This is a genomic window from Marinomonas gallaica (assembly GCF_001639745.1).
GTDB lineage: Bacteria > Pseudomonadota > Gammaproteobacteria > Pseudomonadales > Marinomonadaceae > Marinomonas > Marinomonas gallaica.
In genome coordinates, this window is the sequence record NZ_LTAX01000001.1 from 1 (window position 1) to 115,343 (window position 115,343).

Genomic DNA, 115,343 nt, shown 5'->3' on the forward strand with positions numbered 1-115,343 from the left:
ATGGTGCCGCCACCAAGAGTCGAACTCGGGACCCCCTGATTACAAGTCAGGTGCTCTACCAACTGAGCTATAGCGGCGCTTAAATACTTAACCAAATTATCGAACCAAATCAGATGTGGTGCCGCCACCAAGAGTCGAACTCGGGACCCCCTGATTACAAGTCAGGTGCTCTACCAACTGAGCTATAGCGGCAAAAAATCGTTTCTGGTCGGGACGGCAGGATTTGAACCTGCGACCACTAACACCCCATGCTAGTGCGCTACCAGGCTGCGCTACGCCCCGAAACTAACAAGAGCGCTGCCCCTGTCAGCGGGTGCGTATATTACTATAACGAATTCAAAAGGGAAGACGTTTTTGTTTTTTTTTAATATTTTTTTTAAATCCACAAAAACGAACAGCACATGTAACTTGTTTATATATAAAGAAAAGCCTTGAATACAGTCGCTTTCGCCAACACCAGCAGCTAAAAAAACCGCCTCTACTCCATTAAAAACCACTCTAAAGCTCTATGTATATGTTTACATTGCATATTCAGCTACAAAAAAGGCCGCCATCGAATCTAATCGAAAGCGGCCTTTTTAGACTCACAATGTTACTCTTGCATGTAACTCTCAACCTTGGACTTTAACTTTTGCCCAGGTTTAAACGTAACAACAGTTCGTGCTGTGATAGGAATTTCTTCCCCAGTTTTCGGGTTGCGCCCTGGACGCTGGCTTTTTTCGCGCACTTCGAAATTACCGAAACCGGACAATTTCACCTGCTCCCTCTCTACCAGTGTTTCTCTGACCGTATCAAAGAAACTTTCCACTAGGTCTTTCGCATCTTTCTTGCTCAAGTCTAGAGAGTCTACTAAGTTTTCCGCTATATCTGCTTTCGTCAAGGACGCCATACTCTTTACCCCCGAATAACCGCTCCAAGCTTTTCAGCAAGCGCTGCAGTGACAGAATCGACTGCGCTGTTTACTTCTTCATCACTAAGAGTGTGTGATGGATGCTGCCACGTCAACCCCAAAGCAACACTTTTTTCTGACTCATCAATACCTTGGCCTTGATATACATCGAAAACAGTGACTTTCTTAAAGGCTTCACCAGCATGCTCAGCAATCACTTTCTCAAGCGCTTGGACAGGTGTTTCACGCTTTACTAACAACGCAAGATCACGACGCACTTCGGGGAATTTCGAGACACGTTGGTACTCTGGAAGCTTAGCACCCAACACGGCATCAAGATTTATCTCGAACACGTAAACAGCTTGGTTAGTACCCAGTTGCTTCGATAGCAGAGGATGCAACTCACCAATTACCCCTACACGCTCACCATTGACCAACACGTAAGCTGAACGACCAGGATGCAAGTACACTTCGTCAGCACGCTCAAACTCAGGCTTAGCCCCATGGTTCAAAGCAAACAACGCTTCAACATGTGACTTAAGATCAAAAAAGTCTACTTTTTCACTGTTGTGGTACCAGCCTTCAGGGTAGCGAGAACCGGCAATTAGGCCTGCCACTTGATGCGTTTGATCCAATTCATCAAGTTTGTTGACATCACCCACGAAACGGCTTCCTGTTTCGAAAATACGCACTCGTGATTGCTGACGGTTTTGGTTATGTAAATACACTTTAACCAAACCAGGCAATAAACTTGGACGCATTACACCCATATCACCAGAAATTGGGTTTTCAAGTGGCACAGGATCTATGTGAGGGAAAAATTGCTTACTCGCAACAGGATCAATAAAGCTGTACGTAACCGCTTCCTGGTAGCCCTGAGATACAAGCGTTGCACGCAAGGACTGAATCGGAGTTTTACTTTCAGTCGCTGCAGTAAAGTTCACCGCCGCCGTTGGCATTGATGACGGCAGATTGTCGTAACCAAAAATTCGCGCTACTTCTTCAATCAAATCCGCTTCAATTTCGATATCAAAACGATGAGACGGTGCAACCGTTACCCATTGCTCATCCGTAACGTCTGTCACATCTAGACCTAGACGTGACAGAATGTCCGTCACTAAGTCTTTATCTAACGACATCGCTAAATATTGATCTAGCTTCTTACGACGAAGTGTTACTTTATTAGCAGTCGGCAAAAACGCTTGGGCAGCGACCTCGTTGATAGGGCCTACTTCACCACCGGTAATCTCAAGGATCAATTGCGTCGCACGCTCCATTGCCTTGCTGGCTAACGTCGCATCAACACCACGCTCAAAACGGTGCGAGGAATCGGTATGCAAACCGTAAGAGCGCGCTTTACCTGCCAAAGCTAGCGGGGCGAAAAAAGCACTTTCAAGGAATATAGTTTGCGTGCCAGCATTCACACCAGAGTGCTCGCCACCCATGATACCAGCCATGGCTAACGCTTTTTGCTCATCCGCGATAACCATAGTATCTGCACGCAACGCGACTTCTTGACCATCAAGAAGAAGCAGTTTTTCGCCCTCTTCTGCCATCCGCACAACAATCGAACCGGATAGGTTATTCAAGTCAAAGGCATGCATTGGCTGACCCAGCTCAAGCATTACGTAATTAGTAATGTCTACAATTGGGTCTATTGAGCGAACACCACTACGACGCAGTTTCTCAACCATCCAAAGGGGCGTAGAAGCGGCTACGTTTACGCCCTTAATGACACGACCAAGATAGCGCGGACACCCTTCAGAAGCCTCTACACGAATCGGGAAAGTATCATCAATGCTTACTGTCTGCTCTGTAATAGCAACAGGCACCACATCTACTTTGTTAATCACCCCTACTTCACGAGCAAGACCAGCAATACTTAAACAATCGGCACGGTTTGGCGTTAAGTCGACGTCAATAATGCTATCGTTTAGGTTTAGGTACTCGCGAATATCGACGCCCACTGGTGCATCAACAGAAAGCTCTAAGATGCCATCGTTTTCTTCACTGATTTGAAGCTCGGACGCAGAACACAGCATACCGAACGATTCAACTTGGCGCAGCTTCGCTTTTTTAATCTTGAAGTCAGCACCTAGAACCGCGCCGATCTTTGCAAATGGAATTTTAATCCCCGGACGAGCATTCGGCGCACCACACACTACTTGGAATTGCTCAGTACCGTCTGAAACGGTACACACCTGTAGCTTGTCCGCATTGGGATGTGGTTCTGTCGCAACGATTTCACCAACAACAACGCCGGTGAACTCACCTGCTGCGGCTTCAACTTCGTCTACCTCTAGACCAGCCAATGTCACTTGAGCAACCAGCTCATCGGTAGTGACCTCTGGATTGACCCACTCTCTTAGCCAATTTTCACTGAATTTCATAGTTAGCCCTTGGTCCTTACTTGAATTGCGTTAGGAAACGAAGATCGTTTTCGAAGAACATGCGTAAGTCATCTACTTTGTAACGCAACATCGCGAAACGTTCGACGCCCATGCCAAAAGCAAACCCAGTGTACTTCTCTGAATCAATGCCAGACATTTCTAGCACTTTCGGATGCACCATGCCACAACCCAGCACTTCCAACCAAGACTCTTCGCCTTTACTGTTAGTGCGCATAATATCCACTTCAATCGAAGGCTCAGTGAACGGGAAGTAACTTGGACGGAAACGTACTTTAAGATCGTCTTCAAAGAACACGTTCAAGAACTGCTGCAGGATACCTTTCAAATCGGCGAAAGAAATATTCTCGTCAATCAATAAACCTTCTACCTGATGAAACATAGGCGTGTGAGTTTGATCAGAATCACTGCGGTAAACACGACCTGGACAAATAATACGAATAGGCGGTTGATTATTTTCCATGGTACGTACTTGCACAGGGGATGTGTGCGTACGCAATACCGTATTTGGGTTGAAGTAGAACGTGTCTTGCATCGCACGAGCCGGATGATGCGCTGGAATGTTTAGCGCCTCGAAGTTATGGTAATCATCTTCGATTTCAGGGCCTGACGCGACGTCAAAACCAATACCACGGAAGAATGTTTCAATTCGCTCCATAGTACGTGTAACTGGATGCAAACCACCAATTTCTTGACCTTTACCTGATAAGGTCACGTCAATGGTTTCGTTAGCAAGTTTTGCATTTAAAGCTGCTGCTGCGAGAGCCGTCTTACGCTCGTTCATTTTTGCCTGAACTTGCTCTTTTGCTTCGTTTACCATTTGTCCGAATTTTGGACGGTCTTCTGGAGCAACATTTCCCAGTTGCTTTAGAAGCGCGGTTAGAGCGCCTTTTTTACCTAGATATTGAACACGAATTTCATCTAGGCTGGCCTCATTATCAGATGCAGCTACCGCAGTTAAAGCGTCAGCAAGAATCTGGTTTAGGTTCTCCATTTCATACTCCAAAAAATAAAATAGGGGAAGAGCGTTGGCTCTTCCCCTATCAAAGACTGCTTGAGTGAGAACACAAAATGTGTTGATTCACTCTAGGCACTACGTCTGAAATTAAGCCAAGCTTGCTTTCGCTTTCTCAACGATCGCAGCAAAAACTTCTTTTTCGTATACAGCCAAGTCAGCCAGTACTTTACGGTCAATTTCAATAGCCGCTTTCTTAAGGCCAGCAATGAAGCGGCTGTAAGATAGACCATTTAGACGAGCCGCAGCGTTAATACGAGCAATCCATAGAGCACGGAATTGACGTTTACGTTGACGACGGTCACGGTAAGCATATTGACCTGCTTTAATAACCGCTTGTTTCGCTACACGAAACACACGGCTACGAGCACCGTAGTAACCTTTAGCTTGCTTTAAAATCTTTTTGTGACGGCGACGAGCCTGAACACCACGTTTTACGCGAGGCATAATATAAACCTTTTTTAACTAGTTAATGACTGAAAATATCGATTAAGCGTATGGAAGCATGCGAACGATCAATGGCTTATCGCAAGATTTAACTTGCTGCATTGTACGAAGCTGGCGCTTACGCTTAGTAGACTTTTTAGTCAAAATGTGACTAGTGAAAGACTGCTTATGTTTAAAACCGTTTGCGGTACGTTTGAAGCGCTTAAGTGCGCTACTGTTAGATTTAATTTTTGGCATGGTAAAACCACTCTCGCATTCGTTAATGTTAAATATAATAACAAGTGCTAATTACTTAGCTGCTTTTATTACTTCTTCTTTTTAGGGGCCAGCACCATAGTCAATTGACGACCTTCCATTTTCGCAGCTTGCTCTACAACACCATGCTCTTCCAAGTCTTTAGCGACTCGATGCATAAGTTGCATACCAAGCTCCTGATGGGCCATTTCACGGCCGCGGTAACGTAAAGAAACCTTAGCCTTATCCCCTCCTTCAAGGAAACGTATCAGGTTGCGGAGTTTTACCTGATAATCCCCTTCCTCCGTCCCTGGACGGAATTTCATTTCTTTTACTTGGATTTGTTTCGCATTCTTTCTTTGAGCAGCCTTAGCTTTCTTTTGCTCAAAGATATGCTTACCGTAGTCCATGACTTTGCAAACAATCGGATCTGAATCAGCAATCTGCACTAGGTCTAGCGTTGCAGCACGTGCAGCTTCTAGTGCTTCTTCAATCGAAACAACACCAATTTGATCACCATCGGCACCGATAAGGCGCACTTCGGTAGCTCGAATGTTTTCGTTGATTTGAGGGCGCTGCTTGGCGTTAGCACGTCCACGATTCATATTACCTTTTATAGCTCTATCTCCATTATTTATTTTCGACTACGGCGTGAGATTTCTGTTTGAAGCAATTCTTCAAATTCTTGAACACTCATCACACCAAGATCATCACCGGTACGAGTACGAACAGCAACTTGCTGGTTCTCGACTTCTTTATCACCGACAACGATCATGTATGGCACTCGTTGCAGAGTATGCTCGCGGATTTTAAACCCGATCTTCTCGTTTCTCAAGTCAAGTTTTGCACGGAAGCCCTTAGAATTTAGAGTTTTCTCTAAATCAGCACAATATTCTGCTTGGCGATCGGTAATATTCATTACTACCACCTGTTCTGGCGCAAGCCAAACAGGGAACGATCCTTCCGTTTCCTCGATCAAAATACCGATGAAGCGCTCTAAAGAACCAACAATTGCACGGTGAAGCATGACAGGCGTTTGGCGAGAGCCATCTTCCGATACATATTGCGCACCTAAACGTGTTGGCATTGAGAAGTCTACCTGAATCGTACCACATTGCCATACACGGCCAATAGCATCTTTCAAAGAGAACTCAATTTTCGGGCCGTAAAATGCACCTTCACCAGGCAGCTCTTCCCACTCTAATTGAGCAGAGTTAAGAGCATCTGATAATGCTTTCTCAGCCTTATCCCATACCTCATCAGAACCAACTCGCTGTTCAGGGCGCGTTGATAAACGATAAATAATTTGTTCAAAACCAAAATCTTCATACACTTCATGTAACAGTTCAATAAATTCAGACACTTCTGCCTGTATTTGATCTTCCGTTACAAAGATATGACCATCATCTTGAACAAAGTTACGCACACGCATAATGCCATGCAATGCACCAGAAGGTTCATTACGGTGACAAGAGCCAAACTCTGCCATACGAAACGGCAGGTCGCGGTAACTCTTAAGCCCTTGGTTGTACACTTGAATGTGACAAGGACAGTTCATTGGTTTTACGGCGTAGTCGCGGTTTTCTGAATGAGTAGTAAACATGTTTTCATGATACTTACCCCAATGACCAGATTTTTCCCACAATACACGGTCGACAATTTGAGGTGTTTTCACCTCGTGATAACCGTTTTCAAGCTGCTTCTGACGCATATACTGCTCAATAGTTTGATACAGCTTCCAGCCTTTAGGATGCCAGAAAACCATGCCAGGCGCTTCTTCTTGAACATGGAATAAATCCAGTTTTTTGCCTAATTTGCGATGATCACGTTTTTCAGCTTCTTCAATACGCGTCAGGTACGCTTTCAGATCTTTTTTGTCAGACCAAGCCGTACCGTATATACGCTGAAGCTGTTCATTACTGGAATCACCGCGCCAGTATGCACCGGCCAATTTCATCAATTTAAAATGACGCAACACACGAGTGTTTGGCACGTGTGGGCCACGACACATGTCCATGTACTCTTCGTGATGATATAAGCCAACTTCTTCTACAGAGTCGTCCATATCATCAATCAGCTGAACTTTGTAATCTTCACCTCGCTCAACAAATTGAGCGCGCGCCTGATCAACAGGTGTCACTTTCTTAACCACATCGTAATCTTTCTTAATCAGCTCACCGATGCGTTTCTCAATTGCAGCCATATCATCAGGAGTGAATGGACGCTCATAAGCAATATCGTAGTAAAAGCCTTCTTTGATAACAGGACCAATGGCCATTTTAGCCGTTGGAAACAACTGTTTTACAGCGTGGCCTACCAAATGGGCAAATGAGTGGCGAATAATTTCAAGGCCTTCCTCATCACGTGCCGTCACTAAACTCACATCGGAGTCTTCTGAGATAACTTCACAAGCATCAACTAAACGACCGTTGATTTTACCTGCGACGGTAGCTTTAGCTAAACCAGGACCAATATCCTCGGCCACTTGCATTAGAGTAACGGACTCAGCAAAAGAACGCTGGCTTCCATCTGGTAAAGTAATTACTGGCATTTTTTCCCCTATTTGGAGTCAGTGGTGCTCCATACGTAAGAGCACATGTAAATTTTAAGGCCATTAAACTACCACTTATTAGAGCATTTTGCGACCACTCGATAGCAGTTTCCTAGTTTCTACAAAATCCGCACCGATATTCACAAAAATCAACCTTTTTTTATGCTTTTCTACCATAGACTTTCCCTGTCAGCGCGTTAAAATAGCGCTCGTTTCACAACAACCCCTCTAGATACTTTAGGCCTTATGGATCACGAAGCAATTGACAACTACTGTGTTGAGACAACTCAACCAGAGCCAGACCTTTTGTTGGAATTAGTCGAGAAGACTTATACCGACATGGGCTACCCGAATAAACTGTCGGGTCGCACGATCGGTCGAACGTTGAAAATGCTCGCGAAAATTCATCAACCTAAAAATGCGCTAGAGATCGGGATGTTTACTGGCTACTCAGCACTCTCGATTGCTGAGGGTATGCCTGAAGATGGCAAGTTAACTTGCTGTGAAACCAACCCACGTGCAATTGAGTTTGCGCAAACGTTTTTTGATCGCAGCCCGTTCGGGAGCAAGATCACCCCCATTTTCGGCCCTGCTTTGGACACTATCCAAACTCTAGAAGGGCCTTTAGATTTTGTGTTTATCGATGCCGACAAACGCAACTATCTCAACTATTATGAGGCTGTTGTGCCGCTCGTTCGCAGCGGTGGCCTAATCATAATTGACAACTCTATTTGGCAAGGACGAGTCCTCTCCCCCATAGAGAATAGTGATATCGCAGTGGATGAAATGAATCAGCGTATCACTAAGGATCCGAGAGTGGAGAATGTCCACCTCCACGTACGAGACGGCTTAAATCTCGTTATCAAACTTTAATACTCATTAATTTTTGCAAGCACCAGACATCGTCTACTTCATAGACGAGGTTGGTTATGCTTTTGCATTTGACTGTAAGAAATTCAAGAGGCAGGGATTTTGGTTGTTTTTAAAATCACAAATAATGTCACTGGAAAGCACTATGTTGGTACATCTTTCAACAGTGGATTTCAGCGCTTTGAGCAATATGTCGAAGCCGCTAACGAAGATCTAGATTACCCACTGTATGAAGAGATCCGTACGCATGGCGTAGACGCATTTTCAGTAGAAGAGCTTTTCGAGACAAACGATAAAGAAGAGCTATACGAGCTAGAACAAGACTACATTGTGATCTACAATGCTGAGAGCCTTCGTGGTTACAAGATCGGACAGACAACCGTAAAAGGTCGCCAGTTAGATTTAGGCAAAAAAGCAATGTTTGACACTAACGGCAATTCCACTAAGGAACCCGTTAAGAAAACAGGCGGCCGCAAAGCTGCTGCAAAAAAGACCGACCTACCTAAAGTAGAGCTCCCTAAGAAAGACGAACCTAAGCCTACAGCGTCGTCATTTTTTGGTGAACTTATTGGCGAAGATCGCTTAGACACACCAGCAAACGGTGAGATCGAAGATCTAACAAAGCCTTCTACTATTAAGCGTAGCGCTGCACCAAGTACAGCAGCAAGTAGCTCTCCAAAAGGCACCACTCGCAGCTCAAGTAGCATCCAAAAAATGCTTCGTGAAGCCGAGAAACAAGCAAAAGCTGAACGTGCAGAAGAATTGCGCAAACAGCAACAAGAGCAAGCGGATGAAATGGCTCTTATCATGGCTAAACTAGACATGACAGCTAAATCAGCGACTTCTGCTTTCCGTCGCCGAAAAGGCTAACGGACCCACAGAAACATTAAAAAGCCCCTTTGCAGAGCTTCTGCAAAGGGGCTTTTTTTATTTCCAAAACAACAAGTTGTTATGCGCGTGCTTTTTTGAGCGTATCAGCAATCATAAACGCCAATTCAAGCGACTGATCCGCATTAAGGCGCGGATCACAATGCGTATGGTAACGATTCGCTAAATCTGCTTCCGTTACCTGGAAAGCACCGCCGACACACTCTGTCACATTCTGTCCAGTCATTTCAAAATGCACGCCACCAGGATAAGTCCCCTCAGATTTATGCACTTCAAAGAACTGCTGAACTTCACGCAGCACATCATCGACTTTACGTGTTTTGTAGCCAGTGCTCGCCTTGATCGTATTGCCGTGCATCGGATCACTGCTCCACACCACTTTTTTACCTTCTCGCTCAATCGCGCGAATTAAATTTGGCATGCCATCAGCCACCTTATCGGCACCCATGCGCACAATTACGTTCAAACGGCCTTCTTCATTGTTCGGATTTAGAGTGTCACACAAGCGCAACAGATCCTCTGAATCCATAGATGGGCCAGCTTTCACACCAATAGGGTTGTTTACACCACGCAAAAACTCAACATGCGCGCCGTCAATTTGGCGCGTACGATCACCAATCCATAACATGTGTGCAGAACAATCGTACCATCCACCCGTTAGACTGTCTTGGCGAGTTAAAGCCTCTTCATAAGGCAACAACAGCGCCTCATGAGACGTATAAAATGACGTTTCACGTAGTTGCGATGCACCTGCTCCAATGCCACACGCCTCCATAAACTGAAGCGCGTCATCAATCTTATCCGCTACGCTCTGGTAACGCTCACCTGCAGGACTGTTTTTGATGAAATCAAGATTCCATTTATGAACCTCATGAAGATCCGCAAACCCACCTTGAGAAAACGCACGCAACAAGTTCATTGTTGCTGAGCTCTGATTATACACCTTAATCAAACGCTCTGGATCCGGCACGCGCGCACCTTCAGTGAAGTCAATACCATTGATGATGTCACCGCGATAACTTGGCAGCTCTACACCGTCAATGTTTTCCATCCCCGCAGAACGCGGCTTGGCAAATTGCCCCGCCATTCGGCCTACTTTAACCACAGGACATTTACCAGCGTACGTCATCACTACTGCCATTTGCAGTAGCACCTTAAATGTATCTCTAATATTGTTCGCAGCAAACTCAGCAAAGCTTTCAGCACAATCACCACCCTGCAGCAAAAAGGCATTTCCTTTTCCTACTTCAGCAAGCTCCGAGCGTAATTGTCGAGCTTCGCCAGCAAACACCAACGGTGGCATTGTTGACAACGTTTGCTCTACGCCAGCCAGCGCAGCTGCATTTGGGTATTCTGGTTGCTGCAACGCTTGTTTAGTGCGCCAGCTTTGTACACTCCATGAGTTAGCCATTAAAACCTCTATTAATAATCTTTTATATTAAACGTGTATTGCACTCTACATATTATCGAGCTACAACCCACAGTATTTGCGCATCATCTTCCGACTTTGATACTACAATGTGCCCCATGGCCGCATCGTAGTACACACTATCACCCTCATTAAGGTCTACTGGCTCATAAAACTCTGAGTAAAAGACAACGCTACCTGAGAGCACCAACAAGAACTCTTCACCGTCATGACGCACCCACTCTTTAAACTCAGAAAAGCTTCGTGCACGAACAATAGTTTTAAAAGGCACCATTTTCTTGCGGCTTATGGAGAAACTTAATAGCTCATGCTCATAAGTCGCTGTCGGGTGCGGCTCCCCTTGTCCTGCCTTAGTAATATCTCGACGACCCGCAATAGAATGCTCTAAAGTCTCAACAAACAGTTGCGGCAAATCCATGCCTAAGCCACCTATTAGCTTCTGCACAATAGCAAAACTTGGCGACACTTGATCATTCTCAATCTTAGATAATGTAGATCGAGCAATACCTGTTCGCTTGCTTACTTCTTCTAGCGTCCAGCCTTTAGTTAGGCGGATTTCTTTTACTCGCTTACCAAGCTCTAACGGCTCTACAAATTGATCTGGGTCTGAAGCGGTAGCAGTTTCTAACGAGGGTCGACTTACCATCTGCAATTTCTCCTTTACGCTTCACAAGTTTACTAAAATAAACTCCGTTGACCTATACGATATTCGACCAACTTAACACTAAAATCCATAAAAAAGCCCGCAATAGAGCGGGCCTTTAAGATTCAATCGTACCTAGCGCTTCTTAAGGCGCTCCATTGCAGGCAGACATCGTCCTAAATCGAAACCTTTCTTCATAACATCCGCCACTAATGTCACAAATGACATTTCATCTTCTTGCTTAGCCAGCACCCACAAAACCGATGATCGAGTACCAGTACGACAAAATGCAAAGACTTTATCGTTTGCTTTTATCTGCTCATCCTGAACGGCTACTTCTTTACTCGACAGCTGCTTTAGATCAACTGGATTGTAGACATAACGTAAGCCCGCTTGCTCTGCAGCAACTTGAATTTCAGAACTACTAGGCTGATCCTCCACCTCACCGTCTGGACGGTTATTCACAACCACAACAAAACCTTGGGACTTTAACTCTTCAAGATCAGCAATTTCTATTTGCGGCGACACGAAGTACTGCGGTGATAATTCAGTAATATTCATGAACAACTACTTCCTTAAACTATGAGCGATAAAGTACTTTAATAAGATGAAAGCCAAACTGTGTTTTAATAGGACCCTGTACCTTCAATAGCGGCCCGCTGAAAACAGCCTTATCAAAAGGTGCCACCATATCTCCTTTGCGAAATTCACCCAAGTCGCCACCTTTTTTGCCAGATGGACATGTAGAAAACTTCTTAGCCAATTGATGGAAATCAGCACCCTGATCTAGCTTTGATTTAAGCTGTTCGGCTTCTTGTTTTGTTTTCACCAAAATATGGCAGGCACTAGCTGTTGCCATTTATAACCTCTTTATTTTCTCAATTTAGACACACATACAAAAAGCTGTGTTACATTCGTTTAGTATAACTATTTTAGCAGTAGAGGGTAGTATGGAGCTAATGCCATCTTCGGAAGAACTTTCGATTCTCTTAGTAGAACCGTCTTCCACTCAACAGAAAATCATTCGCCTAGCGCTTGAAGATGCAGGCGCGAGACACCTGTATTTTGCCGACTCGTTGAAGTCGGCAATTTACGCGATTAAGGAAAATGAACCAGATCTAATTATTTCGGCCATGTATTTACCAGATGGCACGGCAGAAACATTGATTACGCTTATCAAAAAAAATCCAGAGACAGAACACATCAACTTCATGCTCGTGTCGAGTGAGCGCAATCGCAAGCAATTAGAGACACTGCGTCAAGCAGGTGTCATTGCAATATTACCCAAGCCTTTTGAAATGAAAGACTTACAGCGCGCCATCAACGCAACACTTGATCTAAGCATGGAGCAAGAGATTGACTTAGAGCTGATTGACCCACACGAAATGCAAGTACTCTTAGTCGATGATAGCCGCTTAGCTCAAAAGCACATTACGCGTGTCTTAGAGTCTATGGGGATCGTTAACATTGATGTTGCAGCTAATGGTGCAGATGCTATAACGCTGATGAATGATGAGAGCTACGACTTAGTGATCACCGATTATAATATGCCTGAAATGGACGGGATAGAATTCACCCATACTATTCGAATGACGGAACACCTTTCACATATCCCAATTTTAATGGTTGCCTCTAATGCGGATCAACCTCAGCTAGCAAACATCACCCAAGAAGGGGTTGATGCTATATGCGACAAAGTCTTTGAGCCAGAAACATTAAGGGTCTTACTACACAATATTTTAGATTAAAAAAAACGGCCTAAGAAGGCCGTTTTTTTATACTTTAAGCAAGGCTTCGACGATCGGCACATTGGCTTCTGGAAAAGTATAAGCAGATAAATCTGAGCGATTAACCCAAGTAACTTTCTGACCTTCTTTGCCATGCGGCTCACCAGAAAACTCACTTACCAAGTAGAAGTATAACTCGACAGATTTATCAGTATAATCATGACGAATAAACTTAAACAGCTCTGATTTATCCGTTGCAATACCGCACTCTTCCATCAACTCTCGAGCTAACGCTTCTGCTGGGTCTTCACCCTCTTCAACCTTACCGCCAGGGAACTCCCAGCAACCACCTTGATGTTTATCGTCTGAGCGTAAAGCAATAAACACTTGATCTTCACGGGCGATAATACCAGCCGCAACACGAATGGCCATTAGCTACGATACTCGGCATTGATCGTAACGTACTCATGAGAGAAGTCGGTTGTCCAAACTGTATCCGCTTGATCACCCGCCCCCAGATCCACAACGATATGGATTTCTTCTGGATTCATAGCTGCTTGACCTGCATCTTCAGTATAAGCTGGCGATCGACCACCCTCACGAACAATTTCACAACCGTTAATGAAGATCGAGACTGTATCGACATTTAAGCTCTCAACGCCCGCACGACCGACTACAGCTAGAATGCGACCCCAGTTAGGATCAGATGCAAACAATGCCGTTTTCACCAATGGAGAATGTGCTATCTCAAAAGCTGTTTTAGTGGCATCAGATTGCTGCTCAGCACCTTTTACTTCAACAGTTACAAATTTAGTAGCGCCCTCGCCGTCACGCACGATCGCATGCGCAAGCTCTTGCATGACCTCAAGAAAAGCCGTCGCAAACAGCGCACCATCGCCTTGGGAAAAATCGGTAATAACAGGCATTTGAGCAGCGCCTGTTGCTACCGCAATACACGAGTCATTCGTCGACGTATCACTGTCAATGGTAATGCGATTAAAGCTCTGATCTGTCGTTTGCTTTAGCAACGACTGTAGTGCCATTTGATCAACAGCAGCATCCGTAAATATGAAGCCAAGCATCGTCGCCATATTAGGACGAATCATGCCAGCACCCTTAGATATACCACCTATCGTGATAGTTTGGCCTGCTATCTCAACTTGACGATAAGCGCCCTTTGGTAAGGTATCTGTCGTCATAATACCCAAACCGACACTAGACCAGTCTTCAGCCGTCATGCTTTTCAAAGCACTTGGCAACACACTCGTAATTTTATCGACGGGTAGCGGTTCACCAATAACACCGGTTGAAAAAGGCAGCACTTGTTCTAATGCAACCCCAGACAAGTTAGCTAGGGTCTCACAGGTGTGCAAAGCATCTTGCAATCCTGATTTACCAGTACCGGCGTTAGCATTACCTGTATTAATAACCAAATAGCGAGGCTTAGCCTTAGCAAGATGCTCACGACAGACTCGAACTGGCGCAGCACAAAATTGATTCTGAGTGAATACACCTGCCACTGCAGAACCTTCAGCCAACTCAAAAACCACTACGTCTTTTTTGTTTGCTTTTTTAACACCTGCTTCCATAGCAGCAAAACGTACACCAGAAATCGAAGGTATTACTGGAAAAGATCCTAATCCAACTGCCATTTTGGCCTCTCGCTCTAAACTGATTAACTAGACTAAACTACCGTGACATTGCTTATACTTCTTACCTGACCCACAAGGACAAGGCTCGTTACGCCCAACGCGAGGCACATCGCCTGCAGCTTCTGCAGAATCGCTCTCAACGTCAGCCAAGTTAGTTGTCACTTTGGTTTTGGCCTCTTGCTCACGACGCGCTGCTTCGATTTTCTCAGCATCTTCTGCTGATTGCACTTTAACGCGCGTCACAACTTGCAATACATCAAACTTAATTTGCTCCAATAAACCTTGGAACAACTCAAACGCTTCACGCTTATATTCTTGTTTCGGGTTTTTCTGCGCATAACCACGCAAGTGAATACCCTGACGCAACATATCCATTGTTTGCAAATGCTCTTTCCATAATGTATCAAGCACTTGAAGCAAGACTTGTTTCTCGAAGTTACGCAAGCTATCAGGACCTGCAATCTGCTCTTTAGCAGCGTAATCATCAATAAACGCCTGAAGAATTTTCTCTCGCAGCGGCTCTTCGTAAAGCTTCTTATCTTCAGCAACCCACTGCTGGATCGGCAACTCCAAACCAAACTCATTGCGAATACGATCTTCTAATCCTGCGAGATCCCATTGATCAAAGATACTCTGCGGCGGAATGTATTCATCAATTAATCCAGCCAAAACATCTTCACGCATAGAAGAAATTGCGTCGGACAGATCATCAGAAGCCATCATGTCATAACGCTGCTGATAAATAACTTGGCGCTGATCGTTCGCAACATCATCGTATTCTAATAACTGCTTACGAATATCGAAGTTACGACCTTCAACTTTGCGCTGCGCTTTTTCAATCGCGTTGGACACCATTTTGTGCTCAATCGCCTCACCTTTCTCCATGCCCAATGCTTGCATCATTTTTTTGATTCGATCGGACATAAAGATACGCATTAGATTATCTTCAAGAGACAGATAGAAACGAGATGAACCGACGTCACCTTGTCGACCCGCACGGCCTCGAAGCTGATTATCGATACGACGTGACTCATGACGCTCGGTACCAATAATATGAAGACCGCCAGCGGCTAATACCGCTTCATTACGCGCTTTCCAATCGGCTTTTAACGCCTCTTTTTGCGCATCAGTCGCATCTTCACCAAGGTCTGATAATTCAACCTGCAGATTGCCGCCCAATACAATATCAGTTCCACGACCCGCCATGTTAGTTGCGATTGTTACCGCACCAGGACGGCCAGCTTCTGCGACAATTTCCGCTTCTCTCTCATGCTGCTTGGCGTTCAATACATTATGCTTTACGCCTTGCTTCTCCAAAAAGCCTGACAGCAATTCAGAATACTCAATTGACGCCGTACCAACTAGAATAGGACGGCCTTGAGCGACGTTCTCACCAATATCTTTAACAATTGCTTCGAACTTTTCATTCGTCGTCATAAAGATTAAGTCGTTGTAATCTTTACGCTGCACCGAATTATTGGTTGGAATAACAATGACGCTCAAAGAATAGATTTGCTGAAATTCAAACGCTTCCGTATCCGCTGTACCGGTCATACCAGATAACTTACTGTATAAACGGAAATAATTCTGGAACGTTGTAGAAGCCAGTGTTTGACTTTCGGCTTGGATGGTCACACCTTCTTTCGCTTCTACCGCCTGATGAATACCTTCAGACCAACGACGACCTTGCATCGTACGCCCAGTATGTTCATCAACGATCACAACTTGACCATCTTGAATCACATAATCTACGTTCTTCTGGAAGACAATGTGTGCTCGCATACACGCATACACATGATGTAAAAGCTGCAAATTACCTGCGGCATAAAGACTATCGCCTTCTTCTAACATGCCCTGCTCAACCAACCACGACTCAACAAACTGATGGCCATTTTCGGTCAACTCGACATTTCGCTGAGCTTCATCGTAGGTGTAATGTCCGTCTTCTTCGCCCTCTTCTTCTTGCTTAACAAGCAAAGGAGCAAGTAGATTGATTTTGCGATACTGCTCAGAGCTGTCTTCTACTGCACCTGAAATAATTAATGGTGTACGTGCCTCATCAATTAAGATTGAGTCCACTTCATCGACCACAGCGAAAGACAAATCACGCTGCATACGTTCTTCCATACGGAAAACCATATTGTCGCGTAAGTAGTCGAAACCAAACTCGTTATTCGTGCCGTAGGTGATGTCAGATTGATAAGCGCTACGCTTTTCTTCACGGTCTTGGCCGGCATGAACAACGCCAACACTCATATCAAGAAACTCATAAAGAGGTCGCATCCAGTTCGCATCACGTCGCGCAAGGTAATCATTGACCGTTACAACATGAACACCTTTACCTGATAATGCATTTAGATAAACCGCTAACGTCGCGACAAGTGTTTTACCTTCACCTGTACGCATCTCCGCGATTCGACCTTCATGAAGCACCATACCACCGATCATCTGTACGTCGAAATGACGCATCCCCATGACACGATTACTGGCTTCACGAACCGTTGCAAAAGCTTCTGGCAAAAGAGAGTCTAGTGACTCACCCTTAGCCAGACGCTCCCGAAACATAGCAGACTTGGCCATCAAATCATCATCGGTCAATTGCTTATAAGCATCTTCTAACTTATTGATCTGAGAGACGACTTTTTTATAGCGCTTTACTTCACGGTCGTTTTTAGTACCGATAACTTTTTTAATGACTTTTCCGAACATTTTTCAACACAACTTAGAATTGGAATGATTTAGAGTCTACCATGGTAAATAGCGACAAAACATGGATTATCAATCCCTTATAACGAAAAAAGCCAGACATATGTCTGGCTTTTTAAAGATTCGTTCAATATCTAAGCAGTTGCTGCCGCTTCCGTAAAGGAAATAGGATTCAATGCTTCGTCTTCTTCAAATGTCACGTATTCCCATGCCTCTTGGTTTTGCAGTAGCTCTAATAACAGTTTGTTGTTCAAACCATGACCAGACTTAAACGCTTTGTATTCACCAATGACACTGTGTCCAAGTAAGTACAAATCACCAATCGCATCAAGTACTTTATGACGCACAAGCTCATCACGGTAACGAAGACCTTCATCATTCAATACACGGTATTCATCAAGCACGACCGCATTTTCCATGTTCGCACCGCGCGCTAGGTTATTGTCTTTAAAGTATTCAATATCCTTCATAAAGCCAAATGTGCGCGCACGTGAAATCTCTTTGACAAATGTCGTTGTTGAGAAATCAACCGATGTGTACTGAACTTCTTCATCAATCGCTGGGTGTTGAAAATCAATCGTGAAAGATAAGCGAAAACCATTAAAAGGTTCGAGTGATGCATACTTATCACCATCATCAACACGAATCATTTTTTTAATACGAATGAATTTCTTAGGTGCTTCCTGTTCTTCAATACCTGCAGATTGCAGCAAGAAGACAAACGGGCTTGCGCTACCGTCCATCAAAGGCACTTCACTTGAGCTAAGCTCAACGTAACAGTTATCAATACCTAAGCCAGCCATCGCAGACAATAAATGCTCGACAGTACTGACTGTCACTTCGCCGTCACGAAGCGCTGTAGCGAAATTGGTAGCGCCAACAGACTGAGCCGAACCAAGAATTTCAACAGGTGGCTCTAAATCTGTACGCACAAAAACAATACCAGTGTTAACTGGTGCTGGTTTAAGCGTTAGATATACTTTTTCGCCCGAATGTAAACCCACTCCGGTAGCGCGAATAATGTTTTTAAGGGTGCGCTGACGTACCATTATATTCCTACAATATGATGACAATTAAAATTTGCCGGAATCATACCAACAAGTGTCGTTTTATACAATTCAGAAGCACTTAGCTGCGCATTTTTTGCGCAATATTTTGCTAGTCTGCTTGGCGACGCAAAAACGCCGGAATATCCAAGTAGGACAGTTTATCTTCTGCTTTTTGAGAGCTTGACGTAGATGAAGCCGCCTCATTGAGCTTTGTTTCTGTCGGCGTAGTCACATTTGCATCTGCCGCAGGCTTAGTCGGCTCAGGCTTTGGCGGCACAACATTCACTTGCGCACGCTCTTCAGCAGCCGCTGGCTGAACCGGAGCAGATTGTGTAGCAGGCTCAGACACCGTCGTTGACATAGACACTGAAGAACCTACTGCCGACTGCATTTGAGCAGAAGATCCCTTGCCTTCTAAGCCTGTCGCCACAACAGTGACACGCATCTCTTCACCAACGCTTGGATCAATAGCACAACCAATTACAACAGTCGCATCTTCAGAAGCGTACTCTTCAATGATGTTACCTACTTCGGTAAACTCAGATAAGCCAACTTCATCGTTTGCGGTAATGTTAACCAACACGCCACGCGCACCTTTAAGGTTGATATCTTCTAACAATGGATTATGAATAGCGGCTTCTGCGGCAACACGCGCACGGTCTTCACCGGTCGCGGAACCAGACCCCATCATCGCCATACCCATTTCTTTCATCACCGTTTGTACGTCCGCAAAGTCGACGTTGATCAAACCAGGACGCATGATCAAGTCAGTAATACCTTGAACAGCGTTCAGCAATACATTGTTTGCTTCACCAAAGGCTTTCAGTAGGGAAATATTTTTTCCTAGTACTGGCAACAATCGCTCATTAGGCACCGTAATCAAAGAGTCAACGTTGTCACGTAGTTCTTTAATACCTTCCTCAGCAACCTTAGCACGACGACGACCTTCAAACGGGAATGGCTTAGTCACTACCGCAACCGTTAAAATACCAAGCTCGCGAGCCACTTTTGCAATAACCGGTGCAGCGCCCGTTCCAGTACCACCACCCATACCTGCTGTGATGAACACCATGTCAGCGCCAGTTAAAAGCTCAGTAATTTTCTCTTGATCTTCAAGAGCAGAATCACGACCAATACTTGGATTAGCACCCGCGCCCAACCCTTTCGTTACGGTTGTACCAAGCTGCAAAGTAATACCTGAATCCAAGCCAACAAGGGCTTTAGAATCAGTATTTGCACAAATAAATTCAACACCGTCTAGATTACTCTCTAGCATGTGTTTCACAGCGTTACCGCCGCCACCACCAACACCAACTACTTTGATGACAGCATTGTCTGACAAGTTTTCTTCGGCTAGATCAAATACGTTCATGGACATGGGCTTTAAGCTCCTATAATTCTGCTGTCATTCCTGACTAAATATAACTTTGAAACCAATCTTTTACTTTGTGCCACGCCTTCGCTGGACTGAAAGCAGGCTTGGCCTCACCGCTCGCCACTTCGGGCAGAAATTTCTTTTTAGGTGCATTCATTTGAGACGCCAAATCTGACGAATCAGGTGTCTGCACACTTTCTCCCGCATATTCTAACAAGCCTATACTTGTGGAATAAGTCGGATTATCAATTATCTCAGCAACACCTTTTGCTGAATGCGGCGAAGCAATACGTACAGGCATATCAAAAATATGTTCTGCTAACGCCTCCGCACCCTCCATTAAGGATGTACCGCCTGTAATCACGATGCCTGCTGGAATCCGCTCGGCATAGCCACTGCGACTCAACTCATCAAGCACCATTTTGTAAATCTCTTCGTAACGCGCCTCAACAACTTCCGCCAACGCATGACGTGAAATAGAGCGCGGTTTACGATCCCCCACACTTGGCACTTCTATGCGCTGATCAGCAGAAGCCAAACTAGACATCGCACAAGCGTAGCGAATTTTAATCGCATCTGCATGTAAAGTAGGTGTACGTAACGCTTGTGAAATATCGTTAGTTACTTGATCACCCGCCACTGGCACAACTGCCGTGTGATGCAAGGCACCATCAAGCCACACTGCAATATCAGACGTTCCCGCACCAATATCCACTAAACAAACACCAAGGTCTTTTTCGTCTTCGCTTAAGCACACCTGACTGGATGCCAGTTGCGAAAGCACAACACCATCAACCTCTAAACCACAACGACGAATACACTTCTCGACATTCATCACGGCATTCGCCGCACCTGATATCAAATGTACATTCGCTTCAAGCCTAACACCTGACATGCCAAGCGGGTCACGAATACCCTCTTGAGAGTCAATATTAAACTCTTGAGGCAAGACATGCAGAAGACGCTGATCCGACGAAATCGGCACTGCTTGCGCAGCATCAATCACGCGCTCAATATCTTCAACTTGTACTTCGCCTTCTTTGACTGCAACGATGCCATGAGAATTTTGACTGCGTATGTGGCTACCTGCGACACTCACATAAACAGAGTGTATATTGCAGCCAGCCATCAACTCGGCTTCTTCCACAGCTCGCTGGATAGATTGCACTGTGGACTCAATATTGATTACGACACCACGCTTCATGCCTTTGGCTACATGGGTACCAACACCAACCACTTCCATGACACCGTCAACACCTTTCTCCCCAACTACGCAGGTTATTTTTGAAGTGCCAACGTCTAATCCAACAATCATATAATTCCCAGCTATCCTACAACCAACAAACCATTGCTCAAAAAAGCAACAATCAGACCAACTTTTACTCTTCGGGTTTCCAATTAACCGCTACCCCATGAGGATAGCGAGCATCAACCGAGGCAATTCGATCTATTCTACCCGATAAATCACTTTTATACACGGCTACAAACCGCTGCAACCGCTCTAATACTTCATCTCGACCCAGTTTTACGCTCACCCCGTTAGAAAATGAAATATTCCACGCTCCACGGTCTTCTAACTGCAGTGACGCAACCCTAAGAGACGTCGTCGACAGCATTTGGCTAATTAATGTAAACTGATCCAAAACAGCTGCCTCCGTATCAACGGGACCTGACAATCGTGTTAACGGCAAGTCTGGGGTATTTCTAGGTGAAATAATTTTCCCATCGGCGGTAATAACTTTCCCCCCACCCCATAACGCAACAGGTCTGTGCTCTCGCACTTCAATGCGTAACGTGTGAGGCCAGACGCGACGAATCTTCGCCGATTCTACCCATTCCGGCTGCGCGCCAAAGTAGCGCAATGCCTCCATCGGTTCTTCGAATAATCCTCGCCCCAACAGCTTGTTATAGCTTTTTTGCAAATCCGCTCGGTCGGCATACTGCAAATCCCCCACCACATCAATTTCTCGGATATCAAACATAGGGGCATCCGTAGCCAACTGATCTGGATTATCTTGAAACAAGGCAAACATAATCAGCAGTATCGCGCCTATTAACGCTGCGGTACGCATTCGTTTAGCTCACCCCTACACAGTCTTGCCAAGCTGACTCAATGATCATTTCAACCAATTCATCGTAACTAATGTCCGCATAGGCAGCCGCCATAGGCACCAAACTGTGTGACGTCATCCCCGGTGAAGTATTCACCTCAAGCACAGTAAAATCACCTTCAGCCGTTTGCATGATGTCGACACGCCCCCAGCCACGACAATTAAGCGATTGATAAGCATCAAGCGCCAACGCTTGTATCTCAAGTTCGAGATCGTCCGACAATCCACACGGCAAAAGATACTGCGTATCATCTGCCAAATACTTTGCTTCATAGTCATAAAGCGCATGCCCTTGAGCAGGCTTTAAACCAATTGGCGCATAAGCGACATCATCAATGATAGTCACAGTAAACTCGGCACCAGAAACAAACTCTTCAACCAACACATCAGAGTCATATCGCTTAGCGTCTTCCAAAGCGGCTTTCAACTCAGACTGATCGTTGACTTTACTGATTCCAATGGTGGAGCCCTCTCGCGATGGCTTAATAATCAGAGGGTATGACATTTCTTCATTAATCTGATCAACATCAGGCTCGGCACTGAAGCACAAATAATTAGGCGTTGGAATCCCAAGCCCTTGCCAATAGCGCTTTGTCAGAGCTTTGTCCATAGCAAAACCAGAGGCCAACGGCAAACTACCGGTATAAGGTTTTTCCAACATATCTAACAATGCCTGAACTCGACCATCTTCCCCCTCTCCACCATGCAAAGCAATGAAGGCGATATCAAATTCAGTGTCCATCAGCTGCTTGACTGGATCAAATTTTTCATCTTCACCGTACAAATCAATTTTGACTACTTGGTAACCTTTATTGATCAATGCTTGAGCCACACCTGCACCACTTTCAAGTGACACTTCTCGCTCAGCAGAACGACCACCATAGATGACTGCTACCGTTTTTTCCTTCAGTAAACTCACTTAAACCCCCTGAGCAGCCAACTTTTTAGAAATCGCACCTATATCACCAGCTCCTTGCGTGATCAGCAAGTCGTCTGGGCGTAAAACATTTGCCAAGATTGAACGCAAATCGTCCTCACTGCTGACATGAATAGGGTCTACGTTACCGCGTTGACGAATGCTGCCACACATAGATTTACTGTCAGCCCCGTTAATCGGGGTCTCGCCGGCGGAGTAGACGTCCAATAGTAGCAACACATCAACCTTTGACAGTACTTTTACAAAGTCTTCGTAAAGATCACGAGTACGCGTATAACGATGCGGCTGGTAAACCATTACCAAGCGTTTCTCAGGCCACCCATCCCGAATAGATTTAATCGTCGCTTTCACTTCACTAGGGTGATGACCGTAGTCATCAACAAACATAACTCGACCTCCTTCCGCCAGCGTTAAATCGCCTTGCTCTTGAAAGCGTCGTCCAACGCCTTCAAAGCCCATTAGCCCTGCTTGAATCGCTGCGGCATCAACACCTAAATCTGTTGCTACCGCGATGGTAGCTAACGCATTCAAAATGTTGTGTCGACCCGGCATCGGCAAACGAATACGCAAAGGTTCACCTTCTGGACGGTGTGCTAAGAATTCACAAAAACGCCCTTTTTGAGAAATCTCGGTCGCATAAAAATCCGCTACCTGATCAATACCGTAGGTTAAAACTGGACGGCTTAGAAAAGGCATAATTTCACGGACATTGTCATCGTCTACACATAAAACCGCCAGACCATAAAATGGCAAGTTATGAACAAACTCAATAAAAGTATGCTTTACCTGCTCAAAATCACCGTTATAGGTGTCCATGTGGTCTTCATCAATATTCGTCACGATCACTGTTTGAGGCTGTAAGTGAAGGAACGATGCATCACTCTCATCGGCTTCTGCCACAAGGTATTTGCTGCTACCTAGCTGGGCATTGGCCCCCGCACTGGTCAAGCGACCACCAATCACGAACGTTGGTGATTCATCCGTTGCCGCTAGGATAGAGGCCATCAAACTGGTGGTGGTCGTTTTACCATGCGTACCTGCCACCGCAATACCGTGACGGTAACGCATTAATTCTGCCAACATTTCAGCACGCGGCACAATCGGAATACGGTTCTCTTTGCCCCATTTAATTTCAGGATTACCGCTATCGATCGCACTCGATACAACAATAACATGGGCATTTTTAACATTATCTTCTTGATGCCCAATATAAATATCAACACCCAACGCCGATAATCGCTCAGTGGTGGCGGAAGCTTTCATATCTGAACCGCTGACATTATACCCTTGGTTCGAAAGTACTTCGGCGATGCCCGACATGCCCACACCACCCACACCAATAAAGTGGATATTTTGAATACGACGCATTGTCGGGATGTCGTAGCGAAACTTAGCTTCCATCATTTCTTTATTAACCTTATGCACTGGGACACCACTGTTTGTGTGGCATCCGGATGGGCAGCAAGCTTTGCTTGCTCAGCCATTGTTCTTAATTTGTTCGAATCGTTAGCCATATCAGCTAAATACTTTTCAAGGCTTGCTACAGATAATGCTGGTTGTGGCATCAAATACGCAGCACCAACATCTTCCAATGAGCGAGCATTCGCCGTTTGATGGTCATCTATAGCATGGGGATACGGCACTAAAATTGAAGGCAACCCAGCAATCGCTAGCTCACTAACGGTCATCGCGCCTGCTCGACACACGACCACGTCCGCCCAATAATACGCCTGCGCCATATCATCAATGTAAGCATCCACACGTGCCTCTACATTCAAACGTCGATAGTCTGCCGAAACAGCCTCATGGTTTCGTGGGCCAGTTTGATGCCACACATCTAAGCGTGTTTCATGAGACCATTCAGCTAATAATAGTGGTATCACATCGTTAATCGCCTTCGCACCTAAACTGCCACCCACTACCAACAAACGTAGAGGTCGTGAAGGCTCATCCCGGACAGGGCGTGTTTGTTGAGCTAAAATAGCGCCACGCACTGGGTTACCCACGGTTAACCCGTTTGACAAGGCACCAGCAAACGCTTGCAATTTAAGCTTGGCAATTTTGGACAACAAAGTATTGGTTGTACCTGCTACCGCATTTTGCTCATGAATTGCCAAAGGGATACCCAGAATCTTCGCTGCGACACCACCAGGACCTGCAACAAATCCCCCCATGCCTAATACTAAATCGGGTTTTTCCCGTCGCAGAATAGCGATCGCTTGGCCAATCGAATGGGCAATACGCCAAGGTGCAGCTAACAAGCCCAGCACACCTTTTCCACGAACGCCTTTAATGGATACGGTGTGCAATGGAACATCGTGCTTCGGCACCAATGTTTCTTCCATACCACCAGCAGAGCCCATCCAGCAGACATCCACGCCTAACGAGGCAAACTTTTCTGCACACGCTAACGCTGGATAAATATGACCGCCTGTACCACCCGCCATCAACATTACTTTCTTAGGTTTAGACAAACTAAGCGTCCCCTGTTTCCCTAATCATTCGCTCTTTATCCGAGCGTTTTTCATCTTTGTCTAACTCAGGCTCAATACGCCGATTTTCTATATCTACTCGCGCAATAACAAACAAACTGGCCAGCGTAATAATCAAGCTACTGCCACCGTAGCTAATTAAGGGCAGTGTTAGGCCTTTCGTCGGAAGAAAACCTGTATTTACCCCAACATTGATAATGACCTGTGCCAAAATCAAAATTGAAAAACCAAAGCACATGTAACCTTGGAACAAGCGCCCTAAACGCATGGCTTTCTGCCCTATATTAAATGCCCGAGATAACATAAAACCAAAGGCACCTAACAACAACATACCACCAAACATGCCCGTTTCTTCGACCCAAATCGAAAACACAAAATCTGTGTGTGCCTCTGGCAAGTAGGCTAATTTTTGCACACTATTACCAAGCCCTAGTCCAAACCACTCACCACGCCCATAAGCAATCAAAGCTTGGGACAATTGGTAACCGTCATTATAAGGATCTGCCCACGGGTCAATAAAGTTCATCAGGCGCTTAATACGATAACTTTCCGATACAGCAACCACACCTAATGCCGCAACGACCGCGACCACCAAACCAATGAACTGATAAATAGGTGCACCAGCAATAAAAAGCAGCGCTATAACCGTACCAATTAATACAACCGAGGCACCAAAATCGGGCTCTAACAGCAAACAAATTAGAAACAAAAAGGACACCACCATCGGCATCCCTGATCCCATCAACTGCTGCCTAACACGATCAGCTCGACGCACCAAATACCCCGAGACATACACCACCATACAGACCTTAGCGACTTCCGATGCCTGCAAATTGAAAACCACTAAATTAATCCAACGCCGACTACCGTTTACCGTTTTGCCAATCCCCGGCACCAACACCAAGATAAGCAATAACAACGAGAACAGCATTAACGGCACACCATATTTATGCAGCACCTCTGTCGGTACCGACATCATGAAGTAGCCAAAACCCAAGCCAATCATCAAATAAATAAGCTGTCGGACCATAAAATAAAACGGGTGGCCATACTTTGTTTCAGATAAAAAAATTGACGCACTAGAAACCATGACGACTCCCAACACTAAAACGCAAGCCACCGATGCCATAAAGACAGCATCGACCTTACGCAGCTCTTGATAGGAAACAGGTTCTAGAAACTCGCGAATATTCATAGCTGAGTAACCAATGCTTGAAAGTGCTCACCACGAGCTTCAAAGTTTTTATATTGATCAAAGCTTGCACATGCAGGAGAGAAAAGCACAATATCACCTCGCTCTACATTACTTTGCACTGCATTCATCACATCGACTAAATCTGTATGTTCAGAGTATGAAGTCTGTGATGGAATAATGTCGATGATCTGGTCCGCATCTTTACCAAAAACATAAAGGTGACTGACAAACTTTGCTAAAGCCGGTGCAAGCGGAGCAAAATCGGCCCCCTTACCCACACCACCGGCAATCAGATGAATATGCTTCGCTTGTTTATTGCCTAAGCCTTCCAGCGCCGCCACGGTTGCACCGACATTTGTCCCTTTCGAATCATTGATGTAAACCACGCCTTCTGTTTCTCGAACCGTTTCACAACGATGAGGCAGACCGGCAAATTGCGCCAATACATCAGCTACTTCCGGCGTGTTAATTGGGAGATTCAACACATCTAATATCGCCAAGCAGGCCAAGACATTGGCATAGTTATGCTCTCCTTTAAGCTTAATGTCTTTGGTGTTGTAAAGACGTTTAACCCCATGACATAACCACACCCCATCTTCATCTTTCAAGATGCCGAATTCTTTTAGATCTGGGCTGCCTTTGGAAAAAGCTCGAACAGGGGTATTCTGCGCCAATAAAGGCGCCGTTAGGATATCTTGCTTATTGCATACCGCAGCCTTACAACCACGGTATACACGCTGTTTAGCACGTTGATAGCTGTATAGATCATCGTAACGATCCATATGATCTGCTGACACATTTAGCAAACACGCCACATCAGCTTGCAAACCTTGCGTTGTTTCAAGCTGAAAACTGGACAGTTCCAGTACATAATAATCCACATCTTCTGCTAATAGATCCAACGCCGGCAGCCCTAAGTTGCCACCTGCCACGGAGCGCTTACCAATTGCCAATAACAACTCATTGACCAAAGTGGTTACGGTACTTTTGGCATTCGACCCCGTGATCGCAATAAACGGAGCATTGGCGTAATCGCGGAACAAATCAATGTCGCCACGCATGGCAACACCTTGCTCAGCTAACGTTTGCAGTACTGGCGTTGCCAACGCAATACCGGGACTCACAAACAGTTCCGTCGCTCCGAGTGTCTTTAAATGCTCTAGACTGCCTGTAAAAATTCGATCTGCAGGGCAAATAGCTTTAACCTGATCAAGCCCTGGGGGATTTTCACGAGAATCTACTACGTAAAAATCCAGCCCCTTACTTGCCAAAAATTGCGCCGTAGACACACCACTGACACCAAGCCCCACCACTGCACGAACGCGATCCGAAGAAATAAGAGACATGCGACTACCTTACTTTAAGTGTGGCAATACCGATCAACACCAAGCACACAGTGATAATCCAGAAACGAACAATAACCTTTGGTTCCGCCCAGCCTTTTAGCTCAAAGTGATGGTGGATAGGCGCCATTCGAAAAATACGACGTTTAGTAAGCTTGTAGGAAGCCACTTGCAAAATCACCGACACAGTCTCCATAACAAAGACGCCGCCCATAATAAACAAAACCAGCTCTTGTCGAACAATGACTGCAATCACCCCTAGTGCAGCCCCCAAAGCCAAGGCACCTACATCCCCCATGAATACTTGAGCCGGATAGGTATTGAACCACAAGAAGCCAAGGCCAGCGCCCACTAACGCAGCACAAAACACGATCAACTCGCCGGTCCCACCGACGTAGGGAATCAATAGGTATTCGGCAAATTTTATGTTACCTGTTAAGTAAGCGAATAAACCTAATGCACCACCGACTAATACCGTTGGTAAAATCGCCAAACCATCTAAGCCGTCGGTCAAATTCACCGCATTACTGGTACCGACAATTACAAAGTAAGTGAACACCACATAAAATATACCTAGCGGAATAGCAACGTCTTTTAAAAGTGGAATTAACAAAGATGTCTCGGCAGGCGTTTGCGCAATACTGTAAAGGTAAATAGCCGCCGATAACCCGAAGACACTCTGCCAAAAGTATTTCCATTTAGCGGGTAAACCACGTGAGTTTTTCTCAACCACTTTACGGTAATCATCCACCCAACCCACTGCACCAAAAGCAATCATGGTCAACAGTGTCACCCAAACATACGGATTCGTTAGATCGCCCCACAACAAAGTACTGACACTAATAGAAAAAATGATCATCACACCACCCATGGTCGGCGTGCCCGCCTTGCTTAGGTGAGACTGAGGACCATCGTCACGCACTGCTTGACCAATCTGCAAACGTTGCAATAAACGAATGACTTTGCCACCGATTAATAGGGAGATAAATAAAGCCGTCAACACTCCTAAAATCGCACGTAACGATAGATAGTTAAAGACAGTAAAAAACGTTAAATACTTGCTAAGGTAAGCTGTTAAAAGCAGTAGCATGGTTAGGCCAATTCCTAATTTTTGAGAGCGTTAACAATATCTTCCATTTTGGCCGAACGAGAGCCTTTCACCAAAATGACATGTTCGTGATTAAGTGCCTGCAAGAGAGCAAGCGCTTCGTGTTTGGTTTCACAACGATGAGACAATTGCTCTGATCGTTTTTTGTTTTCAAAGCCATTGACAGCAAAACCTGCCACTGAACCAATGGTCACCAAGTGATCAACGCCAGCTTTCGCAGCATAGACACCCAGCCCTTCATGTATGGATTGCTCTAAGTCACCTAATTCACCAAGCGCCCCCAAAACCATCCATTTTGAGTGCGTTTTATACAGCGCCAATACATCCATCGCGGCTTCAACCGATTTTGGGCTGGCATTGTAACAATCATTAATGATGACGGCTTCATTTTTTCCCGTCAAAAGCTCCATCCGCCCAGGGACTTGCTCAGGGTGCTTAAGCTTCGACAAAACATCCATTACTTCAAACCCTAACGCCAACATCGCCAGTGCCACGGCCATCGCATTCGCAACATGATGTCGACCGGGTCGGTCAAGCTGTAACTGGTAGGTGTTTTGATTGTAAACTAACGTAGTCGTGGATCCATCAACACTTTCATTTACTTGCTTAGCGAACAAGGTGGCACAGTCATTATTAAATGAAAACGACAGCAATGAACGCGGCCCAAGTAAGCTTTGCCAATAGTCAAAAGAAGGGTCATCAGCATTAAGAACTACCGTCGCATTGGGTTTAGACGTCTCTATCAGCTTGCCCTTTTCAACAGCAATCCCTTGAATGGAACCAAACCCCAATAAATGACTACCGCTGGCATTGGTCAACACCACAACATCTGCTTCAATGCTAGTGCCTAGTCTCTCAATTTCGCCTGGAAAGCTTGTACCCGCTTCAATAACCGCAAACCGATCGTCTGACTGAAGCTGAAGAAGAGTTTTTGGCACACCAATTTGGTTATTAAGGTTGCTTTGAGTTTTCAAAACTTTGGTCGATTGAGCTAAGGCATTTGCCAGCCAATCTTTAACACTGGTTTTGCCATTACTACCTGTAATGGCAACCACGGGATGCTTATAGAAACGTCTCTGCATGCGAGCAATTGTCGCGTAGGCAGCGCCCGTATCGGACACTTCAATACGTGGCGTTACATTCACAGACGAACTGACCAAGACCGCAGACGCCCCCAGGGCAATTACCTGCTCGGAAAAGTCATGTCCATCAAAGCGCTCACCTACCAACGCAACAAACAGTTTGCCCTCTAAGTCATCGCGAGAATCTGTTGAAACACCAGCAATGAGTGCATCCGACCCAATTAGTGAGCCGCCTACTTCTGCTGCAATTTCTGATAATCTAAGCGTTTTCAACATACGTATTGAGCGCGTTACGCGCCTCCTCACAGTCATCAAAGTGGTGACGTACACCATTAATCTCTTGGTAGGTCTCGTGCCCTTTACCCGCAATCAACACAATGTCATCCGGTGCCGCCAAGGCGATGGCCTGGGCAATCGCTTTGCGCCGATCAACTTCTACCGATACAGGTGCTAGGTTCGAATCTAACGCCGTCAATACATCGTCTATAATAGCCAGCGGTGACTCAGTACGAGGATTATCCGACGTCAACCACACGTAATCCGCCTGCTGCTGTGCCACGGCCAACATCAAAGGACGCTTGCCTTTATCTCGATCTCCACCACAGCCAAAGACACAAATCACTCGACCACTCGCATGATCATGAATCGCCCTTAACGCCACGTCCAAAGCATCAGACGTATGCGCGTAATCCACTAAAACCAAAGGCGCGTGCTCCGCTTTGCAGGGCTGCATTCGGCCTGGCGCACCTTTCAAGCCACTAAGCGCCTTCACCAACCTAGCTTCGTGTTTTACTTCACTTAATACGGCAGCCAGTGCCGCCAAGGCATTTTGTACATTGAACTCACCAAGTAACGGCAAAAAAGCATCGTAACGATTAGCATGTATTTTAATTGAGAGCTGCAAACCCGTCTGGCAAAACGTTTTATCACTCACCCCAAACTCTACACCCGAAGTAGCCTGAGACGAATAACGCCACACTGGCGCGACACTCCCGTGCGCCATATAATCTGCATAATCCGAGTCAGTGCAAACAATACTGCGCTGTAAAGTTTCGAACTCAAATAGACGTCGCTTAGCCTGAGCATAAGACGTCATAGAGCCATGGTAATCAAGGTGGTCACGAGTAAGGTTTGAGAAAATCGCTGTTGACACTGGCACACCAGCCAAGCGGTTTTGATCTAATGCATGGGAAGATGCCTCAAACGCAACCAATTCAATACCTTGCGCTGCAAAGGAGGATAAAAGTTTGTGTAAGGTAAGCAAATCAGGTGTGGTTTGTTTAGCTTCTTGCAGATCGTGCAGAGAGCCTATACCAAAAGTACCTATCATGGCGCTCGGCACACCAGCAGCTTCTGCTAATTGAGCCACATAGTAACAAATGCTGGACTTGCCATTCGTCCCCGTGACCGCAACAATGTGAGCAGGAACAGGACCATAGACATGACGCGCTAACGTTGCGAGCGCTAACTCAATGTCATCCACTTCGATCAAGGTCAATCTGCTGTGCTGAAGATTCAGACCAGCAGGCACAAGCGCTATGTGACAACCATTATCTGCAACTTGATCCAAGTAATCCCAGCCATGACTAGAGACACCAGGGAGCGCCACAAATACTGTTTCAGAGGTCGCTAAACGAGAATCGGTCTCTAAAGACCGATACTCACACTGATTAATTTGCCAACCATTCTCAAGGTCAAGCCACTCAAGAAGTTGCTCAAAGGTAAACATTTTAGTTTCCTTGTACGATTCGATGCGACGCCTTATTCGTATTGTCCAAGCGAACTTCCCGTAGGCCTTCAGGACGATCCGGCGGAATATTCAAGGTAGTCAACGCACCTTCCATTACGCGTGAAAACACTGGCGCTGAAACTTCGCCACCATAGTATTTACGACCTTTGGGGTCATTTACCATAACCACCATCGCCAGTCGCGGATTCGTTGCCGGCGCAATACCCGCAAACAACGAAATATACTGATCGTATTCATAACCACCCGATCCCACTTTGTGAACCGTACCTGTTTTACCTGCTACATTGTAGCCGGGAATCTGAGCCTTTTTCCCCGAGCCTTTCGTAACAACGGCTTGCAACATATGCACAACGTCTTGCGCAATATTGGCAGGAATTACTTGGTCACCTTGTGGCGGAATATCTTGTTTGAACAGAGTAACAGGCACTTTGTAACCGTGATTTGCCAACGTCATATAGGCTTGCGCAAGCTGCAAAGTCGACAACGACAAACCGTATCCGTAAGACAAGGTTGCGATTTCAGACGGATGCCACTTAGGATGCATCGGCAGCTTGCCGGTGGCTTCACCTGGAAAACCAAGACCCACAGGTGAGCCAACACCCAACTCGTAAAACATATTCCAAATCGTGTCTTGTGGTAACGACAGTGCGATACGAGAGGTCCCGACGTTACTCGATTTCACCAACAATGTTTCTAAATCAATGTCACCGTAATTTCTAAAATCGCGAATGGTGTAACGACCAAAACGCAAATAACCGGGGTTTGTATCAATGATAGATTCAGTCGTATATTGACCCGAGCGCAATGCGGCCGTCACAGAAAAAGGTTTCATGGTTGAGCCTGGCTCAAATAAATCAATGACAGCTCGGTTACGCAACTCGTCAGGCTCTAAATTAGATCGGTCATTGGGATTGAATGATGGCTGGTTAACCATCGCCAATATTTCACCTGTGCGCACGTCAAGAATCACGGCTGACGCAGAGCTTGCACGCTGCTCAGTCACCACAGCTTTCAGCTCACGGTAGGCCATGTATTGAAGACGCATATCAATACTTAGCTCTATATTTTCACCCGCTTGCTCTGGCACTTCTTGTCCCAGCGTGCGAATAATGTTGCCCTTAAGATCTTTCATGTAAGAGATCTTACCTGGCTGTCCTTGCAGAGCCTGCTCGTAGGCGAGCTCAATGCCTTCCTGCCCTTTGTCATCAATATTGGTAAAACCAACCACCTGAGCGGTCACCTCACCCGCAGGATAAAAGCGCTTGTACTCTTTGATTTTGCTCACGCCAACGATGTCGGCCTCTAAGATAACTTCTGCTTCTGGCGGCGGTACCTGACGCTTTAAATACATAAACCCTTTGTTACGGTTTATCTCAAAGCGCTCTTTCAACAATGCCGATCCGACGCCCATTGCATCCGCTAAGCGTTTGATTTCTTTCTCTGGGTACAAGCGCTCGCCAACAGGCTTTGATAAGTTCTCTGGGTCTTTATCTAAACCCCATAACATTTTAGGGTTAGCAATCACCGTCCAAGTCGGGGTACTAACCGCTAGCGGTTCACCATTACGATCTAAGATCATGCCACGAGTAGCAGGAATGGATTCAGTACGAACAGCTCGCATTTCGCCTTGGTTTTGCAAAAACTCTTTATCAAGCACCGTTAAATAGAACAAACGCCCTGCGGCAACGGAAAACAAAGCGAAGGCGATGGCGTAGACAAGATATAGACGCCATTTGCTGGGTGAAAAATTGTGTTCGTTTGTGTTCATGGCTTCACTATGACCAATTCTTCAGGGGTAGGAGCACGCATCTTTAAATCCTTTATAGCCGCTTGTTCCAATCGACTTGGCTGGGTCAGGGCGCTTTGTTCCAACAATAGCTGCCCCCAAACCACCTCATAATTCACTTCATCTTTTTTTAACTTCTGCAGATACGAAAAATCCCTGCGAAAGTCATACACTTGAATGACCAATACAATCGCCATAACACCTAGCAGCACAAGTGCTCCTATAAACGATAGATGCTTTGCCATTGGCTCATTCACTGACGCGCTCCATGACACGCAACACGGCACTGCGTGAACGAACGTTATCATCCACTTCCCCTTTAGAAGGTTTGGTCGCCTTGCCAATGGTCTTAAAGTGAATATTTAAATGCGCGTTTTGAATCGGCAAATGGCGCGGTAAATCCGGCCCTTTACACATCTTTTTCATAAATTGCTTAACGATACGATCTTCTAGTGAATGAAAACTGATGACGACCAGACGACCACCTACTTTTAGTGCTTTAGCAGCCGCTTCCAGGCCCTCTTCTAGATCACCTAGCTCGTTATTAATGAAAATTCGGATCCCTTGAAATGCGCGAGTCGCTGGGTTTTTACCTTTCTCCCAAGCGGGATGTGCTTCAGCAACAATTTTAGCCAATTGCGTGGTGGTGGTAATCGGTGTTTGTGAACGCTTTTCGACTATCGCGCGAGCAATACGACGAGAGAAACGCTCTTCACCATATTGATACATCACGTCGGCAATCTCTTTCTCTTTCGCGACCGCAATCCAATGTGCTGCACTCATGCCCACATCTGGATTCATACGCATGTCCAACGGGCCATCGTTCATAAAACTAAAACCACGGCTAGCGTCGTCTAATTGAGGAGACGAAACACCTAAATCCATCATAATGCCGTCGACTTTATCAGTACCAAACACTTCCTGAATATGCTCAGCCATGTTGGCAAAACTGTCTTGCACAATCGTAAAACGCTCATCCTCGGCTTCAAGTGCTTTACCGTGTCCTATTGCAACGGGATCTTTATCAAAACCAAGCATTGTTCCTGTCGTCAGGCGCGATAACACCAAACGCGTATGTCCACCACGGCCAAACGTTCCATCGACATAGGTTCCTGCTGTATCGGTTACAAGCATGTCTACCGATTCATTCAGCATGACACTGATATGTTCTGGCGTTGTTTCTGTCATAGTGAGATATCCATCAAAGTATCGAGTTCTAAGTTTTCTAACGTGGCTTCGGACAGGTACTCTTCTCGCTGAGTTTCCCACTCTTCCAAGCCCCAAATTTCTAGTTTCTTACCCTGACCTAACAGGGTGGATTTGCGTTCAATTTTGGCAAACTCTCGCAGCGGACTAGGCAATAACACCCGCCCCGCACTATCAAGCTCCAAATCGGTTGCGTGACCCACCAACAAACGCTGCAATCTTCTTGCTTGCGGATTAAATGTTGGTAGGCGATCTAATTTCTCTTGGATTTGCTCCCACTCTTGCAATGGATACAGCAGCAAGCATCTTGACATCGGATCAATGGTAACAATCAGTCCAGCTTCATCGTATTGGAGGAATTCGTCGCGTAAGCGCGCCGGCAGAGACATCCGCCCCTTAGCGTCCACACTTACCTGATGAATTCCTCTAAACATGCCCATATCCCACTTATCGACACTCTCCCCCACAATTTAACACTAATTTTTCAAATAGATAAAAAAAAACCAAAAAAAATTCGCACAAGGCGAACTATTTGGTCATTCAGTACGTTTTATTGGCGAAAAACTGAGGATTGAGATCAATCTGGAAGGAAAATGTGCAAGTTGGCCGATAAGCCGGGTTCTGTCGTGGACAGTCATTCATCTAATACGTACATCACTGCACGTCTTTAGCAACCTACCCGAACTCAGTGCGGGTCACACCAATGAGTTCCTATTTGGTCTTGCTTCAAGTGGGGTTTACCTTGCCACGAACTGTTACCAGTCGCGCGGTGCGCTCTTACCGCACCATTTCAACCTTACCGGCAGCAAGCTGCTTAGGCGGTTTATTTTCTGCTGCACTTTCCGTAGGCTCACGCCCCCCAGGCGTTACCTGGCACTTTACCCTGCGAAGCCCGGACTTTCCTCCCCTCTAGCACAAGGCTAAAGCGGCGACTGTCTGGCCAACTTGCGGTGCGAAATACTACAGGGTAAAGCGACAGATGCAAGAAAAATCGTATAAATCGTTTATTTGCCCGTTAACGGCAAGCAGAAACTGACCTCTAAACCACCCTCAGGGCGATTAAAAGCTTGAATTTCGCCATTATGCGCCTGAACAATTCGTTTCGCGATGGTTAGCCCAACACCGAAACCGCCGCTGTTTGACTCACGCGCCGACGATGAACGAAAAAACGCATGAAAAATCTTTTCCAGCATTTCATCTGCTACACCCGGTCCATTATCTTTAATAGAAATGACCGCTCGCTTATCCACTTCCTTAGAACAGACTTCGACCTTACAACCTTCTCCAGAATAGAAGCACGCGTTTCGCAGTACATTTTCAACTGCATGGCGTAATTGCACAGAGTCACCATGTAAAGTTTTAGGTAAGTCACCCGTCTTTTCGATGGTTATACCCCGCAACTGAGACTCAAACTGTACATCGGCTACAATATCACCTAACCACACCTGCACGTCAATCTCACCTTTTTGCATGGAAGCGGCCTCAAGGCGCGAAAGTGTCAACACCTGACCAATAAGCTCATCTAACTCATGCAACTCATTACGAATACGGTCGAGATAACTTTGCTGCGTAGGCATACCATGCTTGTCTTCCGCAATGGTTAATGCCACTTCAATTCGAGCTAAAGGCGTACGTAGCTCATGAGACACATCACGTAACAAACGCTCTTTAGAGCTTAACAGTGTCTCGATGCGCCCTGCCATTTCATTAAACTCACGCGCCAGATTACCAATAGCATCGTTACGCTTAACCAAACGATCGTCGACACGCGCCGTCATATCACCTTGGCCAAATGAACGCGTGATTCTTTGAAGCTTTAACAAAGGCCCCATCAACCAATATGCTAAGATTCCACTGGAGACGAACAGCCCGAGCAAGGACAATAGCGCAATAGCCCACGGACTAATGGCATCATTATTATCCTGTGGTCGAAATACCAGAAGGTATTGAACATTACTGGCGCCAATTACCTGAATAAACTGACTACGGCGCGCATCAGCAGACGCCTTTTGATCCTCCTTCGACTCCGTATCACTGTCAATGGAAGATTGTTCGCGAAAATTACGTGGCAACGGACGCAATAAAGGGCGCCCATTTTCTTGATAAATAAAAATACTGCCCTGTAATTGCTGCTCATATTGCCGTGCCTGCTCTTGAAGTGCGCTCGTACCACTCTTCTCATAAGTGGATACCAAGCTTACACCAATATCACCTAACACATCAGCCGACACTTGGTCACGGTCTTCAACAAAATCGACCACCCCCAAACCAATTGCAACGACAATCATGTTAGAAAACAGTACAACTAAAAAGACTCGTAAAAATGTATTTTTCATACAATCAGGCAACCAGCATCAGTCGGCTAGCCTTCTTCTCCATCCACAAAGATGTATCCAACACCACGAACCGTTTTAATTCGTGGCTCGCCATTTTCGAAGCTACCAACTTTTTTGCGCAAGTTACTTATGTGCATATCTAGGCTGCGATCATACATGGTCAACTTACGACCCAGCGCTTTTTCAGATAGATCCTGCTTGGTTAACACTTGCCCAGGCACCATCATCATACATTCTAGTAGCGAATACTCAGAAGTAGTCAACTCGATCGCTTCGTCATTTAGATAAACCGTACGGTCACGGCGTCTTAATAACACGTCAGACAAAGATAAATCAGACATCGGGTCGTCTTCTCTTTCCTGAGAAGAGCGGCGCAAAATAGCCTTAATTCGAGCCAACAGCTCACGAGGATTGAAAGGCTTAGACAAATAATCATCAGCCCCCATCTCCAACCCTAGAATACGGTCGATATCGTCCCCTTTCGCTGTCAACATAATGACTGGGATCGCACACTTATTTCGGATCTGCTTAAGCGTTTCAAAACCATCAAGAACTGGCATCATTACATCTAAAATAACAATATCAGGGCGATCTTGTTCCATATAATCCAATGCTTCCTGCCCATTCCATGCATGAGTAACCTCATACCCTTCACCATCGAAGTACTCTTTAACCAAATCCGATAGACGAGCATCGTCGTCTGCTAAAAGCATCTTAACCATAATCGGCCCTTAAAATGTAAAGTTATTTGACTATTAGATAATATGGTAGTAGACGAACAATTAAACCCCTCTTTTCAAAGAATTGACAATGTTTGCAATTGAGCTGACGTATTGGTCTAAAAAAACACCCCACTGACATTCGTCAGCGAGGTGTTATCGTAACAAACGCTAAATAAGCACTATTTCACTTCAAGCACTTGCGCTTCAATTTTAGCCTTCCATTCAGCAGGACCCGTTAAATGAACAGACGTACCTGCCGAATCAACCGCTACGGTTACCGGCATATCCACCACATCAAACTCGTAAATGGCTTCCATGCCCATTTCCGGAAATGCAACCACTTCTGCTTTCTTGATCGCTTTTGATACTAAGTACGCCGCGCCACCAACAGCCATCAGGTAAACGGCACCGAACTCTTTAATAGCTTCAATCGCGGCTGGGCCACGCTCGGCCTTACCAATCATGCCTAAAAGCCCCGTCTTCTCAAGCATTGTATGGGTAAATTTATCCATACGTGTAGACGTTGTTGGGCCGGCAGGACCAACCGCCTCATCACGAATCGGATCCACTGGACCAACGTAATAGATAAAGCGGCCTTTAAGGTCCACAGGCAACTCTTCGCCGTTGGCCATCATTTCAACCATCTTTTTATGCGCCGCATCACGACCCGTCAGCATTTTGCCATTTAGAAGCACAGTTTCACCCGGCTTCCAGTCTTTCACCATTTCAGGTGTCACTTCATCAAGGTTTACGCGACGAACACTGTCGCCCACTTCCCAAGTGATATCAGGCCAATCATCTAAAGAAGGCGGCACAAGGTCCGCAGGACCAGAGCCATCCAGAACAAAGTGCGCATGACGCGTGGCGGCACAGTTTGGAATCATGGCAACAGGCAATGACGCAGCATGGGTTGGATAATCCATAATTTTCACATCAAGAACGGTTGTCAAACCACCTAGACCTTGCGCACCAATACCAAGGTTATTCACGGCCTCAAAGATTTCAAGACGAAGCTCTTCAACACGATTTTGTGGCCCACGCGCTTTCAGTTCATGAATATCAATAGGCTCCATTAGAGATTCTTTTGCCATAACCATGGCTTTCTCTGCCGTGCCACCAATACCAATACCCAACATACCTGGCGGACACCAGCCAGCGCCCATAGTTGGAACCGTTTTCTTAACCCACTCAACAATCGAGTCCGATGGGTTAAGCATTGCGAGTTTAGATTTGTTCTCAGAACCGCCGCCTTTTGCTGCCACATGCACTTCAACCGTATCACCTGGGACAATTTCCATATGAATCACAGCCGGCGTGTTGTCTTTGGTATTTTTACGAGCACCAGCAGGATCATCAAGAATCGAAGCACGTAAAACGTTGTCTGGATGAAGGTAAGCACGACGCACACCTTCATTAATCATGTCAGTGACGCTCATAGAGCTTTCCCACTGAACATTCATACCTACCTTAACGAATACAGTAACAATGCCCGTATCTTGACAAATTGGACGCTTACCTTCTGCACACATACGTGAGTTGATAAGAATCTGAGCCATGGAATCTTTTGCCGCTTGGCTTTCTTCACGCTCATAAGCTTCATGAACAGCGTTTACAAAATCTAAGGGATGGTAATAAGAAATAAACTGAAGAGAATCTGCGACACTGTCGATCAGATCGTCCTGTTTAATAATGCTCATGCGCCTCTCCTGCTGAGTACTTATACTTTTATGGGGAAGCAGAATGTTAAAAGAAGCGCCTTGGCTTTAAAAGACAAAACCAAAATTTTCAGTAAATATACTGCACATTCATAATATCAATGCACATTAAGCGTACAAAATAGCCCCACTTGACTGACAACCAATGGGGCTTGTTTTGATAAAAAGCATTTTAGGCTTTTTGCGAAGACTTTGGGTGCTGCACAGAATGCTGCACATATTCCTCAAGAATCGAAGAGGTAAACTGCTCGCGCTCAGATAAAGAGTGAATTTGTTCAGCCTCCCAGTTAATAAGACAAATGAAGACGGAATACTTATTAATGCAGGCATAATCTAAATCACGCACACTAATTTGGTGATCTTCCATCAACTTTAGCACTTGCACCATGACTTTTTGACTTTCAAAGTGCCCAACACCTTCAATACCTTTAAGCAAACGCTCTACCCGCTCGACAGGATTTTCAGATGGCTTAGATGGCTTCTCTTGACGGCTCATGACTAAAAACTTGTCCAGCATTTCCTCTGTATACAACTCTCGCTGATGAACATCTGAAACCTGCGCACTTTCTCGTTCTAGTAAGCGAATGAATAAACTTTTATTACGAATATCTGAAAACTCTAGATCACGTAGGCTTAACCCACTTTCAGACATGATAGAGATAACAGTCTCGTAAGACGCCTTGGCTTGCTCATCGCCACGCGCTGCTAACGCCAAATGGCGGCGTAGCTCATGCATAATTTTAGCGGCCCGATAATCTTCTTTTAACTGCAAGTGTTGAGTGTACTGGTCTTTGCGGTGAGAGAGACGATCTGATAATTCCTGAAAACCTTGTTGCGCGTCTTGCTCAGCACGCATCGAATCCATGCGCATCTGTGAACGTTTAGATTCCCACACTTCATAAGCCCGCGCCCGAGCCTGAAAAGCACGCTCCATCGCCTCTTCAAAACTTTGCTCTATACGTGCACGCTCTGAGCGCTCTCGCTGCTCTTCTTGCTCCACTGTCACTCTTTCGCTACGTTTTTCTTTCAGTGACTCTTGCGCTAAAGACAACTGCCCCTCAAGACCGTCAATTTCAACCAGCATATCAGACTCATCAAAATCCATAAGCAAACCATGTACTTTGGCCCAATATGAATCTTCTTCAAAAGGCACATCTGGATTACTTGAGGAATACTGATTACGCAGTGTTTCTTTGAACTGCTCGCCACTTGGTCTAAACGCACTCGCAGCATTTATCACATTATCATGAGAGTAAACGCGCTCATCGTTAGACTGACCTGCAGCTTCGTCTGCAACATGCGTTTCATTGTGAACAGTTTGAGAGTCCATTTTTTCCGTTTCGCTCGCCACATTATCGATAATTTCTTGTTTCTCAGAATCCATCATATTCGATTCAAAGGCTGTGCAATTCATTGAATCAGTTTGGTTAAATGACTTATCTTCTTGTGAAACAAAGCCTTCATCACTATCAAAAGACTCATTTTCAAGATCATCTATATCAGCTTGGTCAAAAGGATCTTGAAGTTCGTCTACAGGAGCCTCAGAACAACACTCTTGCTGCTGATCATCCTGTGAAGAAGACACCTTGGTCTCCATAAATGACTCAGAAGAATCATTGAAATTAAGACCTTCTTCAAAATCATCTAATATCGTGCGAGCGTTTGCATAGGTTCTATTAGGGTCGGCAGGCCTTTCACTAAAACGGCGCTGCGCATGGGACTCAGTAACGACAGGGCGTGATACCTTGGCGTGTCGAGGCACACCATTCCAGCTCACCTTAAATAGCATATTTCGATCGCAAAGTTGGTACATCGGAATGTCACCTTGTACAAGCCCATTTTGCAAAATAATCGATTCAGCATGACGCAACGCCATCGACGATTCACTTGAGTTTGTAGAGGTTGCTAGGTTAAGTAACTTTATAACTTTACCAATGGCTTTTTTTTTGCGTCTTAGACTCATTCTGATGCCACCCTTTCTATCAACTGTTCCTATTTGCATCCGTGTATTACTTTAGAGAACCAATAACATATACCTAAAGCAAGTTGGCTACTATTTGTACTTTTATACAAGCTCATCTGCAAGCAGACCTGTTACTTTTTGCAATATCTCGGCCAACTCTGTCTCAGTATAGGGTTCACTGGAGATATTCCCCCATACCGGCTCTGGCCAACACTCATCTTGCTCATAACGAGCAACATGATGAAGGTGAAGCTGCCTTACCTTGTTACCAATGGCGGCAACATTTAGCTTATCTGGTATAAATATGTCTTGTATCGTTTCCGCCACAAGGCAACTTTCTGCCATCAATTGCAAACGATCACTTTCATCAAGATGGTGAATCTCTTCTACCTCTTCTCGCATAGGGACAAGAATAAACCAAGGCGCTTTTCGGTTATTAATAAGGCGTAACTGACTCAGCGGAAAATTCCCAACCCATACCGAATCTTTTTCTAAAACCGCGTCTAATTCAAACATGTATCTGACTTCCTATTTACTTTGTGGCCTTACATAAGCACTATAGCATTCTATTTTTAATTCTACCCTACGACTTGGAGTTCCCATGATGGATATGCGTTGTGTCTTGGACGCACAAGCCAAACTCGCAGAGTGCCCTCGCTGGGATGAAAAAACTCAGACCCTTTACTTTGTTGACATCGATTCCTTCGAATTACACGCCTACAATACCGTTTCTGGTGATCATTCAGTTCGTCAATTCGACGAGGAAATCGGTTGTTTCTCATTAGCAGAAAACGGCGGCTTTATTGCGGCCTTTCGCTCGGGCGTCTACACTTTTTCTGATTTTAACAGTCCCCTGACACTATACTGGCAGGCGGATTACGATCAAAAAACAACACGGTTTAATGATGGTCGCTGCGATCCCGCAGGTCGTTTCCTAGCCGGTACAATGTACTCACCGAAAGACGCTTTTCTAGGTGGGCTGTACCAATTTGAGCAGGGCCAACAATCTCTTCTCGATCAAGCAGCTTGGACATCTAACGGCTTAGCTTTTTCGCCTGACCAAAAAACCATGTATTACTCTGATACGCCGAATCATATCGTGTACCAGTTCGACTACGACGTTTCAACAGGCCAAGCGTCTAATAAGCGTACGTTTATTGAATTCCCTAGAGGAAATGGCCGACCTGATGGCGCTGCAGTTGACCGCGAAGGCAACTACTGGTCAGCGCTGTATCAAGGTCAACGTGTGGTCAAAATTAGCCCAACAGGAGACATTCTTGCCGAGTACCCTTTGCCTGCCACATACCCCACCATGGTGGCATTTGGCGGCAAAGACATGAACACTCTGTTTGTTACCACCTGTCGTGCTGCACAAACTGACGCCGAGCTTGAGCAATTCCCTCAAGCTGGCGGCATCTTTGCCTTAGATGTTGAAAACAAAGGCCAAATTGAATTCCGCTTTGCGGGTTAAGTTAATAACTTATTTATTGAAAGACGACAAATTATGCGCGCAAGCAACTATCTTTTTTCTACATTACGAGACGCACCATCAGATGCTGTCGTAGCAAGCCATCAACTGATGATTCGTGCTGGCATGATTCGCCAAGTATCGAAAGGCCTGTACACATGGCTGCCTACTGGTGTCAAAGTGCTTAAAAAAGTAGAAGCCATCGTTCGTGAAGAAATGCAAAAGGCTGGCGCCCTAGAAGTAATCATGCCGGGCGTTCAACCAGCTGAGCTTTGGGAAGAAACAGGCCGTTGGCAGAAATACGGTCCAGAACTGCTTCGATTAAAAGACCGCCATGATCGCGACTACTGCCTTGGCCCAACACATGAAGAAGTCATCACAGACATCACACGTAACGAATTAAGCAGCTACAAGCAACTGCCTCTAAATGTGTTCCAAATTCAAACAAAATTTCGTGACGAGGTTCGTCCGCGCTTCGGTGTGATGCGCTCACGCGAATTCTTGATGAAAGATGCCTACTCTTTCCATGCGTCAACAGAATCGCTGCAACAAACCTACGACATCATGCACGATGCCTACTGCAAAGTGTTTAACCGTATCGGTTTAGACTACCGTCCAGTACTAGCGGACACAGGCTCTATTGGTGGCGCGTACTCACATGAATTCCATGTATTGGCCGATTCAGGCGAAGATGATATTGCTTTCAGCGACTCATCAGATTTTGCTGCCAACGTTGAGCTTGCTGAAGCTGTTTGCCTAAAAGAAGCCGCGGATGCACCAACAGAAGAATTGAAAGAAATTTACACACCTAACTGCAAAACCATTGCAGCCGTAGCAAAACTGTTAGACCTTCCTGTTGAGAAAACCATCAAAACCATGTTGATCAAAGGCCTCGATGAGGCTGGGGAGCCAAGCATTATTGCTTTGGTACTTCGTGGTGACCACTCAATCAATGAAATTAAAGTTGAAAAAATTCAAGGTGCGGTCACACCGTTTGAATTTGCCTCTGAATCTGACATCGTTGCCAAAATTGGTTGCCAGCCGGGTTCGATTGGCCCACAAGGCCTTAAAGCGGCAGGCATTCGTGTCGTCGTTGATCGCTCAGCAGCGGTTCTTTCTGATTTCTGTGCCGGTGCCAACAAAGATGACTATCACGTCGTTGGTCTTAACTGGGCACGTGACTGTGACGAGTTTGACGTTGCAGACATTCGTAATGTGGTTGAAGGCGACCCATCTCCAGATGGCCACGGCACAATTGTTATTAAACGCGGCATCGAAGTCGGCCATATATTCCAATTAGGTCAGACTTATTCAGAATCAATGAAAGCAACCGTGCTAGATGAAAACGGCAAAGCACAAGTCATGCACATGGGCTGTTACGGCATAGGCGTCTCTCGTGTAGTAGCGGCAGCGATTGAGCAGAACTTTGACGACAAAGGCATAAAGTGGCCACAATCGATAGCCCCTTACACGGTCGCTATCATTGGCATGAACTACGAAAAATCTGAAGCAGTTCGCGAAGAATGTGAAGCGCTTTACTCTGAGCTTCAAGCCAAAGGCATTGATGTGTTTCTTGATGATCGCAAAGAACGCCCTGGTGTTAAATTTTCTGACTGTGAACTGATCGGCATTCCTCATCGCATTGTTGTTGGCGATCGCGGCCTAAAAGAAGGCACACTTGAATACAAGAGTCGCGCTACTGGTGAAGGTGAAGACATTGCCAAAGCAAACGCAATCGAGTTCTTAATGACGAAACTAGCGTAACAAAATCAAAAGCAGGATGAGGAATCCTCATTCTGCTTTTTACGCTCTGCGTGTCTTCGCTTACATCGTTGCACGCCATACTGACCACTTACTCAACTACTTATTGAGGCCACGTATGACCACCATTTACCATAATCCACGCTGCTCAAAGTCACGCGAAACACTTGCTCTATTAGAGCAAAAAGGCATTACTCCCGACGTCATTCTATACCTCCAAACACCCCCTTCCGCAGATACTATTACTGCACTCTTAAGCCATCTTCAGATGAACTCTGCACGTGACCTAATGCGCACAAAAGAAGATATCTACAAAGAGCTCAACCTCAAAGAAGAACATAATGAAGAGGCGCTGATTGCTGCAATGGTCAATAATCCAAAGCTAATTGAACGCCCTATTGTTGTTCACAATGAGCAAGCTAAAATAGGCCGCCCACCAGAATCGGTACTAGAGCTATTCGCATGAGCACAGCCAATATTCTTGTTGTTTATTTCTCGCGTCATGGTTCCGTTGCCGCCATGGCTAAGCATATTGCACGTGGCGCACAACGTGTGCCGGGGGTCGATGTTAACGTTCGCCAGCTAGCTGAAGCATCGTTTAATCATGAGCAAACCAGCGCAAACCTGCCGGATGACGGCTACCCATATTGTGAATTAGATGACATTGCCAACTGTGATGGCTTAGCGATTGGCTCTCCATCCTACTTTGGCAGCATGGCAGCCCCTGTGAAACTAATGCTCGATCAGACCAGCCCCATTTGGATGAGTGGCCAGCTCGCGGATAAGCCCGCATGTGGCTTCGCCAGTGCTAGCACCATGCATGGCGGCCACGAAATGACAATCCAGTCGATGATGATCCCTTTACTCCATCACGGCATGATTTGGGCAGGCCTGCCCTACAAGAACAAAGCATTAATTGCCACTGCAACAGGCGGCACACCCTATGGTGTCACTCACTTTGCCCCGCATACTCAGTACACTGGCATGAGTGATGACGAAATCGCATTGTGCGAAGCTCAAGGGCAACGCCTAGCCGAATTAGCGATTCGGCTGAAGAAATAGTCAATCACGCGACTTACATCAATGATGAGTGAACTATTAGCGATTATTATAGTTCACTTATTACATTGAACGAGCTCACCATGGCCAAGCGTTTCTCAATTACCCAGCAAGAAAAAAAACACTACAAAACACTCTGCAAACATTATCAACCCGTTTTGATTCTTAACCATCTAGGCTTAATTGCGGTTATCTCATGGTGGCATTTAGTACTTTCTGAGATCCCCTTACAACACCCTTTAATATTACTGAGTGCCGTGTTATTACCATTGCTGTTGTCGTTGTGGGGGAGCATTAATGGTAGTTATAAAGGTGCGATTGGCGTGTGTTTTATTAGCTTATTCTATTTCACATCAGGCGTGACACATTGGTTTCACCCAACATTATGGCCCATCGGAATGAGCGAGGCCTTATTAGGTGGAGGACTATTTTGCTTGGGGCTTTTGTACGCACGATGGAAAGGACTAAGTGAGTTACCCACCACCTAGTCCTAGTTGGTTAGCGATAGATTCGATCAGCCCAAACCGTAAGACCACTGGCAACACTGCCGAAGTGGTCGCCATCTAACAACGGAATATCACCAATTTCTTCGCGGATCGCCGCTTGAATCACGGGCGATTTTGCCGAACCTCCCGTCATATAAATCACATCTGGTCGCTCTCCTGCTTGAGCAATCGCATCTTTCATTAAAGCAATCATTTTTTCGACAGGATGCACTATCGCCTCGGCCAACTGCTCTCTTTGCAGATTCAAGATTAAATCCGATTCGATATAACTTAGGTCAATTTGCATTTGGATGGCTTCTGATAAGCGAATCTTTGCTTCTTCTGCATCCTTCACGATGTGAAAATTATGCTTATGCTCACGCATGAATTTGAAGCGATCCAGTAGCACAGGCTTAGCCATATCTAAACGCAACTGTTCTATTTGCTGCTTTGTTTCTAAACTGTTAAAGGTTGCTTGAGCCGTCACATCATTGGTCGTTACAGCGTTCCAGTATATTTGTGTCGGCATTGGCAAACCGGTCTTAAGATCCGCCCCCATACCAAATAACGGCATAATCTGACGCCCTGCCAACTGAATATCAAGATCATTACCACCTACGCGCTCACCGGTATACGCTAGAAAGTCGCCTGCGCGATCTAACTTATCACGATAGTCAGGCCCCATACGCACCATCGCACAGTCACTGGTACCACCACCAATATCGACAACTAAAACGGTTTGATCTTGCTCAAGGTGACGCTCAAAGTCCAACCCAGCCGCAATCGGCTCATATTGAAATTCCACACTTTCAAAACCCGCTCGTTGAGCCGCGACCGTTAGAATCTCTAGCGCCTGCTGATTACTCTCTTCCGCATTAAGACCTTGGAAGTTCACCGGACGACCGATAACAGTGTGCTTAAGCGCTTGCTGTAAACTCTGCTCGGCGCGCTTTTTGACATTCATCATCATAACGGTAACCACATCCTCAAAAAATTGAATGTGTTCAGCACGCAGACCAGAGCCCCCTAAGAAAGATTTCGGCGACTTAACAAAATAGCCTTCATCTGGAAATTGATAGTATTCAGCGAATGCTTCACGACCATAAAACAAGACTTGATCGTCAGCTTCGTAATCTTCTTCAATCCGAAAACGGCGAGCACGAGATAGAATTCCCTTGCGACTTTCAATAAAAGCCGTACGCCATGTGTCGCTCAAGCCTTTCGCTACGGCCTCAGTAATAAAGTCTCGACTTAATGCATACACAGTCGAAGGTAAATACAGATTACTGCCTTCTAGTGCCGCCAGCTTTGGCCCATTGCTATCAAGAATACCCAACGCACAATTAGACGTACCGTAGTCAAATCCGCAATACACTCCAACAACCTCACTCAAGCAAATAAATTTGGGCCGCGGACTTTATCACAATATGAGCAGAATCATAAGACACTTTTCTTGCTTGAATTAGGCCTGTAACCCCTTAATTAATAGGTTTATAATCATTCTCAGTCACAGTTAACGTATATCAAAATAAAAGCAGCATCACCTAGAGGATATTAGGCTTGAGCATTTCCAACAACATCCTTCATCACATTGAAAACTTCACTGCACAACGCGATAAGGAACTGCTTGCTTTTAGTCTACTAAAAAGTATTCGCGATATTTTAAACCCAATTCGGATTTCCATTTTGACTTTAAATGGCCACGATGAGCCAACCATGGAAATTTCACTCAGCAATGGGGAATCTTGCGAATATCGATACCAAGACATCAAGGTATCAGACAGTACACGTGCATCCCTGGATTATATTAATACGTGGCACTTAGATGAACTCATGAAGGCTCATGACGATCAATACACGTCGTTTCACGTATTACAACAAAGCCGCCAACTAAACCAATATCTTATTATCACGCTGGATAACAAACCTAGCCGGTCTGAAAGCTACATTATTAAGGGCATGCTCAGTATTTACAGTAACTTCAGTTCATTATTAGCCGATGCCCAAACTGACGAGTTGACGGGCTTAATGAACCGAAAAACATTCGAAGAATCCATTATAAAACTGTATCAGGGCAGTGCGTTTTCCGAACTTACTGATAGCCACACCAACTGGATTGCCATTATCGATCTAGATCACTTCAAGGCCATCAACGATAAGGCTGGGCATTTGTATGGTGATGAAGTCTTGATCCATGTGTCTAGAGTTTTACGCCAAATATTCCGTCAAGATGACATGCTATTTCGTTTTGGCGGAGAAGAGTTCGTTGTACTGATGCGCAACCTAACCAGACAGCAATGTGCGGATTTAGTCGATCAATTTAGAACAAGCGTCCAAGAAATTGTGATGCATGACCTAGAACCCATTACAATCAGTGCTGGCATCTGTGAATTTCTTAATGATACCTTCCATATCACTTTAATGGACCATGCTGATCAAGCACTCTATTACAGCAAGCAAAATGGTCGGAATCGAATAACCTTCTACGATGAAATTGTTGAGGCAGGCCTAGCGAAACAAAACAACGTTACTCACGGCGACATCGATTTTTTCTAAATCCGTACTTAAAAAAAGCGCTTAACCTTTTACCCTAGATCACAAATACAAAAAAGCCGAGGCAGTATGACTGCCTCGGCTTTTTTAATCTTTAATAGGCGAGCATTACGATTTAAATGGGTCGCGTACAACGATTGTTTCATTACGGTCAGGACCTGTAGAAATAATATCTACTGGCACACCAATCTTCTCTTCGATGAACTTAATGTAAGCCTGTGCATTTGCAGGAAGTGCGTCAAAGCTTGGCGCACCAACCGTTGACTCGGTCCAACCAGGAAGCTCTTCGTATACCGGAATCGCTTTGTAGTAGCTTTCACTGTCTACTAATGAACCTGATACAGCATTACCATCAGCATCTTGATAGCCAACACATACTTGAATCGTTTCAAAACCATCCAGTACATCAAGCTTCGTTAGACAGATACCTGAGATAGAGTTGATCTGAACAGCATGACGAAGAACCATTGCATCAAACCAACCACAACGACGCTGACGACCTGTTGTAGCACCGAACTCGTGACCACGCTCACCTAAACGCTGACCGTTTTCACAATTTAGCTCGGTCGGGAAAGGACCCTCACCAACACGCGTAGTGTACGCTTTGGTAATGCCTAGCACGTAATCTAAGTACAAAGGACCGAAGCCCGTACCAGATGGAGCACCACCTGCTGTGGTATTTGAAGACGTTACGTATGGGTAAGTACCATGGTCAACATCTAGCAAAGAGCCTTGAGCACCTTCGAACATGATGTTCGCACCGGCTTTACGCAAGTCGTGCAACAAGCTAATCGTATCGGTAACCATTGGACGCAAGAATTCAGCCATTTTCAGACCTTCTTCATACACTTCGTCAAAAGATACAGGCTCGACTTTGTAGAAGTTTTCCAACATAAAGTTATAGAAAGCCAAAACTTCTTTCAGTTTCTCTGCAAAACGCTCTTTATCAAGAATATCAGCCACACGAATAGCACGACGAGCGACTTTGTCTTCATAAGCAGGCCCGATACCACGGCCTGTTGTACCAATTTTCTTGTCGCCTTTCGCTACTTCACGCGCCTGGTCCATAGCAATATGGTATGGCAGGATCAAAGGACAAGCAGGGCTAATCTTAAGGCGCTCAACAGCAGGTACGCCCTGCTCTTGTAGTTCTTCAACTTCTTTTAATAACGCGGCAGGAGACAACACCACACCATTGCCGATGATACATTGAACACCATCGCGAAGGATGCCAGATGGGATCAAATGCAAGACTGTCTTCTTACCATCGATTACCAATGTGTGACCAGCATTATGGCCACCTTGAAAACGTACAACCGCAGCGACGTCTTCTGTTAGTAGGTCTACAACCTTACCTTTACCTTCGTCACCCCATTGAGTGCCCAGAATAACAACGTTCTTACCCATTTTTGTGGTCTCGCTTAAGATTTCTAAACCGAAATTCATTATTTAACTGAAACTAGTTCCCAGTCGTCGCCTTGTGCCACTAACTGGAAATCAAAATCTGATGTATTGCTATCTTGATCAAGCTGCTGAATAACGCGGTAGCCTTCCGCACGCAGTGTTTTGATCTTTTGCCAAAGCGACTCATTGTGCTCAGATGGCGCAAGAACGCTCGAGCGCTCAGTCACAACCACTTCTGCCAAAGCAACCAACGTTTTTACGTCAGTACTAAAACCGGTTGCTGGACGCGAACGACCAAACACTTCCCCGATAAAGTTGTAGCGCCCGCCACGAGCCACGGCATTACCATGTCCTGGAACATACGCAGCAAAAACAAGACCGGTATGGTAGCTGTATGACTCCATATCTGATAAGTCAAAATGAAGGCCAACTGCACCAAATCGAGCGGAGACAACGTTCGCGACAGCACGAATTTGCGCTAACGCATTTGAAACCGAATCGCTCACACCTGATAACACGGCTTCAGCACGATCCAGTGCATCAACACCACCACATAATCGAGGCAATTCAGCCAACCATACTTTCGCTTTGGCATCGATATCGGTCACGGCAAGAAACGCTTCAAGTTCAGGTAGCCCTTTAGCTTTGTAGAAAGCAGCTAATTTAGTTTCTTGCTCTTTTGTCAGGCCTGATGCTGCCATGACTCCGCGGACAACATCAATATGACCAACGTCTAATACCAGTTTCGTTAAGCCAGCTTGAGTCAAGGTATCCAGCATAAGAGACAGAATCTCTAAATCACTTTCAATACCACTGTGGCCATATAACTCAGCACCTAATTGAATAGGACTTCGCGTTCCATCAAGACCTGCCGGAGTCGTACGCAATACGCTGCCGCAATAGCTTAGACGCTCAACACCGTCATTTTTTAGACAATGAGCATCAATACGAGCCACTTGCGATGTAAAGTCAGCACGAATACCCATTAATCGACCAGATAACTGATCAATGACTTTAAAGGTTTCGATCTCTAGATCCGAGCCAGCACCGATTAACAAAGAATCTAGGTACTCGATTAGAGGGGGGATGACCAATTGATAACCCCAACTTTCGTGGAGATTAAGCAGTGTTCTTCTAAGGTGTTCAATCTTAGCCGCCTGTTTAGGCAAGGCCTCGTCAACACCATCTGGTAGCAACCAGCGATCTGCTAGTGTCATTAAACTGTATCCTCTTAGCTTCGGGTCAGTAATAGGAGCGTTAATCCAAGAAACATACTCACCGCCCCAAGCACCCGCAAGTTTTTATCTGAACTTGCGATCGCTCTTACCATTATTTCACGCCACAAATTTGGCTTCAAAAATGGTAAAACCCCTTCGGCAATCAGTAACAAGCTGAAACCAACTAGAAGCGAATGCAACAATTCCTGCATAGACTCTCTATATTTTGACCATTAAAAAACCGGGCTTTACCCGGTTTCGCAGATTCTATCATGATTTTATGGCTGACTTACAGGCATAAGAGCCTGCAAGTCAGCCAAAAATCAGTTCTTTATTTCGTTTCTTTAAAGTACTTAAAGAAATCGCTTTCAGGATCCAAAATGAACACATCACCGCTGTTTTCGAAACTTGCGCGGTAAGCTTGTAGACTACGGTAGAAATCGTAGAATTCAGGATCTTGCTGGTAAGCTTCAGCGTAAACAGAAGCTGCTTGTGCATCACCGTCACCACGAATCATTTCCGCATCACGTTGCGCTTCTGCTTCAAGCACTACTCGCTGACGATCTGCATCGGCACGAATACCTTCCGCAAGCTCTAGGCCTTTAGAACGGTGCTCACGAGCCTCACGCTCACGCTCAGTACGCATACGCTGGTAAACAGACTCACTTACATCTGGCGGCAGATCAATTCGCTTCACACGAATATCAACAATCGTAATACCCAACTCACTTTGAGCAACACCATCAATACGATCACGCAGCTCAGTCATCAGCTCTTCACGCTCGCCCGACACCACTTCATGCATCGTACGTTCACCAAACTGGTTACGTAGACCGGTATCAACACGAGAAGACAGCACTCGATTCGCGACAAACTCATCACCAGACGTCGCCTGATAGAAACGCGCTACATCGGCAATCTTCCATTTAACGTAGGAATCAACAATAACCGCTTTTTTCTCAAGCGTTAGATAACGCTGAGGACGTGAATCCATCGTCAAAATACGCGCATCGAATTTCTTCACATCGTTCATAATTGGCAATTTGAAGTGAATACCCGGCTGAACATCCGCCTGAACAATTTCACCAAACTTAAGAACCACCGCACGCTCAGTTTCCTTAACCACGTAAAGAGTCTGAGAAGCAACTAAAACCGCTGCCAATACGATAAATAAAATCGCAAAAGATAGGTTTTTCATTAGTTTCTCCCCTCACGCACCGGACTTGAACTTTGACGATTACGGATCTCAGCAATCACCTGATCGGTTAGTGAGCTGATAGAAGATGAATCGTTTCTAGCTGCATCAGACGATGACGCACGCTGCTTCATAATCTGATCCAGCGGCAAGTACATCATGTTGTTACCATTTTTCGAGTCAACAACAACCTTGTTTGCCCCTTTGTAAATCGTTTCAATCGTCTCTAGGTATAGACGCTGACGAGTAACTTCTGGCGCTTTTGCATACTCTTGGTATAGACGATCAAAACGATCCGCCTGACCTTGTGCACGCGCAACGATCTCAGAACGATAAGCTTCAGCTTCTTCGCGAATACGCTGAGCCCGACCACGCGCTTCCGGAATGATTCCGTTTGCGTATGATTCTGCCTCGTTACGAACACGCTGCTCATCCTCTTTGGCTTTGATTACGTCATCAAACGCCGCCTGAACTTGGTTCGGAGCTTGCGTATTTTCAACGTTTACTTTAGAAATCAACAAACCTGTGCCGTAATTATTAATGTAGGACTGAAGTCGCTCTTTCACTTCTGCCGCTAACACCTCACGACCCTCGGTCAAAATCTGGTCCATTTCAGTGGTACCAACGACGTGACGCAATGAACTCTCAACCGCTTGCGCTAGAGAATCCTCTGGTGCACGAACATTTAGAACGAAGTCACGTGGATTATCGATTGAGTACTGAACGGATACGCCCACCTCAACAATCGCCTCATCCACCGTCAACATCAACGCTTTGTGATCGTGCGAACGAACTTTCGTTACGTTGACACGTGTCACAGAGTCAATCAGTGGTGGATTCCAGTGCAGACCCGGCATAACCGTTTCATGAAATTTACCTAAACGAAGAACAACACCACGCTCTTGCTGGTCAACCTGATAGATGCCTGTTGCCGCCCACAAGGCAAACAAACCAACAACCACAATACCTACCAAGCCGCCACCTAATTTGCCACCCATTCCTGGGCCGCCATTAGATCCTGAGCCGCCATTGCGTTTTTTATTAACGCCCAGCATACCCATTAGCTTATTAAACGCCTCATCAAGGTCTGGTGGTGACTGATCTTTACCACCGTTATTCTGACCTTGACGACCCCAAGGGTCGTTATTTGGCTCTTTATCAGGCTCTTTATCGCGACCCCCATTGCTGTTACGGTTTTTATCCGTGTTCCATGGGTCGTTGTCGTTATTACCCGGTTCATTCCAGGCCATACTACATCTCCACTTTCTTGTAATGATAATCCGGTGATTAGGCTGCCTGAACTTGTTCTTCAGACATACCCACTCTAGCAAGTATTTGTAGAAAATCCTTGCGAGGCAAGCACAATTCAAGCACAGATTGCCCTAATTCGTTGTAAGTTTCGTTTTTAACACCACCCTGCTCAAACAACATCGCCCTAAATCGACCTTGCTCAACAGGAACGATGATGGTTTCTTTAACAACGTCTTCAGATAATAGTTCAGCAATCGCTTGCTCAAGTAAATCAATACCTACCCCATCACGAGCAGACACCCAAACTCGCACAGGGTTCCCGTGCTCATCACGATCAATTCGAGGTTCACCGGTCGGCATCGCATCGATCTTATTAAACACTTTCAGAATTGGTAGCTCATTCGCACCAATTTCTTCTAGAACAATATCGACATCAGCAATATTTTCATCACGGTTAACATCAGCAGCATCCACGACATGCAGTAAAAGGTCAGACTCTGCCGATTCTTTCAATGTCGCTTGGAATGCCTTCACTAATCGGTGCGGCAATTTGCGAATGAAACCTACCGTATCCGCCAACACGATCGTACCCACTTGCTCAAGATCAAGACGTCGCAACGTCGGATCCAATGTCGCAAATAGCTGGTCAGCCGCATAAACATCAGCACCAGTCGCACGGTTAAACAGGGTCGACTTGCCAGCGTTGGTGTAACCTACAAGCGAAACCGTAGGCACATCTGACCGTGAACGAGCACGACGGCTTTGGTCTCGCTGAGAGTTTACTTTAGCAAGACGTTTTTGGATGGACTTAATGCGCTCACGAAGTAATCGACGGTCAGTCTCAAGCTGCGTTTCACCTGGACCGCGCATCCCGATACCACCTTTTTGGCGCTCAAGGTGTGTCCAACCTCGAATCAATCGAGTCGACATATGCTGCAACTGGGCAAGCTCGACTTGCAACTTACCTTCATGCGTACGAGCACGTTGCGCAAAAATATCTAGAATCAAGCCTGTGCGATCAAGCACTCGGCAATTCAAGACACTTTCAAGATTACGTTCTTGTGAGGGGGATAAGGCATGGTCGAAAAGTACCACTTGGGCTTCTTCTCGGATCACAATGTCTTTGATTTCATCCAATTTGCCGGTGCCGACAAAGAACCTAGAATCAGGTCTTTGACGAGATCCTGTTACAACCGCAACAGGATCAGCACCAGCAGAGAGAGCGAGTTCTACGAACTCTTCTGGCCCATGATTATCGTCGGAATCGTGAAAATCGATATGAACCAGGACAGCAATTTCACCACTTTCAGGGCGTTCGAAAAACAAGTTATATAACCTCTGTTTGTTCTAGTAAGAACAAACTTATTCTGTAGCATCTTCCGCCTGATCAGGAGACGGTAGACGAATAGTGCGTGATGGAACAACAGTCGAGATTGCGTGTTTGTATACCATTTGACTAACGGTGTTTTTCAACAAAATCACAAACTGATCAAATGACTCGATTTGTCCTTGAAGCTTAATACCATTCACAAGAAAGATAGATACAGGTACTCTTTCTTTGCGAAGTACGTTTAAGTAAGGGTCTTGTAATGACTGCCCTTTTGACATCGGATTCTCCTTAAGCAAGCAAACTTATAATTAAAATATTGGCAAAACAATACTATAGATAGTACACCAAAACTTTTCTGATTTCCCCTTATATAATCTCGCTTTCCAAGTATTTCAAGGTTTGTCCTAAAAGATCTTTATGTAAGCTATCAAAAATCACTAAATCATCCCAGCCACGTAACCAAGTATGCTGACGTTTTGCTAATTGCCTCGTCGCAACAACACCCTTAAATACAGCCTCATCAAGCGTATCCTCCCCTTCCAAATACTGCCACAACTGACGGTATCCGACACAGCGAACCGATGGCATTTCTATCGTTAAGTCTCCGCGCCGATGCAGCCCTTCAACCTCGGCTAAGAAGCCCTGCTCCATCATAATATGGAAACGCTGCTCTATTCGCTGATGAAGCACTGAGCGCTCTTGTGGCATCACAGCAATATTAACCAACTCAAACGGCAGTTCCTGCGCTTCTTGCTCCGCCCACAACTGAGTCATAGTTTTGCCCGTTAAGCGGTACACCTCTAATGCACGCTGCAAACGTTGCGAGTCGTTGGGATTGATTCTAGCCGCCGCCACTGGGTCAATTTCTTTAAGCTGCTCATGCAAACTCGCCAAACCAAATTTTGCAGCATGCTGATCGAATTCAGCACGAATTGCCGGATCGGCTGATGGCATTGGCGCCAATCCTTTCTGCAACGCATTAAAATACATCATGGTACCACCCACCAAAAGCGGTGTTTTACCCTGCGCCACAATATCTTCCACTTCACGCTGCACATCAGATAAGAAATCAGCCGCAGAATAACTTTCAGTTGGTTCAATAATATCGATTAAACGGTGAGGTGCTTTGGCTAACGTCTCTGCATCCGGCTTAGCAGTACCAATATCCATACCTTTGTATACTAGGGCGGAATCAACACTGATAATGTCATAGCCGTGCTGACTGGCAAGCTCAACAGCAAGCCCTGTTTTACCCGAGGCAGTTGGCCCCATTAAGCAAACGACTTTAGGTTTAGACATGTTTTAGCGGCCCCGTAAAAATAATTTATCTAAATCAGACATGGATAACTGAGTCCAAGTTGGTCGTCCATGGTTACATTGCCCACTGCGCTCAGTAATTTCCATATCACGAAGCAAACTGTTCATTTCAGCAATGGTCAACTTTCGGTTCGCTCGAACAGCACCGTGACAGGACATCGTCGCCATCAATTCATTAGCGCGCGCTTGCAATAAGTCACTGGTTCCGTTGACCATCAAATCACTGATAACATCTCGAACCAAGCCTTCAATATCACCGTCAATTAATATGATCGGCACTTCGCGCACCATGACACTTTCAGGGCCAGAACGCTCGATTTTGAAACCAAACTGCGCAAACACATCATGACTGTCTTCCACTAAATCCGCTTCTGCTTGCGATAGAGACACATTAATAGGCACCAAAAGCGGCTGTGACGCGACACTTTTAGCATAAAATGCTGCTTTCATTCGCTCATAAACAATACGCTCATGTGCCGCATGCATATCAACGATGATCATGCCGGTTTCCGTTTCCGAGAGGATATACACACCATGTATTTGCGCCACCGCGTAACCTAGCGGGGGTGTCATTGCATGACTTGGCATAGGCTCTCGCACTCGTCCTGTGCCCGCAGAGACACTCAAACTGGAATCGTTTGTACTTTTTAAAGGGGGTGTTTGAGTGACAACAGGCGTAATTTCACCTGTTTCAGGGTTAATATGCTCGCCCTCAAACTGACGAGCAAAGTCGTTCATCTTAGACACCGCACTGAGTTGCCCAGTCACTTGACCTGTTGTAGGCACATACTTTGGTGTGTAAGAGTTCGGTGTGTGCCCACTATTTTGACCCGAGCTCATCCAAGAGGCATCTCGAGCCGCCGAAGGGTGCCCTAAGCCTAAATTCGCTTGATCTTTAATTTGTGGTTCTTGCTGCTGGATTGGGTTTTCAGCAGCCCCCTGCATCCCCGACTCTGGCCGAACATCTGCCAATACTTTATGAATACGGCTGAACAAGAAGTCATGCACCAATCGCCCATCACGAAAACGTACTTCATGTTTAGTTGGGTGGACATTTACATCAACCGTACCAGGATCCAACTCAAGATACAGAACAAAGGTAGGATGGCGACCGTTATACAATACATCGCGATAAGCCTGACGCACCGCATGAGCAACCAACTTGTCACGCACAACACGGCCGTTCACAAAGAAATACTGCAAATCTGCCTGCGATCGAGAAAAAGTTGGTAACCCAATCCACCCCCACAAACGCAACCCTGCCGCCTCAACATCAATGGTCAGCGCATTCTCAATGAACTTTTTACCCAACAAGTTTGCTAAGCGATGCTCCGCATGCAGCTGATCTTGGACCGGACGAAGATCATACACTTGCTTACCGTTATGACTTAAGCGAAAACCTACGTCGTAGCGACTGAGCGCCAACCGTTTTACAACTTCTTCTAAATGATTGAATTCTGTTTTCTCTGTTCGCAGAAATTTACGTCGCGCTGGCGTATTAAAAAACAGATCGCGCGCCTCGATCGTCGTACCTTGAGGATGTGACGCAGGTCGAACAGACGTCGCCATATCCTTACCTTCCGCTTCGACACGCCAAGCCTCAGGCTCGCCTTCGGCACAAGATGTTAAGTGTAAACGTGAAACAGAGCTGATACTGGCCAAGGCTTCGCCACGAAACCCAAGCGTTGCAACGGCCTCTAAGTCATCTAGCGTAATGATCTTACTCGTCGCATGGCGACTCAGCGCTAAGGATAAATCGTCTTTAACGATACCGCGGCCATTATCTCGAATCTTAATACCGCGCACGCCACCCTGCTCAACATCAATATCAAGCTGGGTAGCGCCTGCGTCTAAACTATTTTCCAGCAATTCTTTTACAACCGATGCGGGGCGCTCTACCACCTCCCCCGCCGCTATTTGGTTAGCTAAGCGAGGGGACAGCAAATTTATTCTAGTCATGAGACTCCTTGGCCGAGAGGTCGTTTAACTGGCAGGGATAGATAACTTTTGACCTATCCAAATTACATCGTTGCGTAGGGTATTGGCTGAGCGCAAAGAGTCAAGAGACACACCATTCTTTCTGGCAATTTCTGACAATGTATCGCCTTTTGATACCGTGTAGGTATAGCCACCTTTTTGAGTTTTTTGCCAAGCGATATAAGTACCATCCGGAGGGTTCGAGACAAAGAAATCCTCTACTCCTTTGGCAATTGAAGAAGCCAGTTTGCGACGATAAGTCAGACTCGATAGATTTTTTGCTTCTGTTTTGTTCGATACGAACCCTGTCTCAATCAAAATAGAAGGAATATCGGGGGATTTCAACACCACAAAGCCGGCTTGCTGGACTGAGTTTTTATGCAGTTTGGCAACGCCTCGCATTTCACCCAACACTTCTTTGCCAATATCTAAACTCATCTGAATGGTTGAATTCATTGACATATCAAGCAGTACTTCGGCTAACAGTTGATCTTTATCGTCTAACGAGATCCCACCCACTAAGTCAGCAGATTGCTCTTGTTGCGCCAACCAACGACCCATTTCAGAAGTCTTACCGCTCAGTGACAACGCCCAAACGGACGCACCACGAGCCGAGGACTTCGTAAACGCATCCGCATGAATCGAAATCATCAGATCTGCATTGGCTTCGCGAGCTACTCGGGAACGATCACGCAATTGCAAATACACATCTGTAGAGCGAGTCATCACGGCCTTAATTCCTGGTTTCGCATTTAGACGTTTAGCCAACTCTCGACCAATCGACAACACAATGTCTTTTTCCCTAACTTTGTATTGTCCCAATGCGCCAGGATCTTTACCGCCATGTCCCGGGTCAATCACCACGACAATATCGCGCTTCTCATCGGAAATGGATGCTAGACTTTTAACGACCGTCGGGGCAGAACTACTCTGCACGCCGTAATCCAATTCCACCAAAATGCGAGGCCCATAACCGCCCGATGCAGCCAGCTTAGTCGTTTTAGCTTTGACTTTTTTATTGAGGTCGAGAACAAAGCGCATACCAGAGTCGCGTTTCGCATAGCGCACACGTAAAAGCGCGTCGGAAGACAACGCAGACAGACTTGCCACCACGTCTTGCGAAATATCGGTATCATTAATGTCCAAAACAACCCGATCAGGGTTGCTAAGTGGGAACATACGATGATCAACAGAGCTATCAAGCTCAAACACAAGGCGCGTTGAGCCTGGTTGTTGACCGACACGAATATCTTTGACTTGAGCGGCCTGCATCAGCGTGCTCATTGTCAATAAAAGCACTGGCAATAGCCAATTAATAGAAAACAATTTTTTATACATATCAGACAGCTAGCAAGTATATGGTTACACTATAACGGTTGCCGTCTCTGATCTCAAATAGACAATATATTGAGCACAAAAAAGGAGGCTAAAGCCTCCTCGAATTATCTAGCTGGCAAGCCGTTGCGATATTTCAGCTACCGCTTCGACACCGTAGCTGGTTTTCGGTTCAATAGAGACTGATCTACCGTGACGTATTAACTCTAGGTAAACCACTAAATCAGGCTTAGGCAAAACACCCTCCCCCATTTCGGCCCATTCTACTAAACATAAAGCGCCATCTTTAAAATAATCACGAATCCCCATGTATTCTAATTCTTCAGGGTTACTGATGCGATAGAGATCAAAGTGAAAGACGTCCTGATTTTCAAACTCATAAGGTTCAACAATGGTATAGGTTGGACTTTTAACCGGACCAATATAGCCCAAACCTCGAAGAATCCCCCGTACCAACGTGGTCTTCCCCATGCCTAGATTGCCATCTAAATACACCACTCCACCACTTTTGAGTGATGCCGAAAGGTTCTCACCAAACAGCTCCATTGACTCTTCACCAAACACTTCTTTTTCAAACAACATAATGTTACTCACTTACCTACACACGTCTGCATGCGAAATTTTATTCTAGATAATCCAATAATTGATAGGGCTGCATTGTCACCATACCTATATTCTGCTGACATTTTTGCGCCGCTTTGTTGTGCCAAGCAGCCGCAATGACTGCCGCTTCAAAAACGTCGTCATAGTACGCCAAACATGACCCCACCATACCACTTAATACATCCCCTGAGCCGCCCTTAGCCAAGCCAGGACAAGCCCCCCCAACAATCATGGTGCGCCCATCAGGTGCCGCTACGACACTTGTTGCTCCTTTCAATATCACCACCGATTGGTAACGATCTGCGATGGTACGTGCCGCCAAAGGTAAATCTTGAAGTATTTCTGGGACCTTTTTGCTTAACAGCCTGGCTGCCTCTCCAGGGTGAGGCGTTACCACCATTTTTTGTCTCACAACTGGTTGCTCAGTCAACCAATACAAACCATCTGCATCAACGATGGTTGGATAATCATCCAACACCTTAAATTGCTGCCATATACTTTCAGACCATTCGGAGCGCCCTAAACCAGGCCCTATTACCAATACAGACTCTTGTCCTCTGAGCGTTGAGGAAATATTCATTTCATGCGATGCGACTGCCATCACATTAGGATTACGTACCAAAGAGGCGTTCAGATGTCTCTCTTGGGTATATAAACACACTGTGCCAGCACCACTTTTAGCAGCCGCCTCACTTGCCATAATGGCAGCACCGCCATACCCATGATCTCCAGCTATGACTGTGACATGCCCATAAGTTCCTTTATGGGAGTTTGGCTTACGCCCACAGGGGGGCATAACATCAAGTACTGTGGCAGCCAAAAAATAGGCTTGTGGCTGCTCAGACAGGTCAACTGCCTGTAAGTTCTCCGTCACAATTTCGCGGTAGAAAGACGGACCGTCTTGCAAATAATGCCCTATTTTGTCACCAATAAAAGTCACCACTAGATCGGCTTGCACCGCCAACTCAGCCTTACCTGTGAACAAATCTAAACCACTAGGGCAATCCACACTAACTAACCAAGCGCCCGCATCAGCCAAACCATTCATTACCTGAATCGCTCGCTCAAATTGCGCAGACAACGGCGCCCTAAAACCAATGCCCAACAAAGCATCAACGATCACAGGAGCGTGATCATCATCTAGCTCATCAATGCTTCTTACTTGAACATTTTCAAGCTCATAGGCTATTTTCTCCGCCCGTAAGGCATCCCCTTTCCTAGGAGAACTGGCTGCATCATAAACTATAACCTGCAAGCCATCTTGCGCAGCAAGAGCCGCCACCACCCATCCATCGCCGCCATTATTGCCGCCACCGACAACAATCGCCAGGTGAGTCACCCCGCGTTGACGCCGCAAGATATGGTTATAAAGAGCCTGACCCGCACGCAACATCATTGGAAAGCTAGCGCCTTCATGGGCAAAGCTGGCCTGTTCACGAGACCGAATAGCAGCCACGTCGAACAAAGGGCTAAGAAAGCGTGATGAAAGCAAAGATGGCATGATAGCGTCCTCCCATGTTTTGAACGTAAAGCCCAAGAGCACTGATATTAAGAACGAACCTTAATATCATCATAGCAAGACATTACGACAACCCGAACATGGTCGTACGATAATGCTTCAGCTCTTCAATGGACTCAATAATATCGTCTAACGCTAAGTGGGCACCTGACTTTTCAAACCCCTCTAACGCTTCAGGCTTCCAGCGTTTAGCCAATTCTTTGATGGTACTGACATCTAAATAACGATAATGGAAATAGGCCTCTAGTTTCGGCATATAACGGTACAGAAAGCGACGATCTTGACCAACACTGTTGCCACAGATTGGGGATTTACCCGCCGGGACGTACTGCTCTAAAAATGCAATTGTCTGAGATTCAGCATCCGCCATCGAAATATCAGAACTCAAGACTCGATCTGTAAGCCCAGATTGCCCATGGTGCGTCGTGCACCACTCATCCATGGCATCCATGACCGATTTTTCTTGGTGAATGGCCAAATTAGGTCCTCTACCCAGTACATTAAGATCCTTGTCCGTCACAATCGTAGCAATCTCAATAATGGTGTCTGTATCAGGTTCTAGGCCTGTCATTTCTAAATCAATCCAGATTAGATTATCTTCGCTGTAACTCATAATGCACTCAATCCTGTATTTTAGTTGCTAGCCATTATACTCTATGCGTTTAAATTAACGACCGACAAATACGAATGTCAAAACGAAAGCTGACCAAACAACAATCTTGGCGCATAGAGCGTATTCATAAAGAACGTATGGAACGCACACAAAAGCGTGCTGACCGTGCTGAAGAGACGTTACAATCGTCCGATCTTGGCCCAGAAACCGAAGGCATCATCATCTCTCACTTTGGCACGCAAGTGGAGGTTGAAGGTACACAAGAACCCCATGTTGGCGTAAGTACACGCTGTAATATGCGTGCTAACCTCGGTCAATTGGTGACAGGCGACAAAGTTGTGTGGCGACCGAAGCACACTGAAGGCGGCGTAGTTGTCGCGCGCTCTGATCGCGACACGCTATTGCAGCGACCCGATATGCATGGTCGTTTAAAACCCGTTGCTGCAAACATAGACTTTATTGTCGTGGTCATCGCCGCAGAGCCTGCCCCTCATGCCAACTTGATTGACCGCTATTTAGTTGCCTCTGAAACTGTGGATATTCCACCTGTTATTTTGCTCAACAAAAGCGACTTGATTGACGAAAGTAACGCTAAAGACCTTGAAAAACTTCTAAAGACATACATTGATTTAGGTTATCAAGTCATACGCACATCGATCAAAAATGACGAAGGTATGGCCGAGCTCAATGAGTTTTTGAAAGACCGCATCAGCGTTTTTGTTGGACAATCAGGTGTGGGGAAATCGTCGCTAATAGGAACGTTATTACCAGACATTGAAATCAGTGTTGGGGAACTGTCTCAGAAGCGTAAAAAAGGGACACATACCACCACAACGGCACGTTTATTCCATATGCCGATTGGCGGCGACTTAATAGACTCACCCGGAATTCGTGAATTCGGACTGTGGCACATCAGCGAAGATGAACTGCTTGAAGGCTTTATTGAGTTTCGACCACACCTCGGTTACTGCAAATTTCGCGACTGCTCTCATGAACAAGAGCCCGGTTGCGCCATTAGAGAAGCATTAGACAAAGGCGAAATTACAGCACATCGCTTTGAAAGCTATCTTCGTATTCGACAGTCCATTCGCGATAATGATGCGTTTTAACCCTAGGCTTTAAAACACATTCTCAGGGGTCATGTTAGGATCAAGCTCAACCTGCTCACCACCAAAGCGGCGGCGGCTTGATTCTAGCATTCGTTTATAAGCATCATCGGTCAGCAAAGTTACTGAAATTCGGCGATTCTCAGGGCTTGCTGGATCCACTCTATTATATGGCACACTGTCCGCCAGTCCTATCACCTGAGCAATACGTTTAGGCTCTAAACCACCTTCTACCAACGCCTTCTTTGCAGCGTTCGCTCTCAAACTGGACAGGTCCCAGTTATCAAATAAACCAGTGCCAGTAAAACCGGAAGCATCCGTGTGCCCAGTAATAACAACAGGGTTCTCAATCATGCTAAAAACAGCCGCCATGCTCATGAGAGTATTCTCCATGTCCGGCACAAGTTGTGCACTACCACGTTCGAACATTGGCTTGTCAGGATCATCGATTAGAGTAATTCGAACCCCCTCGGGCGTGATTTCAATTCGCATATTTTGGTCGTTTGAATTAACACGGTCTAGACTTCGAAATTGCTCGATGAGCAAAGCGTTCATTTTTTCCAGCTCTTCGCCGTCATTCCCAGTTCGCATTGATTCTTCATCAGTGAGATCAGGTGTGCTTCCTGGGTCAGGCAAGTTCATATCGAGTTTACGCTCGGTACTCATTGCTGGGCTGCCACCTAAGTCAATAGGGTTGTTACTAAAGCCTGCCGTGGACATGCCCGCGGGATCATTAAAATACCCCTCGATTGCTGCCAATTCTTCGGGAGAGGATACATTAATAATCCACAACACTAAGAAAAAAGCCATCATCGCTAAAGCAAAATCGGCCAGCGCTATTTTCCAAGCACCACCATGATGACCATCTTTCTTGATCTTTTTTACACGTCGAATGACGGGATCATAATTATTCATAAACGCGCCCTAGCGAAACTGCTTCACTAACTCAGAGAGCTCAATAAAACTTGGGCGCAAATGTGTCGGTAACATTTTTCGCCCAGTCTCAACCGCAATCGCTGGAGGATGCCCTGAAGCCATCGCACTCAAGCAGGCCTTAATGCAAAGGTAAGCTTGAAACTCTTGCTCACCCAGACGCTCAAGATGAGCCGAGGCAGGGCCTACGAAACCATAGGCAAAGAAAATACCAAGAAATGTCCCAACAAGTGCCGCAGCCACGTGCGCGCCGATTTCTTCCATAGGCCCACCAATAGAGCCCATGGTAATCACAATGCCTAATACCGCCGCAACGATACCAAAACCAGGCAACCCCTCAGCCACTCGATTCACAGCATGTCCCGGCGCGACCAACTCTTCGGATACAAGCTCAAGCTCCGCATCCATCATGGCTTCTAATTCATGGGCTGGTAAGCCTGTGATAGTAAAAACTCGATAATTGTCTGTAAAAAACTCGACCAACTCATGATCACGAATTACATCAGGAAAGCGCTGAAACATTTCGCTTTCAAACGGTGCTTCAACATCTTGCTCTACGGCAAGAAACCCCTCCTGACGACTGCGCTGAAAGAGGTTATAGGCACAACTCAGTAACTGTGAGTAAAAAACTCGATTGTGACGACTGCCAAGCAATAGCTGAGGCAAAAGCTTGAAGGTTTTCTTTTGCAGAGAAGCCGGGTTTGCAACCATAAATGCACCAAAGGCGGCACCACAAATAATCAAAACCTCAAATGGTTGCCACAGCGCCAGCATTTCCCCATGGGATGCCAAATACCCCGTTACAACACTTATAAGAACAATCAGCGTTCCAGCGATTACGAACATAATTACATCCTACTTTTTGACAGTGTATGCTCACCAGACAATATACAGTATGATTAGTACATCCATGCATTAAAACGGCAACGAAACAACTATTTAACAATGCCTTGAGCCTTAAATGTAACGAGCTATGAAGAATAAGTCACCCTTTGGTCTAAACGAATGGCTACTCTATCTACAGGACAGGAAATTTCCAGTTGGCTCTGACAGCATAGCTAAACTAAGGAAACAAATTAAAACGCCTGATGCCACGCTTGATAGAATGCAGAAAAACATAGCCTCTGAGCCGATGTTGGCGTTCGCCATCCTGAATCAGGCCAATGCGATTGTCACTTACAAACGCAATGACATTAAAAGTCCTATTCATGCCGCGTCAATGATTGGAATGAGCGGCATTAGTAAGGTGTTTGAATCTCTTGAGCCTTATACACCTATTGCCAAAAATCACGTCCATCGTGCTTTTTCTCGCGAAGTTCAGATAAGCTACGAAGCCGCCTTCATGGCACGACGCTGGGCCATTGAAAAAAAAATCAGTCATGTTGAAGATATTTTCTGGGTTACTTTTTTTAGAGACGCAGTACGCTGGCTATTGTGGTTTCACGCTCATGATGAAATGGAACAAATCACACAAAAAATTCGCCGTGGTGAAACCAATATCGCTGCCGAAAACAGTATTTTAGGCTGTCGTATCGACGAGCTTACGGTTGCACTATTTAAACATTGGCAAGTGCCGTCAGTGATCCTTGATTCCTTTTTAACTGATCAAATACCCACGGCCGAAGAACTGCAAAGCATCGCTCGACTAACACACACGCCAGATCAGCTACCGGGCTTTGCCGAAGACAAGCGCATTACTATTCTCATGAATAGCCCCCTTATCTTGGCCTACTGCGCGTCAAAAGTATCGCAGGAAGCCAATGTAGTTGGTTGGGGAAGTAAAAATTTACCATTTTACTATCGCGTCATTGCCGCCATCATCCATATACGCCTTGGTGACGCTATACAGTCGACTCACTTTGCTACCGCTGAAGCAGCTCTAGACGCGCGATATTCAATCAAACCAAGCTTAGCCGCCCAACTATTATCGCCAATTTTGTTTACCAGAACTGAGGGCACCGCAAAATCCAGCACCAAAAAAATAAAGGCAAATCCTTTAACACAGCTACAAGCTAAGCTTACGGATGTTACCGACAAGAAACAGCGAGCCACATTGGCAATGAAAGCACTGCTCGCAATATTTAAAAATCAAAGCGACCAAGTGTTGATTTTAAAACACAGCAATACGAGCAACAAACTTAGCCCAATGCTTCAATACGGATACGACATCAATACTCTCAAGGGCATCCGTTGGAATTCACCTTCTAATATCATTTCAAAGCTGGTCAGCAAACGCGTTGCCGTGCACTTTGATGACCAAAAATTTTCCAGCATGGCGAAAGACATGCCTGAGGGTGCAGAAGCACTATTGAGCAGCAAACAACATTTATTTTTAGCGTCATCTCCTGCCAATGAAACTGACACCTACATCTATTGGCTGGCAGGTAAAGAACAACTAGACCGAGACCAGTTTGAGACATTCAAACGCGTCATCAAGCTTGCAGACTAAATTAATTATCAGGACTTACAGTGAATAAAGATCAGCTTTTCGCATTTGCTCAATACATCACGCCACAAAAAGCCCTATCACGCTTTGTTGGTCGTATCGCCGAATGCACCAACAAGCAGGTAAAAAACACGTTCATTGGACAATTTGTTAAAAAGTACCAAGTAGACATGAGCGAAGCCATTCAAGAAGACCCGTTCAGCTACCGTAACTTTAACGATTTTTTCACTCGTGCTATCAAACCGGAAATGCGCCCGATCGCGCTAGGTGACAACGTTATTGCATGCCCAGCAGACGGCGCCATCAGCCAACTAGGTGACATTGAACACGGCACCCTCTATCAAGCTAAAAACCATCATTATAGCCTTACAGAGTTGCTAGGTGGTGATGCGGAGCTGTCTAATCAATTCCTTGGCGGCAAGTTTGCAACGGTGTATTTATCACCTCGTGACTATCATCGCGTTCACATGCCACTGGATGGCAAGCTGATTAAAACGATACATGTGCCAGGAAAGCTGTTCTCTGTAAACAAGGTCACAGCTGAACAAATCCCTAATGTATTCGCTCGCAATGAGCGTACGGTTTGTATTTTTGAAACCAACGCAGGTCCAATGGCTGTCATATTGGTAGGTGCAATGATCGTTGCCAGCATCGAAACAGTCTGGACAGGCCAAGTAACGCCATTCAGCAAACAAGTGCAAACGTGGGATCACGAGAAACTTGCCAATATTCAACTAAAAAAAGGTGAAGAGATGGGCCGCTTCAAGTTGGGCTCAACCGCTATCGTGCTGTTTGGTAAAGATGCAGCTGAATGGGAAAAACACCTATCCGCAGAGTCCCCAACCCAAATGGGTATGGCATTTGGCAAAATCAAACCTTAATTCAAACTCTTGTTTTTACCCGACCTATAAAAAAACCCGCTTAATCGCGGGTTTTTTTATGTCTCAACATAACCTATTAAGGCATGTCGTCTTCTAGCTCTTCTTTTGGAGCAGGCACCAAGTCTTCGCGCGTGATATTTTGCGCCAGCAATAAATTCGCCGCCACAAAGATCGAAGAATACGTACCAATCAAAACACCTATTAGCAAGGCGAGTGAAAAATTATGGATACTTTCACCGCCATAAAAGAACAATACCAACAGTACAAACAAAGTAGTCATCGAGGTAATGATGGTTCGATCCAATGTTTGATTGATAGAGTCATTGATAAGCTCTGTCGGTGGGGTATCTCGCATAATTCGGAAATTCTCACGAATACGGTCACAGACAACGATAGTATCGTTGAGCGAGTAACCAATCACCGCCAGAATAGCTGCCAGCACCGTCAGGTCAAACTCAAAGTCGAACAATGAGAAAATACCCAAGGTAATAATCACGTCATGCGCTAAGGCTACAACAGAGGCCACTGAGAACTTGAACTGGAAACGTACGGCCACATACACCATGACAATAACCAGTGCCAGTAACATACCTAGGCCGCCCTGCTCTCGCAGTTCTTCACCCACTTGCCCACCAACGTATTCTGAACGCATCAGCTCAACGTCTACATCGCCATTATTACGCAGCGTACTCAGCACCTCATCACCCAATGTTGGCGTATAAGCATTGCCCATACGAACAACAACATCGGTTGAAGAGCCAAAGTTTTGCACCGTAACATCGCTGTAGTCGCCATCCGCCAATAAGGTTCGAACATCATCAAGCTGAGGTGCCACACTGTATTGCACCTCAATCAAACTACCGCCTGTGAAGTCCAAACCAAACTTAAGACCTTTAACAGCCAAAGAACCTAGCGAAATCAGCACCAATGCCATGGAGAACATCGCGACAATTTTACGCATCGCCATAAATTTAATATTCATCGTTTCACCGTCTCCTAGATAAATAAGCGCTTGTTTTTGCGTCCACCGTACACCAAATTAATTTGGGCACGTGTTACAACAATCGCTGTAAACATCGACGTCAAAATACCAAGAGAAAGTGTCACCGCGAAGCCTTTAACTGGCCCTGTACCTACAGCAAACAAGATCACCGCCACCAATAAAGTCGTGATGTTTGCATCCAGGATTGTTGTGAATGCTCGATTAAAGCCTGAATGAATCGCTTGCTGACTCGGCAGCCCAGCCTTAAGCTCCTCCCTAATCCGGGAGAAAATAAGCACGTTGGCATCCACCGCCATACCCATCGTCAAAACAATGCCGGCAATGCCCGGTAACGTTAACGTCGCCGACATTAGTGACATACATGCCATCAGCAGTACGATGTTCAACCCCAAAGAAATATTGGCAAACAAACCAAACACTTTGTAGTAAACAAGCATAAACGCCATCACGACCAACAAACCAATCTGTGCAGACAACACACCTAATCGAATGTTTTCAGCACCCAGGCTTGGACCAATCGTACGCTCTTCCACAAAGTAGATTGGTGCGGCCAATGCCCCCGCACGCAGCAACAACGCAAGCTCAGATGACTCCCGAGGACTGTCCAAACCAGTAATACGGAACGAATTACCTAATGTCGTTTGAATGGTTGCAAGCGAAATAATGCCACGCTCACTGTAACTGCGACGCACTTCGGTCACTTTACCATCTTCACCTTCGACAAAGCGGCTACGGCTTTTATGTTCAATAAACACAACCGCCATATTTCGACCTACTGCAGTACGCGTTACACGCGCCATTTGTGAGCCGCCTTTACCATCAAGGCTAATGTTAACCTGTGGCCGACCGTTCTCATCAAACGAAGAGCTCGCATCCGACACACTGTCACCGGTAATGATAATATCTCGCTCAAGACGAGCTGTACGACCACTACCATCACGGAACGTTAACGTATCAACATCACCTGCATTGGCGTCTAAACCGGCTTCAAGACGAAACTCAAGGTTTGCCGTCGCGCCAATGATACGTTTCGCTGCCGCTGTATCTTGAACACCAGGCAGCTCAACGACGATACGGTTACTGCCTTGACGTTGAACCAATGGCTCTGCAACGCCCAACTCGTTCACACGGTTGCGCAACGTCGTTAAGTTTTGCTGCAACGCATAGGCTTCAACTTCGGCGCTGGCCGCTTCTGTAAAGCTCACGTCAACAAAGAACTCATTACCACTGTCGGTGGTGTTGTAAACGTACTCTGGAAATTGATCTTCTAGTACATCCAGAGCCGCTTGCTGATCCGCTTCACGTAAAAAACGGATCGACATCACAGCATTATTGCTCACTTCAACACTGCGGTAACGAATGCGCTCGGTGCGCATCGCATTTTTCATTTCACTTGCCGCAACATCTAAACGCTGCTTCAACGCTGCAGGCGTGTCCACTTCAAGCAAGAAATGCACACCACCACGCAAGTCTAAGCCTAATTTAGCCGGACCCGCACCAATAGAGGACAACCAATCAGGCGTTGTTGGCACCAGATTAAGGGCAACGACATAGCTCTCGCCTAATGCGGCAGAAATAACCGGCTTTGCTGCTAATTGATCTTCACCGCTATTGAATCGCAGTGTGCCACCAGCACTGGTAACTTCGGCTTCTTTTAATTCGATTCCCGCGTCTTGTAACGCTTTTTCCGCCGTTGCAAGGGTGCGCTGATCGACCACAGTGGTGGATTTTTGAGTGGACAGTTGAAGTGCTGGATCGTCTGGATACAGGTTTGGCAGAGCGTAGATAACGCCAAGCGCGATCACGAGCAAAATAAGCAAATACTTCCACAAGGGGTACTTGTTAAGCATGTAGGGTCCTTGGAACTAAGAGATAAATGACCAAGCAAGAAAGTAGAAAAGCGCCTTTAGGCGCTTTTCATCATGACATTAGATGGATTTCAGAGTGCCTTTTGGTAGCACAGCACCAATAGAAGACTTCTGGAATTTCATCTCAATGTTGTCGGCAACTTCTAGCACAACGTAGTTGTCATCAACTTTCGTTACTTTACCTAGAACACCACCATTTGTTACCACTTCCGTACCCTTCGCTAAAGAAGCTAACAAGTTTTTATGCTCTTTAGTGCGTTTAGCTTGTGGACGCCACATTAAGAAATAAAAGATAACGACAAAACCAACTAATAATACAAGGTTAAAAATCCCTGCATCAGCTGGCGCAGCACCTTCAGCGTAAGCTGGTGAGATCAAAGCGATCATGGTGTTTACTCTCCAATGGTTAAAAAAATCGTTTGCGCACTTCCCTCATAGAAATCGTTGCGCATTTTTTGTTTATAATTTCGACAATTATTGGCTCAGTGGTGGGGTTTCCAAGCCACGTTTTGCGTAAAACTCATCAACGAAGGCATCAAATCTACCTTCATCAAGCGCTTGACGCAATCCCGCCATTAAGGTCTGGTAATAACGTAAGTTATGGATCGTGTTTAATTGCGCACCAACCATCTCTTGGCATTTGTCTAAATGGTGTAAATATGACCGAGAAAAGTTTTTACAAGTGTAACAGTCACATTCTTTATCTAATGGATTGGTATCATGACGATGAAACGCATTACGAATACGCACAATTCCTTCGGATGTAAACAAGTGACCATTACGGGCATTACGCGTCGGCATAACGCAGTCAAACATGTCGACACCGCGACGCACACCCTCAACTAAATCTTCAGGCTTACCAACCCCCATTAAATAGCGCGGTTTATCTGCTGGCATTTTGTGGGCTAGATGATCCAAGATTCGAATCATATCCTCTTTCGGCTCACCGACCGATAAACCACCAATTGCATAGCCATCAAAGCCAATACCGACCAAACCCTCTAAAGACTCGTCACGTAATGTTTCGTACATACTGCCTTGAATGATACCAAACAAAGCGGATGGACTGTCACCATGCGCATCTTTTGAACGCTGTGCCCAACGCAAACTCATGCGCATGGATTTAGCGGCTTCATCGTCGGACGCAGGGTAAGGCGTACACTCGTCAAAGATCATAACAATGTCAGACCCCAAATCACGCTGTACTTGCATCGAGATTTCTGGACTTAGGAACACTTTATCGCCATTGACAGGAGACCGGAAACTGACACCTTCTTCCGTGATTTTACGCATATCGCCAAGAGAGAACACTTGGAAACCACCAGAATCGGTAAGAATGGGTTTTTTCCATTGTGTGAAATCATGTAAATCACCGTGTGCTTTGATGACTTCGGTACCTGGGCGTAACCATAAATGAAAGGTATTACCTAAAATAATATCCGCACCGATTTCTTCAATGTCTTTGGTCAGCATACTTTTTACAGTGCCGTAGGTACCCACTGGCATAAAAGCCGGCGTTTCAACATCGCCACGCGGGAAGCTCAAGCGCGCACGGCGAGCCTTACCTGATGTAGCAAGCACTTCAAAGTCCATAAAACACTCTGGACGTTTATCTGACATTCGTCTTATTCCTCAGCAGTTGGCCCTTCGGCCTTTGGGTTTCGAGTAATAAACATGGCATCGCCGTAACTGAAAAAGCGGTACTTCTCAGCCACCGCAACACGGTATGCATTCATCACATTGTCATAGCCTGCAAACGCACTGATCAACATAATGAGCGTAGACTCTGGTAAATGAAAATTCGTCACTAGCACATCCACGGTTTTAAATTCATAACCTGGATAAATAAATATACTGGTATCAGCAGCAAAAGGTTCAATTTGTCCTAACTGACTCGCCGATTCCAGTGAGCGTACGCTGGTGGTCCCTACCGCGATGACACGCTTACCATTGGCTTTGGTTGCGCGCACTTTGTCTACGACATCTTGAGAGACTTCGGCATACTCTGAGTGCATGACATGGTCTTTAATGTCATCAACACGAACAGGCTGAAAAGTTCCCGCGCCGACATGCAGGGTAACAAAGGCCGTATCAACCCCTTTTGCTTTTAGCTTCTCAAGCAGCGCATCATCAAAATGTAACCCTGCCGTTGGCGCAGCCACGGCACCAGGCGTTTTATTGTATACCGTTTGATAGCGCTCTTGATCACTCTCATCATCCGGACGCTCAATGTAGGGCGGAAGCGGCATATGCCCTACTTTTTCCAATACCTCAAGTACCGGCTCATCAAAACGTAAATGGAACAACGTATCATCACGCCCTACCATTTCCGCGCCATGAGACGCACCACGGTCGATACCTAATTCAAGGCGGTTGCCTACTTTCGGTGATTTACTGCAACGAACATGCGCTAAGATTTCATGTTCAGACAATAAACGTTCAACCAATAACTCTAACTTACCGCCAGACGCTTTTTGCCCAAACAAGCGCGCCGGGATAACTCGAGTATTGTTAAACACCATTAAATCACCGGGCTCCACACACTCAAGGACATCAGTAAAGTGTTTATGAGCCAACTCGCCGCTAGGACCGTCTAGCTTTAGTAGACGACTAGCAGTACGTTCAGGCATTGGGTAACGAGCAATGAGCTCTTCAGGTAGCTCAAAGCGATAATCAGACACGCGCATAATAGCTAATATGTATACCTAGAAAAATGATGCGGCATTTTAGCGAATTTCTAATCACTTGGGTACGATATAAGACAATTTCCCATTTCAATACTTGTTGAACGACTTCATGCTGAGCACTTTTCAACCAACCCAATTCAATCGCTGCATTTTTTAACCTTTTTATCGAAAAACCGTTGACAGCTAAAAATAAATCACCATAATACGCCTCACCTTTTTCAAAGCCAGTGTGGTGGAATTGGTAGACACGATGGATTCAAAATCCATTGCCTATAAAGCGTGCCGGTTCGAGTCCGGCCACTGGTACCATCTTTATGATGCGAAAAGCCCCGAACGAGAGTTCGGGGCTTTTTTCGTTTCTAAGGCACTGAATATCGACTGCCTTAATATAAAAAAACGGCACCTCATGCGCCGTTTTTTATTTAATACTCTTATATCGAACTAGCCGATCATTTCGCCGTCTTCACGGGAAATCGCGATCACACTTGAACGAGGCACAGAGCCCGCGCCGTTAGGCCAGCTTGAATCACCTTTCTCGCCTGGATGCTGAACACTGACAAACATGGTTGTACGGTCAGCACTCCATGCAGAACCCGTAATTTCACACTCTTTAGGTCCTACTAGGAAACGCTTGATCTCACCTGTCTCTGGATCAGCCACCAACATTTGGTTGTTACCTTGACCTGCAAAGCCTTTCTCGTTCGAGTAGTTACCATCCGTTTGAATCCAAAGCAGACCTTTTGAGTCAAACTTTAGACCATCTGGCGAGTTAAACATATTGTCTTTATTAACGTTCTTAGAGCCTGCATAGGCATCATCGTACACCGCTGGGTTACCTGCCATTACGAACAGATCCCAATTAAATTTAGGCGCTGTATGATCTTGGCCCTCTGGACGCCAGCGAACAATTTGACCGTAGTTATTTTTAACACGTGGGTTTGGTCCACCAGCTGGCGTTTCGTCACCACCCGCATTCGGTTTAACGCCACGGTTTTTGTTGTTGGTTAGACAGCAGTATACCTCTGCTTTGTTTGGATTAGACGCGACCCACTCAGGACGGTCCATTGTCGTTGCACCCACTTTTGATGCAGCCTCACGAGTGTAAATAGCGATTTCCGCCTCGCTCATGCCTGTTGACTTCGGCGTTAACGCTAACCACATACCTGTGTTGTTATCGTTAAATTTAGCAACGTACAGAGTCCCTTCTTCTAGAAGGTCATTATTATCGCCGCCTACAACGAATTTATTCTTTGAGACGAAACGGTAAAGAAATTCACCTCGCTCATCATCACCTAGGTAAACCACAACATGGCCATTAGCTGCCACTTCTACTTCTGCGTTTTCATGCTTGAAACGACCCAGTGCAGTGCGCTTCTTAGGACGTGCAGTAGGATTAAGTGGATCAATCTCTACGATGTAACCAAAACGGTTTGGTTCTTGTGGATCTTTTGACAGGTCAAAGCGAGAGTCTGCCATTGCCCATTTGTAGCCACGATCTTCATGACTAATACCGTAGCGTTTCATCTGCGGCGTCAATTCATAGTTTTTATCACTTGAGGAGAAGTAGCCATTGAAGTTTTCTTCACACGTAAGGTAGGTACCCCAAGGTGTTTGACCGTTACCACAGTTATTCCAAGTACCTTTTGCAACCACACCTTTTGAATCGGCTTTGGTTTTCATAAGGTCATGACCACGAGCCGGACCCGTGATATCCATTTCTGTATCAGCGGTAATACGACGGTTGTATTCAGAGTCTTTTACAATACCCCATTTGCCATCGCGACGTGCGACTTCAACAACAGTAACACCATGTGCTGCTTTGTTTTTACGCACATCATCAGCAGTCGTTGGCACACCGTCTGTACGATTAGCATGCAGCGTTGAAGCATTTGTGTATTCGTTGTTCACACAAAGAATTTGACGACCGTTGTGCGAAAAAAGCGCCATGCCGTCATTGTGATCACCAAAGGCTAGCTCTTGAGATTCACCCGTACCACCTGTTGCTGGGTTAAACGCTGGCGCATTTGAAAATAAAGGCTCGCCCCAAGACGCAAGAACTTCCCACTTATAACCTTGCGGCACCGTGACAGTATCCATTGTGTTTGCTTTGACCATATCGAAAGCCAGACGAGACATTTTATTAGACTCTTCACCTGCCAATGCCTTGCCCGCAGCAAATGTGGTAGAACCCATCACAAACGCTGTCGCGCCTACAGCTGCACCACCAGACAAGAAGCCGCGACGAGAAACCATGCTCTTAGCCGTTTCTTCAAACTCAACCATTTCTGGTGCAGGACGAACTAGCTCATCATGCTCATCAAAGCCTAACATTTGATCTTGCTTAACAGACATCGGTATTCCCTCAAATTATCGTTTCTAGTTATGAGGCTGTGAACACGTTTCCACTCAGTGCCACATCCTTAATTAAAATCGACGTCTATTAAGCCTGCCAAGCATGTCAGTTTGGTGTTATTAACATGACTGTTTGATAACAGAAATATTTCAACACTGTCATCTATATTATAAGAGGGTAAAAAAGCCAGAAAATCAGGGCTAGAGAAGCTATTAATTCAAACTTATTGTCGCAGTATTTGAGGCTATCACAGTATGATTTTGCAGAAACTGCTCTAGCTGATCCGTAGGTAATGCCTTTGAAAATAAAAAGCCTTGGGCAAAATCACATCCCATTTGCGCTAATATCTGACTTTGCTCCTCGTCTTCCACGCCTTCCGCCGTCACCGTCAAATCCAAGGACTTAGCAATAGAGATAATTGCTTCCAGCATCACCCTACCACGATGTGTTTTAACATCATTTACAAAAACACGATCAATTTTAAGATTATCCAATGGCAATTTTCCGAGATAACTCAGCGCAGAATACCCCGTTCCAAAATCATCTAGACAAATATTAATACGATGTAAGCGCAACAAATCAGCATTGGCTTTAACGGCTTCGCCGATGGATAGGACAGCATCTTCTGTTACTTCAACTTCAACGACTTCAGAGCGCAAGTTACGCTCTTGTAGTCCCAACACTAAATGCTCAATCACATCACGCCGGACAAAACTTTTTGCCGAGACGTTTATCGAAACAGGTGTGTCTTCACAAAAAAGAGACTGGTGATCGTATATCTCATTTAACGTTTTGCTAATAATGTACTTATCTAATTCTATGACCAAATCCAGCTCATGTACCACCTTGATGATCTCCAAAGGCGACACAAACCCCAGCTGATCGTCAAACCAGCGCATCAGAGCTTCATAGCCACACACCGCGCCAGTATTTAGATCGATTTTAGGCTGCATAAACACTTTTATTTTGCCCTGCCCTAATGCACCAACTAACCCACTTTCGATTTGCTTTGCACGCTCGTAATCTCTCTGAATCGAGTCGTTGTACAACACAAAAGGAAGCTCTTCTTGCTTAGCAAAGCCTAACGCAACATCAGAACGACTGACTGAGAGATCAAAACTGGCACAAGATTCATACAAAGCACATCCTGCTCTCATCTCGGAATTAACCACTGCACGAAGATTCAGTAACGCTTGTAGGTTCGATAAACAGGCTGTGACATAATCCTCAACGTCACTGTATTCCTTTACACGATACACCACTAAAAAGCAACCTTCAGATAAACGGCTTGCCATCATTATAGTGGGATCTTGTTCGAACACACTGCTAATACGGCGCAGCTTTTCATCAACTTCTAAGTCACCATCTAACTTAAGCATGCGCTTGAAATTAGACAATTCAAACTGCACAAAAGCATAGGGCTGTTTATCAGTAGTCGGTTCCAATTGATCGAACTTTTTACGCAGATATTCTAAGTTAGACAGTTTAGTGACAGCATCAAAATGCTTTAAAAAGTAGGCCTCATTCGCGGCAATGACCTTTTCTGATATATCAATACCTACCGCTTGTATATGCAGCCCTTCGTGATCCATCACTCGACGCAACCACCACTCCACCTCATTACGACTGGCACCAATCTGTAGCGTTAAAGGCAGCTTAAACTCGTTATCACCACCGTGGCGTAAAAGTTCCATACGCCCAATGAATTCCTCTCGACTAGCATCAAAAAGACACTCGATGAAGTTATCACTGCGCTTTATACCCGCAACGGAAAATAGACCCTCAAAGGTAGCGTTAGCGAGCATAATCTCACCTTCCAAGCTCATCCGTACAATATACAAGCCCTGGCTGTTGAACACACTGCGATAACGTGTATCGACCCGCTCCAACTGCCGCAAAGTATTTTTGTATTCAGTTAGATCATGACAAATCCCCACAAATGATGGTTTTTCATCACTATCAGAGGTTTTCCCGACCGATAAATGCATATCAAAGAGATCACCATTTTTGCGACGTGCAATAACCTCTCGACCGCGACCAATGATTTGAGTATGGCCTGTAGTCAAATGATCGTGAATATACTTATCATGTTTAATGGCAACACTTTCTGGCATCAATACTGATACATTCTGACCAATTACCTCATCGGCACAATAACCAAACAAGTCTTCCGCAGCAGGAGAAAACGCTATAATTAGCCCACAATAATTAATAATAATAACGCCATCCGCCGCCGCGTTAATCAGCGCTTGATACAAAACTCCATCTTGGTTAACAGTTCCATCTTGGTTCATTGTTATTTCCTAAACCTTTGTACCAATTCATGCAAATCAACCGACGAGCGCATGGACTGCTCAACAGCCGAGCCAAATACATCCATAAGTTCTGTGTTTTCGTGAGCCAGTTCAGCAATGCGCACAACTTGGGTACTGGTTTCATCTATTACGCTGGCTTGCTGTACCGAGGCCGCCGACATTTGCATGGTTCGATCCGCTATGTCGTTCATTCGTTGGCTAACTTGCTCCATTAGAGCCTCTTCTTCCTCAACCAACTGCATACTGTGCATAGAGGCTTCTGCGCCCACCTTGGCTAGGTTAGCGGTACTAATAACGCTCTGTGATAAAGATTTCACTTGTTCATCGATATCATGTGTCAGCGCTTGAGTTTTAGACGCAAGGTTTCGCACTTCGTCGGCTACCACGGCAAAACCACGACCATGCTCCCCAGCTCGAGCTGCTTCGATGGCAGCGTTAAGCGCCAACAAATTGGTTTGCTCGGCTATTTGATCGATCGACTGAGTGGCAGTGGAAATATGATCTGTTAATGAACGAACATCATGAATCGCTTGCTCTACAGACTTAACTTTACTGGTGAGCTCCGCGATGGACTGTTTTACGCTCCCACCCAATACGGCCGCCTCTTGCATCAACACCGCTCCGGTCTGGGTAAAGTCAGCGGTCTCCGTCACATGGCGCGACACCTCATCGGTTGTTGAGGACATTTCTGTCATCGCTGTGGCCATTAGATCGGTTTGATTATTTTGATCCACCATTTTGTCATGACTCGATTTTAATGAGCCGTAGCAGGTTTCCATTTGCTGCTCTACCGCTGAACTAGATTCCTCGATACGCGTCAGTACGGTGGTCATACGACTGTGCAACGACTTCACTCCCATCGACAAAAGCGCGATTGGTGCGGAATGACTCGAATAGGTTTTCGCAATCAACGGATGCTGAAATGCGTTACCACCCAATTGCTTTTGGATTGATGAAATCATTAGGCGCTGCTTGGAATACAAATACAGACTGATTGAGATACTCATAAACAACGCTACCATTAAAGCCACTTGCATAGAAAACAACGCAAATATACTTCCTAGCATCACGACTAGTAATACAGCCAGTACCATTGGATTTACAAACCAATCTATGAGCGTTGCGAAAGCGCTTGGACTTTTTAATTGTTGATACACTTTTTCAGCGCGAGCTACGTCCTCTCGTTTCGGGCAAGAGCGGACCGATTCATATCCAATTACTTTGCCACTTTCATAAATCGGCATAACGTAAGCATCGACCCAGTAAAAATCACCATTTTTACAGCGATTCTTAACCAACCCCATCCACGCTCTACCCGATTTTAGTGTCTGCCACATATTCTCAAATGCCGCTTCAGGCATATCAGGATGACGCACTAAATTATGTGGTTGGCCAATTAACTCCGAGCGTTCAAAACCACTAATTTTAACAAACTCTTGATTACAGCTAACGACGTAACCCTTGAGATCAGTCGTTGAAATAAGCAGTTCGTCACTTGGAAAGCGACGCTCTTTCAAAGTGATAGGGTGATTCTTCCTCATTTACATTCCATTACAAAGTCTAATTGGTAAGGTGATTTATCGGCGGATAATGCCAACATACATCCAAAAGCGAAACAGTTGGCCTACTTTTTTTTACACTCTTATTTTCATAAAAGCCAAACCATTGATATTTATCATGTTATTTTATTTATAAATATGCATATTAAGCAATAAAAGTGCACAAGAATAGTGCAATCACCTTAAGATTTACACAACGTTACAGAACTCCTCCAAATACAAAAAAGGACGGGATACCCGTCCTTTTTATAATTCCAGTCTATAAAAGCAGCTTATACTACTTTGAAGTCATTCCGGTAATCATTTGCATAATCAGATTTCTAGGTCCTATTAAACTAAAGGTAACGACCGCCAAGGTATGAACGAGCACTAGCAAGAAAGTTAGGTTTGCAGCCACTTCATGCAGCTCTTCAGCCCAGTCTTCTCCCCAAAAGATCCCTTCTAAACTCCAGCCACTTAATCCTGTCATACAAAGACCAAACAATAAGGCGAAGATCATCAACGCTCCTATCGGGTTGTGGCCGTTATCTTCGGGGATTTTACCAGAACGCATGATATGTATATGCGCCTTAATACCCGCCACGGATGGGAAAAAGTTTTTAAAACGAGCATTGGGACTGCCTACCATTCCCCAAACCAAACGAACAACCAGAGCGCAGAGAATGTAGTAGCCTGCCAACTCATGCGAATCACCGCCTTCTTCAAAAAAGAAATAGTTAAGCAAAAACGCAAGCGCCACTGACCAGTGAAACAAACGGATAACAGGGTCCCATATTTTTCCATGAGTCTTCATGTGCGGATTCCTGAAGTCGTTACTTAATCATCGATTTCTACTTTTACAGCGTCTCCCGTTACAGGATGGAAATATATTTCAACGCGACGATCTTTATTGTCATACCCATAAATCTCGTAACAGCTACCACTTGTTTCTTTAAATTTTTTAATGCGGTAACCCTGTTCTTCTATTTGCTTTTTCATTTGATCTTGGGACATCCACATACTGCGATCTTCATCAGTACATTTAGGGCCCGCTACCGCAGCCCCGGCAAACGTTAATGCTAAAACGGACGTTAAAAGAATGGTTTTCATAATCTATCTCCTAGTAAGTAAAGTTGACTAGGTAAGATTAAATAGAAAGTATTAACGCAAACTTAAAGCCAGCCGAAACAAGCAACCGTTCGTTTTAATGGGAACATGACCGTTAACTAAGAGCTGTTTCGATGACTTTGGCAAGTTTAAGCAACGATTGATCTTTACCATTCATGGCTGTCAGCATGAGGCCCATGACGTTAGAATTGAAACTGTATGGCAAGGATATACTGCATCCGTCGATGACGTTAGCAAACGTCGTATTTCTTAAACAAAGCAGATTAATCCGGTCAAAATTTTCATCGGATTCGAACTGATCAAACTTAGGTGGTAAGCAAGCAACAGTTGGCATTAAAAAAACGGTATTTGCGTGCTCGCTTTGAAAGCGTGTTATTAAGGCGCTACGTTGAGCGCACGTTTCCATAAATACTTGCTCTGATACCCCTTCACCGCGCTTAATGCGTTGCTTCACACGCGGGTCTAGTTGCCCATCCTCTAACGAGAACAGCTGTTTGTAATAGCGTCGACTTTCAACTGCAGAAAACTGCCATACGGGCAAAGCTTTGTACGTTTCAAATAACGATAAATCGCAATGCTGGACAACTACACCATGACTTTTTAAGTGATCCAGCGCCACTTTAAAACCGTCAGTAATGTCTTTATCTAAATCATCAAAGCCAAAATTTTTCGGTACTACGAGGGTAAGAGGTGCATCAGCTTGCTGAGACGCTTTATTCGATGTCAGCACATTCCATGCGAGCTCACACGTTTCAACATTTCGCGCCATTACTCCAACGCTGTCCAATGAGTCAGATAACGGTAAGCACCCTACTCGCGAAACACTTGATTGACTTGGCTTAAAGCCCGTTAATCCACAAAAAGCGGCGGGGATACGTAACGATCCCCCCGTATCGGTTCCCAACGCAATATCAGCCATTCCCTTTGCGACAGTAACAGCACCACCACTGGTTGACCCTCCCGGTATGCAACCTGGAACAACTGGATTATTAGGTGTTCCATAATGCGGATTCAAGCCAACACCTGAATAGGCCAACTCAGTCATATTCGTGTGACCAATTAAGCTTGCGCCAGCAGCTCTTAATAATGCGACAGCGTGAGCGTCTTGCTGGGCCGGACGGTCTTTAAGCAACGTCGTGCCGCCTGATGAAGAGTGTCCTTTCACGTCAAAGGTGGCTTTAATCGAAACCACGGCCCCAGATAAAGGCTTATTTTTTATATCCGCCACTTCAATAAAAGGCGCTATAAAAACAGCATCTCTATTCTCTGTGATGTCATTACTGACAGCATTAAGATGCTCTGTCAGGTCACGATTACACCACGCTTTATGATCAATCATACTGAAATCTCCTTATCAGCCAAACACGAGTTTAGAAGCGCGCTCGAAAATGCCACTCTCCCTCAGCAATATCATTGCGAATGGAGTCACGAATATCATCATCTAAGTGTTCATCATCAAAATCATACAACCCTAGCAAGGGAAACACTTTATTACGCTTTATCTCTTTGCCAATGAATTCATAAACCACACGTGAACAACACGGCATTCGTTCTCCACTTCCTGACACACCTAAGCGCAGTCCCGTTAGTCGATCCACTCGGTTCTTAAACGTGGGGTATAAAATCGTTTGCGTCATTTCGAGATTGGTTAGTGTTTCGTAGTCGTGCAAGAAGATCCGATCTCCCAAAAACTGAACAACACCTTTGTACATACCATGAAAGGGCTTGCCAGTACGACGAGGGTTTAAGCGCTCAGTGCGTTGGTAGTAAGTTTTACTGCCTTGGCGCTCTATACATACCAATGTTCTCAGCACTTTTCCTGGGTAAGCCATCGATAAATAATATTCAAAGTAATAGCCCACGTACTTATCGATACCATGCTGACCAATACTGTTCAGCTTATCAAAATATTGTTGCTCTAAAGTAGATGCGATAGGCTCTTGTTCGGCAATTGGACGTACTTGAAGCAAACGACGAAATTGGCTATGAGGTAAAAGGATTTCATGCTCCTCAACCCCAAAAAAATCGCAAACTCGACGCAAGGTGCTGTTTGAGGGAAAGGTGGTACCGCTCAAATAGCGGTTAAATTGCGGACGATTAATTGACAGTCGTCGGCACACGTCTGCAATAGATTTATAATAGCTACAGAGTAACCTTAGGTTTTCTGGAAAACTTTCATTCATAAACACCCCCATTTACTTGCATACTAACGTGTCCACCCCCGCAGTTAAACCCCAAAAATAGTGCTAATTGGTGTTAAAAAAACATCAGAGAGCATCATATCAAGTCCATTTACGAACTCCCTTTTTAGCATCGAATTCGTTTCAATAGTAAGTATCTTAATGACCGTTTTTATAGATCTATTGCAGATTTTGATCTTAAAAACTTACTTAAACGAATTGCTCAATAAAGCTCACTCTTTCACCTTTGATGTGCAGTGTATTACCAATACGCTGCGCATCTTTTTTAGGATGCTGTCATGAATACTCGTTCTGAATACGATTTATTAGGTAATTTAGATGTGCCAGCAGAGGCCTATTATGGCATTCAAACTCTGCGTGCATCACAAAACTTTTCCATTACCGGCGTACCGATTTCTCACTTTCCGGAATTAATCAAAGCTTTGGCCATGGTTAAAGCGGCCGCCGCCCGCACCAACCAAGAGTTTAATCGGCTTGATGATGAAAAAGCCGATGCCATTGTATATGCTTGCCAAGATCTCATTAATGGCCAACACCATGATCAATTCATTGTCGACGTGATTCAAGGTGGCGCGGGCACATCGACTAATATGAACGCCAATGAAGTCATTGCTAACATCGCACTGAGCAAGTTGGGGCACAACTTAGGTGAGTATCAATACCTTCACCCTAACGACCACGTTAACCAGTCCCAATCAACGAATGATGCCTACCCTACCGCTGCTTGCCTAGGCATACAGTTTGCTGCCGACAACTTCATTACAGCACTTACATCACTAAAAGGTGCATTAGAAGAAAAAGGTAAAGCGTTTGCACACGTTTTAAAAATGGGCCGTACTCAACTTCAAGACGCTGTCCCAATGACCTTAGGTCAAGAATTCGACGCCTTTGCTGTCACTCTTGGCGAGGACATTGACCGTATTCATGAAGCTTGTGCCTTGCTATGTGAGGTAAACTTAGGCGGTACGGCCATTGGCACTGGAATTAATACCCCTGTGGGCTTTTCTAAAAAAGCCATTGAAAAGCTCGCGACTATTTCGAAAAAGCCTCTAGTTCCCGCTTCCAACCTAGTTGAAGCAACCTCAGACATGGGGGCATTTGTTTTCTTCTCTGGTATCTTAAAACGCTTGGCAATAAAACTAAGCAAGATAAGTAATGATTTACGCCTATTATCAAGTGGGCCTCGCACGGGCTTTGGCGAAATTAAACTTCCCGAGATGCAACCCGGTTCATCGATTATGCCTGGCAAAGTAAACCCAGTGATTCCTGAAGCCATGAACCAAACAGCTTATCAGGTTATTGCATCTGATTTAGCCGTTAGCCTTGCTGCTGAGGCGGGCCAACTTCAGTTAAATGCGATGGAACCAATGATTATCTATAATTTATTAAATTCTCTAAAGATGCTAAAGCAAGCATGTGAGATGCTCGAAAATAAATGCATTCGTGGCATTCAAGCAAATGAAGCAGCCTGTCTGGCCCATGTCGAAAATAGCATTGGTATCATCACCGCTTTAGTACCGTATATCGGTTATGCGAACGCTTCGCGCGTTGCACGTCGCGCATTGCTAAGCAATGCAACGATAAAATCGCTTATCCTAGAGGAACAGCTGTTAACCGAAGCTGAGCTTAATGAGCTACTGAAGCCAGAAAAAATGATCGCTCCTAGTCAAGTACAAAGCTGATCACCAAGGAGATAACGTGACGCAGAAACTTCTTATCGTTTATACCGGTGGCACCATCGGCATGGCAAAAACTGAGCAGGGATTAGCCCCTGCAGCGGGCCTTGAAGGTCGCATTCAAGCCAGCCTCGGCGAAAGTCTGAACGATTTACCCGCGTTCGATGTGATCGAGCTCTGCCCATTGATAGACAGCTCAAATATCACGACGTCGAATTGGAGTGAAATTTTCGACACCTTACAAGGTAACTGGGCTCACTACGCAGGGTTCATTGTGCTTCACGGCACAGATACGTTAGCCTATACCGCAGCGGCTCTGTCTTATATGCTCGGAGCTTGCGATAAAAACGTCATCATAACGGGCTCACAGATTCCATTAGGTATGAGCCGAAGTGATGGTGTAAGCAACCTTGAAGCCGCGATGTCTATTGCAATAGAACCCAGCTTTGGAACCGCCACGGTCTTGTTCCATCATTCTTTGATGCAAGGTAGCCGGGTGACAAAGTTCAGCAGCCATAACTTCGCTGCATTTCAGTCATTTAATGCTGAGCCTTTAGCGAAACTATCCATTCACAAGCAATTCGACAGAGTTAAATTAAATGATGGCAACACTTGTACGCCGCCACCACGTCACTATGAATTCAAAGCAGACAGTGTTGGTGTATTAGTATTGCACCCCAGTTTGCCATCGAGTGCCTACCAAGGCTTCTTAAACGATGATCAATGTAAAGCAGTCATCATGCAAACCTACGGTGCAGGGAATATTGCTGATTCTAATCAAAACTTGGTCGCCTTTTTAGCCGCGATGCAAGAACGAAAGAAACTTGTTGTCAACGTCACTCAATGTGCTCATGGTGGTACGTCACAAGGAGCTTACGCTGCGGGTTCTCTATTAAGTCGCTTGTCGATATTGGACGGTAAGGACATCACCTTGGAAGGGGCATTTACGAAGATACACTGGCTACTTGCCCAAGAACTATCATTCGAAGACATTCAACAGCAATGGAAAACGCCCCTAGCAGGTGAATTTAGCCTCGACTAAATCATGAACAAAACGGTCATAAGCAGCCATCACCTTAAAACTAGGTATCACTGATTGTATACTTCTCTACCAACGAGGATGATTTAGTCCTCCATTGGTTCTTTTGGAAGGTACTTATGACAATTTCACTCACCACACCTGCGATGCTGTTCCCTGCTGTGTCGCTGTTGCTGCTGGCTTACACAAATCGCTTCGTCACACTCGCATCACTGATTCGCAACTTTGATCCAGAACACAGTACCGAAGGTACTCAACAACAGATCGCTAATTTGCGTAAGCGAATTTATTTAATTCGTCGTATGCAGGAAGCAGGTGTGATTAGCTTTTGTTTATGCGTCGTCTCAATGATGGCGCTGTACTGGAAATACGAGACGGCTGGAGGGTATATTTTTGCTGCCAGCTTAGCGTGCCTACTCTATTCTTTGTTTTTATCGGTTCGCGAAATTAATATTTCTTGTGACGCGCTTGATGTTCATCTACAGAACTTTAAAAAAGTCGATAATATGACCCTAAAATGACAGCGCGTCATTCTCTGAGCAGACCATGAGAGTCTGCTCGCCATTGATACTGATATCAACACGGAACACAATCGGCCGACAGCACACTTGGCAATCTTCTGTGTACTCATAGCTTTCGTCCATGAATTCAACCACTACTTCAATGGTTTCGCCGCAATAAGGACAATCTACCAGTTCATTGGATAATATATTCAGCATGCCTACTCCATTTGATTATTTTGACCAAACTGCCCATTCATTACCGCTTGGATCGAGGAAATGAAAGCGCCGCCCACCTGGGAACTCAAAAATAGGCTGCTCGATCGTTCCGCCATGGGATTCGACACGTGCCAAAGTCTGAGCCAAATCATTGCTGTATAGTACGACCAAGGCGGCGCCACTTTGTGGTCTAGAGGTAAACTCTGCACGAAAAAAACCACCGTCCAAGCCTGAGTTTGAAAAGGCACTGTAATCAGGGCCAAAATCTTCGAACACCCAACCAAAAACCGTTTCAAAAAATGTTTTGTTGGCTTCTAAATGCTGAGCGGGTAGCTCTACATAGTTAATATGATTAGATTGCACTACATTACCCCTCTAAATGGTTGCCATAGTAACTAACACCACACTTCCCAAAATCATCACACCTCCAAACCATTGCTGGGAAGAAATACGCTCATTAAAGCGACGTTTTGAAAGATACAATGTACCTAAAATCTCTGCCTGCCCGAGTGTTTTCACCAATGCAGGATTTACTAAAGCAAAACCCGTGAACCAGCCTATCGACCCTAATGAGCTTAATATACCCACTTTACAGCTTAATTTTACCGAGCGGTTTATCGGGGCTTTTAAATCTTTCGTTAACACAATTTGAATCGTACATAAGATCACTGACTGTAAAGCTAGAACATACCAGAGCGTCGCGCCAGCACTGGTAATAATTGAACCCTCTAAAGAGTGACTGGCAAGTGATGCAGTGACCGACGTTATCGCAAAACAGAAACCACTTCCTAACCCCGCAATCAGAGACAGATCCTTGTGCGCATGACGCAGGTTTTCTAAGCGAATACTCATAACTAATGCGCCAAATACCCCCAACACAATCCCCATCCACGCCATAAAGCTCAGCGAATGATGAAGCAACGGGATGCCAATCAGTGCGGCCAATACGGCTTCCGTTTTGGCCAACAACGTGCCAAGCGCAAAGCTCCCTGATTGAAAGACTCTTAGCATTAGATAGGTTGCAAACACCTGAGCAATTGCGCATACAGTAGCGTAGCCTACAAATTGCCACGCTAGAGGAAATGAAATACTGCCCAAAGCAAACCAACAAACGAATAAATACAACGTCACCAATGGTAAGCCATACAACGATCGCGCCATAGTTGCATGTAAAAACCCCTGCTCTTGGGACAATGTTTTTTGATGCGCGGTGCGCATTGCTTGGCAAGCTGCCGCAAATAAAGTGACAAAGATCCACATGTCGAAGTATTCTTCCCAATCTTTAATGTATTAGTGACAAGAATGCTATCTATTTTATTATTTGTAAAAGGAATAATAAGAATCCTATAGATAACTTACTGGAATACAAATACATCAATTAAAAGGCTTTTAAGCTTTTTCATGCACCTCTAATCGTTAAGTGATCAACTGTTGTGAAAAAACAATTTATTAAATTTGGTATCGTAGGAAGTATCGGCTTTCTAGTCGATGCGTGCGTACTGTGGTTTTGCTCCCATTGGCTACCCTATCCAACTGCTAGAGCCATTTCCTTTTGGGTGGCCGTGACCTCGAACTGGTGGTTTAACCGCATCTTTACTTTTCAGGACGCCAATCATCTAGAAAAGCCGCATCAGCAATGGGGAAAGTTTTTCTTTGCATCTTTAATCGGCTTTATCCCAAACTGGGGAATTTTTGTATACGCTATGTGGTTAGGAGAACAGCTGGAACTTTCTCATTATGCTCTCTTCCCTTATGTTGCTATGGTTCCTGGCGTCCTTGCCGGTATGTTAGTTAACTTCTCCCTGTCCAAGTTTTGGGTATTCAAAGCATAATGTTTTACTCAGGCGTTTCTACACGACCGTCTGCATATCTTGCGAAGCGACCAGCGCCGTCACCATGGGTCTGGTCGTTATCTGGCCAAGACCAACCACCAAATTGCGTGTTCTGGAAATCAAAGAACGCTTGCTGCAATTCTTGTCGAGTATTCATGACGAAAGGGCCGTGCTGCTGAACAGGTTCATCAATTGGACGTCCTTGAAGCAGCAAGAATCGAGCCTTCTCTGTCCCTGTGTTTTTAAGCACAATCGATGCATCACTGATCAGCACCAAGGCTTCTTTTATGGTGATAGACTCACCGTCTAACTCGCCCGTTTGGCCTTCAAAGAAATACAGCGTACGACTTAAGTCAGCGGCGGCGGCAGGCAATACCCCATGAGCGTGTGGATCAAGATCTATGATCCAAATAGCCACTTCATTATTAGCCTCTCCAGCCCATGAGTCGGGTGGCGGCGTCAAAGCAGACTTAATCTCGCCACTTGGTAAGCGATAATCCCCTGCCACCACCTTTACTTGTGCTTTATTGCCTTGCTCATCAGTCACATCGATGACTGGTGTTTGCTCATTCCAAAGCATAGCAAAGTGGGGCTCCACCATTTTGCTTTTGGCCGGTAAATTTAACCAAATTTGGAACAGCTCGATTGGATTTGGCTTGTCTTCGTAGACTAAAGGGAACATTTCAGAATGCTGCACACCTTTCCCTGCGGTCATCCATTGTGTATCACCTTCACCATAGCGCCCTGCTGCGCCCATAGAATCGGCATGATCAACAAAGCCTTCATTGACAATGGTCACGGTTTCAAACCCACGATGCGGGTGAGCGGGAAAACCAGGCACTTTACTACCGTGATACATGCGCCAGCCATTGATACCAGCGAAGTCTTGTCCAATTTGACGGCCCGACAATGACGCCGCTGGGCCAAGCTGACCATTTCCGTTGGGAAAATCATCGTTGTGAAAAGCGCAAAATAGAAATGGATCAAAGGTAGGCCAAAACATTTCCAACTTTAATCGCTGCTTTATGGAAGCTGACATGGTAATTCCTTATCAAAGTAAACGTATTTCTATAAGACTATCCCAAGCCCCCCTAAGATTCGACACTCTGCACGAGACTTTCATACTCTATGAATTATGTTCCAAATCAAGTATGAGCTAAATTTCTTATGTTAGCGTTGGGATAAGACTTTCGTCTTAAGCGCTAGGTAATGTGTTGACCGCCATAAAGAAACTAAGAAAGACTAGCAAAAAAATAATAGACTGGAGAGTACCTCATGGTACGTATTTGGATAGCAACATTTATTATGGCAGGCGTTTCCATTGCTGCGTTTTTTTATGCAAACATTCCTATGTGGTATGCCGTTGGCACGACACTTATATGCGCCTTGAACGGCATTATTGCAATGCTAAGTCATCAACGTTACTTCAAAGATCAATCGGCTTCCTCTACTCAACTCAGCACTTCTTCAGTTGGCCATTCAGGAAAAGTCGCGTCATCAGTCTCTGCAACCGCCTCACAAATGGCCATTGGTTCCGCAGAAGTCTCTTTTGCTGTAGACAGTTTGACGCAGAATATTCAAGAAGTAGAGCAACACAGCCAGCAGATTTCAGAGGCAACGACAGATCTGAGTAATAACGGCGAGCAACTCGCAAATCATATTGTGACGGTAAACAGTACGATGGAACAAACGGCTGTGGCGGCATCACAATCAGAGCACCAATTAAGAGAAGGTGCTGAACGTGTTGTAGCACTCACGACCGCCGTTAACAGTGCTTCCGAGCAGCTTGAGCGACTGAAACAAAGTGCGGATGATATCGAAACCATTACTGATGTGATCAAAGGCGTCTCAGAGCAAACGAATCTACTGGCCCTCAATGCCGCGATTGAAGCCGCTCGTGCGGGTGAGCAAGGGCGTGGTTTTGCCGTAGTAGCAGACGAAGTACGGACCTTAGCTGCAAAAAGTGCCGATGCCTCACAACAAATTGCAGACATGCTGACTGAAGTGCGTGAAAATACGCTTAGAACACGTGATGACATGGCTAATGTTACTGAGCAAAGCCAGCATTTAGAAGCTGAGCTGAGCGAAGTCACTGACACATTTTTAGGCATCACTCAAGATGTCAAAACCGCCTCGAAGTCGATGGAAGAAATCAAACAGTCGAGTCTTGGCTTTCAATCTACTAGCCTACAAATTAACAAATCCATTGATGACATCAGTGCTTCACTAGCGACGCTGTCACGTCGAAGTGAAGAGCTTTCAAACCAAGCTGGCTCATTAAGTCAGGGAACCGAAAGCGTATTCTTAGCCTTAGATGGCATTCCTCATGACAACTTCTTTAGCACCACGCTTGAGGAAGGCAGGATCGCTGCGAAACAAATTGGCGCACTTTTTGAGTCTTGGATTAAAGATGGCAAATTGAATCAAGGCGCGTTGTTTTCTGAACAATACCAACCCATAACAAACACCAATCCGACTAAGTTTTCCACCAGCTACGATCAACTGACAGATCAATATCTACCTAACATTCAAGAGCCTATTCTCGATCGGAATTCGCATATCCTCTATGCGGGTGCAGTCGATCGAAAAGGTTATTTTCCCACACACAACCGTCGCTATAGCCAACCATTAACCGGTGATTACGAAAGAGACTTAGTAAACAACCGCACGAAACGTATCTTTGACGACCCAACAGGGCGTCGTTGCGGCAGTCACACTGATACATTTCTAATGCAAACCTACAAGCGTGATACCGGCGATATTTTACATGATTTATCGATCCCGATTTACGTCAATGGCAAGCACTGGGGCGGCTTCCGCATTGGCTTCAAAGCCGAGTACAATTAACCATTAGCGGTGTATGGCAAACTGACATAACGCATCATGCCTATCGAAAAACAAAGATGTTACAACGGCCGTTGTATCATCTTTAGGCTTTCTTTTGATTACAAAAGTTTCAATTCCACCTTTTACTTTCTTAAGTAACTCCAGACTTCTGTCTCTCAGAGAGATTGGTAGACTGCGCTCTAATAATAAACACAAAATAGAGAGTATCTTCCATGATTAATAACGAAGCACTACCTTCGAACGACCAACGTGAGGTTAAAATTGTCCTGTTAATCGCGGCGTTCGTGATTCTGCTAGCAACGTTTTTTAACCAACTTCCTGGTGGCATGATCGGCGCATTAGGTGCCATGGTCATTGTTGGTTATATTCTAAACTACCTTGGTGATCGAACACCTATCATCAACCAGTTCTTTGGTGGTGGTGCCATTGTTGTCATCTTTGGCTCCTCTTACCTATTCCATTCGGGGTTCCTTTCCGGTGAGATCGAACAGCAAATCACCACCTTTACTAAAAGCGGTGGTTTCTTATCGTTCTACGTTGCCAGTCTAGTAACGGGCTCGATTTTAGGAATGAGTACGGATACTCTCAAAAAAGCCGCGTTAAAATACATCCCTGTTATTTTAGGAGCGGTATCTGTTTCCTTCTTGTTTGCGGGTGTCATAGGCTTATTCTTTGGCAAAAACTTATTTGAATCACTGATGCTAATTGCCTTGCCTATCATGGGTGGCGGCATGGGTGCAGGTGCTGTACCTCTGGTCGAAATCATGTCTGGTCGTACCGGTATGGACACTTCTACCTTAATGTCTCAAATGGTCCCAGCGCTCGCCATTGGTAACGCCATTGCCATCGTGATCGCTGGTCTTCTTAACAAAGTAGGTCAAATAAAGCCTAGCTGGACAGGTAACGGAGAGTTAATCCGCGGTGATGCCCCTGATCTAGAAGACAAATCAGGTACTGGCGATATATTAGATGTTAAGAAATTAGGCATGGGCGCACTAATTGCCATCAGTATGTTCTTCTTAGGTACACTGCTGTCGAATATCATCAGCATGCACACCTACGCGCTGATGATCCTTTCAATTGCGCTTATCAAAGTGTCTGGTTTAATGCCTGAGCGCCTCGAAAAAGCCGCGCATGCTTGGTACACCTTTGTGGTTGGCAACTTAACACCTGCACTGCTGGTCGGCATCGGTGTTGCCTACACCGACTTAAATCAGATCATTGATGCGTTAACGCCGATGTACTTTGCGATGGTTTTTGCGACGGTACTTGGCGCGGCCATTGGTGCGGGTCTAGTGGGTCGTCTCATGGGCTTCTACCCTATCGAATCGGCCATTACTGGCGGATTATGCATGGCAAACATGGGCGGAACTGGTGATGTTGCAGTACTCGCCGCAAGCAAGCGTATGCAATTAATGCCGTTCGCTCAGATCTCTTCCCGTATTGGCGGTGCCTTTATGCTAATTCTGGCTACTTTTGCCATTCAATTATTGGCGTAAATAAGACTATTCCAAGGGTCCTCTATGAGGACCCTCACTCCTCCCCTATAATGCTAGGTATTCGCCCATGACCGCTAATACCATGACTCTGAAATCCTATTTAACAGCCATCATACTGATTACCATCACGCTGATTATTGCTGTGTCGGGTGCGTTATTAGTCTTTGTTACCAAACAAACGTATTTAGATGGTATCAGCCAACGAGGTACAGAGTTGGCAAGTGTTCTCGCGGAAGACAGCCATATCATCCAAGCAGTTAGGCGCTCTAACCAAGGCATTGATCAGTCACTGCAAGACTATATTGAAACAATCCGCGCAAAAACTGACGCGTCTTATATTGTCATAACTGACCAACAGGCCATTCGTTTAAGTCACCCGCTAACCCAGCGTGTCGGAAAGCGTTTCCAAGGGAACGATATCTATCCGACCTTAGAAAAAGGCCTCACCCGTACCACTGTTGCTACTGGGACGCTTGGATCAGCCATCCGTAACTTTGCACCTATTATTGAAAACCAACAGGTGATCGGAGCGGTGAGTATTGGCTACTTAGAGCAGTCAGTAACGGACTTATTGTTTAATTATTATCTCGAAGCCATGCTTTGGTTGGGATTTATTTACATAGCCGCAATTCTGCTAACTCTGTCACTATTAAGTAAACTAAAGCGTACTTTTTTAGACTATGAGCCAGAAGAAATCGTACAGCGTTTTAAAGAACACAGTTTATTACTTGGCAGCATCAGAGAAGGCATTATCGCCATCGACCGACACCATAAAGTGACAGCCATCAATGATGCGGCATGCTATTGGTTAGCACCAGATCAAGACCATCATAAGCTCATCGGTTTACCTTTAAATGAGTTATCACAAACACTTGCTTTACTCATCGTCGATACATTAAGCCATCGCAGCAAACACTCCGTAACGTTAGGCCGACATGATTTCGCCGCATCCTTGTATCCGATACAAATTGAAGCTACGCATTCTGGTTACTTGATTGTTCTTAATCATGAACAGAATATGTCCGAGCTTGAACAGGAGCTTGCAAGGACTTCAGCCTATGCCAATCAACTCCGATCCAAGACCCATGAGCACAACAATAAACTTAATGTGCTTTCGGGGTTGCTGCAGGCAGGCAACACACAATCCGCGATCGACTATTTGCAACAAGAAAGTGATCATCATCAGAATCTGCTGGGAGCACTCGTAAGAAGTATTGAGAACAGCACCGTCGCAGGCATGCTGTTAGCGAAATACAATACCGCAACCGATCACAACATTGATTTCACACTAGACGAAGATAGCCAACTTAAAAATTACACTCAATCTTCCAATGATGATTTAGTATCATTAATTGGCAACTTAATTGACAATGCCTGTGACGCGGCACTGAAGAGAATAAAATCAGCCCCCGAAGTCAGTGTTTTCATTAGTGATAGAACGAATTACCTGATGATTACCGTAGAAGACAGTGGCCAAGGTGTCGATGAAAAGATTGCGCAACGTATCTATGACTTAGGAGTAAGTAGCAAACAAAATGCACCTGAGCACGGATTTGGGCTCTACTTAGTGAGCCGTATCGTAAGCCGATATAACGGCACCTTAGACTGGGAACGCAGTGATCATAACACCACAGTATTCAGTGTTTACCTAGATAAACGAGAACTAGAACAATGACTCAATATTCCGTTTTGATCGTAGAAGACGATCCACAAGCAAGCTACACACTAGAACAAGCGGTTAATAAGCACCCTCTGTTTAAGGTCATCGCTGCGGCAGAATCTGTTACAGAAACGCGTGAGTATTTAAAACAGCAACCCGATGTCATTTTATTAGACATTACACTGCCCGACGGGGACGGCATGAGTTTGCTAAGAGAAATACGCCAACAAAATGTTGATGCTTCCGTGATCATGACCACAGCAGAACGTGAGTCCAGTATGGTCGCTCAGGCAATTCAATTCGGCGTGATTGATTATCTTGTGAAACCGCTGCGTCTTTCTCGTGTTCATCAAGCTCTTAACGACTTCATTGCTTTTCAAGCAAAACTCGAGGAGTCGGAGCAAATTGATCAACTTCAAATTGATGACTTGATGCGTAAAAGCAATGTAGCAAGCAAAAGCCGTAAAACACCAAAGGGTATAGACGCCACAACACTTGCAACTATGGTTGAGCACATTAAACAGCGCCAAGAGCCATTCTCAGCCCAAGAAATTGGCGACGCATTAGAGCTAAGCCGAATCACAGCCCGACGCTATTTAGAGTATTTAGAAGAGCAAGGCATGGTTAGCATGAGCCTTAATTACAATACCGGCGGCCGCCCTAAACAGCTTTATCATATTGTCGGTTAACCGCTTTTTTCCACCATGGATACTTTACTCGCATATTCGCCACTAATAACGAACCAATAATGAGTACAACACCACTCCATTGCAAACGGTCTAACGACTCGTCCAACATCAACATGCCTAATCCTACAGCAACGATCGGATTAAGCAGGGACAGCATGCCAAAGGCATTTGGCCCGACTTGCTTTATTGCATTGACCGCAATTAAATAGCCCAGTGCGGTATTCAAGATCACCAACCAAATCAACCCAGGTAGCTCATCGGCGCCAACAGGCATTGGTGCCCCCTCAAAGAACCAGGCAACCGGCACCAAAAGTATACCAGCCATTAGCAATTGCCATGTCGCCACCCCTAATATATCGGATACTTGCCAATGCTTAGTCAATAAGCTGGCAATCGCAACAAACAGTACCGCAGCTAAAGCACAAGCCACACCGATTGGGTCGAGGTCTGCTGAAGGGTTCAACAACAGAATCACCCCAGCCAAGCCAACCATAGCACTGATGGTCGCTTTCAGCTGTGGACGCTTCCCTTGTACCAACCACTGAATAATAATGAGCAGTAAAGGTAAGGTCGCGCCCAATGTGCCCACTACACCACCAGGCAAGCGATAAGCTGCGGTCATCAGCAAGATGAAGAATAAGCCTATATTAAAAAAACCTAAAATAAATACCTTACCCAAAGACATTCTAGGTAATCGACGAACAAAGAAAAGCAGAAAAACTCCCGCTCCCAGTGCACGCCAGACAGCCACCCAAAGAGGTGTCATATCCGTTAAAAACAAGCCAACAGCAGCATACGTACTGCCCCACAAAATCGGAGCTAACGCAGCAAGTAAAAATGGGTACATAGAGCCTCACATGAAATTTTATCTTTTAAAAAAGATACTTTTTTAAAAGATATTGCCATAGCGTCTTTAAATCAAGTATCTTTTGTAAAAGATACTTTTTTGCAATGCATTTCCACAGTTTGAGAGAAACATGTCTGATCACGTAGAAAAACTTTTACTGCAATGGAGCGATGTTCGGCCAGATCTCGACTGCAGCCCAATGGGTATCATTGGTAGAATTGGTCGTATGGAGAAATTCTTATCGCCATCTGTAGAGGCCGTTATAAACTCACATGGCATGAGCCGCATAGAATTCGATTTAATGGCGACCCTGCGTCGAGCAAATGGTCCTCTAACACCAACAGAGCTCTATAAAACCACCATGCTTTCGTCTGGCGCCGTTTCTAGTAAGTTAGATAAACTCGTCGATCGAGCTTGGGTAGAGCGTTTAGTCAATGAAGAAGATCGCCGAAGCTGTCGAGTTATTCTTACTGAGAAAGGAATTGGAGTTATTGATCCAGCAGTCGAAGACCATGTCTACAACCAAAAAAAACTCCTCGAAAGTTTAACCTCCGAGGAGCAACAGACTTTAGGAAACCTACTGGCCAAATGGCTTGGCGAGCATGAAAATCAGCTTTGAATTAATTCAAAGTACTTAGCGCAGCATAACGTTCAGTGGACGCCATATTGACTGCACGCTTCAAGGCATCTGGCGTTTGATACACTTGAGTAATGAATTTCTGATCTTGGACTTGTTTCGCATCTAGATAATTATGCTCGACTAACCAACCTTTTAAGGCTTCTTGATCCAGCTGACCATCAGGAAGCTTCATTTTATTCATATCATCATCGGATAACTGCGCTACGGTTCCACCAGGCAAATAAATTGCGCCCGTAATAAAGTCCACACCAAACGCGACAACCCCAGGAACAAACCAGAACAATAAGCCTAAGGCATCTAACGCCACCACCCCAATGTCCAGCTTACCGCTGTTCTGCCCCTGACGCTCTGGATAAATTAATGTGCCACATGCAGCTAATTGGGACACAATGACCGAACCTACTACAAATTTAGTAACGCCTTTCGATGTGATGTTCATGTTTTTCTCTCCTGTAAAAGCTTATGTATTTGAATTTGGCCCAGTTTTAGCCACATATCAATGCCGTTCATAGGAGTTTGTTTTTGTTTGCGTATTTAAGGCACATTAGTTAGAGATCTAACTAATTATTTGACATTCCACTACCCTTATTTTTCTAGTATCTGGTCATTGTACTGATCCATCGGAAAAGTGCTGGTAGCTTCTAGAGAAGACGCATTACACAAAGACAAGGGATGCGGAGCAACCATCGATATACTGACGGGAGAAAGAATGAAGGTGCTGAAGTAGCTGTTAGACTCAGCTACATGGGATCTCTGAGACAATCCAAGCGAGCTTGCCTATATCCATAATAGCAGCACTGATAACAACGATTCCCAATAGTTTCATGCCTTCACCTAATTTCAAACAGCGTATTAGATTTATAATACAATCTAACGAGCTTAGCGCATGCTCATTTGCACTCTTTTACAATCAATACAGATTCTTTACGACAAAAAAAACCCTGCACAAGGCAGGGTTTTTCGTCTCTCGATCAGGTCAGTTAAGCAATTGCTTACCAGCCAGTGATTTCTTTTAGAGCAGAACCGATGTCCGCAAGAGAGCGAACTGTTTTAACGCCAGCGTCTTGTAGTGCCGCGAATTTCTCGTCAGCCGTACCTTTACCACCAGAGATGATCGCACCAGCGTGACCCATACGCTTACCAGCAGGTGCAGTTACACCAGCAATATAAGACACAACAGGCTTAGTCACGTTTGCTTTGATGTAAGCAGCCGCTTCTTCTTCCGCTGTACCACCGATTTCGCCGATCATAACAATCGCTTCAGTCTGAGGATCGTTTTGGAACATTTCCAATACGTCAATGAAGTTAGTACCAGGGATTGGATCACCACCGATACCAACACAAGTAGACTGACCAAATCCAGCGTCAGTAGTTTGCTTAACGGCTTCGTAAGTCAATGTACCAGAACGCGATACGATACCTACTTTACCTGGCAAGTGAATGTGGCCTGGCATGATACCGATTTTACATTCGCCTGGTGTGATGACACCTGGGCAGTTAGGACCAATTAGGCGTACACCTAAGTTGTCACAAGCCACTTTACAGTCAAGCATATCAAGCGTCGGAACGCCTTCAGTAATACAAACGATTAGTTTGATACCAGCATTAGCTGCTTCAAGGATTGAATCCTTTACGAAAGGTGCTGGAACGTAGATAACAGACGCTTCAGCGCCAGTTTCAACGACTGCTTCTTTTACTGTGTTGAATACAGGTAGACCAAGGTGAGTTTGACCACCTTTACCTGGTGTTACACCACCGACCATTTTCGTACCGTAAGCAATCGCTTGCTCAGAGTGGAATGTACCTTGGCCGCCAGTGAAACCCTGACAGATTACTTTTGTATCTTTGTTAATTAAAACAGACATTATTATTTGCCCTCCGCAGCTTTAACAACTTGTTCAGCTGCGTCTTTTAGACTTGTTGCAGCAATGATGTCTAGACCAGAGTTCGCAAGAACCTCACGGCCTTTCTCTGCGTTAGTACCTTCTAGACGTACGACAACAGGCACTTCAACACCAACCTGTTCAACCGCACCAATGATACCTTCTGCGATCATGTCACAACGAACGATACCACCGAAGATGTTAACCAAAACCGCTTTAACATTGCTGTCAGAAAGAATGATTTTGAACGCTTCTGCTACGCGCTCTTTGGTTGCACCGCCACCAACGTCAAGGAAGTTAGCTGGCTTGCCGCCGTGTAGGTTTACGATGTCCATTGTGCCCATCGCTAGGCCTGCACCGTTGACCATACAGCCAACGTTGCCATCAAGTGCTACGTAGTTAAGTTCCCACTGCGCTGCATGGGCTTCACGCTCATCTTCTTGAGAAGGGTCGTGGAACTCTTGCATTTTCTTCTGACGGTATACAGCGTTGCTGTCGATATTGATCTTACCATCTAGACAGTGAAGGTTACCTTCATCTGTAATCACTAGAGGGTTGATTTCTAGAAGCGCGAAATCATGGTCATGGAACATTTGCGACAAACCAAGGAAGATCTTAGTGAACTGCTTGATTTGAGTTGGGTTAAGACCCATTTTGAATGCCATTTCACGCGCTTGGTATGGCTGTGCGCCTACTAGCGGATCGATCTCAGCTTTGTGGATCAGCTCAGGTGTTTCCTCAGCTACTTTCTCAATTTCAACACCGCCTTCAGTAGAGGCCATGAAGACTACGCGACGAGTAGAACGATCTACTACAGCGCCTAGGTACAATTCATTTGCAATGTCTGTGCAAGACTCGACTAAAATCTTAGCAACTGGCTGACCTTTTTCGTCAGTTTGGTAAGTGACTAGGTTTTTACCTAACCAGTTCGCTGCGAATTCTTTTACTTCATCCAAAGAATCAACAAGCTTTACACCACCTGCTTTACCGCGACCACCAGCGTGAACTTGAGCTTTAACAACCCACTTATCACCACCAATTTTCTTCGCTGCTTCTACTGCCTCTTCCGGCGTGTCTACTGCGTACCCTGTAGATACTGGCAGGCCATATTCAGCAAAAAGCTGTTTCGCCTGATATTCATGTAGGTTCATTTGATTCTTCCGCTCATCTTAATGATTGACATAAGCTCTGTCCTTAGACAGAAATTGCCGGCTCTAGGCCGGCAAATCGAATTTTTTTATTTGCGTTTACGGTTTGCAATGTGGATCGCGTGACCATCCACTGCAAGCGCTGCTTCATGCACCGCTTCACTGACCGTTGGGTGAGCAAATACAGTCAACGCAATGTCTTCTGCTGTTGAACCGAATTCCATCGCAATTACTGCTTGTGCAATAAGGTCAGCTGCATGGCCACCAATAATGTGACAACCTAGAATACGATCTGTTTCTTCATCAGCAATGATCTTAACGAAGCCATCAGTATCGTTCGCAGCCATAGCGCGACCAGACGCTGCAAATGGGAATTTACCCACTTTGTACTTAGCGCCTTCTGCTTTCAGCTGTTGCTCGTTTTTACCGACCCATGCTAATTCTGGGTGCGTGTAGATAACAGATGGAACGCAGTCATAGTTCATTTGCGCTTTGTGGCCTGCGATGATGTCGGCAACCATAACACCTTCTTCAGAGGCTTTATGCGCCAACATTGGGCCACGAACAATGTCACCAATCGCAAACACACCCGGTACGTTCGTTGCACACTGCTCATCAACAAATACAAAGCCACGCTCGTCTAGGTTGACGCCTGAGTCACCTGCTAGACAGCCATCTGTAAATGGCTTACGACCTACAGCAACGATCAGTTTGTCGAACGTTTGCTTCTGCTCTTCACCTTTTGCATCAAGGAAAGTGACTTCAACTTCTTCACCTTTCACTTCGCTGCCTGTTACGCGCGCACCAACACGAATGTCTAGACCTTGTTTCTTGAAGATCTTCGCGGCTTCTTTTGATAAATCTTGGTCGCATAGACTTAAGAACTGATCTTGCGCTTCAAGCACAACTACTTCAGAACCAAGACGCTTCCATACAGAACCCAACTCAAGACCGATAACACCGGCACCGATAACACCAAGACGCTTAGGCACTTCACGGAAGTCCAATGCCCCTTCGTTATCAACGATGATGTCGCCCGTACGAGGTGCTGGCGGGATGTTGACTGGCACAGAACCTGTCGCAAGAATAACGTTGTCTGCTTCAAGCGTTTCTACAGAGCCATCGTGCGCTGTGAATTCAACTTTCTTGTTCGCAAGCAGCTTACCAAAACCTTCAAAACTGGTTACGCCATTCGCTTTAAAGAGACCAGCAATACCACCCGTTAATTGGTTTACAATGTTGTCTTTGCGATCAACCATCGCATTAACATCCATTGAAACGCCTTCCACACCAATGCCGTGAACTTTAAATTCTTCTGTCGCATCATGGTATTTATGAGAAGAGTCCAATAGCGCTTTAGATGGAATACAACCTACGTTCAAACATGTACCACCTAGGCGTGGCTTGTTGTCTTTATCCAACCACTTCTCGATACATGCTGCTTTAAGGCCCAGTTGCGCTGCACGAATAGCAGCAACATAACCACCTGGACCACCACCGATTACGATTACATCAAATTTATTAGACATAGGATTTATCCATTGTTGTTTGCTAGGACGTTGTACGTCCTAGCAAGTTTTACTCATATCCACAGAAGTGGGTGCAATTACTTAGATTTCAAGCAGTAGACGTGCCGGATCTTCTAATAAGTCCTTGATGGTAACAAGGAATTGCACCGCTTCTTTACCGTCGATCATACGGTGATCGTACGACAACGCTAGGTACATCATAGGCTGAATGACAACCTGACCATTCACCGCCATTGGACGCTCTTGGATTTTGTGCATACCCAAGATCGCTGTTTGAGGTGGATTAATAATTGGCGTCGACATTAGCGAACCGAAAATTCCGCCATTTGTGATGGTAAACGTACCACCTTGCATGTCATCCATACCCAGCTTACCGTCACGGCCACGAACAGCGAAATCCATGATATTAGACTCGATATCCGCAAGACCCATTGCTTCTGTGTTACGAAGCACTGGCACCATTAAACCGCGATTAGTCGATACCGCAACACCGATGTCTTGGTAACCATGGTAAACCATGTCATTACCGTCAATCGAAGCATTGACTGCTGGGAAACGTTTTAAAGCTTCTGTTGCTGCTTTCACGAAGAAAGACATAAAGCCAAGTTTGGTGCCATTGTGAGTCTTTTGGAACAAGTCTTTGTACTTGCTACGCAGCTCCATAACAGGACCCATGTTTACTTCGTTGTACGTTGTAAGCATGGCTGCACTTTGCTGAGCTTCCACTAGACGCTTAGCAATCGTTGCACGTAGACGAGTCATTGGTACACGTTTTTCAACACGACCTTCTTCACCTAATGCTGCAGTCACCGCAGGGGCAGCGGCAGCTTTACTCTCTGGCGCAGCAGCTTTAGCAGGTGCTGGTGCAGATTTCTTTTGTGCAGCAGCGTCTACGTCTTCTTTCGTAATACGTCCGCCTTTACCTGTGCCTTTGACTTGTGCTGCCGTCAAACCGGCTTCAGCAAGTGCTTTGCGCGCCGCGGGACCCGCGACAGCATCTTCATCACCCTCTTCAGCAGGCGCAGCAGCTTTTTCAGCGGGTGCAGTGGCTGCTTCGCCTGAAGCACCAACAGAAAACTTAGCCAATACTTCAGAGCTTAGAACCGTATCGCCTTCAGCTTTTAGGATGTCAGCAATCACACCATCAGCCGGTGCAACAACTTCAAGCACTACCTTATCTGTTTCAATGTCGACAATGTGCTCATCACGCTTACACGCTTCACCTGGTTGTTTGTGCCAAGCAGCAACTGTGCCATCAGCCACAGACTCTGGAAATACAGGTGCTTTAACATCTACTGTTTCAGTAGCGGCGCCAGCATCAGCTGGGGCTTCTGTTTTTTCTACTGCTTCTGTTTTTTCTGCTTTTGCTTCTGTTGGCGCAGCAGATGCCGAAGCACCAGAGTCAAACACAGCCAAAACTTCAGCGCTCAATACGATATCGCCTTCAGCTTTAAGAACTTCTTTCAATACACCATCAGCAGGAGCAGCAACTTCTAAAACCACTTTATCGGTTTCAATATCAACAATGTGCTCATCACGTTTACACGCTTCGCCTGGTTGTTTGTACCATGTAGCGACAGTGCCATCTGCTACAGATTCTGGAAAAGTAGGTGCTTTAATTTCAATACTCATTTTTTACCCTTATCTCTGACAGGCAGTGTTGCTAGCCGACAATCGCGTCGTTAACCAGCGCTTCTTGTTCTTCAACGTGTACAGACATGTAACCTGCTGCAGGTGCTGCAGAAGATATACGTCCAGCGAAGCGAATCTTAACGTCTGGATATAGCTTCTCTAATACACGGCTCATACGGTGGCGGTTTGCATGCCAAGCACCTTGGTTCTTAGGTTCTTCTTGACACCAAATCAGCTCTTCAACATTTTTGTACGGTTCCAACACAGCTTCAAAATCTGCATATGGGAATGGGTACAATTGCTCAAGACGAATGATTGCCACATCATCCTTGGCCAACTCTTCGCGACGGTTGTAAAGGTCGTAATAAACCTTACCGCTACAGATCACCAAACGCTTAACATTCTCAGGCTGAATATTATCCGCTGATTCTGGTAATACCGTTTTGAAGCTGCCTTCAGACAAGTCTTCTAAAGTCGAAATTGCTTGCTTGTGACGCAATAAACTCTTCGGAGACATGATAATTAATGGACGACGCATCGGACGAATCGCCTGACGACGCAAGATATGGAAGATCTGCGACGGTGTTGTCGGTACACATACCTGAATGTTGTACTCTGCACACATTTGCATGAAACGCTCAAGACGAGCAGATGAATGCTCTGGTCCTTGACCTTCATAGCCATGCGGCAACAACATGGTTAAGCCACATAAGCGGCCCCACTTATGCTCACCACTCGTGATGAACTGATCAATAACAACCTGCGCACCGTTGGCGAAATCACCAAATTGAGCTTCCCAAACAACCAAACCATTAGGTGAAGTCGTTGAGTATCCATATTCAAAAGCCAGTACCGCTTCTTCAGACAAGTATGAATCGTACAAGTCTAATGTAGGCTGATCTTCTGATATGTGCTTAAGTGGAATGTAAGTGCTGCCATCTTTTTGGCTGTGGACCACCGCATGACGATGAGAGAACGTGCCACGACCTGAGTCTTGCCCCGTAATACGAATTGGGTAGCCTTGCTCTAATAGCGTTGCAAAAGCCAGTGTTTCGGCATACCCCCAGTTAAGAGGCATTGCACCAGCGGTCATTTTATCGCGATCTTCATAGATCTTCATAACTTGACGCTGAACCACAATACCATCTGGAACAGATGTGGTTTTCTTAGCCACTTCTTGCAACTGAGCCAACGGATAAGAGGTATCACCCGCATCAGTCCATTCCACACCTAGGTATGGCTTCCAATCGACAAAAAGCTCTAACTTAGGCTCAAGAACTAAGCTTTTGGCCACATGACGCGCGTTGTCTAAGTCTTCACGGTTTTCACTGACTAGCTCATCAGCTTCTGCTTCCGTAACGACTTTTTTCTCAATTAAGTATTCAGCATATTTAGTACGAGTCGTCTTCATTTTATTGATGACTTTGTACATTAATGGCTGAGTACCAGACGGCTCATCTGTCTCGTTATGACCACGGCGGCGGTAACAAACCATGTCAATCACAACATCACGACCAAACTCGTAACGGTAATCCAATGCAAGCTGAGTGACAAACAGCACAGCCTCCGGATCATCACCATTTACGTGTAAAATCGGCGCCTGAATCATTTTCGCAACATCTGTAGCGTATTCAGTTGAGCGCGAGTCTTCTTGGCGGTTCGTTGTAAAACCAACTTGGTTGTTGATAACGATATGTACTGTACCGCCCGTGCGGTAAGCACGTGTTTGAGACATCTGGAATGTCTCCATAACCACGCCTTGACCAGCAAAGGCCGCATCACCATGAATGGAGATAGGTACAACTGTTTTACCCGTTTTATCTTTACGACGATCCTGACGCGCACGTACCGAGCCTTCCACTACTGGCGAAACGATCTCAAGGTGAGATGGATTGAACGCCAATACGGTGTGAACTTCACCACCCGCTGTCATCACATTTGAAGAAAAACCTTGGTGGTATTTAACATCACCAGACGTGTTAACAAGTTTTTTACCTTCGAACTCATCAAACAAATCTTTAGGGTTCTTACCAAGTGTATTAACCAGAACATTTAGACGGCCACGGTGAGCCATGCCAATCACAACTTCTTTTGCACCCAGTGCGCCGGAACGTTGAATTAACTCATTCACCATTGGAATTAAGCTTTCGCCACCTTCCAAACCAAAACGTTTAGCGCCTGGATAACGACTTGCAAGGTATTTTTCAAGACCTTCTGCCGCAGTTAAACGCTCAAGCAATGCTTTGCGGGTCTCTTCAGAATACTCTGGACGAGATCGAACTGACTCCACGCGCTGTTGCAACCAAGCTTTTTCTTGGGTATCAACAATATGCATGAATTCGTAGCCGACAGAGCCACAGTAAGTTTTCTCAAGTTCAGCAACCATATCTTTAAGCGGCATGCTTTCTTGATTGAAAAATAGAGAGCCGGTATTGAACGTTGTATCTAGATCTGCACCAGTTAATTGATGGTAGCCCAGATCAAGATCAGCAACTTTATCTCGTTTAATTAGATCAAGTGGATCTAAGTTTGAGTGTTGGTGACCTCGTACGCGGTAAGCGTTAATAAGTTGAAGTACATTGATTTGCTTTTGCTCATGTGCTGAGCTAGCTGCGACACCTGTAGAAACAGGTATGTTGCGGAACTTGTTTTTACCAAGTTCTAAGAATTGTTGTTGAATAACAGAGTGAGGAAGATCGGTTGACTGCGCTTCGCTAACTCTCGGCAACTGATCAAAACATTTCCGCCATTCTTCCGATACTGAGTTGGGGTCAACTAAGTAGCTCTCAAACAGCCCCTCAACATATTCAAGGTTGCCCCCTGAAAAGTGAGAAGTGCTCCATAGCAACTCCATCAAACTTTCATGCATTCTCGATCACCCTTTTATGTTCGAGCCAGCTATCGCCAATTTGCGATAACTCTTATATTTTCTTTCTGGTTATGACTACATTAACGCAGTCGCCAGCTTATTATTTACTTTTTGCCTAACTACACTTAAACAGTTCTATTCTAAAGCACGAGTGCATTACTATTTAGTAATAAATGGGACTATTTAGTGTTTTTTCATAATCAGATATATATCCGTTATGAAAAACTAAATTCTTTGCAACTCAAACATTCTATCTGCGCACTTAATGTTGCATTTAAGAGCGTAGTTAGGGTGGCTTTTAAAAGCCACCCTAAAACATAACCGCATTTAGATTATGTTTATGTTTACATCTTAGGTCGCACGCTGGATCAACATAGTACGAATGTTACCAATCGCCTTAGTTGGGTTTAGACCCTTAGGACATACGTTGACACAGTTCATGATGCCATGGCAACGAAACACACTAAACGGATCATCAAGCTCACTCAAACGATCTTGCGTTGCCGTATCACGACTGTCCGCTAGGAAACGGTATGCTTGCAGTAAGCCTGATGGCCCAACAAACTTATCTGGATTCCACCAGAAAGATGGGCAAGCAGTCGAACAACATGCACACAAGATACATTCATACAGTCCATCTAGCTTCTCACGCTCTTCAGGACTCTGCAAACGTTCAATCGCTGGTGCTGGCGTATCATTGATCAAGAACGGTTTAATTTTCTCGTACTGTTTGTAGAACTGCCCCATATCGACCACTAAGTCACGCACAACTGGCAGACCAGGTAATGGACGAAGAACAAGCTTATTATTCTTCGCTGCAGCCGATACCGGAGTAATACACGCAAGGCCATTCTTGCCCGACATGTTCATACCATCCGAGCCACACACGCCCTCACGACATGAGCGACGGTAAGAGATACTTGGATCTTGTGCTTTTAAAAGATTAAGCACATCAAGCACCATCAGGTCTTTTCCTGCTGGCAACTCGATTTCAAAATCCTGCATGTAAGGCGCATCGTCCTTCTCAGGATTGTAACGATAGATACTAACTAACATTGACATAACTCCTTAGTATGAACGAACTTTAGGTGGGAAAGCATCCATTGTCTTAGGCGCAAAGTTCACATCACGCTGGGTTACTTTCTTCTCAGCTGGGTGATACAAAGAGTGCTTCAACCAGTTTTCATCGTCACGTTCAGTGAAGTCATTACGAGCATGCGCACCGCGGCTTTCTTTACGGAATTCCGCAGGAATCGCTGTTGCTTCTGCCACTTCCAACAAGTTCTCAAGCTCCAATGCTTCAATACGAGCTGTGTTGAAGGCTTGACTCTTATCTTCCAGATGTAGATTCTCAACGCGTTTACGCAACTCTTTAAGCTGCTCAAGGCCTTTCTGCATCGAGTCACCTTCGCGGAATACGCCGAAGTAAAGCTGCATCGTTTTCTGCAGATCGTCACGAACCTTAGCAACACTTTCGCCACCAGAGCTGTTATTTAAACGCTCTAAACGAGCCATTGCATCTTTAACGTCTGTATCACTTGCATCCATAGACTCGAAGCCTTCATCAAGAGACTTCTTAACCTGCAAACCTACTGCGCGGCCAAACACGACTAAATCAAGTAGCGAGTTACCACCTAAGCGGTTGGAACCATGCACCGATACACAAGCCACTTCACCACAAGCATATAGACCAGGAATGATGACATCTTCGCCTGTCGGCGTTTGCTTGATAGCTTGGCCACCAATATTCGTTGGAATACCGCCCATCATGTAATGACACGTTGGGATAACAGGAATAGGCTCTTTCACTGGGTCCACATGCGCGAACGTACGCGATAGCTCCAGGATACCAGGAAGTCGCTTATTAAGCGTTTCTTCACCAAGGTGATCAAGCTTTAGAAGAACGTGATCACCATTTTCACCACAACCACGGCCTTCAAGAATTTCTAGAATCATTGAACGAGCAACAACATCACGGCCAGCTAGATCTTTGGCGTTTGGTGCATAACGTTCCATGAAACGTTCGCCGTCTTTGTTGATCAGGTAACCACCTTCACCACGACAACCTTCTGTAACCAACGTACCAGCACCGTAAATACCCGTTGGGTGGAACTGCCACATTTCCATATCTTGCATTGGGAAACCAGCACGCAACGCCATACCTACACCGTCACCAGTATTGATATGCGCATTCGTTGTCGATTGGTAAATACGACCCGCACCGCCTGTTGCCATGACCGTTGCTTTCGCTTTCAGGTAAACCGTTTCACCCGTTTCCACACAAATCGCTACAACACCTACCACAGCGTCATCAGCGTTTTTCACAAGATCTACAGCGTACCACTCGTTTAGAAATGTGGTGCCGCCTTTCAGGTTGGCCTGATAAAGCGTATGAAGCAGTGCGTGACCAGTACGGTCAGCTGCCGCACACGTACGAGCGGCCTGTCCGCCTTTACCAAAGTCTTTAGACTGACCGCCGAAAGGGCGCTGATAAATACGTCCATTTTCTTTACGAGAGAAAGGCAACCCCATGTGTTCAAGCTCGAATACAGCTTGTGGGCCAACAGAACACATGTATTCGATTGCGTCTTGGTCACCAATGTAGTCCGACCCTTTTACAGTGTCGTACATGTGCCAGCGCCAATCATCATTTGGATCTTCACTTGCGATGGCACACGTAATACCACCCTGTGCTGATACGGTGTGAGATCGTGTTGGGAATACTTTTGTTACACACGCGGTATTCAAACCAGACTCTGTTAACTGAAGTGCAGCACGCATACCTGCGCCGCCGCCGCCCACTACAATGGCATCGAAAGAAATAGTACGAATATTAGCCATTCTTTATAGCCCCCAAAGAACCTGAATTCCCCACACGACATAGATAAACATCACTAAGCCACATAGAGATTGAAAGAAGAAACGAACACCTGTTGATTTAATGTAGTCAGTTGAAATAGACCACAAACCAATCCATGAGTGGATACCAATAGACAGCAAAGTCAACAGACTAAAAATTCGCATGGAAGTTGTTTCAAACAAACCACTCCACTGCTCATAAGTTAGATCTGGATTCAGAAGCAAGTAACCGATAAGAAAGATACTGTAAACTGACAATACCAATGCAGAAATACGCTGCATCATCCAGTCATACAGACCTGAACGGCCAAAGCTAGTAATTTGAGTTACCATATCCATACTCCTGCTAGTAGAATCAGAACAACAGCGATCACTAGGTTCGCTTTTGCCGCTATGCGGCCACTTTCAAGTTCTTCGAAATGCCCCAAATCCATTAACAAGTGCTTAACACCTGCTACAAAATGGTACATCAATGCAGAAACGACACCCCAAACGACAAATTTCGCTAGGAAGTTGTTTTGTAGCACCTCTACCACTTGATCAAAACCTTCTTGCGAAGACAATGATTGGTCAAACGCATAGAACAGGAATGCTAACCCAATAAATAGGATGATCCCGGTTACTCGATGCAAGATAGAGACAATTGCGGTTACGGGCATTGATATTGTGGAAATATCAAGGTTGACTGGTCTTTTTTTGTTCACGACTCTATACACCACTTTATTTGATTGAATGGTCAATCACGACCCAAGTTCTATTTTCACCAGTAAGTAACGATGGTTCTGCTCTTATTGGATCACATAGGCCTCCTTGAAAATCCCATCGATTTGCAAGCGACATTGGCACGAGCGACTCAAACTTGCCAAATAACACCGACAAATCAATGAAATCATCGGAACGCAATTATAGACTAGGCCAAAAACCTAAGACAAATACACAGAACACGGGGTTTTCAATGATCACCATTCATAAAATGAATGGAGCCATAAACAAAAGCAATAATGGTATAAAATTACAGATTCTCAACTATTTAAATTTATAATTTTATCGATAAAAATCAAATATTTAGATAACAACAGATCACTTTTCAACCACCCCGTTACAAAATTCACGTTACAAATTTACAAAGAAATCACTAGGATCAAGTAACTAGTAAGAAATTTGTCTAATTGACTTTGTAACCCCTAAGAAAGTATTTTTTCCGCACCTTCTGGGCCTGGAGAGCTAATTCAAGGCTCTTTGCCCCGGACCAGAGTACGAAGGAGACCCAAAATGGCTGACAAAAAAGCTCGCATAACGGTAGACGGTATCGATCAGACGATTGAACTTCCTGTATTAACAGGCACAGCAGGACAAGACGTGATAGATGTAAGAACTTTAGGTTCTCACGGCGTCTTCACTTATGATCCTGGCTTCATGTCTACTGGCTCATGTGAATCTGCGATCACCTATATCGACGGTGAAGCGGGCGTGCTTCTACATCGCGGTTACAGAATTGCCGATTTAGCACAACACTCAGATTACCTTGAAACATGTTACCTGCTTCTATACGGAGAGCTGCCAAGTGCTGACGAAAAGGCAGAGTTCGTTGAAACAGTTAAAAACCACACCATGGTGTCGGAATCTATGCAGAAGTTCCTTGATGGCTTCCGTAACGACGCACACCCGATGGCGGTGATGGTTGGTTTAGTGGGCGCTTTATCAGCATTCTACCAAGACCACATGGACATCAATGATCCTAAACATCGTGAAATCGCAGCCTTCCGATTGATTTCTAAAATGCCAACGCTTGCGTCAATGTGTTACAAGTACTCGAAAGGTCAACCGACCATGTACCCTCGTAACGACTTGAGCTACGCTGAGAGCTTCTTATACATGATGTTTGCGACGCCATGCGAAGAATATAAAGTAAACCCAGTATTCGCTAAAGCGATGGACCGCATCTTTATTCTTCATGCAGATCACGAACAAAACGCATCAACATCAACCGTTCGATTAGCAGGTTCTTCAGGCGCTAATCCATTCGCTTGTATTGCGGCAGGCATCGCAACACTTTGGGGCCCTGCTCACGGCGGTGCAAACGAAGCAGTACTAGCAATGCTTGAAGAAATTGGGGATGAATCCAAGATTGACGAGTTCATTGCCAAAGCCAAAGATAAGAACGACCCTTTCCGCCTAATGGGCTTTGGCCATCGCGTCTACAAGAACTTTGATCCTCGCGCTAAAGTAATGCGTGAAACCTGTGATCAAGTGCTTGCCGAGCTAGGACAATCTGATGACCCAATGCTAAAAATCGCAAAACGCCTTGAGCAAATTGCCCTAGAAGACCCTTACTTCGTTGAGCGTAAGCTTTACCCGAATGTAGACTTTTACTCTGGCATCATCATGAAAGCAATCGGCATCCCTACATCCATGTTTACTGTAATCTTCGCGATGTCTCGTACCATTGGATGGATTTCTCACTGGAATGAGATGATTGGCGGCGCATACAAAATTGGACGCCCTCGCCAGCTGTATGTAGGACACACTGAACGTGACTTTCCAACGGATAAATAAGTAACGTTCCCAACAGGCAGACACAAAAAAAGCGGCTTAAGCCGCTTTTTTTGTGCTGATACTAATTACTCTTCGTCGTCTTCTACCACGATCTCAGTAATAATTTTTGCACCACATTTCACACAGTCACCCTCAATCCAAGTACGCTCACCCGCTTCATATTCTTGCGGGTTTTTCATCCCAAGATCCATTTCCATACATTGGTTACACCAAGTTTGCTGCAAAAAATCTTGCTGCTCTTCTGCCGGACGCGCAAAAAAGTCTTTCAACACTGGCGTCGCTTCTGTTTCACTGACCATCTAATTATTACCTTTACCCGTATATTGATACTTAATAACGTGACTTGCATCGTAGTCCAGCGGACTCACTGGCAGAGCGGCCAACAGACTGTTTAATGCTACACTGTTTTTAAACTTTTCTTCTGTGCCATTCAGCGACATATTAAACTCAACTTGCCCACCCACAATACTACTTAGCTGCAATTGCTTAACCACATCAATAGACGATAAGTAATTTTTCAGTGAGGACATAGCACGGTAATCACTAACGCCATTCACTTTGACATACAGCTCATTTGGGTTAGCCAATCTAGTAGAAGCATATCGATCTGATAACATTGCTGATACTTTCAACAAAACCTCTCGCATCGCCTCTTGCTTAGTTGCACTCGTAACTGACAACAGTCGTGCGGATTGATTAGGAGACAATAACATACTATCAACCACCGCCTCACCTCGGTACTGACTAATCCTAACTGCCAACACTACATCCGTTTGGTAACGTTCACTGGCTTTTAGAATATCTTCTTCAAAAAAGCCCCATAACGCGCTGCTGTCCAAAACCTCTCTATCTACACTGTCAACTAGCGGAGCATAAACTGGTAAACCATGCAGCTTGGCGCCGTCAAACAACTCGGATAGAGCTGTTGATGGCTGATTGGCTCCGAACATTTTTCGAGAACCGCTGCTTTCTTCAATCAACCAAACCAGAATACTCGGCCGATTACTCCCCCACACAGGTAATCCCTGATCAAACAGAAAACGGTCCACAGACTCTTTGTAAAACGTCACATTGACCTCTTTAGCAGCCTCTGGTCCGTTATCACCTTGGACAGTCTCAACAACATCTCGTATTGAATGCTGAGCCACCCATCCTGCTGCAGAACGGTGCGCCTTAGTTAATATCTGAGAAGATAAATCATTTGGCTGCCCTGATACTCGCAACAAAACATTATCGATAGCATCAGCAAAAGCGCGATTCAAAAGCGCCTGATCCTCTAAATTAGCTGGAACCTGCACCACAGATGAATATAAGTTAGAAACTTGCACCGCATGACCCATTGATGAAAGCAACAATAGCCAAACAAAGACAATACGCTTCAAAATAATCCCCTTACTTATCGTATTTTCTCTATTCTACTGTCTTCTGCGCAAAGAACCATAGCCCTTATTTTCCACTGTGTTAAAATGCCGTTTTTCCCACACCATGATAAGGCTTAGGCAATGACCGAATCGAATAAAACCTCGATTAGTTACAAAGACGCAGGCGTAGATATTAATGCGGGCAACGAACTTGTAGAACGCATTAAAGGCGTCAGTAAAAAAACGCGCCGCCCTGAAGTACTAGGTGGATTAGGTGGCTTCGGTGCCCTTACTCGTCTACCAGAAAAGTACAAGAAACCCGTCTTAGTATCCGGTACAGACGGTGTCGGCACAAAGCTGCGTTTAGCAATGGACCTAAACAAACACGACACCATCGGCATTGACCTAGTGGCAATGTGTGTGAATGATCTTATTGTTGCAGGTGCTGAGCCTCTACTTTTCCTAGATTATTACGCAACAGGTAAACTTGACGTAGACGTTGCAGCAGACGTTGTCACCGGCATTGGTGAAGGCTGCCTACAGTCTGGCTGTGCCCTAGTGGGTGGCGAAACAGCAGAAATGCCTGGCATGTACCACGACGGCGATTACGATCTTGCAGGTTTTTGTGTGGGTGTCGCTGAGGAAGACCAAATCATTGACGGCAGCAATGTTAAAGCGGGTAATACTTTGATCGCTTTAGGCTCATCTGGCCCACACTCAAACGGCTACTCATTAATTCGTAAGATTTTGGAAGTGAATAACTCAAATCTTGACGAAGAAGTAGATGGCGTTGCCCTAAAAGATGCCCTACTTGCTCCAACGAAAATTTACGTTAAATCCATTCTGAAATTAATGGAAACGGTTAATTTAAATGCATTGGCGCACATCACTGGCGGCGGCTTACTAGAAAACATTCCTCGCGTTTTACCAGAAGGCACTTCAGCGTATATTGATGCAACAAGCTGGACACGCCCGGCGATCTTTGACTGGCTGCAAGCAAAAGGCAACGTTGAGCAAGAAGAGATGTACCGCGTACTAAACTGTGGCGTAGGCATGGTTCTAGCAATCAACGCAGAAGATACAGACAAAACGCTATCAATCCTTCAAGCTGAAGGCGAAAATGCATGGGTTATCGGTGAGATCCGTGAGCTATCTGACAAAGAAGTTATTATCTCTGATCTAGAGGCCTCTGCATGAGTTGCTCCGTCGTTGTTTTAATCTCAGGCAGCGGCAGCAATTTGCAGGCTTTGATTGATCAAAGCCTGCAAGGTGACCTCGATATTGATATAAAGGCAGTTATCAGTAACAAAGCGTCTGCTTATGGACTAGAACGTGCTAGCAATGCTGACATTGCTACTCATGCCCTTGATCATAAACAGTTTGAAAGTCGCGAAGCATTCGATCAAGCTCTGATGACCTTGATCGACCAGTATCAGCCTAAACTGGTGATTCTTGCGGGCTTCATGCGCATTCTAACGGAAAATTTTACGCGTCATTATGAAGGTCGTATGCTAAATATACACCCTTCATTATTGCCTAAGTACAAAGGCCTAAACACGCACCAACGCGCCATTGATGCGGGTGAAACGGAACATGGTGTGTCCGTTCACTTTGTTACTTCGGAACTGGATGCTGGCTCAGTTGTCTTACAAGCTAGCGCCGAAATATCGTCAGATGAAACTGCTGATTCACTGGCAAAGAAAGTCCATAGCCTTGAGCACATCATTTATCCATTAAGCGTTAAATGGTTCAGCTTAGGCAGACTAACTCTCCAAGAAGGCAAAGCTTTGTTGGATGGAAAACCTTTGCCATTGTCAGGTGTACGTTATACAACGGAATTAAACGATCACTAGGAAATCTCAAGATGGGCATTAGCAAACAAGTTATCGCAACCGTATTACTTTTTCAGATAATGCCCTCTTATTCTCACTCGGATAATGACAGCGCTTTGAGCCAAACTACGCGCAGTGAGTACAATCAAAGCAACCCTGCTACCCCATCAATTGAGTCTGAAAAACACAGCTTTTTTGAGCCTTATAACGCGCTTTATAGTACTGTCTATAAAAAAGGGATAACTTTAAAAGTCGAAGGTACTCAAATACTCACTCAGACAACAGACAATACATGGAAATTTGAATTTTCAGTCGATACGTTACTTGCATCACTAAAAGAAAGCAGTCAGTTTAGGCTTGATGGCAGCAGTTTGCGTCCTACTGAATACCAGTATTCATCGAGAATTTTAGGCAAACACAAAGAAATGCTGCTGCATTTTGACTGGGATGACATGAAAGTCACCAACGATGTGAATAATGAGCCATGGAAAATGGACATCAATGACTTAACATTGGACAGACTAACACTTCAATTACAGCTCCGCTTCGACTTACTAAATCAGCGTGAACAGCTCTCTTACGACATCGCAGATGGTGGAAAATTAAAGCGCTACACGTTCGCTCAGCAACAGATAGAAACCATCGACACTAAATTAGGCCATTTAGAAACGATAAAGGTTGCCAGGACAGACAATCTATCTGAAAAACGCCACTCATATTTTTGGTTTGCGCCAGAATACGATTACTTATTGGTCAAAATGGAACACTTTGAAAAAGGTGAGTCCTACATTCTAAATTTAGAAAAGATCAGCTCACCCTAAACGAGCTGCTCAATACGATTAATATTAACAAGCTCTTCATCATGCTCCCAATATACTGATTCAGCCCCAATCGTTTTATAAAACTTCATTACACCGAAATGCTCAGTATTCTTTAGAAAATCTGGCAGCTTTTGTTTCAGCTGATTTACTGGTAGCACCGCATGCAGTGGCTGACGTCCAGATTCGCTTTCCAAGTAATGCACTTTATCCGGCGTCTGCTGGGCACTCAT

General features: G+C 45.3%; 106 protein-coding genes, 4 tRNA genes and 1 other RNA gene (1 of these 111 running past the window's edge). 26 read left to right on the forward strand and 85 right to left on the reverse strand.

Features of this window, described 5'->3' with window-relative positions:
- Position 1: 1 nt before the first annotated feature.
- The 10 genes from AYW76_RS00005 to thrS form a co-directional block, all read right to left on the reverse strand.
- Positions 2–77, reverse strand: a tRNA-Thr gene (locus AYW76_RS00005).
- Positions 78–116: 39 nt separating this feature from the next.
- A tRNA-Thr gene (locus tag AYW76_RS00010) sits at positions 117–192 on the reverse strand.
- Between the two features lie 13 nt (positions 193–205).
- Positions 206–282: transfer RNA gene (locus AYW76_RS00015), tRNA-Pro, on the reverse strand.
- Positions 283–592: 310 nt separating this feature from the next.
- Positions 593–889 (reverse strand): integration host factor subunit alpha, encoded by a 297-nt coding sequence (locus AYW76_RS00025; RefSeq protein ID WP_067036998.1) that lies wholly within the window; start codon positions 887–889, stop codon positions 593–595.
- A 5-nt stretch (positions 890–894) separates the two neighbouring features.
- Positions 895–3,279 (reverse strand): phenylalanine--tRNA ligase subunit beta, encoded by a 2,385-nt coding sequence (pheT, locus tag AYW76_RS00030; protein ID WP_067214402.1) that lies wholly within the window; start codon positions 3,277–3,279, stop codon positions 895–897.
- A gap of 16 nt (positions 3,280–3,295) precedes the next feature.
- The gene (gene pheS / locus AYW76_RS00035; protein ID WP_067214404.1) at positions 3,296–4,291 is read right to left on the reverse strand and encodes a phenylalanine--tRNA ligase subunit alpha; all 996 of its coding nucleotides are present in this window, start codon (positions 4,289–4,291) and stop codon (positions 3,296–3,298) included.
- A 111-nt stretch (positions 4,292–4,402) separates the two neighbouring features.
- Entirely contained in the window at positions 4,403–4,759 is a 357-nt protein-coding gene (rplT, locus tag AYW76_RS00040) for a 50S ribosomal protein L20 (RefSeq protein ID WP_067036992.1), read from the reverse strand.
- 42 nt (positions 4,760–4,801) lie between these two features.
- Positions 4,802–4,996 (reverse strand): 50S ribosomal protein L35, encoded by a 195-nt coding sequence (rpmI, locus tag AYW76_RS00045; protein WP_067036991.1) that lies wholly within the window; start codon positions 4,994–4,996, stop codon positions 4,802–4,804.
- A gap of 68 nt (positions 4,997–5,064) precedes the next feature.
- Positions 5,065–5,598: a translation initiation factor IF-3 gene (gene infC, locus AYW76_RS00050; RefSeq protein ID WP_067036989.1), complete on the reverse strand. Its 534-nt coding sequence runs from the start codon at positions 5,596–5,598 to the stop codon at positions 5,065–5,067.
- A 29-nt stretch (positions 5,599–5,627) separates the two neighbouring features.
- Complete coding sequence (gene thrS, locus AYW76_RS00055; protein WP_067214406.1) at positions 5,628–7,544, reverse strand: threonine--tRNA ligase; 1,917 nt, start codon at positions 7,542–7,544, stop codon at positions 5,628–5,630.
- A 246-nt stretch (positions 7,545–7,790) separates the two neighbouring features.
- Between thrS and AYW76_RS00060 the strand changes: the two genes are divergently transcribed.
- Positions 7,791–8,417, forward strand: a complete 627-nt coding sequence (locus AYW76_RS00060) for an O-methyltransferase (protein ID WP_067214408.1) — start codon at positions 7,791–7,793, stop codon at positions 8,415–8,417.
- A gap of 99 nt (positions 8,418–8,516) precedes the next feature.
- Positions 8,517–9,284, forward strand: coding sequence for a GIY-YIG nuclease family protein (locus AYW76_RS00065; RefSeq protein ID WP_067214410.1), 768 nt, complete (start codon positions 8,517–8,519; stop codon positions 9,282–9,284).
- Between the two features lie 79 nt (positions 9,285–9,363).
- Here AYW76_RS00065 and AYW76_RS00070 read toward each other — a convergent pair whose 3' ends face one another.
- The 4 genes from AYW76_RS00070 to ppiC all read right to left on the reverse strand — a co-directional run bounded on the left by AYW76_RS00070 (position 9,364) and on the right by ppiC (position 12,233).
- Complete coding sequence (locus tag AYW76_RS00070; protein WP_067214411.1) at positions 9,364–10,713, reverse strand: class II 3-deoxy-7-phosphoheptulonate synthase; 1,350 nt, start codon at positions 10,711–10,713, stop codon at positions 9,364–9,366.
- A 52-nt stretch (positions 10,714–10,765) separates the two neighbouring features.
- On the reverse strand, positions 10,766–11,377 hold the full coding sequence (locus tag AYW76_RS00075; protein WP_067036979.1) for a helix-turn-helix domain-containing protein: 612 nt from the start codon (positions 11,375–11,377) through the stop codon (positions 10,766–10,768).
- Positions 11,378–11,509: 132 nt separating this feature from the next.
- Positions 11,510–11,935 (reverse strand): TIGR01244 family sulfur transferase, encoded by a 426-nt coding sequence (locus AYW76_RS00080; RefSeq protein ID WP_067214413.1) that lies wholly within the window; start codon positions 11,933–11,935, stop codon positions 11,510–11,512.
- Positions 11,936–11,954: 19 nt separating this feature from the next.
- Entirely contained in the window at positions 11,955–12,233 is a 279-nt protein-coding gene (ppiC, locus tag AYW76_RS00085) for a peptidylprolyl isomerase PpiC (protein WP_067036975.1), read from the reverse strand.
- Between the two features lie 91 nt (positions 12,234–12,324).
- Here ppiC and AYW76_RS00090 point away from each other — a divergent pair, with 91 nt between their 5' ends.
- The gene (locus AYW76_RS00090) at positions 12,325–13,122 is read left to right on the forward strand and encodes a response regulator (protein ID WP_067214414.1); all 798 of its coding nucleotides are present in this window, start codon (positions 12,325–12,327) and stop codon (positions 13,120–13,122) included.
- Between the two features lie 27 nt (positions 13,123–13,149).
- Here the strand turns inward: AYW76_RS00090 and mutT are convergent, their stop codons facing one another.
- From mutT to AYW76_RS00215, 25 genes are all read right to left on the reverse strand, one after another.
- Positions 13,150–13,533: an 8-oxo-dGTP diphosphatase MutT gene (gene mutT, locus AYW76_RS00095; RefSeq protein WP_067214416.1), complete on the reverse strand. Its 384-nt coding sequence runs from the start codon at positions 13,531–13,533 to the stop codon at positions 13,150–13,152.
- Positions 13,533–14,753 carry a bifunctional glutamate N-acetyltransferase/amino-acid acetyltransferase ArgJ gene (argJ, locus tag AYW76_RS00100; protein WP_067214418.1) on the reverse strand — a complete coding sequence of 407 codons (1,221 nt, stop codon included), beginning with the start codon at positions 14,751–14,753 and terminating at the stop codon, positions 13,533–13,535. The genes mutT and argJ overlap by 1 nt, the downstream gene beginning before the upstream one ends.
- A 27-nt stretch (positions 14,754–14,780) precedes the next feature.
- On the reverse strand, positions 14,781–17,462 hold the full coding sequence (gene secA, locus AYW76_RS00105) for a preprotein translocase subunit SecA (RefSeq protein WP_067214419.1): 2,682 nt from the start codon (positions 17,460–17,462) through the stop codon (positions 14,781–14,783).
- Positions 17,463–17,593: 131 nt separating this feature from the next.
- Positions 17,594–18,508, reverse strand: coding sequence for a UDP-3-O-acyl-N-acetylglucosamine deacetylase (gene lpxC, locus AYW76_RS00110; RefSeq protein ID WP_067036965.1), 915 nt, complete (start codon positions 18,506–18,508; stop codon positions 17,594–17,596).
- 109 nt (positions 18,509–18,617) lie between these two features.
- Complete coding sequence (ftsZ, locus tag AYW76_RS00115; RefSeq protein ID WP_067215114.1) at positions 18,618–19,880, reverse strand: cell division protein FtsZ; 1,263 nt, start codon at positions 19,878–19,880, stop codon at positions 18,618–18,620.
- 43 nt (positions 19,881–19,923) lie between these two features.
- Positions 19,924–21,198 (reverse strand): cell division protein FtsA, encoded by a 1,275-nt coding sequence (gene ftsA, locus AYW76_RS00120; protein ID WP_067214421.1) that lies wholly within the window; start codon positions 21,196–21,198, stop codon positions 19,924–19,926.
- Between the two features lie 64 nt (positions 21,199–21,262).
- Positions 21,263–21,955: a cell division protein FtsQ/DivIB gene (locus AYW76_RS00125; protein WP_067214422.1), complete on the reverse strand. Its 693-nt coding sequence runs from the start codon at positions 21,953–21,955 to the stop codon at positions 21,263–21,265.
- Between the two features lie 4 nt (positions 21,956–21,959).
- Complete coding sequence (locus AYW76_RS00130; protein ID WP_067214424.1) at positions 21,960–22,913, reverse strand: D-alanine--D-alanine ligase; 954 nt, start codon at positions 22,911–22,913, stop codon at positions 21,960–21,962.
- Positions 22,914–24,335 (reverse strand): UDP-N-acetylmuramate--L-alanine ligase, encoded by a 1,422-nt coding sequence (gene murC / locus AYW76_RS00135; protein WP_067214426.1) that lies wholly within the window; start codon positions 24,333–24,335, stop codon positions 22,914–22,916.
- On the reverse strand, positions 24,332–25,405 hold the full coding sequence (murG, locus tag AYW76_RS00140; protein ID WP_170756338.1) for an undecaprenyldiphospho-muramoylpentapeptide beta-N-acetylglucosaminyltransferase: 1,074 nt from the start codon (positions 25,403–25,405) through the stop codon (positions 24,332–24,334). The genes murC and murG overlap by 4 nt, the downstream gene beginning before the upstream one ends.
- Before the next feature lies 1 nt (position 25,406).
- Positions 25,407–26,618: a putative lipid II flippase FtsW gene (gene ftsW / locus AYW76_RS00145; RefSeq protein WP_067214428.1), complete on the reverse strand. Its 1,212-nt coding sequence runs from the start codon at positions 26,616–26,618 to the stop codon at positions 25,407–25,409.
- Positions 26,615–27,964, reverse strand: a complete 1,350-nt coding sequence (murD, locus tag AYW76_RS00150) for a UDP-N-acetylmuramoyl-L-alanine--D-glutamate ligase (RefSeq protein ID WP_067214430.1) — start codon at positions 27,962–27,964, stop codon at positions 26,615–26,617. The genes ftsW and murD overlap by 4 nt, the downstream gene beginning before the upstream one ends.
- 4 nt (positions 27,965–27,968) lie before the next feature.
- The gene (mraY, locus tag AYW76_RS00155; protein ID WP_067036949.1) at positions 27,969–29,051 is read right to left on the reverse strand and encodes a phospho-N-acetylmuramoyl-pentapeptide-transferase; all 1,083 of its coding nucleotides are present in this window, start codon (positions 29,049–29,051) and stop codon (positions 27,969–27,971) included.
- 14 nt (positions 29,052–29,065) lie between these two features.
- The gene (locus AYW76_RS00160) at positions 29,066–30,427 is read right to left on the reverse strand and encodes a UDP-N-acetylmuramoyl-tripeptide--D-alanyl-D-alanine ligase (RefSeq protein ID WP_197467738.1); all 1,362 of its coding nucleotides are present in this window, start codon (positions 30,425–30,427) and stop codon (positions 29,066–29,068) included.
- Positions 30,411–31,880 carry a UDP-N-acetylmuramoyl-L-alanyl-D-glutamate--2,6-diaminopimelate ligase gene (locus AYW76_RS00165; protein WP_067214432.1) on the reverse strand — a complete coding sequence of 490 codons (1,470 nt, stop codon included), beginning with the start codon at positions 31,878–31,880 and terminating at the stop codon, positions 30,411–30,413. The genes AYW76_RS00160 and AYW76_RS00165 overlap by 17 nt, the downstream gene beginning before the upstream one ends.
- 1 nt (position 31,881) lies before the next feature.
- Complete coding sequence (locus tag AYW76_RS00170; RefSeq protein ID WP_067214434.1) at positions 31,882–33,669, reverse strand: peptidoglycan D,D-transpeptidase FtsI family protein; 1,788 nt, start codon at positions 33,667–33,669, stop codon at positions 31,882–31,884.
- Positions 33,666–33,944 carry a cell division protein FtsL gene (gene ftsL / locus AYW76_RS00175; protein WP_231872511.1) on the reverse strand — a complete coding sequence of 93 codons (279 nt, stop codon included), beginning with the start codon at positions 33,942–33,944 and terminating at the stop codon, positions 33,666–33,668. The genes AYW76_RS00170 and ftsL overlap by 4 nt, the downstream gene beginning before the upstream one ends.
- Positions 33,937–34,875: a 16S rRNA (cytosine(1402)-N(4))-methyltransferase RsmH gene (gene rsmH / locus AYW76_RS00180; protein ID WP_067214436.1), complete on the reverse strand. Its 939-nt coding sequence runs from the start codon at positions 34,873–34,875 to the stop codon at positions 33,937–33,939. Before rsmH ends, ftsL begins: the two co-directional genes overlap by 8 nt.
- Complete coding sequence (gene mraZ, locus AYW76_RS00185) at positions 34,872–35,327, reverse strand: division/cell wall cluster transcriptional repressor MraZ (RefSeq protein ID WP_067037020.1); 456 nt, start codon at positions 35,325–35,327, stop codon at positions 34,872–34,874. The genes rsmH and mraZ overlap by 4 nt, the downstream gene beginning before the upstream one ends.
- Positions 35,328–35,487: 160 nt before the next feature.
- Positions 35,488–35,841: RNase P RNA component class A (gene rnpB, locus AYW76_RS00190), an RNA gene on the reverse strand.
- A 56-nt stretch (positions 35,842–35,897) separates the two neighbouring features.
- On the reverse strand, positions 35,898–37,229 hold the full coding sequence (locus tag AYW76_RS00195) for a HAMP domain-containing sensor histidine kinase (protein ID WP_067036941.1): 1,332 nt from the start codon (positions 37,227–37,229) through the stop codon (positions 35,898–35,900).
- 26 nt (positions 37,230–37,255) lie between these two features.
- The gene (locus AYW76_RS00200) at positions 37,256–37,951 is read right to left on the reverse strand and encodes a response regulator transcription factor (RefSeq protein ID WP_067036939.1); all 696 of its coding nucleotides are present in this window, start codon (positions 37,949–37,951) and stop codon (positions 37,256–37,258) included.
- 179 nt (positions 37,952–38,130) lie between these two features.
- Positions 38,131–39,648, reverse strand: a complete 1,518-nt coding sequence (locus tag AYW76_RS00205) for a fumarate hydratase (RefSeq protein ID WP_067214438.1) — start codon at positions 39,646–39,648, stop codon at positions 38,131–38,133.
- Between the two features lie 190 nt (positions 39,649–39,838).
- Complete coding sequence (locus AYW76_RS00210) at positions 39,839–41,629, reverse strand: DUF2786 domain-containing protein (RefSeq protein ID WP_067214440.1); 1,791 nt, start codon at positions 41,627–41,629, stop codon at positions 39,839–39,841.
- 102 nt (positions 41,630–41,731) lie between these two features.
- Positions 41,732–42,145, reverse strand: coding sequence for an HIT domain-containing protein (locus tag AYW76_RS00215; protein ID WP_067036934.1), 414 nt, complete (start codon positions 42,143–42,145; stop codon positions 41,732–41,734).
- A gap of 85 nt (positions 42,146–42,230) precedes the next feature.
- Here AYW76_RS00215 and AYW76_RS00220 point away from each other — a divergent pair, with 85 nt between their 5' ends.
- The 5 genes from AYW76_RS00220 (at position 42,231) to AYW76_RS00240 (ending at position 46,405) form a co-directional block, all read left to right on the forward strand.
- Positions 42,231–43,100 carry an SMP-30/gluconolactonase/LRE family protein gene (locus AYW76_RS00220; protein WP_067214441.1) on the forward strand — a complete coding sequence of 290 codons (870 nt, stop codon included), beginning with the start codon at positions 42,231–42,233 and terminating at the stop codon, positions 43,098–43,100.
- Between the two features lie 33 nt (positions 43,101–43,133).
- Positions 43,134–44,861 (forward strand): proline--tRNA ligase, encoded by a 1,728-nt coding sequence (locus AYW76_RS00225; RefSeq protein ID WP_067214443.1) that lies wholly within the window; start codon positions 43,134–43,136, stop codon positions 44,859–44,861.
- A 115-nt stretch (positions 44,862–44,976) separates the two neighbouring features.
- On the forward strand, positions 44,977–45,324 hold the full coding sequence (gene arsC / locus AYW76_RS00230; RefSeq protein WP_067036928.1) for an arsenate reductase (glutaredoxin): 348 nt from the start codon (positions 44,977–44,979) through the stop codon (positions 45,322–45,324).
- Complete coding sequence (wrbA, locus tag AYW76_RS00235; protein WP_067036926.1) at positions 45,321–45,920, forward strand: NAD(P)H:quinone oxidoreductase; 600 nt, start codon at positions 45,321–45,323, stop codon at positions 45,918–45,920. Before arsC ends, wrbA begins: the two co-directional genes overlap by 4 nt.
- Positions 45,921–46,000: 80 nt before the next feature.
- A complete protein-coding gene (locus AYW76_RS00240; RefSeq protein WP_067036924.1) occupies positions 46,001–46,405 on the forward strand; it encodes a DUF2069 domain-containing protein in 405 nt (134 codons plus the stop codon).
- 10 nt (positions 46,406–46,415) lie between these two features.
- On the opposite strand, the gene yegD is transcribed toward AYW76_RS00240, so the two are convergent.
- Positions 46,416–47,777 (reverse strand): molecular chaperone, encoded by a 1,362-nt coding sequence (yegD, locus tag AYW76_RS00245; protein WP_067214445.1) that lies wholly within the window; start codon positions 47,775–47,777, stop codon positions 46,416–46,418.
- 185 nt (positions 47,778–47,962) lie between these two features.
- On the opposite strand from yegD, the gene AYW76_RS00250 reads away from it, so the two are divergent.
- On the forward strand, positions 47,963–48,958 hold the full coding sequence (locus tag AYW76_RS00250; protein WP_067214447.1) for a GGDEF domain-containing protein: 996 nt from the start codon (positions 47,963–47,965) through the stop codon (positions 48,956–48,958).
- A 105-nt stretch (positions 48,959–49,063) separates the two neighbouring features.
- Here AYW76_RS00250 and AYW76_RS00255 read toward each other — a convergent pair whose 3' ends face one another.
- The 13 genes from AYW76_RS00255 to orn form a co-directional block, all read right to left on the reverse strand.
- Positions 49,064–50,362, reverse strand: coding sequence for an adenylosuccinate synthase (locus AYW76_RS00255; RefSeq protein ID WP_067215122.1), 1,299 nt, complete (start codon positions 50,360–50,362; stop codon positions 49,064–49,066).
- A 38-nt stretch (positions 50,363–50,400) separates the two neighbouring features.
- On the reverse strand, positions 50,401–51,576 hold the full coding sequence (locus AYW76_RS00260; protein WP_067214449.1) for an ATP phosphoribosyltransferase regulatory subunit: 1,176 nt from the start codon (positions 51,574–51,576) through the stop codon (positions 50,401–50,403).
- Between the two features lie 14 nt (positions 51,577–51,590).
- Entirely contained in the window at positions 51,591–51,788 is a 198-nt protein-coding gene (locus AYW76_RS00265; protein ID WP_067036918.1) for a DUF2065 domain-containing protein, read from the reverse strand.
- A 119-nt stretch (positions 51,789–51,907) separates the two neighbouring features.
- The gene (gene hflC, locus AYW76_RS00270; protein WP_067036916.1) at positions 51,908–52,774 is read right to left on the reverse strand and encodes a protease modulator HflC; all 867 of its coding nucleotides are present in this window, start codon (positions 52,772–52,774) and stop codon (positions 51,908–51,910) included.
- Positions 52,774–54,021 (reverse strand): FtsH protease activity modulator HflK, encoded by a 1,248-nt coding sequence (gene hflK, locus AYW76_RS00275; protein WP_067214451.1) that lies wholly within the window; start codon positions 54,019–54,021, stop codon positions 52,774–52,776. Before hflK ends, hflC begins: the two co-directional genes overlap by 1 nt.
- A 37-nt stretch (positions 54,022–54,058) precedes the next feature.
- Entirely contained in the window at positions 54,059–55,348 is a 1,290-nt protein-coding gene (hflX, locus tag AYW76_RS00280) for a ribosome rescue GTPase HflX (RefSeq protein ID WP_067214453.1), read from the reverse strand.
- A gap of 36 nt (positions 55,349–55,384) precedes the next feature.
- The gene (hfq, locus tag AYW76_RS00285; protein ID WP_067036910.1) at positions 55,385–55,630 is read right to left on the reverse strand and encodes an RNA chaperone Hfq; all 246 of its coding nucleotides are present in this window, start codon (positions 55,628–55,630) and stop codon (positions 55,385–55,387) included.
- 88 nt (positions 55,631–55,718) lie between these two features.
- Positions 55,719–56,651, reverse strand: coding sequence for a tRNA (adenosine(37)-N6)-dimethylallyltransferase MiaA (gene miaA / locus AYW76_RS00290; RefSeq protein ID WP_067214455.1), 933 nt, complete (start codon positions 56,649–56,651; stop codon positions 55,719–55,721).
- A gap of 3 nt (positions 56,652–56,654) precedes the next feature.
- Positions 56,655–58,628, reverse strand: a complete 1,974-nt coding sequence (gene mutL / locus AYW76_RS00295) for a DNA mismatch repair endonuclease MutL (protein ID WP_067214456.1) — start codon at positions 58,626–58,628, stop codon at positions 56,655–56,657.
- Between the two features lie 24 nt (positions 58,629–58,652).
- The gene (locus AYW76_RS00300) at positions 58,653–59,984 is read right to left on the reverse strand and encodes an N-acetylmuramoyl-L-alanine amidase (protein ID WP_067214459.1); all 1,332 of its coding nucleotides are present in this window, start codon (positions 59,982–59,984) and stop codon (positions 58,653–58,655) included.
- A gap of 108 nt (positions 59,985–60,092) precedes the next feature.
- Entirely contained in the window at positions 60,093–60,563 is a 471-nt protein-coding gene (gene tsaE / locus AYW76_RS00305; protein WP_082866031.1) for a tRNA (adenosine(37)-N6)-threonylcarbamoyltransferase complex ATPase subunit type 1 TsaE, read from the reverse strand.
- 40 nt (positions 60,564–60,603) lie between these two features.
- Positions 60,604–62,085, reverse strand: a complete 1,482-nt coding sequence (locus tag AYW76_RS00310; protein WP_067214463.1) for a bifunctional ADP-dependent NAD(P)H-hydrate dehydratase/NAD(P)H-hydrate epimerase — start codon at positions 62,083–62,085, stop codon at positions 60,604–60,606.
- A gap of 82 nt (positions 62,086–62,167) precedes the next feature.
- A complete protein-coding gene (gene orn / locus AYW76_RS00315) occupies positions 62,168–62,716 on the reverse strand; it encodes an oligoribonuclease (protein ID WP_067036898.1) in 549 nt (182 codons plus the stop codon).
- Between the two features lie 74 nt (positions 62,717–62,790).
- On the opposite strand from orn, the gene rsgA reads away from it, so the two are divergent.
- Positions 62,791–63,825, forward strand: a complete 1,035-nt coding sequence (gene rsgA / locus AYW76_RS00320; RefSeq protein ID WP_067214465.1) for a small ribosomal subunit biogenesis GTPase RsgA — start codon at positions 62,791–62,793, stop codon at positions 63,823–63,825.
- 9 nt (positions 63,826–63,834) lie between these two features.
- Here the strand turns inward: rsgA and AYW76_RS00325 are convergent, their stop codons facing one another.
- Both AYW76_RS00325 and motA read right to left on the reverse strand, forming a co-directional pair.
- Positions 63,835–64,737, reverse strand: a complete 903-nt coding sequence (locus AYW76_RS00325; protein WP_067214467.1) for a flagellar motor protein MotB — start codon at positions 64,735–64,737, stop codon at positions 63,835–63,837.
- Between the two features lie 9 nt (positions 64,738–64,746).
- Positions 64,747–65,601, reverse strand: a complete 855-nt coding sequence (gene motA, locus AYW76_RS00330) for a flagellar motor stator protein MotA (RefSeq protein WP_067214469.1) — start codon at positions 65,599–65,601, stop codon at positions 64,747–64,749.
- Positions 65,602–65,728: 127 nt separating this feature from the next.
- Between motA and AYW76_RS00335 the strand changes: the two genes are divergently transcribed.
- Both AYW76_RS00335 and asd read left to right on the forward strand, forming a co-directional pair.
- Positions 65,729–67,204, forward strand: a complete 1,476-nt coding sequence (locus AYW76_RS00335) for an HDOD domain-containing protein (RefSeq protein ID WP_067214471.1) — start codon at positions 65,729–65,731, stop codon at positions 67,202–67,204.
- Between the two features lie 20 nt (positions 67,205–67,224).
- Positions 67,225–68,082, forward strand: a complete 858-nt coding sequence (gene asd / locus AYW76_RS00340; RefSeq protein WP_067214473.1) for an archaetidylserine decarboxylase — start codon at positions 67,225–67,227, stop codon at positions 68,080–68,082.
- A 76-nt stretch (positions 68,083–68,158) separates the two neighbouring features.
- Here the strand turns inward: asd and secF are convergent, their stop codons facing one another.
- The 5 genes from secF to queA all read right to left on the reverse strand — a co-directional run bounded on the left by secF (position 68,159) and on the right by queA (position 73,640).
- The gene (secF, locus tag AYW76_RS00345) at positions 68,159–69,064 is read right to left on the reverse strand and encodes a protein translocase subunit SecF (protein WP_067214475.1); all 906 of its coding nucleotides are present in this window, start codon (positions 69,062–69,064) and stop codon (positions 68,159–68,161) included.
- Between the two features lie 14 nt (positions 69,065–69,078).
- Positions 69,079–70,935, reverse strand: a complete 1,857-nt coding sequence (gene secD, locus AYW76_RS00350; RefSeq protein WP_067036884.1) for a protein translocase subunit SecD — start codon at positions 70,933–70,935, stop codon at positions 69,079–69,081.
- 78 nt (positions 70,936–71,013) lie between these two features.
- Positions 71,014–71,340 (reverse strand): preprotein translocase subunit YajC, encoded by a 327-nt coding sequence (gene yajC, locus AYW76_RS00355; RefSeq protein ID WP_067036882.1) that lies wholly within the window; start codon positions 71,338–71,340, stop codon positions 71,014–71,016.
- An 87-nt stretch (positions 71,341–71,427) separates the two neighbouring features.
- On the reverse strand, positions 71,428–72,546 hold the full coding sequence (gene tgt / locus AYW76_RS00360) for a tRNA guanosine(34) transglycosylase Tgt (RefSeq protein WP_197467747.1): 1,119 nt from the start codon (positions 72,544–72,546) through the stop codon (positions 71,428–71,430).
- Positions 72,547–72,578: 32 nt separating this feature from the next.
- Positions 72,579–73,640 carry a tRNA preQ1(34) S-adenosylmethionine ribosyltransferase-isomerase QueA gene (queA, locus tag AYW76_RS00365; RefSeq protein WP_067214479.1) on the reverse strand — a complete coding sequence of 354 codons (1,062 nt, stop codon included), beginning with the start codon at positions 73,638–73,640 and terminating at the stop codon, positions 72,579–72,581.
- Positions 73,641–73,863: 223 nt separating this feature from the next.
- Between queA and AYW76_RS00370 the strand changes: the two genes are divergently transcribed.
- A tRNA-Leu gene (locus AYW76_RS00370) sits at positions 73,864–73,949 on the forward strand.
- Positions 73,950–74,081: 132 nt separating this feature from the next.
- On the opposite strand, the gene AYW76_RS00375 is transcribed toward AYW76_RS00370, so the two are convergent.
- From AYW76_RS00375 to AYW76_RS00405, 7 genes are all read right to left on the reverse strand, one after another.
- The gene (locus tag AYW76_RS00375) at positions 74,082–75,992 is read right to left on the reverse strand and encodes a PhoX family protein (RefSeq protein ID WP_067214481.1); all 1,911 of its coding nucleotides are present in this window, start codon (positions 75,990–75,992) and stop codon (positions 74,082–74,084) included.
- A 213-nt stretch (positions 75,993–76,205) separates the two neighbouring features.
- Positions 76,206–78,287 carry an EAL domain-containing protein gene (locus AYW76_RS00380; RefSeq protein WP_067214483.1) on the reverse strand — a complete coding sequence of 694 codons (2,082 nt, stop codon included), beginning with the start codon at positions 78,285–78,287 and terminating at the stop codon, positions 76,206–76,208.
- Positions 78,288–78,289: 2 nt separating this feature from the next.
- On the reverse strand, positions 78,290–79,849 hold the full coding sequence (locus AYW76_RS00385; protein WP_067214485.1) for a methyl-accepting chemotaxis protein: 1,560 nt from the start codon (positions 79,847–79,849) through the stop codon (positions 78,290–78,292).
- 295 nt (positions 79,850–80,144) lie between these two features.
- Positions 80,145–80,660 carry a cytochrome b/b6 domain-containing protein gene (locus AYW76_RS00390; RefSeq protein WP_067214487.1) on the reverse strand — a complete coding sequence of 172 codons (516 nt, stop codon included), beginning with the start codon at positions 80,658–80,660 and terminating at the stop codon, positions 80,145–80,147.
- Between the two features lie 23 nt (positions 80,661–80,683).
- Complete coding sequence (locus AYW76_RS00395; protein WP_067097368.1) at positions 80,684–80,956, reverse strand: PepSY domain-containing protein; 273 nt, start codon at positions 80,954–80,956, stop codon at positions 80,684–80,686.
- 112 nt (positions 80,957–81,068) lie between these two features.
- Positions 81,069–82,313 carry an amidase family protein gene (locus AYW76_RS00400; protein WP_082866032.1) on the reverse strand — a complete coding sequence of 415 codons (1,245 nt, stop codon included), beginning with the start codon at positions 82,311–82,313 and terminating at the stop codon, positions 81,069–81,071.
- Positions 82,314–82,344: 31 nt separating this feature from the next.
- Positions 82,345–83,157, reverse strand: a complete 813-nt coding sequence (locus AYW76_RS00405; protein WP_067214489.1) for a helix-turn-helix domain-containing protein — start codon at positions 83,155–83,157, stop codon at positions 82,345–82,347.
- Positions 83,158–83,453: 296 nt separating this feature from the next.
- On the opposite strand from AYW76_RS00405, the gene AYW76_RS00410 reads away from it, so the two are divergent.
- The 3 genes from AYW76_RS00410 to AYW76_RS00420 all read left to right on the forward strand — a co-directional run bounded on the left by AYW76_RS00410 (position 83,454) and on the right by AYW76_RS00420 (position 86,411).
- A complete protein-coding gene (locus AYW76_RS00410) occupies positions 83,454–84,857 on the forward strand; it encodes an aspartate ammonia-lyase (RefSeq protein WP_067214491.1) in 1,404 nt (467 codons plus the stop codon).
- 16 nt (positions 84,858–84,873) lie between these two features.
- Entirely contained in the window at positions 84,874–85,893 is a 1,020-nt protein-coding gene (locus AYW76_RS00415) for an asparaginase (protein WP_067214492.1), read from the forward strand.
- 116 nt (positions 85,894–86,009) lie between these two features.
- The gene (locus AYW76_RS00420) at positions 86,010–86,411 is read left to right on the forward strand and encodes a DUF2721 domain-containing protein (protein ID WP_067214494.1); all 402 of its coding nucleotides are present in this window, start codon (positions 86,010–86,012) and stop codon (positions 86,409–86,411) included.
- On the opposite strand, the gene AYW76_RS00425 is transcribed toward AYW76_RS00420, so the two are convergent.
- The 3 genes from AYW76_RS00425 to AYW76_RS00435 are packed head-to-tail and all read right to left on the reverse strand — an operon-like array spanning position 86,403 to position 87,869.
- Positions 86,403–86,609: a CPXCG motif-containing cysteine-rich protein gene (locus tag AYW76_RS00425; RefSeq protein ID WP_082866033.1), complete on the reverse strand. Its 207-nt coding sequence runs from the start codon at positions 86,607–86,609 to the stop codon at positions 86,403–86,405. The genes AYW76_RS00420 and AYW76_RS00425 overlap by 9 nt on opposite strands.
- 15 nt (positions 86,610–86,624) lie before the next feature.
- The gene (locus AYW76_RS00430) at positions 86,625–86,972 is read right to left on the reverse strand and encodes a VOC family protein (protein WP_067036856.1); all 348 of its coding nucleotides are present in this window, start codon (positions 86,970–86,972) and stop codon (positions 86,625–86,627) included.
- 12 nt (positions 86,973–86,984) lie between these two features.
- Positions 86,985–87,869 (reverse strand): DMT family transporter, encoded by an 885-nt coding sequence (locus tag AYW76_RS00435; protein ID WP_067214496.1) that lies wholly within the window; start codon positions 87,867–87,869, stop codon positions 86,985–86,987.
- A 173-nt stretch (positions 87,870–88,042) separates the two neighbouring features.
- On the opposite strand from AYW76_RS00435, the gene AYW76_RS00440 reads away from it, so the two are divergent.
- The gene (locus AYW76_RS00440; protein WP_067214498.1) at positions 88,043–88,441 is read left to right on the forward strand and encodes a GtrA family protein; all 399 of its coding nucleotides are present in this window, start codon (positions 88,043–88,045) and stop codon (positions 88,439–88,441) included.
- A 4-nt stretch (positions 88,442–88,445) separates the two neighbouring features.
- Here AYW76_RS00440 and AYW76_RS00445 read toward each other — a convergent pair whose 3' ends face one another.
- Entirely contained in the window at positions 88,446–89,480 is a 1,035-nt protein-coding gene (locus AYW76_RS00445; RefSeq protein ID WP_067214500.1) for a pirin family protein, read from the reverse strand.
- Positions 89,481–89,716: 236 nt separating this feature from the next.
- On the opposite strand from AYW76_RS00445, the gene AYW76_RS00450 reads away from it, so the two are divergent.
- From AYW76_RS00450 to AYW76_RS00465, 4 genes are all read left to right on the forward strand, one after another.
- On the forward strand, positions 89,717–91,288 hold the full coding sequence (locus tag AYW76_RS00450) for a methyl-accepting chemotaxis protein (RefSeq protein WP_156489002.1): 1,572 nt from the start codon (positions 89,717–89,719) through the stop codon (positions 91,286–91,288).
- Positions 91,289–91,500: 212 nt separating this feature from the next.
- On the forward strand, positions 91,501–92,787 hold the full coding sequence (locus AYW76_RS00455; RefSeq protein ID WP_067036844.1) for a 2-hydroxycarboxylate transporter family protein: 1,287 nt from the start codon (positions 91,501–91,503) through the stop codon (positions 92,785–92,787).
- 67 nt (positions 92,788–92,854) lie between these two features.
- Positions 92,855–94,462, forward strand: a complete 1,608-nt coding sequence (locus AYW76_RS00460; protein WP_082866034.1) for a sensor histidine kinase — start codon at positions 92,855–92,857, stop codon at positions 94,460–94,462.
- On the forward strand, positions 94,459–95,136 hold the full coding sequence (locus AYW76_RS00465; protein WP_082866035.1) for a response regulator: 678 nt from the start codon (positions 94,459–94,461) through the stop codon (positions 95,134–95,136). The genes AYW76_RS00460 and AYW76_RS00465 overlap by 4 nt, the downstream gene beginning before the upstream one ends.
- Here the strand turns inward: AYW76_RS00465 and AYW76_RS00470 are convergent.
- Positions 95,108–95,983 carry a DMT family transporter gene (locus tag AYW76_RS00470; RefSeq protein WP_067214502.1) on the reverse strand — a complete coding sequence of 292 codons (876 nt, stop codon included), beginning with the start codon at positions 95,981–95,983 and terminating at the stop codon, positions 95,108–95,110. The two genes, AYW76_RS00465 and AYW76_RS00470, sit on opposite strands and share 29 nt — an antisense overlap.
- A 130-nt stretch (positions 95,984–96,113) precedes the next feature.
- Between AYW76_RS00470 and AYW76_RS00475 the strand changes: the two genes are divergently transcribed.
- Positions 96,114–96,602 (forward strand): MarR family winged helix-turn-helix transcriptional regulator, encoded by a 489-nt coding sequence (locus AYW76_RS00475; protein WP_067036838.1) that lies wholly within the window; start codon positions 96,114–96,116, stop codon positions 96,600–96,602.
- Between the two features lies 1 nt (position 96,603).
- Here AYW76_RS00475 and AYW76_RS00480 read toward each other — a convergent pair whose 3' ends face one another.
- From AYW76_RS00480 to sdhC, 10 genes are all read right to left on the reverse strand, one after another.
- Entirely contained in the window at positions 96,604–97,062 is a 459-nt protein-coding gene (locus AYW76_RS00480) for a hypothetical protein (protein ID WP_067036835.1), read from the reverse strand.
- 553 nt (positions 97,063–97,615) lie between these two features.
- Positions 97,616–98,488: a succinate--CoA ligase subunit alpha gene (gene sucD / locus AYW76_RS00485; RefSeq protein ID WP_067036831.1), complete on the reverse strand. Its 873-nt coding sequence runs from the start codon at positions 98,486–98,488 to the stop codon at positions 97,616–97,618.
- Positions 98,489–98,490: 2 nt separating this feature from the next.
- Complete coding sequence (sucC, locus tag AYW76_RS00490; RefSeq protein ID WP_067036828.1) at positions 98,491–99,657, reverse strand: ADP-forming succinate--CoA ligase subunit beta; 1,167 nt, start codon at positions 99,655–99,657, stop codon at positions 98,491–98,493.
- Between the two features lie 86 nt (positions 99,658–99,743).
- Entirely contained in the window at positions 99,744–101,183 is a 1,440-nt protein-coding gene (gene lpdA / locus AYW76_RS00495) for a dihydrolipoyl dehydrogenase (protein WP_067214504.1), read from the reverse strand.
- An 81-nt stretch (positions 101,184–101,264) separates the two neighbouring features.
- Entirely contained in the window at positions 101,265–102,815 is a 1,551-nt protein-coding gene (odhB, locus tag AYW76_RS00500) for a 2-oxoglutarate dehydrogenase complex dihydrolipoyllysine-residue succinyltransferase (protein WP_067214505.1), read from the reverse strand.
- Between the two features lie 31 nt (positions 102,816–102,846).
- Complete coding sequence (locus tag AYW76_RS00505; RefSeq protein ID WP_067036819.1) at positions 102,847–105,684, reverse strand: 2-oxoglutarate dehydrogenase E1 component; 2,838 nt, start codon at positions 105,682–105,684, stop codon at positions 102,847–102,849.
- Positions 105,685–106,035: 351 nt separating this feature from the next.
- Positions 106,036–106,740, reverse strand: a complete 705-nt coding sequence (locus AYW76_RS00510) for a succinate dehydrogenase iron-sulfur subunit (RefSeq protein WP_067036817.1) — start codon at positions 106,738–106,740, stop codon at positions 106,036–106,038.
- A gap of 12 nt (positions 106,741–106,752) precedes the next feature.
- Positions 106,753–108,525, reverse strand: coding sequence for a succinate dehydrogenase flavoprotein subunit (gene sdhA, locus AYW76_RS00515; protein WP_067036815.1), 1,773 nt, complete (start codon positions 108,523–108,525; stop codon positions 106,753–106,755).
- Positions 108,526–108,528: 3 nt separating this feature from the next.
- A complete protein-coding gene (gene sdhD / locus AYW76_RS00520) occupies positions 108,529–108,876 on the reverse strand; it encodes a succinate dehydrogenase, hydrophobic membrane anchor protein (protein WP_067036812.1) in 348 nt (115 codons plus the stop codon).
- Positions 108,870–109,247: a succinate dehydrogenase, cytochrome b556 subunit gene (gene sdhC / locus AYW76_RS00525; protein WP_067214507.1), complete on the reverse strand. Its 378-nt coding sequence runs from the start codon at positions 109,245–109,247 to the stop codon at positions 108,870–108,872. Before sdhC ends, sdhD begins: the two co-directional genes overlap by 7 nt.
- A 568-nt stretch (positions 109,248–109,815) precedes the next feature.
- On the opposite strand from sdhC, the gene gltA reads away from it, so the two are divergent.
- A complete protein-coding gene (gene gltA, locus AYW76_RS00530) occupies positions 109,816–111,099 on the forward strand; it encodes a citrate synthase (RefSeq protein WP_067036806.1) in 1,284 nt (427 codons plus the stop codon).
- A 65-nt stretch (positions 111,100–111,164) separates the two neighbouring features.
- On the opposite strand, the gene AYW76_RS00535 is transcribed toward gltA, so the two are convergent.
- Together AYW76_RS00535 and AYW76_RS00540 are read right to left on the reverse strand one after the other, a co-directional pair.
- Complete coding sequence (locus tag AYW76_RS00535; protein ID WP_067214509.1) at positions 111,165–111,398, reverse strand: hypothetical protein; 234 nt, start codon at positions 111,396–111,398, stop codon at positions 111,165–111,167.
- Positions 111,399–112,481, reverse strand: coding sequence for a DUF2066 domain-containing protein (locus AYW76_RS00540; RefSeq protein ID WP_082866036.1), 1,083 nt, complete (start codon positions 112,479–112,481; stop codon positions 111,399–111,401). It lies immediately after the preceding gene.
- 120 nt (positions 112,482–112,601) lie between these two features.
- On the opposite strand from AYW76_RS00540, the gene purM reads away from it, so the two are divergent.
- The 3 genes from purM to AYW76_RS00555 are packed head-to-tail and all read left to right on the forward strand — an operon-like array spanning position 112,602 to position 115,113.
- Entirely contained in the window at positions 112,602–113,657 is a 1,056-nt protein-coding gene (gene purM / locus AYW76_RS00545) for a phosphoribosylformylglycinamidine cyclo-ligase (RefSeq protein ID WP_067036801.1), read from the forward strand.
- Positions 113,654–114,313 (forward strand): phosphoribosylglycinamide formyltransferase, encoded by a 660-nt coding sequence (gene purN / locus AYW76_RS00550; protein WP_067036798.1) that lies wholly within the window; start codon positions 113,654–113,656, stop codon positions 114,311–114,313. Before purM ends, purN begins: the two co-directional genes overlap by 4 nt.
- A gap of 11 nt (positions 114,314–114,324) precedes the next feature.
- Complete coding sequence (locus AYW76_RS00555) at positions 114,325–115,113, forward strand: DUF3108 domain-containing protein (RefSeq protein WP_067214513.1); 789 nt, start codon at positions 114,325–114,327, stop codon at positions 115,111–115,113.
- On the opposite strand, the gene AYW76_RS00560 is transcribed toward AYW76_RS00555, so the two are convergent.
- On the reverse strand, positions 115,110–115,343 hold the 3' portion of the coding sequence (locus tag AYW76_RS00560) for a molybdenum cofactor guanylyltransferase (RefSeq protein WP_067214515.1). It continues 345 nt past the right edge of the window; only the last 234 of its 579 coding nucleotides appear in the window; its start codon lies beyond the right edge, outside the window; it ends in the stop codon at positions 115,110–115,112. The two genes, AYW76_RS00555 and AYW76_RS00560, sit on opposite strands and share 4 nt — an antisense overlap.

Bases quoted from the DNA above. Each gene is read 5' to 3' on its own strand.
- ftsZ (WP_067215114.1), bottom strand. From the start codon at position 19,880: ATGAACGTATTTGATCTAGCCGAAGAAAACTTGTCAGACAATGCTGTC.
- murC (WP_067214426.1), bottom strand. From the start codon at position 24,335: ATGATGGAAGCTAAGTTTCGCTACGACATCCCGACAATGCGTCGTATT.
- motA (WP_067214469.1), bottom strand. From the start codon at position 65,601: ATGTTCGTAATCGCTGGAACGCTGATTGTTCTTATAAGTGTTGTAACG.
- sucC (WP_067036828.1), bottom strand. From the start codon at position 99,657: ATGAACCTACATGAATATCAGGCGAAACAGCTTTTTGCTGAATATGGC.
- AYW76_RS00510 (WP_067036817.1), bottom strand. From the start codon at position 106,740: ATGTTAGTTAGTATCTATCGTTACAATCCTGAGAAGGACGATGCGCCT.
- arsC (WP_067036928.1), top strand. From the start codon at position 44,977: ATGACCACCATTTACCATAATCCACGCTGCTCAAAGTCACGCGAAACA.
- AYW76_RS00080 (WP_067214413.1), bottom strand. From the start codon at position 11,935: ATGAATATTACTGAATTATCACCGCAGTACTTCGTGTCGCCGCAAATA.
- sdhD (WP_067036812.1), bottom strand. From the start codon at position 108,876: ATGGTAACTCAAATTACTAGCTTTGGCCGTTCAGGTCTGTATGACTGG.
- mraY (WP_067036949.1), bottom strand. From the start codon at position 29,051: ATGCTACTGCTTTTAACAGCTTACCTTAGCAAGTATTTAACGTTTTTT.
- AYW76_RS00125 (WP_067214422.1), bottom strand. From the start codon at position 21,955: ATGCGTACCGCAGCGTTAATAGGCGCGATACTGCTGATTATGTTTGCC.
- rpmI (WP_067036991.1), bottom strand. From the start codon at position 4,996: ATGCCAAAAATTAAATCTAACAGTAGCGCACTTAAGCGCTTCAAACGT.
- purN (WP_067036798.1), top strand. From the start codon at position 113,654: ATGAGTTGCTCCGTCGTTGTTTTAATCTCAGGCAGCGGCAGCAATTTG.
- queA (WP_067214479.1), bottom strand. From the start codon at position 73,640: ATGCGCGTGTCTGATTATCGCTTTGAGCTACCTGAAGAGCTCATTGCT.
- AYW76_RS00505 (WP_067036819.1), bottom strand. From the start codon at position 105,684: ATGCATGAAAGTTTGATGGAGTTGCTATGGAGCACTTCTCACTTTTCA.
- AYW76_RS00475 (WP_067036838.1), top strand. From the start codon at position 96,114: ATGTCTGATCACGTAGAAAAACTTTTACTGCAATGGAGCGATGTTCGG.
- rplT (WP_067036992.1), bottom strand. From the start codon at position 4,759: ATGCCTCGCGTAAAACGTGGTGTTCAGGCTCGTCGCCGTCACAAAAAG.
- secD (WP_067036884.1), bottom strand. From the start codon at position 70,935: ATGCTTAACAAGTACCCCTTGTGGAAGTATTTGCTTATTTTGCTCGTG.
- AYW76_RS00025 (WP_067036998.1), bottom strand. From the start codon at position 889: ATGGCGTCCTTGACGAAAGCAGATATAGCGGAAAACTTAGTAGACTCT.
- AYW76_RS00310 (WP_067214463.1), bottom strand. From the start codon at position 62,085: ATGCCATCTTTGCTTTCATCACGCTTTCTTAGCCCTTTGTTCGACGTG.
- AYW76_RS00405 (WP_067214489.1), bottom strand. From the start codon at position 83,157: ATGAATGAAAGTTTTCCAGAAAACCTAAGGTTACTCTGTAGCTATTAT.
- AYW76_RS00380 (WP_067214483.1), bottom strand. From the start codon at position 78,287: ATGAACCAAGATGGAACTGTTAACCAAGATGGAGTTTTGTATCAAGCG.
- ftsW (WP_067214428.1), bottom strand. From the start codon at position 26,618: ATGAATATTCGCGAGTTTCTAGAACCTGTTTCCTATCAAGAGCTGCGT.
- AYW76_RS00395 (WP_067097368.1), bottom strand. From the start codon at position 80,956: ATGAAAACCATTCTTTTAACGTCCGTTTTAGCATTAACGTTTGCCGGG.
- AYW76_RS00195 (WP_067036941.1), bottom strand. From the start codon at position 37,229: ATGAAAAATACATTTTTACGAGTCTTTTTAGTTGTACTGTTTTCTAAC.
- lpdA (WP_067214504.1), bottom strand. From the start codon at position 101,183: ATGTCTAATAAATTTGATGTAATCGTAATCGGTGGTGGTCCAGGTGGT.
- pheT (WP_067214402.1), bottom strand. From the start codon at position 3,279: ATGAAATTCAGTGAAAATTGGCTAAGAGAGTGGGTCAATCCAGAGGTC.
- AYW76_RS00240 (WP_067036924.1), top strand. From the start codon at position 46,001: ATGGCCAAGCGTTTCTCAATTACCCAGCAAGAAAAAAAACACTACAAA.
- AYW76_RS00325 (WP_067214467.1), bottom strand. From the start codon at position 64,737: ATGAATAATTATGATCCCGTCATTCGACGTGTAAAAAAGATCAAGAAA.
- hflK (WP_067214451.1), bottom strand. From the start codon at position 54,021: ATGGCCTGGAATGAACCGGGTAATAACGACAACGACCCATGGAACACG.
- AYW76_RS00210 (WP_067214440.1), bottom strand. From the start codon at position 41,629: ATGAGTCTAAGACGCAAAAAAAAAGCCATTGGTAAAGTTATAAAGTTA.
- hfq (WP_067036910.1), bottom strand. From the start codon at position 55,630: ATGTCAAAAGGGCAGTCATTACAAGACCCTTACTTAAACGTACTTCGC.
- AYW76_RS00480 (WP_067036835.1), bottom strand. From the start codon at position 97,062: ATGAACATCACATCGAAAGGCGTTACTAAATTTGTAGTAGGTTCGGTC.
- AYW76_RS00165 (WP_067214432.1), bottom strand. From the start codon at position 31,880: ATGTTTACCTTTGAGCAACTTCTTGAGTGGCTTGACCTTGAGAATGGT.
- AYW76_RS00215 (WP_067036934.1), bottom strand. From the start codon at position 42,145: ATGTTTGAATTAGACGCGGTTTTAGAAAAAGATTCGGTATGGGTTGGG.
- AYW76_RS00390 (WP_067214487.1), bottom strand. From the start codon at position 80,660: ATGAAGACTCATGGAAAAATATGGGACCCTGTTATCCGTTTGTTTCAC.
- sucD (WP_067036831.1), bottom strand. From the start codon at position 98,488: ATGTCTGTTTTAATTAACAAAGATACAAAAGTAATCTGTCAGGGTTTC.
- AYW76_RS00070 (WP_067214411.1), bottom strand. From the start codon at position 10,713: ATGGCTAACTCATGGAGTGTACAAAGCTGGCGCACTAAACAAGCGTTG.
- AYW76_RS00170 (WP_067214434.1), bottom strand. From the start codon at position 33,669: ATGAACACAAACGAACACAATTTTTCACCCAGCAAATGGCGTCTATAT.
- AYW76_RS00090 (WP_067214414.1), top strand. From the start codon at position 12,325: ATGGAGCTAATGCCATCTTCGGAAGAACTTTCGATTCTCTTAGTAGAA.
- hflC (WP_067036916.1), bottom strand. From the start codon at position 52,774: ATGAAAAACCTATCTTTTGCGATTTTATTTATCGTATTGGCAGCGGTT.
- AYW76_RS00535 (WP_067214509.1), bottom strand. From the start codon at position 111,398: ATGGTCAGTGAAACAGAAGCGACGCCAGTGTTGAAAGACTTTTTTGCG.
- AYW76_RS00555 (WP_067214513.1), top strand. From the start codon at position 114,325: ATGGGCATTAGCAAACAAGTTATCGCAACCGTATTACTTTTTCAGATA.
- ftsA (WP_067214421.1), bottom strand. From the start codon at position 21,198: ATGATTGTTGGATTAGACGTTGGCACTTCAAAAATAACCTGCGTAGTT.
- AYW76_RS00420 (WP_067214494.1), top strand. From the start codon at position 86,010: ATGACAATTTCACTCACCACACCTGCGATGCTGTTCCCTGCTGTGTCG.
- rsmH (WP_067214436.1), bottom strand. From the start codon at position 34,875: ATGACAGAAACAACGCCAGAACATATCAGTGTCATGCTGAATGAATCG.
- purM (WP_067036801.1), top strand. From the start codon at position 112,602: ATGACCGAATCGAATAAAACCTCGATTAGTTACAAAGACGCAGGCGTA.
- murD (WP_067214430.1), bottom strand. From the start codon at position 27,964: ATGTCTCTTATTTCTTCGGATCGCGTTCGTGCAGTGGTGGGGCTTGGT.
- AYW76_RS00450 (WP_156489002.1), top strand. From the start codon at position 89,717: ATGGTACGTATTTGGATAGCAACATTTATTATGGCAGGCGTTTCCATT.
- argJ (WP_067214418.1), bottom strand. From the start codon at position 14,753: ATGGCAGTTGGATTAGGATCTTTTCCAGTAATACCTTCGATTTCTGGT.
- AYW76_RS00335 (WP_067214471.1), top strand. From the start codon at position 65,729: ATGAAGAATAAGTCACCCTTTGGTCTAAACGAATGGCTACTCTATCTA.
- AYW76_RS00455 (WP_067036844.1), top strand. From the start codon at position 91,501: ATGATTAATAACGAAGCACTACCTTCGAACGACCAACGTGAGGTTAAA.
- AYW76_RS00225 (WP_067214443.1), top strand. From the start codon at position 43,134: ATGCGCGCAAGCAACTATCTTTTTTCTACATTACGAGACGCACCATCA.
- AYW76_RS00375 (WP_067214481.1), bottom strand. From the start codon at position 75,992: ATGTCTGTTAAGCAAGATCAAATGTTAGGCTTTGATGAGCATGATGAG.
- miaA (WP_067214455.1), bottom strand. From the start codon at position 56,651: ATGTCTAAACCTAAAGTCGTTTGCTTAATGGGGCCAACTGCCTCGGGT.
- odhB (WP_067214505.1), bottom strand. From the start codon at position 102,815: ATGAGTATTGAAATTAAAGCACCTACTTTTCCAGAATCTGTAGCAGAT.
- rsgA (WP_067214465.1), top strand. From the start codon at position 62,791: ATGTCAAAACGAAAGCTGACCAAACAACAATCTTGGCGCATAGAGCGT.
- thrS (WP_067214406.1), bottom strand. From the start codon at position 7,544: ATGCCAGTAATTACTTTACCAGATGGAAGCCAGCGTTCTTTTGCTGAG.
- orn (WP_067036898.1), bottom strand. From the start codon at position 62,716: ATGAGTTACAGCGAAGATAATCTAATCTGGATTGATTTAGAAATGACA.
- AYW76_RS00260 (WP_067214449.1), bottom strand. From the start codon at position 51,576: ATGACACTAGCAGATCGCTGGTTGCTACCAGATGGTGTTGACGAGGCC.
- AYW76_RS00220 (WP_067214441.1), top strand. From the start codon at position 42,231: ATGATGGATATGCGTTGTGTCTTGGACGCACAAGCCAAACTCGCAGAG.
- mraZ (WP_067037020.1), bottom strand. From the start codon at position 35,327: ATGTTTAGAGGAATTCATCAGGTAAGTGTGGACGCTAAGGGGCGGATG.
- AYW76_RS00265 (WP_067036918.1), bottom strand. From the start codon at position 51,788: ATGCAGGAATTGTTGCATTCGCTTCTAGTTGGTTTCAGCTTGTTACTG.
- mutL (WP_067214456.1), bottom strand. From the start codon at position 58,628: ATGACTAGAATAAATTTGCTGTCCCCTCGCTTAGCTAACCAAATAGCG.
- secA (WP_067214419.1), bottom strand. From the start codon at position 17,462: ATGTTCGGAAAAGTCATTAAAAAAGTTATCGGTACTAAAAACGACCGT.
- AYW76_RS00255 (WP_067215122.1), bottom strand. From the start codon at position 50,362: ATGGGTAAGAACGTTGTTATTCTGGGCACTCAATGGGGTGACGAAGGT.
- wrbA (WP_067036926.1), top strand. From the start codon at position 45,321: ATGAGCACAGCCAATATTCTTGTTGTTTATTTCTCGCGTCATGGTTCC.
- AYW76_RS00060 (WP_067214408.1), top strand. From the start codon at position 7,791: ATGGATCACGAAGCAATTGACAACTACTGTGTTGAGACAACTCAACCA.
- tgt (WP_197467747.1), bottom strand. From the start codon at position 72,546: ATGGACTTTGAAGTGCTTGCTACATCAGGTAAGGCTCGCCGTGCGCGC.
- ppiC (WP_067036975.1), bottom strand. From the start codon at position 12,233: ATGGCAACAGCTAGTGCCTGCCATATTTTGGTGAAAACAAAACAAGAA.
- AYW76_RS00435 (WP_067214496.1), bottom strand. From the start codon at position 87,869: ATGTGGATCTTTGTCACTTTATTTGCGGCAGCTTGCCAAGCAATGCGC.
- secF (WP_067214475.1), bottom strand. From the start codon at position 69,064: ATGAATATTAAATTTATGGCGATGCGTAAAATTGTCGCGATGTTCTCC.
- mutT (WP_067214416.1), bottom strand. From the start codon at position 13,533: ATGGCCATTCGTGTTGCGGCTGGTATTATCGCCCGTGAAGATCAAGTG.
- AYW76_RS00200 (WP_067036939.1), bottom strand. From the start codon at position 37,951: ATGGTTAAGATGCTTTTAGCAGACGACGATGCTCGTCTATCGGATTTG.
- AYW76_RS00410 (WP_067214491.1), top strand. From the start codon at position 83,454: ATGAATACTCGTTCTGAATACGATTTATTAGGTAATTTAGATGTGCCA.
- lpxC (WP_067036965.1), bottom strand. From the start codon at position 18,508: ATGGTACGTCAGCGCACCCTTAAAAACATTATTCGCGCTACCGGAGTG.
- AYW76_RS00300 (WP_067214459.1), bottom strand. From the start codon at position 59,984: ATGTATAAAAAATTGTTTTCTATTAATTGGCTATTGCCAGTGCTTTTA.
- yajC (WP_067036882.1), bottom strand. From the start codon at position 71,340: ATGATCGCTTTGATCTCACCAGCTTACGCTGAAGGTGCTGCGCCAGCT.
- AYW76_RS00470 (WP_067214502.1), bottom strand. From the start codon at position 95,983: ATGTACCCATTTTTACTTGCTGCGTTAGCTCCGATTTTGTGGGGCAGT.
- AYW76_RS00385 (WP_067214485.1), bottom strand. From the start codon at position 79,849: ATGAGGAAGAATCACCCTATCACTTTGAAAGAGCGTCGCTTTCCAAGT.
- tsaE (WP_082866031.1), bottom strand. From the start codon at position 60,563: ATGTTGTTTGAAAAAGAAGTGTTTGGTGAAGAGTCAATGGAGCTGTTT.
- sdhA (WP_067036815.1), bottom strand. From the start codon at position 108,525: ATGGCTAATATTCGTACTATTTCTTTCGATGCCATTGTAGTGGGCGGC.
- AYW76_RS00465 (WP_082866035.1), top strand. From the start codon at position 94,459: ATGACTCAATATTCCGTTTTGATCGTAGAAGACGATCCACAAGCAAGC.
- gltA (WP_067036806.1), top strand. From the start codon at position 109,816: ATGGCTGACAAAAAAGCTCGCATAACGGTAGACGGTATCGATCAGACG.
- pheS (WP_067214404.1), bottom strand. From the start codon at position 4,291: ATGGAGAACCTAAACCAGATTCTTGCTGACGCTTTAACTGCGGTAGCT.
- AYW76_RS00205 (WP_067214438.1), bottom strand. From the start codon at position 39,648: ATGAGCATTATTAAACAGGACGATCTGATCGACAGTGTCGCAGATTCT.
- AYW76_RS00425 (WP_082866033.1), bottom strand. From the start codon at position 86,609: ATGCTGAATATATTATCCAATGAACTGGTAGATTGTCCTTATTGCGGC.
- AYW76_RS00460 (WP_082866034.1), top strand. From the start codon at position 92,855: ATGACCGCTAATACCATGACTCTGAAATCCTATTTAACAGCCATCATA.
- AYW76_RS00075 (WP_067036979.1), bottom strand. From the start codon at position 11,377: ATGGTAAGTCGACCCTCGTTAGAAACTGCTACCGCTTCAGACCCAGAT.
- infC (WP_067036989.1), bottom strand. From the start codon at position 5,598: ATGAATCGTGGACGTGCTAACGCCAAGCAGCGCCCTCAAATCAACGAA.
- AYW76_RS00445 (WP_067214500.1), bottom strand. From the start codon at position 89,480: ATGTCAGCTTCCATAAAGCAGCGATTAAAGTTGGAAATGTTTTGGCCT.
- AYW76_RS00400 (WP_082866032.1), bottom strand. From the start codon at position 82,313: ATGATTGATCATAAAGCGTGGTGTAATCGTGACCTGACAGAGCATCTT.
- AYW76_RS00160 (WP_197467738.1), bottom strand. From the start codon at position 30,427: ATGTTGAAAACGCTTAGATTATCAGAAATTGCAGCAGAAGTAGGCGGC.